The organism is Lentzea sp. HUAS TT2 (assembly GCF_051853195.1).
Taxonomy (GTDB): domain Bacteria; phylum Actinomycetota; class Actinomycetes; order Mycobacteriales; family Pseudonocardiaceae; genus Lentzea.
In genome coordinates this window covers 2926326-3036985 of the sequence record NZ_CP196667.1, presented here as the reverse complement: position 1 = coordinate 3036985, position 110660 = coordinate 2926326, and the positions used below count along the sequence as shown (strand labels likewise).

Here is a 110660-nt window from a genome sequence, read left to right as displayed (position 1 = left end):
GCGAGATCGAGCAGCTCATCAGTCGTGTCACCCATGGCGGACACGACGACAACGACGTCGTTCCCCGCCTTCTTGGTCGCGACGATGCGCTCGGCCACGCGTTTGATCCGCTCGGCGCTTCCAACCGATGAACCGCCGTACTTCTGGACGACGAGCGCCACCGACCTGACCTCCTTCGCGCGACTAAAACCCCACGTCGAAGGCAGCCTACCCGGACCACCTGGTGAGACTCTGGAGCCGTGATGCGCGTGACTACTCTGTCCGGGTGTCGTCGAGTGCCGATGTCGTGGAGGCCCCAGCAGCCGTGCCTGCGAGCAGTGCGCGCTCACGGATGGCCGAAGCGCTCAGACATCCGGCCGCGCTCTGGACCGCTCCGGCGCTGATCTACCTGATCGTCCGCCAGGTCGGTCTGTTCGTGCTGCAGCTCGTCGTCGGGTACCAGAACGAGCTCACCGGCAAGGCCGACACCTCGGTCGACAACCTGAAGTCGTGGGACGGCGACTGGTTCCTCGGCATCGCGACGGGCGGCTACAACGGCGTGCCGTCACCCCCGTACGACGCGTTCGGCCGCCGCACCGCCGAGACCCCGCTGGCGTTCTTCCCCGGCTATCCGGCCCTGATCCGCTGGGTCGACGGCCTGCCGGGTGTGGACGTGGTCGGCGCGGCCTTCGCGGTCAGCCTGATCAGCGGCATCTTCTGCGCGTACGGACTGTTCGTCCTGGGCAGGGTCGTCCGCGACGGCTCGACCGCGACGGGCCTGATCTTCGTCACGCTCTTCGCCGCGTCCCCGATGGCCGTCGTGCTCTCGATGACCTACTCCGAGGCCACGTTCTGCGCGTTCGCCGCCTGGGCCCTGGTCGGCGTGGTCAAGAAGCGCTGGATCCTCGCCGGCGTCTGCACGGCGGCAGCGGGCCTCGTCCGTCCGACGGCGGCGGCCCTGATCCTGGCGGTCGGCCTGGCCGCGCTGGTCGCGGTGATCGCGAACAGGCGGGACTGGCGCGCGTGGGCGGGCGGCGTGATCGCCCCGCTGGGCCTGCTCGGCTACCTCGGCTGGGTGGCCGTCCGCACCGGCGACCTCATGGGCTGGTTCGGCGTGCAGCAACGGGGCTGGGGCTCGAAGTTCGACGGAGGCGCCGCCACCCTGGAGTTCGCCGGGGGCCACCTGGGCAACCCGCGCTCGGTGCTGGAGACCGGCACCGTCTGGCTCCTGGCCCTGGCGGTCGTCCTGGTCTTCTACGCCTTCCAGCGCCGCCTGGAGTGGCCGCTGATCGTCTACGGCCTGGGCGTCCTGGTCATGGACCTGGGCTCGAACGGCCTGATGAACTCGAAGGCCCGCCTGCTGCTCCCGGCGTTCACGCTGCTGCTCCCCCTGGCCCTGGTCCTGGCCCGCCGCCGCACGTCCACGGTCCTCACCGTCCTGGGCATGGCGACGCTGTTCAGCGCGTGGTTCGGCGCCTACTCCCTGGCCGTTTGGCAGTATGCGATCTGATGAACGAGCTGATCTCGAAGCGCTGGAGCCCGCGCGCCTTCTCCGCTGACGCGACCGTCTCCGCGGCAGAACTCCGCACCGTCCTGGAGGCGGGCCGCTGGGCCCCGTCCCACGGCAACAGCCAACCGGCCCGCTTCATCGCGGGCCACCGGGGCTCCGAAACGTTCGCCGCGATCGTCGAGACCCTGACCCGCGGCAACAGGACCTGGGCCCCCAAGGCCTCGGTTCTGCTGATCGGCTGCGTCCTCACCACGGACGACAAGGGCGACATCCCGAACGTCGAGTTCGGCCTGGGCCTGGCCATGGAGAACATGGCCCTCCAGGCCGTCGACCTGGGTCTCATCGCACACATGATGGGCGGCTTCGACAAACAAGCCGCCCACACCGCCTTCGCCATGCCGGACAACGCCCGCCCGCTGGTGGCGATGGCCCTGGGCCGCCAGGGCGCCCTGTCCGACCTCCCCGAGGACCTTCAAGCCCGCGAGCAGCGCGAACGCAAGCGCCTACCGTTGTCGGACACGGTCTTCACCGGCACCTGGGGCCAGTCAGAGCTCGGTTGAGAAGTACTTCGTCGCGACCTCGTTGTGCAGCGGAAACGCCAACGGCACGCACTCGAAGATGACAGTCCGCTCGGACGCCTCGTCGTTGGGCAGGAACGGCGGCATGTCCTCAGCGTTGATGGCGGGCGCGGTGGCGAACATCAACACCGTCCCCCCGTCCGGCGTCGAGATGAAGTGCAACGGCCGCAGGTCCTCGGGCGCGATCCGAACGTTCGCTTCTTCCTCGAGCTCCCGAACGGCACTCTGCTGCCACGACTCACCGCGATCCATGAACCCGCTGACGAACGCCAACTCGCCGACAGGCGGAATCGCCCGCCGCACGGTGAGCAGCCCGGTGCGCGGCCCGTCCTTCACCGGCACGAGCAACACCACCACAGGCGAGGGATTGGCCCACACCATGTGCCCACAGCTGAGGCACTTGCGGGGATAGGCAGCCGTGTCGGCATACCGGTTGCCACAGCTGCTGCAGAAGTCGTCGCGCGCCATGAGACGAACCTAGTTGAGACGCCTAACGAGCTTAAGGACGATCGCTCGAACGCCGAGCCAGAACAACGCGGCGAGACCGAAGTTCACGATCACCCGCAGCTTCGCGTCCTCGGGTCTGAACAGGTCCTTGAACGCCAAAGCCACCGGCTCGGCCACTTCCTTGACCGTGCTGGTGATGGGGTTTCCAGGGGTGGCCCCGCCAACGGTGAGCACGACGTGAACGACGAGCACGACCGCCAGGGCGAGGCCGACCCAACTGACTGCACCTGCTGTGATCCCGACCAGCCGCGTACGCATAGGTCAGGAATCTACTCCTCAGTAGCGTGAGACCACACGCGCGAGGATTCCAGTCACGACCAGCCAGAACACGGCGGCGAGACCGTAGTTGAGGAACACGTCGAGGTTGAAGTTCCCGGTGCCGAAGAGGCCAGGGAAGAACAACGCGAGGGGCTCGGCGAGGGACTGGATGAACTTGAAGAACGCGTTCGCAGGGTTCGCGCCCAACACGACCATCAGGATGAAGAGCACTTCGATGAGTGCGAAGAGCACGCCGATGCCGCTGATCACGCGGGAAGCCGTGCCGCGGCCACTGGTCGTACGTAATCTGGACATACATGAACGATTCCCGGGTATGAGCCTGCCAAAACTTGCTAGATGACCTACTTTGGCGCGCGCCCGCGCCCGCCTACCCGCGAAGCGGCCCACGAGCCGCCCTCAAGCGACGTCGAAGGACCGCTCACCTCGCCGGCGACATCCCACGATCCGGTCGACTATTTCCATCCCCGCCCACCCTGTGACTACTCTGTCCCCCGTGTGGCGTTCCCTCCTGCTTCGCTGCCGTGACGGGGTCTGATCAGACCGGCCCCCCGTCGCGGGCTTCAGCGTTGCCGCCGGTCGTTCCCGTAAAACGACCCGCAGGAGCACGATCCCCATGACCTCGAACGAGGCTTTCACCACCACCAGCGCCCACGACTCGGCAGACGCCTACTCCTCGGGCACCAGCCGGATCCGCAAGCCCTCCCGCCCGGCCCCGGCGACGCAACAGTCCTGGAACCGCCAACTGGGCAGCAGCATGCCGTTCCACCGCTACCGCCCTTTTCAGGACCTGGTGGAGACCGTGGACGTCCCCGACCGCACCTGGCCGACGAAAAAGATCCAAAAGGCCCCCCTCTGGTGCGCGGTGGACCTGCGTGACGGCAACCAGGCCCTGATCGACCCGATGTCCCCGGCCCGCAAGCGCAAGATGTTCGACCTCCTGGTCCGGATGGGCTTCAAGGAGATCGAGGTCGGCTTCCCGGCCGCGTCCCAGACGGACTTCGACTTCGTCCGCGAGATCATCGAAGACGGCGCCATCCCGGACGACGTGACGATCCAGGTCCTGACCCAGTGCCGCGAGGAACTGATCGCGAGGACCTTCGAGTCCCTGCGCAACGCCAACAAGGCGATCGTCCACTTCTACAACTCGACGTCGATCCTCCAGCGCCGGGTCGTGTTCCGCTCCGACCGCGACGGCATCAAGAAGATCGCCGTGGACGCGGCGAAGTTCGCCAAGCAGCAGGAACAGGACTACCCGGAGACCGACTTCCGCTACGAGTACTCCCCCGAGTCCTACACGGGCACCGAGCTCTCCTACGCCCTGGAAGTCTGCAACGCGGTCCAGGAAGTCATCCAGCCCACGCCGGAAAAGCCGCTGATCATCAACCTGCCGGCGACGGTGGAGATGGCCACCCCGAACGTCTACGCGGACAGCATCGAGTGGATGTCCCGCAACCTCGCCAACCGCGAGTCGATCATCCTGAGCCTGCACCCGCACAACGACCGCGGCACCGGTGTGGCGGCGGCCGAGCTGGGTTACCTGGCCGGCGCGGACCGCATCGAGGGCTGCCTGTTCGGCAACGGTGAGCGCACCGGCAACGTCTGCCTGGTCACGCTGGCGATGAACATGTTCAGCCAGGGCATCGACCCGCAGATCGACTTCTCCGACATCGACGAGGTCCGGCGCACGGTCGAGTACTGCAACCAGCTGCCCGTCCCGGAACGTCACCCGTACGGCGGCGACCTGGTCTTCACCGCGTTCTCCGGTTCCCACCAGGACGCGATCAAGAAGGGCTTCGAGGCCCTGGAGGCCGACGCCAAGGAAGCCGGTCAGCACGTCGACGACTTCCTGTGGGAGGTCCCGTACCTGCCGATCGACCCGAAGGACGTCGGCCGCAACTACGAGGCCGTCATCCGGGTCAACTCGCAGTCCGGCAAGGGCGGCGTGGCGTACCTGATGAAGCAGGAGCACCACCTCGACCTGCCGCGGCGCCTGCAGATCGAGTTCTCGCGGGTGATCCAGGAGGTCACCGACACGCAGGGCGGCGAGATCAACCCGAAGGAGATGTGGGACGCCTTCGCAGAGGAGTACCTGCACGGCCGGGTGCCGCTGTACCTGCTCAAGCACCGGGCGACCGCGGACGGCAGCGGCCACGAGGAGATCACCGCGACCCTGCTGATCGACGGCGACCAGCAGGAGATCACGGGTTCGGGCAACGGCCCGATCGCGGCCTTCGTCGACGCTCTCGCCTCGGTGGGCTACGACGTGCGGGTGCTGGACTACGCCGAGCACGCGCTGTCCGCCGGTGACGACGCCCGCGCGGCCGCCTACCTCGAGTGCGCCGTGGGCGACCGCGTCCTGTGGGGCGTGGGCATCGACAGCTCGACGGTCGCGGCCTCGTTCCGCGCGATCGTCTCGGCGATCAACCGGGCACAGCGCTAGCTGACAACCGACGGGGAGGACGCGTGCGGCACCAGTTGCCGCGGCGCGCCCTCCCCGTTCGCTTGCACGGCCCAGATGCCCTCGCCCGGCAGGCCGTAGGCGATGGTGTCGTTGTCGAGCCACACGACCTGGTCGTCGATCCCACGGGTCTCGGCCAGCGGTGTCTCCACCATCGTGGTCAGGTCCAGCACGTGCTGCCGCCACGGTCGCGCGCCGTCGCCGGGCACGCGCTTCTTGAACGCCACCCGCTTGCCGTCCGGTGAGAGCGACGGGCATTCGACGTTCTCCCGCAACGGTTTCGCCGACTCCTCGGCGGCGTCGCCCTGGATCAGGTAGGTCTTCCCGCCGGAACTCAGCGTCGCGTAATAGGTGCGGTCGTCAGAACCGAAGGTCACGCCCCAGAAGTTCATGTCGTTGACCGTCTTCATGCCCGCAACCCGCGTGCCCTCGATGTTGCTGGAGTACACCTCGGTCTCCTGATCGAAGATCGCGGTCCGCGTGGAGAACGTCCCTGCCTGCGAGTACGAGTCCCCCGTGACGAACGTCGTCCACGACGCCATCCGCCCGTCGGCGGACAACTTGGCGCGGTTCGGCACACCGTCCACCTCCACCCTCCGACGCTCCGCCAGCCCGCGGTCGACGAACACGGCCGAAGCACCCGGTAACGGACCGGAGGCGTCCGCAAGACACAACCCCTGCCCGGCAGCCGTGTAGAACCGCTTGCAGGACAACGAGCTCACCCGTCGAGGCCCAGCCGGATCGGTCAACGGCACCGAGGCCACCCGGCCGCTCACCTCGTCCACGAACATCAGCCGCCCGGACGACAGCTCGACAGGCCCGGCCTCGACGGCAACGGAGACCTCGGCAGGCGACCGCAACGCGTAGGCGGTGGCACCCGCTCCCAAGGCGAGCACGGCAACGACGACGATCAGGATCCTCACCAAGCGAACCACGTCCAAAGAGCACCGAACAGAACAGAGGAAGCCGCACGGGCCAGCACCTGCCCGGTCTGCAGCAGGGCAAGACCGGACGTGCGCAACGAGTCGGGGATCATCGGCCCGGCCACGGCCATCAGCACCCCGTCCGTGCACGCGTAGAACAGCCCGTGCAGCACCAGAACACCGACGAGCAACGAGATCCCGGAAGCGCCGGCGAGCAGCACGTACGCGCCGAGCAACGCGAGATGGCCGGCGAGGAAGATCCGCCACCGCCCCACGCGATCGGCCAGCGACCCCAGCGGCACGGCGGCGAGCAGGTACACGCCGGCCGTGCCGAGAGGCAGCAACGCGATGTACGCGAGCTCGACGTCGAGCTTCTTCTGCAGCAACAGGTAGACGAACCCGTCGCCCAGCGTCAGGAACCCGAGCCCGCACGCGACCAGGCAGACCCGCCGGAACGGCCTGGACCGCAACAACCCGAACGCCGACCGCAGCGACACCGCGACGCGTGGCAGCACGTCCCGGTGATCACGCACGAACAGCACCAGAACGAGAAAACCCACTGCCGCGAAGCAGAAGCTCACCACGAACACCACGTCGTAACGAGCCGGCAGCGTCCACAAGAGACAGAACGCCGCCAGCGGGCCGAGGAACGCGCCGACGGTGTCCATGGCACGGTGGACACCGAAGGCACGTCCGAGCGCCGAGGGCTCGCTGCTCAACGTGATCAGCGCGTCCCTCGGCGCGGTGCGCAAGCCCTTGCCGGTCCGGTCCCCGGCCAGCACGAGCCCCATCGCGGTGGCCGAGGTCCCGGCGGCGAGCAGGCCGAGCTTGCCCAGCGCCGAGATCCCGTACCCGAGTCCGGCCACGAACTTGCGCCGTTGCCAGCGGTCCGCAGCGTGACCACCGACAACGCGAACCAGCGCCGTCACACCGGTGTAGATGCCGTCGAGCACACCGAACTGCAGCGGGGAGAAACCCAGCCCCAGCACCAGGTACAGCGGCAGGATGGCGGTGACCATCTCGGACGAGACGTCCGTGAGCAGGGACACCGCGCCCAGCGCGAGCACGTTGCCCGCGATCCTGCCGGTGCCACCGGAAGCCGGAGCTTGTCTAGCAGTTGCGATGTACATGGCGGACTCCGATCGGCAGCCAGAACCGACTAACGACAGTTGTAAGGACCGGCCTTGTCGCGCACCTTGCCCGCCGTGTCGATGACCTCCCACGAGTAGGAGCGACCGGACAGGGTGAACTTCACGACGCCGTGCGAGTCCGCGAACCAGTTCTCGACGCCCGCGCGCGGCTTGACGTTCTTGTAGAGGTAGTCGCCGCCGATGCCGATGATCGCGGTGCGCAGACCGTTGGCCTCGTCGACCGAACCGCTCTTGCTCAACGGCTTCAGCCGCTCGTAGTGGTGGTCGTGACCGCTCAGGACCAGGTCGGCCTTGGCGTCCGCGAAGGCGTTCCACAGCGGGGCCATCGTGGACTTGTCGCCGTACTCGCCCGAGTTGAACCGCGGGTGGTGCCAGTAGCCGACGACGCAGGCCTTGGTGTTCGCGGCCAGGTCGGCCTTGAGCCAGTTGAGCTGCGTGGAGTCGGCACCGGTGTCGTACATCTTCTGCGAGTCGAACGACACGAAGTGGAACTCGCCGGCTTCCCAGCTGTAGTACGGCTTTCCTGACGGGTAGGCCTGGACGCCGAAGTACGACTTGTAGCCGTTGAGGTTGTCCTCCCACTCGTGGTTGCCGGTCGCGGGGTGGGTGATGTTCTTGTACTTGCCCCACGACTTGTCGTAGTGGGCCTTGAACTCCGCGATCGTGCCGCTGTCGTACTGGTTGTCGCCGACCGTGAGGATGTGGTTCGGCTTGATCTGCTCGATCAGCTTCGCCGTCTCGTAGTGCTCGGTGTTGGTCAGCGACGCGATGTCACCGGCGGCGACGACCGTGATGGTGTCGCCGGGGGCCGCGGGCTTGGTGGTCGCCTGCACCGCGTTGCTCGCCGGGCCGAGGTTGCCGGCCGCGTCACGGGCCTTGACGGTGTAGGTGAACGCCGTGCCGGACGCGAGCCCGGTGTCGGTGAACGTGGTGCCGGTGGGCGTGCCGACGACGCTGCCGTTGCGCAGCACCTCGTAGCCCGTCACGCCGACGTTGTCGGTCGCGGCCGTCCACTGCAGGTCGACCGAGCTCGACGTGGTGCCGGTGCTCGACAGACCGGCGGGCGCGGTCGGCGCGGTGGTGTCGCCGTTCGCGATGCTGCCCCAGACCTCGAGGCCGAAGAGCGAGTAGCCGTAGGTCGTGCCGCGCTTGGTGCCGTAGATCCGCACGAACCGGCCGGACGCCGTCAGCGTGGACTCGTCGGTACCGCCGTTCTGGCCGGTCAGGGTCTTCTTCGTGCTCCACGACGACCCGTCGGACGACGTCTGGATCTTGTACTCGGAGGCGTACGCGGCCTCCCAGCTGAGCTTGACCTTGGAGATGGTGGCGGTGCCACCGAGGTCGACGGCGATCCACTGCGGATCGACGCCCTCGAGGCTCGCCCAGCGCGTGGCCGGGTCGCCGTCGACGGCGTTGGCGCCGCCGAAGGTCTCGGCCTCGACGGACGAGACGGTGGTGGGTTTGTTGGCGGACAGCAGGGAATCAGCCGCGTTGGCCGTGCCGGACGCCGCGATCTGAGGGACCACCAGCGCGAACAGGGCTATGGCGACACCAGCTCTGGTGTGCTTTTTGATCACTTCGTTCCTCCTGGGCAAAGGGCGGCGGCTCGAAGGATTGGTAAAGAAGCTTCCCAATTGATTCCGGACGCTAGGGGCGGCCGAACGAGCAGGTCAACGGCAGAACGCCAGACCGGACGCGAGAAGGAACACCACAGCCCTCATGACCTGGGTCACATGCGGCGGGAAGCCGGGCCGGTCATGCCCTTTTGGACAGTGCGCGAACGCTGTACCTGTGGACGCGCTGAAGAAACACCCAGGTCGGGATTGTTCACCTGGGTCACGTACGTTCACCGATCATGAGCACCGCAGCCAGCCTCGTAGTGCTGTTCCTGGTCGCCGTCGTGCCGTTGGCACCGACGGAGGCCGTGCTCATCGGCGCCGGCGTCCTGGCCGCGTCCGGTGAGGTGCCGCTGTACCTGGTGGTGCTCGTCGCAGCGGCCGGTTGCCTGGTCAGCGACTTGATCAACTTTACCGCAGGACGCCGCATGGGGATGCGGGCCCTCGACAAGGTCAACAAGAACACCAAGGCGCGGGCGATGGTCGTGTGGACGGCCGACCAGCTCGCCACCAAGGGCGAGACGATCCTCATCGCGGCGCGGTTCCTGCCCGCGGGCGGCATCGTCGGGGCGCTGCTGACGGGCGCACTGAAGTGGCCGCTGCGCCGGTTCGTGCCGGTCGCCGCGGTCGGGTCGGCGCTGTGGAGCCTCTACCCCGCCACCGTCGGGTACATCGGCGGTCAGCTCGTCGACGAGGCATGGCTCGCGATGCTGTTGTCGTTCGGCGTGGCCACGCTCATCTCCATCCCGGTCGGCATGGCGATCCGTGCGCGCAACGCCAACCGCACTCTCTCGTACGCCGAGGCGTCGTCGTAGAGCACCGCGAACCGGTCCGCGGCCGCCAGCAGGGCGTCCACCTCGAACGCCACCTGGGCGTCGCCGCTCAGCCGTTCCAGCAGTGAGACCCAGCGCAGGTTGAACAGCATCAGCGCGTCGCGCACCCGGCCGGGCCTGGCCGCGAACTCCGAGCGCGTCACGACGAAGAAGCAGCCGCCGGGGAACACGCGCCGCTTCGAGTAGTCGAGCCAGCGGTCGGTGAGGTCCAGGAGCGTTCCGCCCGGCATCACGACCTCGTGCGCGAAGATCTCCGCTGCCGTGTGCACGGTCGAGATCTGCAGTTCTTCCTTGGCGCCGAAGTGCGAGAACACACCGCTCTTGCTCATGCCGAGCTCGACCGCGAGCCGCCCGATCGTGACTCCTTCGAGCCCGTCGACGGACGCGATCTCCGCGGCTCTGAGAAGGATCGACCTTCGACTGTCCATCTCAAAACTGGACCACTCCCCCCTCAAGCCCGCCTAACGAAACGCACGCGGGGCCCTTTCGTACTGACATGCAGTACGAAAGGGCCCCGCGTGCGGTCGAAACTAGGGGTTCAGCGCTTCGGTCACCGAGGCTGGGCCCACGAGTGGGATGTCGGGCGACAGGCCGTCGCCCTCCTCCACCAGGATCGGCTTCACCTCGTGCGGCTGGATCTCGCCGGACCGGATCTGCTCGGCGTAGTGGCACGCCACCTTGTGACCCGGCTTGAGTTCGCGCAGCACCGGCCGTTCGGTGTCGCACTTCGTCGCCTGCCGCCACGGGCACCGGGTGTGGAACCGGCAGCCGCTGGGCGGATTCGCCGGCGACGGGAGGTCGCCCGCGAGCAGGATCCGTTCGCGCCGGTCCTCGACCACGGGGTCGGGCACCGGGATCGCCGACAGCAGCGCCCGCGTGTACGGGTGCAGCGGCTCGGCGTAGAGGTCCTCCGAGGAGGCCTCCTCGACCAGGCCGCCGAGGTACATCACGCCCACGCGGTCGGAGATGTGCTTCACGACCGCGAGGTCGTGGGCGATCACCAGGTACGTCAGGCCGAACTGCTCCTGCAGCTCCTCCATCAGGTTCACGACCTGCGCCTGCACCGACACGTCCAGCGCGGACACCGGCTCGTCGGCGACGATCAGGTCCGGCTCCAGTGCCAGCGCCCGCGCGATGCCGATGCGCTGCCGCTGGCCGCCCGAGAACTCGTGCGGGTACTTGCGCAGCGCGGTGGTCGGCAGGCCGACAGCCGTGAGCAGCTCGCGGAGCCGCTTGTTGGTCGACTCCTTGCCCTTGTCCAGGCCGTGCGCCCGCAGACCCTCGACGAGGATCGACTCCACGGACTGCCGCGGGTCCAAAGAGGACAGCGGGTCCTGGAACACCATCTGGATCCGGCGCCGCATCTTGCGCAGCTCTTCACCCTTGAGCGAGGAGAAGTCCTGCCCGTCGAAGATCATCTTGCCTTCGGTCGGCTCGTTGAGCCGCAGCATCGCCCGCCCGAGGGTGGACTTGCCGCAACCCGACTCGCCGACCAGGCCGTACGTCTCGCCGCGCTTGATCTCCAGGTCGACGCCGTCGACCGCGTAGACGTAGCCGACGGTGCGGTCCATGAACACGCCCCGCTTGATCGGGAAGTGCACCTTCATGTCCTGGACGGAAACCAGGGTCTCGCTCATACCGGCACCTCCTCGGCGGCGGGAGTTCCCGGCACGACCGGGTTGTGGCAACGGAGCAGGCGACCCAGCTGGTCTTCCTCGGCCGGCGTCTCCGTGCGGCACAGGTCCAGCGCGTTCGGGCACCTCGGTGCGAACGCGCAGGCGCTCGCCCACGGGATGTTGTCCGCGACGGAACCCTTGATCGGCGTCAGCTTCGAGTGACGCGCGGCGTCCAGGCGCGGGATCGAGGCCAGCAGGCCGTGCGTGTACGGGTGGCGCGGCTCGGCGAAGAGCTTGTGCCGCATGGCCTTCTCGACCACCTTGCCGCCGTACAGCACGTTGACCTCGTCGCACAGGCCCGCGACGACACCCAGGTCGTGGGTGATCATCACGAGCGCGGTGCCGAGGTCCTGCACCAGTTCCTTCATCAGCGACAGGATCTGGGCCTGGATCGTCACGTCCAGCGCCGTCGTCGGCTCGTCCGCGATCAGCAGCTTCGGCCGGCACGCGAGCGCGATCGCGATGAGAGCGCGCTGCCGCATACCGCCGGAGAGCTGGTGCGGGTACTCCTTGAGCCGCCGGTTCGGGTCCGGGATGCCGACCTTGTCGAGCAGGTTCTTCGCCTCGATCATCGCCTCCTTGCGGGCCATGCCGCGGTGCCGTTCGAGCACCTCGGTGACCTGCAGGCCGATGGGGATGACCGGGTTGAGCGACGACAGCGGGTCCTGGAAGACCATGCCGAGCTCGCTGCCGCGCTTGTCGCGCATCTGCCTGTCCGACAGCTTGAGCAGATCCGTGCCGTCGTAGGTCACCGTGCCGGTGACCGTCGCGCCGCGCTTGGGCAGCAGGCCCATGATCGCGAGCGACGTCACGGACTTGCCGCAGCCCGACTCGCCGACGAGCCCGACCGTCTGGCCTGGCTCGACGTCGAAGCTGACGCCGTCGACCGCGCGGAACGGTTCCTCGCCCTTGCGCTGGAACACGACGGTGAGGTCACGAACTTCGAGCAGTGCCACGACGACTCACCGCCTGTTCTTCGGGTCGAGGGCTTCGCGCAGGGTCTCGCCCATGAGCGTGAAGCCGAGCGCGACGATGATGATGCAGATCGCGGGATACGCGGCGAGGGCAGGATGCGTGTCGAACACGTTCTGCACGTCGCCGAGCATCTGACCCCACTCCGGCAGCCGGTCGTCCGGGTTGCCGAGGCCGAGGAACGACAGCGCGGCGGCCTCGATGATCGCGGTGGCCAGCACGAGCGTGGACTGCACGATCACCGGGCTGAGCGAGTTCGGCAGCATGTGCCGGAACACGATCGCGCCCTTCTTCACGCCCAGAGCCGTCGCCGCCAGCACGTGGTCGCTGTGCCGTTGCGCGAGCATCGAGCCTCTGAGCAGTCGTGCGAACACCGGGATCTGCACGATCGCGACCGCGAGGATCACGGTGAACTGGCTGGGCCGCGCGAACATCGCCGCGATCGAGAACGCGAGCAGCAGCGACGGCAGCGACAGCATGACGTCGACCAGACGCATGACGACCGAGTCGACCCAGCCGCCGATGGCGCCCGCGAGCGTGCCGAGGATCAGGCCGCCGGTGAGACCGATCAGCGTCGCACCGACACCGACGAGCAGTGTCTGCTGCGAGCCGACGAGCAGGCGCGAGAAGAAGTCGCGGCCCTGCAGGTCGCCACCGAGCAGGTGACCGGGCTGGGCGGGCGGGATCTCGTTGCGCGCCTTGACGACCTGGTCGATCAGCATGCGATCGGACGGGTCGTGCGGGGCGAGCCACGGCGAGAGCAGCGAGACCAGGATGAAGAGCCCGATGATCGTCGCACCGATGAGGAACACCGGGCTGCGCTTGAGCCGCTTCCACGCGCTGGCCGCGAGCGAGACGCCCGCGGTGTCGGCGAGGTCGTCGATCTTTTCCTTCTTGGAGACTCCGAGTGCCACTGCGCTCACCTCGTCCTGATGCGCGGGTCGATGAGCGCGTACGAGAGGTCGACCAACAGGTTGACCACGACGTAGACGATCGTGGCCATGATGATCAACAACAGCAGCACCGGGTAGTCACGCCGTTCGAACCCGATGGCGAGCGCCTGGCCGACACCGGGGATCGAGAACACCTTCTCGGTGAGCACGGCGCCGGAGAGCAGCGCGCCGGTCTGCAGGCCGATCGTCGTGACGACCGGAAGCATCGCGTTGCGCAGCACGTGCCGGCGGCGGATCACCGGTGCGGTGAGGCCCTTCGACTCGGCCGTGCGGACGAAGTCCTCGTCGAGCACGTCGAGCACGGCGGCCCTGGTGATGCGGAAGATCACCGCGAACGGGATCGTGGCCAGCGCGATCGCGGGCAGGATCAGGTGTTCCAGCGCGTCGAGCGTGGCGTCGAACTCACCGGTGAGGATGCCGTCGAGGGTGAAGAACCCGGTGACGCGGGTGGCGTCGATGTCGCCCTGGCGGCCCTGCGACGGCAGGCCGAGACCCACCGACGCGGCGTCCTTGAGCACGTAGGCCAGGAAGAACACCGGGACGGCCACGCCGATGAGCGAGCCGATGACGCTGAGGTTGTCGAACCAGCCGCCGCGACGCTTCGCGGCGAGGTAACCGAGCGGGACGCCGACCGCGATGGCGAGCAGGATCGCGAAGAAACTGAGCTCGATCGTCGCGGGGAACCGCTGGACGAAGATGTCGAGCGCCGAGTCACCGGGCTGAACACCGGTGGAGACGCCGAAGTCGCCGGTCGCCGCGCGACCGAGGAACTTGAAGTACTGCACGATGATCGGCTGATCGAGGCCGAGCTGCTTGGTGAGGGCTTCGCGCGACTCCGGCGTAGCGCGCTCTCCCAGGAGGGCCGAAACCGGCCCTCCTGGGAGGAGTCGCATCCACGCGAAGAGCAGCAGCGAGAGCACCAGCACCACGCCGAACAGCTGAACCAGCCGTCGAATGGTGTAGCGGAGCACTGAGCTACCCCGTTGTTCTCTTGTGGTGGGAGCTGGTCAGCTCAGCCCTTGGAGGCCGGGCCGAACTTCTCGTCGGTCAACGGGCTCGGGACGACACCCTTGATGTCCGACTTGAACACCAGAGCGGGCGGGGAGTGCGAGATCGGGATCGCGGGCAGGTACTCGTCCATGATCTTCTTGTTGATCTCTTCGTACAGCTTCGTGCGGTTGGCCTCGTTCGGCTCGGAGTTGGCCTTGGCCAGGTCCGCCGCGAGCGTGGCGCCCCACGGGGACACACCGGTGTTGAAGCGGTTGTCGGTGCGGCCGAAGAACGTGCCGACCCAGTTGTGCGCCGTGCCGTTGTCGCCGGTCCAGCCCAGGAGGAACAGGTCCGGGATGCTGTTGTCGACGTCGGTCAGGTAGCCACCGTTCCACGGCTTGGTGACGACATCGATCTTGATGCCGGCGGCCTGCAGGTCCGTGGAGATCGCGCCGAACAGGTCCTTCGGGGACGGCATGTACGGACGCGTGACCTCGGACGGCCAGTAGAACTTCAGCGTCAGGTCGGAGGCACCGGCCTCGGCCAGCAGCGACTTCGCCTTGGCGGCGTCGTACGGGACGGCCTTGAGGTCCTTGTTGTAGCCGTTGACGGTGTCCGGCATGAACTGCGTCGCGACCTTGGCGCCCTCGGGCAGCTGCGACTTGACGAGCTGCTCGCGGTTGATCGCGTACTGCAGGGCCTGACGGACCTTCAGGTCGGCGAGCTTCGGGTTGTTCTTCTGGTTGATGCCCAGGTAGAACACGTTGAACGCCGGACGGATCGCGACGTTGAAGCCGTCGGTCTTCAGACCGGCCCAGTCAGCCGCGTTCGGCAGGTCGTACCCGTCGATGTCGCCGGCCTTGAGCGCCTGCTTGCGGGCGGTCTCGTCCGGGATGATCTTGAAGATGACCTTGTCCAGCTTGGCCTTCGTGCCGTGGTAGGAGTCGTTGCGCACGAGCTCCACGGTGTTGTTGGCCTTGTCGTACTTGCTGAACTTGAACGGGCCCGTGCCGGTCGGGTGCTCGTTCGCGTAGGCCGGGTAGGTGAACGCGTCACCGGCGGCCTGGACGTTGTCCGCGTCGTACTTCTTCAGCGCGTCGGGGCTGGAGATCGAGAACGACGTGAAGCCGAGGACCGACGGGAACTGCGAGGTGACCTCGTTCAGCTCGACCACTGCGGTCTTGGCGTCCTTGGCCGTGCAGGACTTGTACAGCGAGGGCTTGTCCGGCGTGCTGGCGAAGCCGCCGAAGTTGTCCAGCCAGTACTGGGAGACGGCGTCGCTCGTGCCGGCGCCCTTCTGGTTGTACCAGCGGTTGAAGTTGAAGCAGACGGCCTCGGCGTTGAAGGCCGTGTCGTCGTGGAACTTCACGCCCTCCTTGAGGGTGAACGTCCACGTCTTGCCGTCAGCGCTCGGCTCGTACTTCGTGGCGAGAGCGGGCTCGACCTCGGCGGTGCCGGGCTTGAAGCCGACCAGACCTTCGAACATCTGGCGGGAGACCCGGAAGGTCTCACCGTCCGTCGCGTAGAACGGGTCGAAGAGCTTCGGTGCGCCCGCGGCGCCGAAGGTCAGCGTTCCGCCTTCCTTGCCACCACCTCCGGAGTCGCGCTGGGATTGCGCGCAACCGGAAAGGGCGAGCGCGCTGACGCTGAGGAAGCCGATCGCGGCGACCCAACGGCGGCGAGCCGTTACTGAGTGGACCATCAAACACCCCTTGGACAATCCGCACATCTCACGGTGTGGTCGCCGACCATAACCGTTGTACATACCCCCTCCGGGGCATCTCAGGTCACGATCCGGCCACTAGACCAGGCATTCTGATACGTCCGGCGCACGCTCGCTGACCCAACGTGAGCACCACGGATGCGTCGAACGCTCTCCTAGGCTGTAGAAACAACAACGACACGCGGAGGAGGTCGCATGAGCAGAGTGGTCGAGTTCCGCGTGCTCGGCCCCCTCCAGGTCCTCCTCGACGGCGAACCACTGCTGGTCAGAGCGGGTAGGCAGCGTGCACTGCTGGTGTCGCTGCTGCTGCGCGCGGGCACGTCGGTGTCCGTGGACGAACTCGCCGCGAACGTGTGGGGTGAAGATCCTCCCGCGCGTGCGCGCGCGACTCTGCAGACATATGTGATGCGTCTCAGACAGCTGCTCGGACCGTCTGTTCCGATCAAGACCGTGCCCGACGGGTACCTGATCGACGTCGACGAGAAGACGATCGACCTGATGCGCTTCGAGCCCCTGATCGACCAGGGCGAACAGGAGCGCGCAGCGGGGAACCTGCAGGCCGCCTCGGCCGCGTTCGCCGCCGCGCTGGGGCTCTGGCGAGGTCCGGCGCTGGTCGACGTGCCGTCGGAGGTCCTGCACCGCGACGAGGTGCCGCGGCTCGACGAACGCCGCCTGCACGTGCTGGAACGCCGCGTCGAGGTCGACCTCGAACTGGGCAGGCACGGCGAGCTGGTCGCGGAGCTGTCCCGCCTGACCAGCGAACATCCGTTGCGCGAGCGGTTCTGGGCGCAGCTGATGGTGGCGCTGTACCGCTCGGGCCGGCAGAGCGAGGCACTGGCCGCCTACCAGCGCGTTTCGCGGCTGCTGGGCGGTGAGCTGGGCATCGATCCCGGCGACGAGCTGCGGCGCGTGCACAGCCAGGTGCTGTCCGGGTCGATCGACTCGGTGGCGACGGCCTCCCCCGGTGCGCCGGTGGCCGCCAAGCCGGAACGGGTCGTGCCGTCGCAGCTGCCTGCGGACATCCCCGACTTCGTCGGCCGGGACGAGGCCGTGTCGCTGATCGTGGCGTTGCTGCGGACCGCCCAAGGTGTGCCGGTCGTCACACTGGCCGGGCCGCCGGGAGTGGGCAAGACGGCGCTGGCCGTGCACGCGGCGCACCGGATGCGCGCGGACTTCCCGGACGGTCAGCTGTACGTCAACCTGCGCGGATACGCCCCCGGCCCGCCGTTGAGCGCCGTGGACGTGCTGCCCCGGTTCCTTCGCGCGCTGGGGACCGAGCCTGACCAGGTGCCGTTGGACCAGGACGAGCAGGAGGCGATGTTCCGGTCCACGCTGACCGGTCAGCGCGTGCTGTTGCTGCTGGACAACGCCTCGTCGGCCGAGCAGATCCGGCCGCTGCTGCCGGGGTCGCCGGGGTGTGCGGTGCTGGTGACGTCACGCGACACGTTGCGCGGCTTGGCCGTCTCGCACGCGGCGTCGAACGTGCGGCTGGACGTGCTCGACTGGCACGAGACGCAGTCACTCCTCGCAGGCATCCTGGGCGCCGACGAGGTGGCGTCCCAGGAGGACGCGGCACTGGAGCTGGCGACCCTGTGCGCGCATCTGCCATTGGCTTTGCGTATCGCAGCCGCGAACCTCGTGTCGCGTCCGGAACTGTCCATCGCGGACTACGTGGAGGAGCTGCGGGCGGGCAACCGGCTCGCGGCGCTGGCCGTCGAGGGCGACGAGCGGGTCGCGGTGCACGCGGCGTTCGACCTGTCCTACACGGCCCTGAAGCCCGAGCTCGCGCAGATGTTCCGGCTGCTGTCGCTGGTTCCCGGCACCGACTTCACGCCCGAGATGGCGGCCGCGCTCTCGGGACTGACCACTCAGGACGCCCGGCGCAGGCTCGACCGGCTGGCCACCGCGAACCTGATCTCGAACCACGCGCCGTCCCGCTACCAGTTCCACGACCTGCTGCGCGACTACGCGGCCGAGCGCCTGGCGTTCGAGGAGGGCCGCGCGGACTCGCGGCTCGCGCTGCGGCGGCTGCTGGACTGGGCGGTGCGCTCGGTCGACAACGCCACGTCCGCGATGAAGTCGACGCTGTTCCGCTTCCCGCGCCCTGCTCCGTTGGAGAGCGTGGTGCCGCGGTCGTTCAGCTCCTCCACCGAGGCCCTGACCTGGCTGGACTGTGAACGCGCGAACCTGGTCGCGCTGGTGGCGCACGCCGTCGAGCGCGACCCGGAGAACTCGCCGTGGCAGCTGGCCGACGCGCTGCGCGGCTACTTCTACACGCAGGGCCTCACCGCCGAGTGGCGCGAGACGGCGAAGGCCGGCTTGCTGGGCGCCCGCGCGCCACGTGACGAGCTCGGCCAGCTCGCGATGCTGTCGTCGCTGGGCACGCTGTACTGGGTGACCGGGCAGCACCGCAACGCCCTGGGCTACTACCAGCAGGCCATCGCGCTGCAGGAACACATCGACCTGCCAGAGGCAGAGGCCGCCGTGCTGTCCAACGCCGGCAGCGTCTACATCGACCTCGGCGAGCTCGAGCACGCCGCCGACCACCTCGAACGCGCCCTGGTGATCGCCCGCCGGCTGCACGCCGTCCAGGTGCTCGCCAACGCGCTGTTCAACCTCGGCGGCGTCTACATGCAGCTCGGCCAGCTCGACCGCGCGGCGACGACGTTCGAGGAAGCACTCGAAGCCGGGACGCGCATCGACTCGTGGATCACCCAGGCGAACTCGATGCGCGCACTGGGCGAGGTCTACGCCTCCCGCGGCGAGCCCGAACTCGGCGCCACGTACTTCGTGCGCGCGAGCGAGCTCTACGAACGAGCGGCAGCCCGGAACTTCGGCCACACCATGCACGAGGGCATGGCCATCACACTGATCATGCGCGGCCGGTACGAGGAGGCGGCCGTCGAGGCCTCCGCCGCCATGCAGATCGCGCAGGACCTGGAGAACGTCAAGAGCGTCTGCGACGCGCAGAACCTGCTCGGCCGTGCCCTGGACGGTGCGGGGCGGTACGCCGAGGCCTTGGAGCAGTTCTCGTCGGCGTTGGCGATCGCGGTCGACACCGGGTACTCGTGGGGGATCTGCTCGGCTCGTCGCGGGCTGGCTTCCTCTTACCGCGCGGCTGGGCGGTACTCGGAGGCCATGGAGATGGCCACTTCCGCACTGGTCGAGGCTGGGCGGTCGCAGTTCCGGCTGGCGGAGATGGAGGTGTTGCTGGTGCTTGGGCGCACGCACCTCGACATGTCTGCCGCCGCTGAAGCCCTGGAGTGCGCTTTGCGGGCCTCCACCGTCGGCTCCGCGTCTGGGCATCGATGGGTGTTCGGGCGGGCTTTGCAGTTGGCCGGCGATGCTGCTGTTGTTCTGGGTGATTCTCGTGGTGCCCGTACCTACTGGTCGTCGGCGCTGGAGGTCTTCAGTGCGATCGGGACGCCTGAGGCTTCCGTGGTCGAGGCTCAGTTGCTGGACGTGACCACGTAGTCGGCTCTTGCTTTCGTTTCGTCCACCGCGAACCAGCCTCTTTCGTACTGCTGCCAACGGATGAAGTGCTCTCGTTGGTGTTCGCCGTCTCTTGCCACCGCGCGTTCCAGCCTGGCTTGTTCCGTCTCGTAGTCCACGAAGAGCGCGAGACTCAGGCGGGTGTTCGCCTTCCTGGCGCTGGAGAAGCCTTCCAGGATGATCGTCCCTTGTGGAGTGATCGTGACCTCGTCACCTTCGGCCACGCACGGAAACCCTTGGGACCAGTCGGTTTTCCGGTAGCTTCCCTCGCGGCCCTGTTCGACTGCGTCGAGGGCGGCCTGCAGCCGTGGCCACCACTTCGTCGTGGGGTCGTCCCACGTGGCGAAGTGGTCGGTGCTGATGAGCTGGGCGTTGAGTTCTTGGGCGAGGTTCTTCGCGAAGGTCGATTTGCCCGCGCCCGACGGGCCGTCCACCGCGACCAGGCGAGTGTTGCCCAGCCGCGGTGGGGCCGTTGTCACATGCTGCGGCGACCAGATAGCGCACGCCCCAGCGTCAGCTCGTCCGCGAACTCCAGGTCGCCGCCCATCGGCAGGCCGCTGGCGAGCCGCGTGACGGACAGGCCCGGGAAGTCCCTGAGCATCCGCACCAGGTAGGTGGCCGTGGCCTCGCCCTCGGTGTTCGGGTCCGTGGCGATGATGACCTCGGAGATGTCGACACCGTCGGTCGCCGTGCCGATCCGGTTCAGCAGCTGACGGATCCGGAGCTGGTCCGGGCCGACGCCGCTCAGCGGATCCAGCGCGCCACCCAGGACGTGGTAGCGGCCCCTGAACTCCCTGGTGCGCTCGATCGCCTGGACGTCCTTCGGCTCCTCGACCACGCAGACCAGTGCCAGGTCGCGCTTGGGGTCGCGGCAGATTCGGCACCTGGTCTCCGCGGAGACGTTGCCGCAGACGTCGCAGAAGACGACGCCTTCCTTGACCTTCTGGAGAGCTTGCTGCAGCCGTTCGATGTCGGCCGGCTCTGTTGCCAGTAGGTGGAAGGCGATGCGTTGTGCGCTTTTGGGGCCTACACCTGGGAGTCTGCCCAGTTCGTCGATCAGGTCCTGTACCGGGCCCTCGTACATCTGTTAGCCGATCTCTGGTCGCGCCGATGTCGTGGCCGAGGGGTTCAGCCGAGTGGTGCGTCGAGCCCGTGGCCCAGCAGTCCGCCGCTCTTGGCCGGTGGTTGGCCGAGAGCAACTAGCCCAGCAGTCCGCCGAGGCCGCCCTGGGCCAGTGGGCCGAGCTTCTGCTCCACGAGTGCCTGCGCACTGGCGTTGGCGTCCTTGATCGCTGCGATGACCAGGTCCTGGAGGGTGTCGATGTCCTCCGGGTCCACGATCTTCGGGTCGATGGTCAGGTTGACCAGCTCGCCGCCGCCGGTGACCGTTGCGGTGACCAGGCCGTTGCCCGCGTTGCCGGTGACCTGCGTTTCGGCCAGCTGCTGCTGGGCTTCTGCCATCTGCTGCTGCATGTTCTGGGCCTGCTGGAGCAGGGCCTGCATGTCGAACTGACCGGGTTGCACCGCTGGTCCTCTCGGTGGGGTTTGTTGTGGTCCAGGGTACGGGGGGCTTTGCGCGCCGGTTGGGGTGGTCGTCCCCCGGTCGCGTCGGCGGCTGCCGGTTGGTTGTTCGTAGGTGGTTGGGTTGCGCGCTGCCGTGGCGGCTGATTCCTGGGGCTCCGCCCCAGGAATCAGCCAATCTGATCAAAAGCCGGGGTTGGGCAGTGGGGCGCTGCGGTGGGCCGGTCAGGCCTTCTTCAAGGGGCGGGCGCCTAGTTCGTCTGCCAGTAGTTGGAGCATTACCGACTCCGGGTCTTTGGCCTGCACTTCTGTTGCCGCGCCTGGGTCTGCTGGACGGGCTGCCTCGGCCAGCATTGCTTCTTCGTCGTCCGGTTCCGGCGGGAGCGGGTCGTCGGGCTCTGGGGGCTCCGGCGGGGGTGGGACGTCGTCGATCGGCGGCCTGGGGGCCTGGGATTGTTGCGGTTCTGGCTGGGGGCGGGACTGTTGTTGGTTTTGCGCCTGGCTGGGGCGGGTCGGGGCCGGGCGGGCCGCCTTCGCCTGGGTTGCCTGTTGTGGGGTGGCGCCCGGGGTGCCGTGGGTGCAGCGGACCTGCCAGGTGCCGCCGAGCACCGAGGACAACGCCGTGGCGATGGCCTCGGTGTTGCGGGACTCCGCCAGGCGGCGGGCCAGGGGGGCCGAGGTGTGGGTGATCGTGACCACGTTGCCGTCCACCTCGCTGACCATGGCGTTGGTCAGCATCGCCTCGGTGCTGCGGCTGGTCGCGCGGACTGCGGCTAGCAGTTCGGACCAGATTCGGCGGACCGCTGTCGCGTCCATTGCTCCGCCGCCACCAGCCGTCGCCGAGGCTGCGGGCTGCTGTGGTGCGGCGGCGGGTGCCGCTGCCGGAGCCGCCGGGGGTGCGGGCTGCACCTGAGCCGGTGCCGGAGTGTGGGCCGGGGTTGCGGCCTGTGCCGGGGCAACTGCTGCGGGCCGTACCGGCGCCGGGGCCTGGGGCTGCACCGGGGCCGGGGGTGCTTGCTGCGGGGCCTGTTGGGTGGGCTGTTCGGCTGCGGGCTGGTCCGCTGGTTGTTGGGACCTGCGGGTGAAGACCGGGGCGCCTGCTGGTGCGGCGGGCTCGCCTGAGGCGGGTGCGATTGCTGCCGGGGGGCGGCGCTCCAGTTGTTCCAGGCGCTGGAGAAGTGCTGCTTCCGACTGGCTCGCCGACGGGAGGAGCATCCGGGAGACGAGGAGTTCCAGGAGCAGGCGGGGGGCCGTGGCTCCGCGCATGTCGACCAGGCCCTGGTGGACGATCTCGGCGTAGCGGGTCAGGGCTGCTGGGCCGATTCGTTCTGCCTGGGAGGCCATGGTGGCGACTTCGTCGTCCGGTGCGTTGACGAGGTTGCGTTCGGCTGCGTCCGGGACCGCGCAGAGCAGGACCAGGTCGCGGAGCCTGTCGAGGAGGTCCGAGGCGAAGCGGCGGGGGTCGTGGCCCGCGTCGACGAGGCGGTCGATGGTGCCGTAGACGGCGCCGCCGTCGCCTGCGGAGAGGCCGTCCACCACGTCGTTTAGCAACGCCGAGTCGGTCACGCCCAGCAGGGAGATGGCTCGTTCGTACTTCACGCCGTCCGGGCCTGCTCCGGAGAGGAGCTGGTCCATGACGGACTGGGTGTCGCGGGCCGAGCCGCCGCCTGCTCGGATCACCAGCGGGAAGACGGCTGGTTCCACCGCCACGCCTTCTGCCGCGCAGTTGCGTTCGAGCAGGGCGCGCATGGCGCCGGGCGGGATCAGGCGGAACGGGTAGTGGTGCGTGCGCGAGCGGATGGTCGGGAGGACCTTGTCCGGCTCGGTGGTGGCGAAGATGAAGATCAGGTGCTCCGGCGGCTCCTCCACGATCTTCAGCAGGGCGTTGAAGCCCTGCGTGGTGACCATGTGCGCCTCGTCGATGATGAAAACGCGGTACTTGGCCTCCGCCGGTGCGTAGAAGGCCTTGTCGCGGAGGTCGCGGGCGTCTTCCACGCCGCCGTGGGAGGCCGCGTCGAGTTCGACGACGTCGACGCTGCCGGTGCCGTTCGGGGCCAGGCCGATGCAGCTGTTGCACTCGCCGCACGGGTCGGGCGTCGGGCCCTTCACGCAGTTGAGCGAGCGGGCCAGGATTCGGGCCGAGGACGTCTTGCCGCAGCCGCGCGGGCCCGAGAACAGGTAGGCGTGGTTCACCCTGCCTGCCGACAAGGCGACGCGCAGCGGGTCGGTCACGTGCTCCTGGCCTACGACCTCGGAGAACGTGGCCGGACGGTACTTGCGATACAGAGCGAGCGCCACGCCGCAGACAGTACCGGTGGACCCCGACACAAAAAGGGGACCCCGTGCACCCACCAGAGCCCGCTTATCCTTGCTGCCTTCCGGCCCTGGGGAGGTTCGCGAGATGTGTGCCGCACGAGGTCCGACGCAAGTGTAGCGAACCCCTCAGATCGAACGTGTGTTCGAGTTGCCCACAGTGTTGTCCCCAGGTATGGACAACTTCCGGCCCGTGGCGATCATCAGCAGGTCAGGGGCAGGAAGATCGGGAACTCCGGAGTCGCGGAAGCGCTTGCGAGCGCCCCAAAAATGGGCTTTTCAACACATGGTCGAGGGCGGCCTGGGCCGGTTCGAGCGGCATCTCGCGGGCGCGGCCCAGCGGGCGGGCGATGTCCTGGCCGTGGACGAGGAAGTCGACCAGGGGATCGATCGGGGCGGCCATCGGCGCGCGCTTCGGCGAGGCCGCGGTCTCGCGGATCTGCGCGATCAACTCCGACCGGGTGAATCGTGCGGCGATCGCGCGGGCCTTCTCGTCCTCCATGCGCTCCCAGTCGAAGCGCGCCTTCACGACGCCGGTGAGCACGTCCCGCCAACCCGTGCGGGTGGACGTGGTCAGGTGGGCGGCCATCGTCTGCATGGTCCAGCCGGCGCAGAGGGTCTCGCGCTGCCACTCGTCGTCGGTCAGGTCTTCGAGGAGGTCGGCGACACCCAGGCGTTCGGCCTCCAGCCACTTCATGATCATGATTGCCCCTCGATGGCGGTCAGCCTGCGGCGCAGGAAGTCCTGTTCGGATTCGGTGCCCGCGAGCGCGATGGCCTCGCGGTAGGCCCGGGCGGCCTCGGCGTCGCGGCCCAGGCGGTGCAGCAGGTCCGCACGGGCCGCGCGGTACGGGTGGTAGTCGCGGAGCCTCGGTTCCGCGGCCAGCGCGTCGAGCAGTGCGAGGCCCGTCTCGGCGCCGTCGCGCATGGCGATCGCGGCGGCCCTGTTGAGCGAGATGACGGGTGACGGCGTGAGCTTGTTCAGCACGTCGTAGAGCGCCACGATCTGCGGCCAGTCGGTGCCGGCGAAGTCCGGTGCCTCGTCGTGCAACGCGTTGATCGCCGCCTGCACGCCGTACGGACCGTGTCCGCCCGTGAGCGCGCGTTCGGCCAGTGCGCTGCCCTCGTTGATCATGTCGCGGTCCCAGAGCCCGCGGTCCTGGTCCTCCAGCAGCTCGGCGCGGGCGTCCCGGCGGGCGTGGATCAGCAGCATCAACGCCAGCAGCCCGGTGACCTCGCGGTCGGGCAGCAGGCTCCGCAGGATCCGCGCCAGCCGGATCGCCTCGTCCGCCAGCTCGGTCCGCTGGGCCGCGTAGCCCTCGGTGAAGATCGAGTAGACGGCCTGCAACACGCCGGGCAGGCGTTCCGGGAGCTCGTGCTCGTCCGGCACGCGGAACGGGATGCGCGCCTCCTTGATCTTCTTCTTCGCGCGCACGATCCGCTGCTGCATGGTCGTGACCGGCACCAGGTAGGCCCGCGCGACCTCGGGCGTCGTGAAACCGGCCAGGCAGCGCAACGTCAGCGCGCCGCGGTCCTCCTCGGCCAGCGCCGGGTGCGCGCAGGTGAAGAACAACTCCAGCCGCTCGTCCGGCAGCCCGTCCCTCGCCGGCGGATCCGCGCGGTCGACCTCCACCTGCAGCAACGCCAGCCGCGCCGCGTACACCTGGTCGCGGCGCAGGCGGTCGACGGCCTTGCGGCGCGCGGTCGTGAGCAACCACGCGCCGGGCCGGTCCGGTACCCCGTCCACCGGCCAGTGCCTCAGCGCCGCCTCGATCGCGTCGGAGGTGACCTCCTCGGCCAGGTCGAGGTCGCCGAAGCGCTTGACCAGCGTCGCGAGCAGCCTGCCGCGCTCCTCCCGGAACACCTGCTCGACGTTCATCCGCTCAGAAGTCGAACTCGGCGATCGGCCGGACCACCACGGCCCCGCCGTCCCGCGAGCCAGGACACTTCGCGGCCCACTCCAGCGCCGCGTCGAGGTCCGGCACGTCGATGATGTCGTAGCCGCCCAGCACCTCACGGGTCTCGGCGAACGGCCCGTCCGTGACGGTGCGCTTGCCGTCCTGTCCGACCTGGACGGTGGTCGCGGTGACGAGGTCGGCCAGCGAGTGCCCGGAGACCAGGACGCCCGCGTCCTTCATCTCCTTCTCGTAGGCGATCCAGTCCTCGACGGTGCAGCTCGCCTGCTGGTCAGAGGCCGCGTAGATCAACAGCATGTACTTCACGATTGCCCTCCTCGGTCCGGTCTTACGGGATCACGACGAGCGGGCAGCCGCCAGATCGACACGGGCCTCGAACTTTTTCCGGCGACCCCCGTTTTGGGCCCCGGAACACCCGTCCGGTAAGGTTCTCGACGGAGGATTCGCATAGCGGCCTAGTGCGCACGACTGGAAATCGTGTTGGGTTCACCCCCTCACGGGTTCAAATCCCGTATCCTCCGCTCTCATCCGAAGGGCGCCGAACTTCAACGTTCGGCGCCCTTCTGGCGTTAACGTTGCATGATGTTGCCCGAAGACCTGATGCTGCTGTTCCTCGACGAAGAAGACGGCCGCGTGCTCGTGGACACGACCTCGATCCACAACGCGCTGGCCGGTGCCGTGCTGCTGGAACTGGTCAACTCCGGGCGGGTCGCGTTCGAGGCGGACGGCAAGAGGCTCACCGTGGCCGACCCGGCGCCGTTGCCCAACGAGTTCCTGCAGGAGTCGTTGACGCGCATCGACAAGCCCATGAAGCCGCGACGGGCGGTGGAACGGCTGCGGACCCACGTGCGGGACAACGTGATGGCGCAGCTCGAAGGCCGCGGCGTGCTCAGCGTCGAGAAGACCAGGATGCTCGGGATCTTCCCCACCAAGAGTTATGTGATCCAGGACCCGAAGGCGATCAGCGAGATCCGCGACCGTGTGGGCAACGTCGCGCTGGGGTACACGGCACCGGACGAGCGCACGGGAGCGCTGATCTCGTTGCTGTACGCGGTGAAGGGGCTGCACAAGGTCTTCAACGGCGACAGGCGCGAGATGAACGCGCGCGCCGAGCAGATCGCCGCGGGCAACTGGGCCGGCCTCGCCGTGAAGCAGGCGTTGGAGGCGGTTCACGCCGCGATCGTGGCGACGACGGTGGCCGCGACCGTCGCGGCCACGACAGGGGGTTCCAGCTGATGTTGCACGAAGATCTGATGTTGCTGTTCATCAACGGGCAGAACGGAAAACTGCGCGCCGACTCGACGTCGGTGGACAACGCGCTCGCGGGGGCGGTGCTCATCGAGCTCGTGAACTCGGGGCGCGTCGCGTTCGAACCCAACGGCAAGAAGCTCCAGGTCGTCGATCCGACGCCGTTGAAGGACCCGTTGCTGCAGGAGTCGGTGGGGCGGTTCGACAAGCCGATGAAGCCGCAACGAGCGGTGGAGCGGCTGCGGAAGAAGGTGCGCGACAACGTGGCCGCTCAGCTCGAAGGCCGTGGTGTCGTGCGGGTGGAGCCGCGGAAGGTGATGGGGATCTTCCCGGCGAAGGGCTACGTGATCACCGAAGAGGCCGCGCAGAACGAGGTGCGCAAGGCGGTCGGTGAGGTCGCGCTCGGCTATCGCGGGGCGGACGGGCGCACCGGGGCGTTGGTCGCCCTGCTGTACGCGGTGAAGGCCGTGCACAAGGTCGTTGACGGCGACAAGCGCGAGATGACCAAGCGCGCCAAGGACATCGCCGCCGGCAACTGGGCGAGCGAGGCCGTGCGCAGGGCCGTCGAAGCGATCCAGGCCGGTGTCGTCGCCGCAACGGCAGCTGCCGCCGCCGCGTCGTCCAGTGGTGGATGACGCAGCGACGGCAGCGGTAGCGGCAGTTACTTCTTCAGGCAGTCGAGAATGTCTTCCAGGGCGAACACGAGCTTGTCGACGTTCGCGTCACCCGTGGACGGGCGGGCGCGGACGATCTGCGGGTCGTGGTCGCTCGCCTGGTCGGCGAACTCGGCGTTGATGTGCACCACGTCGTAGCTGAAGCGGGTGATGTTCTTGCTCATCACGAGGTGGTCGAGCGTCTGCGAGTTGCCCTCGAAGACGTAGCTGTACCGCTCGTTGGCGGGCAGCGTGTCGATCAGCGCCTTGAGGTTGCCGTCGCCGGTGAGGGCCTTGACGGCGGGCGAGAACTGGTAGTCGTTCAGGTCGCCCGCGAGCACCACGTTGGCGCCCTTGTCGATCGCGCGGATCTGCTCCGTGAACGTCTTCAGCGCCGCGGCCTGCTTGCCGCGCTGCACCTCGGACGTGCGGTTCGGCGGCTGGTTGCGGCCGTGGATGGCCTCGTCGCCGCCCTTGGAGTTGAAGTGGTTCGCGACGACGAAGACCGTGCGGCCGCGGAACTTGAACTCACCGGCGAGCGGCTTGCGGCTGCTGGCCCACGCGTCGTTGAGCGGGTCGATCCGGCCCGGTGACACGGAAAGCGCCGCGCGGCCGTTCTTCTTCACGACCTGGACGGGCGTCTTGAAGTCGCCGCCGGGACGGTCCACGAAGGACACCCGCTGCGGGTTGAAGAAGAAGCCGACGCGGATGTTGCCGCCGGGCTCGCCGCCGTCCTTGAGGTTCTCCGGGTCGATCTGACGCCACTGGTAGCGCGGGCCGCCCTTGGCGAAGATCGTGTCCGAGAACTTCTGCAGCGTCTGGTCCGCCGCGACGACACCGTCGTTGGTCGCGCCGTTGTTGTCCTGGATCTCTTCCAGCACGACGACGTCCGGGCTGCGCAGGTTCGTCGTGACGCCCTCGGCGAGCCGGTCGAACTTCTCCTGCGGGTCGGACGGGTCGAGGTTCTCGACGTTGTAGGTCGCGACCGAGAGCTCGGACTCCTTCTGCTGCGCGGTGATCTCGCGCTGCAGGTTGGACGACGCGTGCTGGCCGAGGTTGAGCGCGGCCAGCGTGTAGCCGCCGAAGTTCGTGTACTCGATGGCTCCGACGGTCGCGCCGGCGAACACGTCGCCGACGTTCGCGGCGGGCAGCGTGCCTGCGGTCTTGATCTTCAGGCGGCCGCTGTTGGCCTGGTCGTACGCGGTGTAGGTGGTGCCGCCGCGCAGGTTCTTGTTCTGGTCGGGGTTGACCGTCACCCAGACCTCGCCGAACGTGTTGCTCGGGCCCACGACGCGGGCGTCGTCGACCTGGACGAGCGTGCCCTCGAGGGACTCGAAGTAGTCGAGGCCGTACTTGGCGGGCTCCAGCGGGAGCTGCTCGATGCTGCCGCCGGGAGCGGGCAGGTAGCCGGCAGGGACGTTCTTCACCACGACCGGTGCCGGGACGGGGTTGCCCTTGGAGACCGTGATCGTGGTGGGCGCGGTGATCTCGGTGAGGGTCTGGTTGGAGCCCGTCTCACCGCCCGGCCGGTACTCCGCGATCGTGCCGCTGACCAGCACGCTGTCGCCGACCGCGACCGTCGGCGCGGTGCCTGCGGTGTAGACGAAGACGCCCTCGCTGGTGCGCGGGTCGCTGTCCGGGGCCGTGTCCTGGATCCAGAAGCCGCGGTCACCCGAGGCGCGGGTGCCGGTGACGACGCCGGGGACGTTGGTGACCTTCTGGCTGTTCAACGGCGAGATGCGCGTGACGCCCTGGATGTCGCGGATGCGCTTGTCGCCGGGGGTGGGGTCCGGGTCGGGATCGGGATCCGGGTCGCCGCCGCCCGGGGTCTCGCCCTTGGAGTTGGTCGGGGTCGGGCCGCCGACCGTGAAGTCCGCGGAGTTGTCGTCGGTGTCGGGGAGCCCGGCCTTGCGCGACGCCGAGGTGGTGTTGCTCAGGGCGCCCGTCGCGGTGGCCTCCCGCACCACCGCGGTGCCGAAGCCGACGAGGTCCTTGATCCGCGCGTCGGCGGCGCAGTCTGCCGCCGTCTTGCACGTCAGCGCCGCGGTGCCGTCGACCAGCGCGATGGCGCCGCCGGTGGCGCTCATGGCGATCGTGCCCGTGACGTCGGGCGCGGGCAGGTCGACGGTGCCGCCGGTGCCCTTGGCCTCGGCGACGAGGAACGTCTTGCCGGGCGCGATCGAGCCGGTCAGCGGGGTGACGCCCCACTGCGTGCTCGCGCCGGGGGTGGCCGAGATGTACTGGACGCTGAAGCCGTCCAGGGCGACGGGGGTGGTGCCCTTGTTGGCCAGCTCGACGAAGTCCTGCTTGAGGGTGGCGCCGGAGTTGCCGCCGCCTCCGTAGACCTCGGAGATCAGCGCGTCTGTGCTGGGTGCGGCGACGGCGGGGACGGCGGCGAGCACGAGTGCCGCCACCGCTGTCCCGACGACGGGCAGGGTGGGTCTCAAAACTTCCTCCAGGGGATGCGGCGGACCGACGCATCTTTCCCCGATCGAGTGATGTTTGGTAGCCGTTGTTACTAACGGTTAACCGGTTGGCCCATCAATGATCACTCGAACAAGTGTTCGATCATGGTGTATGCTCGATTTCGGAACGTCGGCCGGTGGTCCCCTCCCAGGCACCGGCCGACGGCCCTACATTCAGGCACGTGGGGATACCGAGCTACGAGCGCCGCTGCGCCGAGATCATCAACCAGACCGAACTGCTGGTCGCCTCCCTGGACGACGCTGACCTGGGCATTCAGGTCCCATCAGCGCCGGACTGGACCCTCAACCAACTGCTCCGCCACGTCGGCCACGCACACCGCTGGGCGGACTCGATGCTCCGCGACAGACTTCCGGAGATCGACTTCTCCCGCAACGGCGCGCAGCTCCTGGAGTCGTATGTGGGTGAGTCCCCGTCCGTGCTGATCCCGTGGTTGCGGGAGGGCGCCGCCTCGTTGTCCGAGGTGCTCGGGGAGGTCGACCCGGACGAGATGATCGCGCCGCTGGGCGGCTTCCCCGGCCCGCGCGTGTGGTCGCGCCGCATGACGCACGAGACCGTGATCCACAGGTGGGACGTCCAGAACGCGCTCGGCCTGCCGTTCGAGCTGGACCCGGAGCTCGCTCAGGACACGCTGCGCGAGTGGACCGGTCTCGCCCTGCCCTACGCGTTCCAGCGGTGGCCCGAGGAGACCGCTCCGCTCGCCGGTTCCGGGACCGTGCACCTGCACGCGACGGACGTCGAGGCGGAGTTCGTGATCGATCTCACCGGGCCGGCGCCGGTCGTCTCGGAGGGGCACGCGAAGGCGTCCGCGGCGTTGCGCGGGCCTGTCGTCGACCTGGTGCTGGCCGTGTACCGGCGGCGGTCGCTCGACGGACTGGAGGTGTTCGGGGACGCGGACCTGCTCTCGCTGATGCTGGAGCGCGTACGTTTTTGACGATGGGGTCGCTGAGCTACCGGGAACGCCTGGCCATCGTCGTTTCCGGGACTTCGCTGCTGGTCGCGGGGCTCGAAGTGAACGGCGACGCCGCACTCCTGAAGGAGTTCCTCAACGCGATGAGGTTCTGACCGCGTTCATCGGCTCATCTCGTCGCGCGCGGCGTCGAGGAACGCGACCTTCGGCCGGCGGAGGTGGTCCCACAGCGTGCCCTCGGCGGGCTCCTGCCAGAGGACGTGCTCGAGGGCCTTCACGTAGGCGCGCGCCAGTTCGTGCAGGGACGACGCGAACAGCACGTGGATCATCCGTTCGCACACCCACAACTCGTCGGCCGCGTCCAGGGCCGACGACTTCCAGCCCGGCGTGCCGTCGCGGTCCTCGGCGGCACGTTCCGCGCGCTGGGCGACCCGGATGAACTCGCGCAGCAGGTCGAGCTGTTCGGAACGGCGGGCGGTGGCGCGCTCGGCGTTCTGGCGGCGCACGTCGTTGCGTTCGACGCGCCGCGCCACGCTGTTCTGCACCAGGGAGGACAGACCGCCGCCGAGCAGCACGCCGGTCAGCGAGAGGAGCGCGATCCACACCTGCGTCTGCATGGCGCGATTCATACCAAAACGTCAGGGCCCCGGTAGCCGAGATCGGCTACCGGGGCCCGCTGCTCGAAACCGCTACTCGGTGCGGAAGGACACGTCGCCGGAGTCGACGCTCCGCAGCGTGCCCAGCGACGACGCCTGGCCGCTGCAGTCGGGCGTGGAGTAGGCGAGGACGTTCGTCAGGTCGCTCCAGCCGACCAGGAGGTCAGCGCCGGCCGGCACCAGGTGGCACCCGGTGTCGGGCTGGGGGAAGTTCTTGATGAACTTGAACTCCTTGTGGGCGTAGAACGACAGCCCGGTCTCGGGGTCCGCGGGCGCGGCGGTCGCCGGGGTGGCCGCCACTCCGGCCAGTGCCACGGCCGACGCGAGGCCGATCACGGTGCGGGTCAACGCATTGCGCATCCTTCGCTCCTTCTGGGTAGATCGTTCTGCGCCCAGTTCCCAGCAGTACCCGAAGAATGTTGAAGGATCAACATGTGGAGAGGTCCCGACAGGGAGTTCTCAGCCAGGGCTCCAGCGCGGCGAGACGACCCGGGAACGCAAGAAGGGCCCCGGATCGCTCCGGGGCCCTTCAACAGCGGTGGCGGTGGGATTTGAACCCACGGAGGCTTTCACCTCACACGCTTTCGAGGCGTGCTCCTTCGGCCGCTCGGACACGCCACCGGTAAGAACAATACACAGCCCTCGCAGGTGGCTTAACGCTGGGTCCGGAAGAAGCGTTCGAGCAGGTCAGCGCACTCGGCTTCGAGCACCCCGCCCTGCACCTCCGGCCGGTGGTTGAGCCGGCGGTCGCGCACGACGTCCCAGAGCGAGGCCACGGCACCCGTTTTGGGCTCCCAGGCGCCGAAGACGAGACGGGAGACGCGGGCGAGCACCAACGCGCCGGCGCACATCGTGCAGGGTTCGAGGGTGACGGCGAGGGTGCAGCCGTCGAGTCGCCAGCCGTCGCCGAACTTCGACGCGGCCTCGCGCAACGCCAGGATCTCCGCGTGCGCGGTCGGGTCGCCCAGGGCTTCGCGTGCGTTGCAGGCCTCGGCCAGGACCGAGCCGTCTGGTGCGAAGACGACGGCGCCGATCGGGACGTCCGTCCCGGCGCGCGTGGCCGCTTTCAGGGCGGCGCGGACCATGTCCTCTGCGGTGATCACGCTTGGATCGTGTCGAGCAGCTTCGTGAACTCGTCGATGAAGCCGATGCGCTGGGCGACCATCTGGAGCTGCTCGTCGGGGTAGAGGTCGACCTCGTCGACGATGATCTGGAGTTCGTGCGAGGGCATGCCCAGGTCGGCCAGGACGCCGAGGTCGCCCTCCGGCCAGAGTTCGGTGTCCTCCTCGTCCGGTGGATCGACGCGGAGCAGGTCCAGGACGTCGGCGGCGATGTCGTAGTCGAGGGCCGCCGCCGCGTCGGACAGCAGCAGGGCGACGCCGCCTGGGACGGGGCGCAGGACGATGAAGAACTCGTCGTCGACGGCTAGAAGCCCGAACACGGCTCCGGTGGACCTCAGTTGGCGCAGCTGCGTGATCGCCGCGTCCAGCTCCGACAGCGCGGAGCTGTCCATCCTGCTGCACCGCCAGCGGCCGTCCTCCCGGACCACCGCGACCGCGAAGCCGTTGACCGGCTCCTGCTGTGTCATGTGCACACCGTAGGGCCCAGACGACCTTCCCGGTAGCCGAGGTGGTGGCACCATCGGGAGATGAGCACAACTACGCCGGACCCTCGACTCGCCGGACTGCTCGAAGGGGCGCGTTCGCTGCAGCCCCGCACGGTGGCGCTGCGCCGTCAGATCCACCGGCACCCTGAACAGGGACTTCAGCTCCCCAAGACGCAGGCCGCCATCCTGCACGCGCTGGAGGGGTTGCCTGTCAAGGTCACGAAGGGCGAGTCGACGACCTCGGTCGTGGCGGTGCTCGAGGGCGACCAGCCGGGCCCGACGGTGCTGCTGCGCGGCGACATGGACGGCCTGCCGCTCCAGGAGGAGACGGGCCTGTCGTTCGCGTCCGAAGTGGACGGCAACATGCACGCCTGCGGCCACGACACGCACGTGGCGATGCTGGCCGCCTCCGCCCGCCTGCTCGCGGACCGGCGTGACTCGTTGAAGGGTCGTGTGCTCTTCATGTTCCAGCCGGGCGAGGAAGGCCATCACGGCGCCCGGTACATGATCGAGGAGGGCCTGCTCGACGACGGCGTGGAGAAGGCGTTCGCGCTGCACATCACCTCGACCATGAAGTCGGGCGTGGTGACGTGCCGGCCGGGCCCGATGATGGCGTCCGCGGACACGTTCCACGTGCACGTGAAGGGGCGCGGCGGGCACGGCGCGATGCCGCACAACGCCCTGGACCCGGTGCCCGCGGCCGCCGCGATGGTCGGGGCGATCCAGACGATGCTCGGGCGGCGGGTGAGCGTTCACCAGCCCGCGGTGGTGACCGTCGCGCAGATCAACGCCGGCACGACCACGAACATCATTCCCGAGGTGGCGACGTTGGACGGGACGATTCGGACGTTGTCCGAGGAGACTCGCGCGCTCGTGCACAAGGAGCTCAAGCAGGCCGTCAAGCACACGGCCGCTGCCTATGGGTGCCATGCCGAGGTCAACATCGTTCCCGGGTATCCGGTGACGGTCAACGACGACGTTGTCGGGCAGCACGTGGTGGATCTGGCCGCCACCGCGATGGGGGCTTCGTGGAGTGAGCCCATGCAGGATCCGTTGATGGGCGCGGAGGACTTCTCCTACGTGTTGCAGCGGGTTCCCGGGGCGTTGGCGTTCCTCGGGGCCTGTCCTCGGGGGATCGATCTGGAGGAGGCCGCGCCGAACCACTCCAACCGGGTGCTGTTCGACGAGGCCGCCATGGAGCACGGAGTCGCCATGTATGCGGCGTTCGCGCTGGACGCCCTCCGCTAGTTACGTGGACGCGTCGCACGGAATGATGGGCGCTGTGCGAGACGTGTGCGTGATCGGACTGGGACTGATCGGCGGCTCCGTGCTGCGGGCCGCCAAGGCTGCCGGGCGCACGGTGTGGGGTGCGACGGCGAGCAAAGAGGACGCGGACAAGGCACGCGCTGAGGGCTTCGACATCACGTCGGTGGACGAGGCCCTCAGCCGGAACCCCGAGGCGCTCGTGGTCCTCGCCGTGCCGCTGCCCGCGCTGCCGGACCTGCTGCGCAAGGTTCCGCCGAAGACCCGCCTCACGGACGTGACCAGCGTGAAGGGGCCCGTGCACGACGCCGTGCACCGGTACGCGCCGACCGCGCGGTTCGTCGGTGGACATCCGATGGCCGGCACGAGCAGGAGCGGGTGGGACGCGGGCACGGCAAACCTCTTCCGGGACGCCGCCTGGGTCGTCACGCCCGAGGAGGCCGACGACCACCTCAACGACGTCATCCAGCTCGCCCTCGACCTCGGCGCGCACGTGGTGCCGACGACGCCGGAGGAGCACGACGAGGCGGTGGCGCGGATCAGTCACCTGCCGCACATCATGGCCGCGATCCTGGCCGCGGTCGGGGCTGATGGCGGACCGCTCGCCATGGCTCTCGCGGCCGGCAGCTTCGGGGACGGCACGAGGGTCGCCGGGAGCAGGCCCGAGCTCGTCAGGGCCATGTGCGAGGGGAACCGGGACGCGCTGCTGACGGCGGTCGACGATGCGCTCGGCAGGCTGGGGGCCGCGCGCGGGTCGCTCGCGTCCACCGGAGGGCTCGCCAAGACGATCGAGGCTGGTCACGAGGGGCGCAACGCGCTGGTCACCAAGCCTCAGCGCACCCGGATCACGATCGACCTGACCAAGCCGGGGGCACTGGCGGCGCTGCGGAATCTCGGGTCCCGCGGCGGACATGTGGTTGGGCTGAACGGCAGCACCGCTCAAGCGGAAACGTCGTAGGGTCTCCCGGTGGATCGACGGACGCTCGCCGGCGGACTCGGTGGTCTCGCCCTCGTCGTTGCCGCCGTCGTGGCGCTCCGCAGCGGTGACGCGCCGGACACCCTCAAGAAGGAAGTGGCCGACGGCGTCGAGGTCGTGGCGCTGCAGGAGCCGACGAGGCCGGCCAACCCGAGGGCTCAGGCGCTCGACGTGGACGCGCTGCAGATCGCGTGGAACGGCTCGGCTTCGGCTTACGAGGTGCGCTGGAACGGCAACGAGCTGCTCGTGCCCGGTCCCGAGGTCGAGCTGCCGGGGCTGAACCCCGACGTCGCGACCGAGGTCGAGATCCGGGCGGTCAGCGCCACCGGCAAGCGCAGTGAGCCGCTCAAGATCTCCGCGACGCCCAAGGACGTCTACAACGGCAAGTGGGACGACCAGCTCGTCGGCCAGCCGGACCGCTTCGACGGGCCGGAGGCGCTCGACCCGCGCAAGTGGCGGATCGAGGCCGAGCCGGACTGTCTCGGCCTCAGGCCGTTCGGGCCGAGCAAGCGCATCGACGTCGACTGCCCGATGGCGGCCCTCCAGTCGAACACGCCCATCCGGTTCGGGGTGCCGGCGAGCGACGGGGCGACCGGCCGGGCGATCATCAGCGTCGCGGGCGCGGTCGAGTCGAGCCACGTGCGGCTGACGTTGCTGCCCGACCCGTGGCAGTACCTGAAGGAGACCGACGCGCAGCCGAAGGGCTCGGTCAGCCTCGACATCACGACGCAGGGCACGCGGATCATCGCGGACCCCGAGCTCCCCCGCACCACCAAGCAGGTCGACCTCGGTGACGCGCCGATGACCGGACTCGTCGCGGGCGTGCGGCACCGCTGGGAGATGCGGGTGCTGCCGGACGCCGTGGTCGCGTTGCGCGACGGTGTCGTGGTCGCCTACGAGCCCGTCGTGATCGGCGAACGGCTGGTGCACCCGCGGATCCGCATCGACGGCGGCGGGTTCCTGGACGCGTTCGGCGTCGGGGGCGTGCCGGAACGCGTCGTGCCCACCGAGGTCATCCCGCTCGACCAGGAAGTACAGCTGCCGCAGGACGTCGTGGCGGCGAAGCTCGTCAAACCGGAGGCGGGCCAGGTCGAGGTCACCGACGTGCCGCTCAACTCCGGGAAGGTCGCCGCCCAGCAGGCCCAGCTCGTGGTCATCCGCAAGCCGGAGAGCCGCCCCGGCACGCTGCCCCGGCTCGCGGACCGGCCCGGTGGCATCAAGACAGGCGCTCCCCGGCTGCACGTCATGCACGAGGACGGCGCGAAGTCCCCGCAGTTGTTGCCCCGCAAGGGACGCATCCTCGTCACGGCCGAGGTCAACGCCATCGGGCACAAGGGCATCGAGCTCGAACTGGACGGCAGGCGGATCGTCTCGCTGCCCACGAACGAGCAGGGCTCCGCGGTCCCCGGCAGGCACGAGTTCTGGCTCGACACCAAGAAACTGGCCCCCGCGGCGAACGCTCAGCTCAAGCTCAGCGTCCTTCCGGCGGACGGTGGCGAACCCGTTATCGCGGAAACCGTGTTCGAGCTGGGGTGAACGCCCTAGCGTGACCGCTATGAAGCGGGTCGTCCTCGTTGTCGCGGGCCTCGCGCTGGTGGCGGGCGTGATCGTCCTGCGCGACACCGGCGGCACCGACCTGCCCACCGCTCCCCCGCCGCCGACGAAGCTCAAGGCGTACGCGGCCGAACAGATACTCGTCCCCGGCCCGCAGAGCCGTCCGTCGACGCCGACCAACGTCGTCGCGCGCGCCGGGCACCACAAGATCCAGCTCAACTGGCTCGGTGAGGCACCGGCGTACGAGGTGCGGTGGGGCGACAAGGTCAAGCTCGTCACGCGGCCGGGCACGCAGCTCAACGGCCTGGAGAACGAGCGCGAGCAGCAGATCGAGATCCGCGCGGTCGACTCGTTCGGTCAACGCTCGCAGCCGGCCCGGACCAAGGCCATCCCGCGTGCCGACAACGCCCCGTACACGTTCGTCGACCGCTTCGACGCCGCCGACGAGCCGGACCTGCAGCGGTGGAGGCTCTCCAAGCGCACCGACTGCGCCCGCGCCACCAGCGGCGACGGGAACGACCACGACCGGCTCGTGATCAGCAGCAGCTGCGGCACCCGCGCGGTGACGCTCCGGTCGCGCACACCGTTCGTCCGCGGCGACGACGAGAGCCGGCTCGTGATCGAGACAGACGCCCCGAGCACCGGCGGCAAGCTGCTGCTGGACCTCGTGCCTGGCCCGGTCAGCGTGCAGGGCGAGCCGGTGCCGCCGAACACCATCCGCGCCACGGTCTCCACCGACAACTCCGGCAACTCGATCGTCGAGCTCGTCCCGAACGGCACGGCGGTCAAGCCCGTCCCGGCCGCGCTGCCGGGCGTGACCGTGCGCTGGGAGGTCGTGCTGACGCTCGCCGGCGTCCAGGTCGTGCGCGACGGCGACGTGCTCGCCACCTCGCCGTTCGTGCCGCAGTGGCGTGAGGCGACGGCACTGGTCGGCGTCGCGGCGCTGGCGGGCGACCGGATCCGCGCCGGCGTCGACCTGATCGGCTACCGCACCGCCAAGGCCGACGCCCCGCTCGCCGGACCGACGCCGCAGGTGCGCGTGGACGGTCCGACCAGCACCAGCGCCCTCCCGATCGCGGACGTCACCGCAGGTCAGCTGCGCATCGCCATGATCCCGTCGCGCGAGAGCGAGCCCATGACCGCCGTGAAGGTCAACGGTGTCGAGGTGCCGCTCAGACCGGCGATCGAGGGCACGCCGTGGAAGCCCGGCGCGGAGTACCCGGCCGTCGCCGACCTGCCCAAAGAGGCCTTCACCGACAACCTGAACGTCCAGCTGGTCACGCAGGAACGCATCCAGGTCACCCACACCGACGTCGAGCTGACCGGGCCGAAGACCACCGCGCAGCGCCAGCCCGGCACGCCCCTGGTCGACGCCAAACCGGCGCTCGCCGACCCGATCCCCGAGATACTGGACGCGGGCGGCCAGCCCATCGAGAACGGCGCCGCCTTCGACCGCGGCCGCGTGGTCCTGGAGATCCGCGTCAGCGCACTGGACGCGGCCGTGGCTGGCCTCGCGGGGTTCGAGGTCAGGCTCGACGGCAACCACGTCGCCACCGTGCCGACGACCGCCGACGGACCCGCCGCGGCAGGCCGGTGGCGGATTTCACTGAACACGGCGACGATGACCGCCGGAGCGCACGCCGTCGAGGTGAAGGCCTTCAGCACCGATTCAGAGGTGCACCCCGAGACGGGTTACGTTCCCTTTTTGCTCAAGGCCTGAATGGCCCAAGATGGGACGCATGGCACGCGCACTGATCATCGACGCCGCCCGCACGCCGTTCGGCAAGTACCGGGGAGGTCTCTCCGGCATCCGGGTGGACGACCTCGCGGCGCTGCCCATCGTCGACCTGCTGCGCCGCTACCCGTCGCTCGACCTGGCCCGCATCGACGACGTGCTGCTGGGTGACGCGAACGGCGCCGGCGAGGACAACCGCAACGTCGCCCGCATGGCCGCGCTGCTGGCGGGCCTGCCGGTCTCCGTGCCGGGCGTGACGCTGAACCGGCTGTGCGCCTCCGGCGGCGAGTCGATCATCCAGGGCGCCCGTGCGCTGATCACCGGGGACGCCGACCTGATCGTGGCCGGCGGGGTCGAGGGGATGTCACGGGCGCCGTTCGTGACGGCCCGCCCGGACAAGGCGTTCCCCGACCGGCTGGAGACCGTGTCGACGGCGCTGGGCTGGCGGCTCGTGAACCCGCGCATGCCCAAGCACTACACCGTGCCGCTGGGACTGGCCGCCGAGACCGTGGCGCACGAGCTCGGGATCACCCGCGACCAGATGGACAACTTCGCGCTCCGCTCGCACCGTCGCGCCGCCGCGGCCTGGGACGCCGGTGTGCACGAGGGGTTCGCGTTCCCCGTGCAGCTGCCGGACGGCACGGCGGTCCGGCGCGACGAGAACGTCCGCGCCGACACGAGCATCGAGAAGCTCGCGAAGCTGAAGCCGGCGTTCTCCGAGAACGGGTCGGTGACGGCGGGCAACGCGTCGCCGTTGAACGACGGCGCCCTGGCCGCTCTGCTCGGCACGGAGGCGATCGCGTCCGAACTGGGCGTCGAGCCGCTCGGCGAGGTGCTCGGGTCGGCGACCACCGGCGAGGAGCCGCACCGGTTCACGATCGCGCCCGTGTCGGCGATCCGGAAGTTGTTGAAGCGCCTGCACATCGAGGCGACCGACGTCGATCTGTGGGAGATCAACGAGGCCTTCGCGGCGATGGCCCTGTCCGTCGTGCACCACCTTCCCGAGATCGACAGGGAGAAGGTCAACGTCCACGGCGGCGCCATCGCCTACGGCCACCCGCTCGGCGCCTCGATGCCGCGCGTGATCATCGACCTGTGCCGCCACCTGCGGCAGCGTGGTGGCGGCGTCGGCATCGCGGCCGCCTGTGTCGGCGTCGGCCAAGGTGTGGCCGTGGCGGTGCGGGTCTAGTCCTAGTCCTTCGAGTGCAGGATGTCGCGCGCCTGCTCGGCGGCGCGCACGATGCTCTCGCTGACGAAGTCGAGGAACCGCGCGATGTTCTCCAGCCGGACGGCGGCAGGGGTGCCGGAGCCGAGCACGCCGGACCCCTGTCGCGCGGCCTCGGCGAGCCTGGTGGTGCCGGCGGCGCTGGCGATCATCGACTGGTACCAGATGTCGCCTTCGTCGACGACGTAGTGGTCGCGGCGGCGTTCGTCGCGCACGCGCCCGATCAGGCCCTGGTCCTCCAGGTAGGACATGGCCTTCGAGACCGACGCAGGACTGACCTGCAGGTGCCCCACCAGTTCTGACGCGGTGAGGCTGCCGGAGTCGGTCGCGTAGAGGCTCGCGAGCGCCCTCGCCGGCATCTTCGACAGGCCCTGGCCCATGAAGATGCCGGAGAACAGCTCCTCGAACTCCCGCACCGCCTCCAGGTCACGGCCGTCCGCCCGCTCGACCACCTGCCGTCGCGGCGCGGACTGCTTGCGCCGCTGGGCACGGCGTTCCGTGGTGAGCTGGGCGATGTCGGCCTTGTAGCCGGCCGGACCTCCGTTGCGCATCACCTCGCGCGTGACCGTCGAGGTGGGCCGGTCGAGGTTCCTCGCGATCTCCGCGTAGGCGAGGCCGTCGGCCAGGCCCAGGGCGATCTGGCGGCGTTCCTGCTGGGTGAGTCGACCTCCTGGCATGCGCAGACCATAGCGTTCACCCACATCTCATTGCAACGCGCGTTGCATTAGATCTACAACCCGTTGCAACGATCTTATGGCTTTGAGCTGCTATTACTGGTTTCCATCGCAACGAACTCGTTGCTCGAATCTCGAAACGCAACGTAGCTTTTCGCCTATCAGAAACACCGAGCCACAGGAGCCTGAGATGCAGACCTTCACCACCCCCGCCCCCATCGCCGCCGTCCTCGACATCCCCGCCGGCCGCGTCCAGTTCATCGCCGCCGACCGCGCCGACACCGCCGTCGAGGTCCTGCCGGCCAACGCCTCGCAGAGCCGCGACGTGAAGGCCGCCGAGAAGATCCGAGTCGACTTCGCCGACGGCGTCCTGCGCATCACGGCCGAGGCGGGCAACAAGATCCTCGGCTCGTCCGGTTCCGTCGAGGTCACCGTCCAGCTGCCCGCGGGTTCCCGCGTCGAGGCGAAGGCGGCGAGCGCGGAGTTCCGCGGTGTCGGCAGGCTCGGCGACATCGCCTTCGAGGCGGCGCAGAGCGACATCAAGATCGACGAGGCCGCCAACGTCCGCCTCTCGACGCAGGCCGGTGACGTCACGGTCGGCCGCCTCAACGGTTCCGCCGACATCACCACCCAGAAGGGCAACATCACCGTCGCCTCCGGACTCTCGGCCGCACTGGACGCCGGCACTTCCCACGGTCGCGTCACCAACTCGCTGCGCAACGACGGCACGACCGACATCACCATCCGCGCCACCACGTCGTACGGCGACATCACCGCCCGCAGCCTCTGAACACCTTTCAACGCACTGGGGAGAAACCGTGATCACCGACGCCAACTACCAAGCAGCAGAACAACTCCTCCGCCGTCCCGCCGCTCCAGGCGAACTGGTCGTCGGCGACAAGGTCCGTCCACAGTGGATCGAGAACGGCAACCGGTTCTGGTACCAGCTCCGCGACGGGGCGGACCGCCAGTTCGTCGTGGTCGACCCCGCCGCCGGCACCCGCACCCCCGGCTTCGACCCGATGCCGTTCGTCGCGGCGCCGGGCAACCCGCTGGAGGTCACCTCCCCCGACGGCAAGGTCGCCGTCTCGCGTCGCGGCCACGACCTGTGGGCGCGGTCCGAAGACCGCGAGTGGGCGCTGACCTCGGACGGTGTCCCGGGCTATGGCTACGGTTACGGCCCGGACGCCATGAGCTACGGCACGCTGATGCGCAAGTTCGGCCTGCCGCACATGCCGCCCGCACTGGCCTGGTCCCCGGACTCGTCCAAGGTGCTCGCCCACCGCACCGACCAGCGCAACGTCCGCCAGACCCACCTCATCGAGTCACGCCCGGCCGACGGCGGCGCGCCCGTGACGCACACCCAGCACTACGCCTACCCCGGCGACGAGCACATGCCTCTCGCCGAGCTGGTCGTGTTCGACATCGCGGCAGGTAAGGCAATCCACGCCCAGTGCGAACCGCTGCTCATGCCGGAGTTCTCGCCGATCATGGCCGGTTGGGCGTGGTGGTCCGAGGACAGCACGGCCGTCTACTTCCTCTCGCGTCCCCGCGACCAGCACACCCTGACCCTGAACCGGATGGACGCTTCGACCGGTGAGGTCCGGGTCGTGATCAGCGAGACGGGCTCCACCCGTGTCGGCCCCAACCAGCTGATCTACGGCGCGCCCGTCGTCCGCGTGCTGGCCGACGAGGTGCTGTGGTTCTCGCAGCGCGACGGCTGGGGCCACCTCTACCGCTACGACCTGCACACAGGCGAACTGCTGGGGCAGGTCACCACGGGCCAGTGGCTGGTCCGCGAGATCCTGCACGTCTCCGACGGCGTCGTGTACTTCAGCGCGTCCGGGCTCGTGGCTGAGGACCCGTACCGGCGCACCGTGTGCCGCGTCGGCTTGAACGGCACCGGGTTCGCGATCGTCACGGACGACTCGCTCGACCACGTCGTCACGGTCTCGCCGGACGGCTCGTACTTCATCGACTCGGCGTCCACTGTGGACACGCCGCCGGTGACCGTCGTGCGTTCCTGGAGCGGCGAAGTGCTGGTCTCGTTGGAGCAGGCCGACATCAGCCGGTTGCTCGCCACGGGCTGGACCGCTCCGGAACGCTTCCGCGTCAAGGCGGCCGACGGCACCACCGACATCTACGGCGTGCTCTACAAGCCGCGCGACTTCGACCCGACCGCCAGTTATGCGGTGGTGGACAGCGTTTACCCCGGCCCGCAGGTCAACCGCGTCGAGCCGTGCTTCGACCCCGGCGGCATGGGCATGGACGCGGAACCGTTGGCAGCACTCGGTTTCGTGGTGGTCGCCCTGGACGGACGCGGTACGCCGGGCCGTTCGGCAGCGTTCCTCCAAGGCAGCCTCGCCGACGCGGGCGGGCTGGTCGACCACGTCGCGGCCCTGCACGAACTGGCCTCGACCCGGCCGTGGATGGACCTCTCCCGAGTCGGCGTGATGGGCCACTCCGGCGGCGGGTTCGCTGCGGGACGGGCGATGCTCACCTTCCCGGAGACCTATCGGGCCGGTGTCGCGCTGTCCGGCTCGCACGACGCCCGGTGCATCGGGCTGGGCTGGGCCGAGAACGTCGACGGCGCCGACAACCCTTCGGCGTGGGAGCGGGCCTCGAACGTCGAGATCGCGGACCGGTTGGAGGGCAAGCTGTTGCTCGTGCACGGCGAGTTGGACGACACCGTGCACCCGGACCACTCGCTGCGGCTGGCGGACGCGTTGATCGCCGCCGGCAAGGAGTTCGAGCTGGTGATCGTGCCTGGGGCCGAGCACCTGTTCCTCGACCGGATGACCTACGTGCGGGCGAAGGCCTGGGACTTCCTCGTGCGAGCGCTGATGGGGGTCGAGCCGCCCGCTTACCGGCCGGCGCCGATCGTCATCGACCCCGAGGTGCTGGGAGAGATGGTCTAGCGACCGGCCTTGACCTCAATGAGGAACGCCGACCACGCCTTGTCCGACACGGGCAGGTGCTTGGTCGGCGCCTTGCTGTCGCGGATGCCGACACCGTGACCGACCTCGACGCAGTCGTTCACCGGGCTGTAGCTGCTCTTCCGCCAGATCGACATGCCGAGGGCCTCCTCAAGCCAAGATGCTGGTGATCAGCCCCTTCGATTCTTCCGCACCGAGCGCTTGGAGGTCGAGCAACTTGATCAGGTCGGTGTACTTGGTGATGGATGCCTTGTCCTCGACGAAGAGGCTGGTGTTCTCGGTCTCGGTGAAGACCACCGGCTCGTACTTCGCGTAGCTGAGGTGCTGGAAGGAACCGGAGAGGCCGGCATGCGCCCCGAAGGCGATCGGCACGACTCGCACGGTGATGTAGGTCCGGTTGTTCATGGCGAGCAGGTGGAGGAGTTGCTCCTGCATCAACCCGGGATCGCCGACGGGCAGGCGGAGCGCCTGTTCGTGCATGTAGAAGACGAACTGCCTGCTGTGGTGGAAGATCGCTTGCCGCGCCGCTTTCGCGGCGAGGACGTCTGCGACGTTGATGGTCTTCGCTCTGGCGGAGCGCTCGATGAGAGCGGCGACGTAACCAGGGATCTGGAGAGGACCGGGGATCACGTTCATCGACCACATCGTGATCTCGTTGGCGAGGCGTTCCTGGTCCACGAGCGACCGCACCTGGTCCGGAATCCCGTCTTCGGGGAAGACGAGGTAGCCCTTCTCCCGCGACTCCCGGTAGAGGGCGAGCAGGTGACGAGCGTCGTCCGGCGGTGTCTGACAGAGGCCCAGGAGCATCGCCAGCTCGACCTCGCTGACCCCGCCCTTGCCGTTCACCAGGTCGGAGACCTTGGCCTGCTCGAAGTCGAGCAACTCGGCGATCCTGCACTGCGGCATACCGGTGGCCTCGATGACAGCACGGACGCCGTCACCGAAGGAGCGGCCGACCACGCTCGAAAATCGTTTCGGCATGGTCGGAAGCTAGAACCCCGGAACCCCGCTCCTCCATCGCTTGGACCCGACTCGCCACGAAGGAAGTACTTCTTGGAGCGGTTCTAAATCCGCTTCGAGATCAGCGGGTACTCGAGCACCAGGCCGTTGGGATCGACCTTGACGTTCTGCTCGAACCCACCGCTCTTGAACCGCACCACCGAGACGTCGTCCCCCACGGACACCGTCTTGTAGGTCTGGGTCACGGCCTTCACCGACAGGTCCGGCAGCGACACCCGCACGACGGGCAGCGCGTGCTCGCCCGGCTCGCGGTGTAGACCGAGGCGCCGGATCGGGATGGCGTTGAACAGCACGGCGAACTGCACGTCGACGTCCAAAGCGTCGTTGAACGTCTCGCGCTTGCTGCCCTGGCCGTGGTCCACCAGCCAGGCACCGTCCTCGGTGCGGGACAGGGAGCACTGGCGTTCCTCCAGCACGGTGGCCGTGCGCAGGAGAAGCCTGTTGACCTGGCCGCTCTCGCCCACGGACACCTCGAAGGAGGCGTTGAACTGCTCGTCGGGGCCGGCGGCGACGAGACGGCCGGACGCGCGGAGGCGCTGGTCGCTCGACAGGAGCAGGCGGACCTGCTCGAGGCGCGGCTCGTGGATGCCCTGCCAGGTGATCATCTCTGGCCTGCGGGCAGAAGGAGAGCGGGTCTCTCCGGTGGAGGTGACCCGCCCCGCGTCAGTGGCGTTGAAGGAGTTCACTCATCCACCTGGAAGGATGTCCTTGATCTTCGTGGCAACCGAGTCGACCTGCTCTTCGTGACCGAACTTGCCTGCGACGAAGTCCGCCGCGGCGTCGATGCCCTGGTCGACCTTCTCGTGGTTCTGCTCGGCCAGGTCCAGGGCCTTGTTCTTGATCTCGTCGAAGTTCATGTGATGCTCCTTCGTCCCTGACGCAGGGTACCCGAGTGGGCCCCGCGTGGTGATAGCCAGCGATCACGCTAACTGCGCCTGGACAAGTCGGCTCGGTGACAACGAAGATGTCGGCTACCGCCGCCTGGTCGGCCGCCGTCGCGGTCAGAACCAGGAGGAAGTTGCATGACACGGCTCCTGCGTGGAGTTATGTCCGCAGTACTGCTGTTGCCGCTCGTCGCGGTCCCCTCGGCCAACGCCACGGCCGATGTTCAGGGGAAAGCGAAGTTCACGGTGACGACCACGGCCTCGAGCGTCGCGGCCCGCAGTGACCGGCGTCCGGTCGCCGGTGGGGTCTACGACAAGAAGGCCGGCAAGACGTTCATCTCGTGGGCGGGTCAGTACGAGGACAGCTACGTCCAGTCGTACGACCACCGCAAGTCCACCTGGTCGACGCCCAACCGGATCGCGGACGGTGCTTCGGACGCGCACAACTACCCGACCATGGTCCAGGCCGGGGACGGGCATCTGCTGATCTTCCGCGGCATGCACAACATCGAGCTGCGCATGTCCCGTTCGCCCCAGCCGAACTCGGCCGACGGCGTCTGGGAAGAGACCCTGATCTCGAAGAACGCGGCGACCTACCCGATGCCGTTCGTCACGCGCGACGGCACGATCTACGTCTTCTACCGCGAGACGACCCGCGACCTCGACGGCACCACGCCCACGGACACGCGTCCGATGCTCTACGTGGTGTCCAAGGACAACGGCAAGACGTGGAAGACCTCCACGGACCTGACCGGTGACCGGTTCGCGATCGGCTCGACGTCCCGCGCGGACAACATGAACGAGATCTACATCGGCCAGCTCCGCCAGGAGGACAACGGCCGCGTGCGGATCGTCTACACGCTCGCGGGCGGTGGTCCCGAGGGCAACAAGCACGACCGCTACCACCGCAACATCTACTACACGTGGTTCGACCCGCAGAACCGGCACTTCTACTCGGCGTCCGGCAAGGACCTGGGCACCCAGATCGACGACGCCGACCAGGAGAAGCACCTGAAGGTCGCGGAGACCCCGCTGACCCTGCCGAACAACGTGAAGTCGCCCGACTACATCCAGCAGGTGGGCACGACGCTGGGGCAGCCGTTCCTGCTGTGGTTCTCCGGTGACGAGGCCGGTGGCCCGCTGCACAACTACCTGTCCACTTGGAACGGCCGCGCTTGGGAGACCAAGGAGGTCGCACGGGGACTGCGCACCCGTGAGGTCGAGAAGGTCGACCTGTTCACCTGGCGGGTCTACGCGACCGAGGACGGCAAGCCGAACGTGAACACGTACCTGGTGCGGCTGGGTCGTTTCTGGTCGCCGGAGACCGTCATCCCGACGGCCAAGCCGGTGCAGCGCGTCGAGATCGTGGAGAACTTCCGCGACCCGGCCCGCGCGATCTTCTCCGGTGCTTCGTCCAACCGGGACGTCGCGATCGCCGACGGCGACATCTCCGTGGCGGGCTTCACCCGCCGGTAGGTCGTGCTGAGGACAGGCAAACGCCCCCTGCTCCGGCGCGGAACCAGGGGGCGTTCGTCTGGGGGGCTAGCGGCCTAGATCAGGCGCCGGCCTTCTTGCGACGGACCACGAACAGCGCACCGACACCGGCGCCGACGAGGACCAGACCGCCGAGCAGCGGCCACAGGATCGACGCACCGGTCGACGCGAGGTCCTCGCCGCCACCCGGAGCCGGGTTGGCCGGGGTGGTGGAGGTGGTCGGAGTGGTGGTCTCCGGCGTCGTGGTGGTGGTCGTGGTGGTGGCGGTCGTCGTGGTCGTGGTGGGCGGCACGACGCCGGCCTTCCAGGACGCCTTGGCGTCCTTCTCGACCTTGGCCTTCTGCGGCTGCGCGACGACGAGCGACTGCGCGACGTCCGTGTTGTCGCCCTTGCTGGCGATGAACAGGCGCCCCACGGCGATGTCGGCCTGGGCCGACAGCTTGAAGGTGGCCTCGCCGTCGGCGGTGCCCTCAGGAACGTTCACGTAGAACTCGGTGACGTTCTCCAGGCCCTTGATCGAGAGACCGTCGGCCTTCTGCTTGACCTCGAGCGGAGTGCCGTTCTTGTCGACGATCGTGACGCCGGTGGGCAGGTTGCCGGTCAGCTTGACCTCGACAGCCGTGGTCTTGACCGTGAACGGGCCGAGCTTCTGGCCGGGCTTGCCCTCGACGGACGCGGGGTCGATCGACAGAGTCGGCTTGACCTCCTCCTCCGGAGTGGCCTCGCCGATGAACTTCTTGTAGAGCTCGACGACCTGCGGGTCGTTCTTCTTGTTGTCGACGTCGAGGCCGAAGTTGTCGGAGAAGTGCCAGAGCGCGGCCTGCGTGGCGGCGATGACGTCCTTCTTGTCGAGGTCCTTGATCTTGAACGTGTCGCCGACGTCCTTGACCGGCTTGTTCGGGTAGGAGCGGTTCAGGATCCAGAGGATCTTGCCCGCGTTCTCCTTGAACTTGGTGCCGGAGCCGGGGTGGTCCTTCCAGGGAACTTCCCGGAGGACGTCACCGTCCTGAAGCGGGGTCGGCAGCTCGACGCAGTAGGCGAGGACGTTGGAGCGGTCCTTGTCGTCCTCGATGCGGAGCTTGATGACCGAGGTGCCCTCCTTCTTGAACTTCGGCTCCGCGTCGGCCGACTTGAGCCACACGTCGTGGCCCTGCTCCTGGCCGCCCCGGTCCGGGGTGATCTTGACTTCGGCTTGGGCCGGAAGGGCCGAGAGGGTGAGGGCGACGGTCGCGCCGAGCAGCGCGGCGCCGATCCTGAACCGGGAAGCCATGGGTCTCCTCTTGCTCACTGAAGTTAGGCCCGAACGCGGCGGGAAGTCAGTCATCCGTCGGACGGTCGGCACGTCGTCATCGACACTGAACCGACAGGAAGCGAGCGGGACGTTATCCGATGGGGTGACACACGTATGGGTGAGGTAAGGAGACCATCACCCACCCACAGTGAGCTGCGGAAACATACTCCCGAAGTCCACAGTGGATAGGGTTGCGATGCATTCGTTCCGTCAGGTGACGTTAAATTCGTTGCTGAACAGTTATCTGATGAGTGCATCCCGCTACGGATGATCACCGTTGGCGGTTCAACGACCTACGCCACCATTTCGGTAACTTCTGCAGGTCGAATGTCCCCTGGACGCAGGGAAGTGCCCCGCAGGCACATCTCCTTGGGTTCCGGGCGGTCACCGGTGAGAATCCACTTGGTGAGACCGGCCAACTGGTAGGCGATCAACGGCGGAACGGCGTCGCCCACGTGCCGGTACGCGTTCCCGAGAATCGACACGTCGAAGCGGAACTGGCGCGGGAACCCTTGCAGCAGCGCCATCTCGCGGACCGTGCACAGGCGGTGCTGGACGGGGTGGGCATAACGCCCGTTCCCGACGTGGCCGCATTCCCGTTTGATCGTTCGGGCCGGTTCGTCCCACCACAACCGGCCGTACACATCGGGGTGCGAACCCCAGTTCTGCTGTTCGACGATCTTGCGTTGTGCAGGATTCAACAACTGGGCGGTCTCCGGTGAGCGGAGCAGATCAGCCCACGATCCGCCGTTCGCGGGAATCGCACGCATTCGTTCGAGACTGCGGTCCTGGGAAAAGGTCGGCGAGACGTGAATGGGGTCTTCCAGGTCCGCCACGCCGGCCTCGACGACCGGCAGCTTGCCGATCGCCCGCCGGACCGTGACGGCGGACGGGCGGATGACCCTGCCCGCCCACAGGTCGTCCAGCGTGAGCAGGGGCAGGCCGCCGTCGACCGCCACCATGAGCGTCCGCTCGCGCAGTTGCGGCAGGCCGAACCGCGACAGCATGTGCGTGCCGCCCCAGACCGAGTAGCCGATCCGGGTGAGCTCCTCGGCGAGGCTGTCGAAGTGGTGGCGCTGCTTGCCTTTGACGAGCTCGCGGGCGTTCTCCATCAGCACGACCTTCGGGCGCAGCTCCTGCGCGTACACCGCGATGCGGCCCACGAGGGAGTTGCGCGGGTCGTCGCGCAGGTGGTTCTGCGAGGTGATGCGGCTGAAGCCCGAACACGGCGGGCACGCGAGCAGCACGTCCAGTTCGCCGCGCTTGAGGCCCCAGACCTCACGCAACGCCGCGGGCGAGACCCTCCCGAGGTCGACCTCCAGCGGGTCGACGCCGATGTTCACGCGGTAGGTGTCGTTGCAGCGCAACGAACCCAACTTGGAACTGGGCTTGCCGATCTGCGCGTCGGCGGCACCCACGACCCGGAAGTCGCGGTGGGCGTGGAAGCCGAAGCTCATGCCGCCCGCACCCGAGAAGATGTCGGCCACCGAGAAGGACACGGCGAGATCGTACGGGCGAGGCGCCGAGGTCCTTTCCCTGACATCCCGTACCTTTCCCGCCTATGGAGCTGCCGCGCGCCTGGCAACGGCCTGACCCGCTGCGCGGGCTCGACAGGATTTCCTGGAGCGAGGTCTACGACGGCCGGGGTGGCGCCGGTCGCGTGCCCCGCCTGCTGCGCTCCCTGATGGACCCCAGCGAGGAAGAACGGCAGAACGCGCTCTCACAGCTCGCGGAACGGTTGCTGACCGAGGACACGGTGTCCGAGGCCTCGTTCTGCACGGTGCCGTTCCTGGTGGAGCTGGGAGCCTCGTACAAGGTCGCCGGCGACGTGCGGGACCGGGTGATCTTCCTGCTGGCCGCCATGGCGTTGGCGGGCAAGGGGTTCACCGAGGACGGTCGCCGCACGCACCGCAGGTGGAACGCCCTCGGCCGTGAGCTGCCGCGCACCGCCCCCGACTGGCTGACGCAGACCCGGCACGCCGTCGCCCAGGGTGCGCCGAAGATCTTCGAGGCGCTCGCGTCCGAACGGGTCGCGTGCCTGGTCGCGCTGGCCTGCGCGGTGCCGGAGAAGCTGCCCTCGTTCGTGCACGGCCTGATCTTCGACATGACCGAGCTGCCGGGCGAGGAGATGCTCGCGGACGCCGCCGAGATCGCCGTGGCGCTGCTGAAGGACTCGCCCGAGCTGCTGGGCGTGGACCTGCCGAAGGTGCTCGGCGAAGGGCTGGTGCGTCCTGCGCACCAGCCCCGTGAGGTCGCCGCTGCCCTGATGGGCTACCGGTTCGCCCTCATCTCCGCGTACGGCGACGAGGGCGCCTGGTAACGCCTGTCAGGCGGTGACGGCCTCTTCGAACGACTCCTCGACCGGCTGGCCGTCCTCGACCGCGATGGCGGGTTCCAGGGCGCCTAGCCCCGTGCCCCACTCCTGGTCCGCGAGCGCGAACGCCGCGACCGTCAGTGCCGCCACGGGGGCGCCCACCGGCATGTTCTCGCGGTGCAGGTCGAGGTCGAGACGGCCGCCGATCGGCGACGGGCTCAGCCGCAGCGTCGCGTGCGCGGCCTCCTCGGGGTGCGCGAGCCGGCAGGCCCAGCCGGTGAAGATCACGCGGCGCTCGTCGACCTCGGTCGGCTGCACGGCGCGGACGTTGGCGCCCACGGCACCGGCGCGGTGGTTGTCCGCGGCCTGCAGCACGAGCTCCTCGAACTCCATGGAGGAGACGTCCAGGTCCCAGCCCGCCACGAGGGCGACCTGGACCAGCGCGAGCGGCAGCGTCGGGACGGCGTCCTCGAAGCACACCATCGCGCCGCCGTAGCGGGTGTTGATCTCGGTCGGCAGGAAGCCGTCCTCGGTCGCGATGCCGTCCAGCGTGAACGTGCCGCGGTAGCCGACGGTCTCGCGCAGGTGCTCGCCGACGCGGCGGGCCAGGTTGCGCATCTCGTCGCGGATCCACACGGGCGGGTCGTAGAACGACGCGCAGCCCGCGTAGAGGAACTTGGCCTGGCCCTGGCGGCGCGGCACGACCATCTCGATCGGGCGCAGCACGGCGGTGCCGTCCGGGAAGACGATGCCGTGCACGCTGACCGGGATGCCTTCCAGGAACGGCATCACGCGGACCTGGTCGCACTTGGGTGCGAGCACGTCGAAGGCTTCCTTGGCCTCCTCGTACGACCGCACGCGGCGCACGAAGTTCGCGCCGCCGTTGATCGCGGGGCCGTCGCCGGACCAGACGACGCCGGCGCCGCGGTCCAGGATCTCCGAGGCGCCCCAGAGACGTTCGAAGTCGAGGTCGAACACCATCGCGGGCGCGCGCCGGGCGGACAGCTCGTCCCAGAGCGCGTCGATGGTGGTCTTGTTCTCCAGCTCGACCCAGTCGTGCTGCCGGGCGTTGAGCACCGGACGCCCCTGGAACGAGCTGATCTCGTTGTAGGGCGTGCTGATCACGACGGCTTCACCGCGGGGGTCGAAGTCGCTCAGGATCGCCTTCACCTCGGCGCCCGGCTTCGTCAGCAGCTTGCCCAGACGGCGCTGCTCGACGGCGACCAGGCTGCCCTTGATGCCCAGCGACACCCAACGGGCGATCTCCGAATCATGCAGCGGGGCATGATCGTCGGTATCGAGCACGAGCGTATGGCGAGCGCCGAGCGTATGCAGCTCATGCGCGCGCTTAGCCAGACGCGTGCCACCGGCCAGAACTACCAGCCGGTCACCGAACAACCTGCCGAGGCGCTCGTTGAGCGCTGAGAGGACATGATTCATCGCCGAAAACTCGCTTAAGAGAAGCGGAGGACGTGACCGGCGATCGCCGGGTGACGCGTAGCGTAGAGCCACCCGGTATGTGTGTCGAAGCACGGTCCGGCAACGGCCGGATGAATCTTGCGGCGGGCCCGTCGGCGCGGGCCCGGCAAGGTGTGGATCAGCTGATGATCTCGCTGCCTACAGCGAGCGTGCCGCGTCCCGAAGGACCTGGTCAACGCGGTTGAGGAAGCTGCGCTTCGGGTTGATCGACGGCAACGGCGCCGTGAGCTCTGCGGGCTGGGGTGCGGGTGCGGCTCCCACGATCTCAGCCACGTTGCGCAGGAACTCCTGCCGCTTGAACTCGTGCACGGCGTGATCGTGCAGGAGTCCGGCGATGCTCGTGTGCACAGCGCGATGGGGGTAACTCACTCGTGTGTTATCGGCGCAGTCTCCGTCGACCTTTAGGGTCAACTTGTGCGAGTTCTAGTGACCGGTGCCACTGGGTATGTCGGCAGGGCTGTGGTGCGTGAGCTGCTGGTTCATGGTCATGAACCGGTTTCGTCGCGTCAGCGGCTCTCAGAGCCGTTCGAGTTGACCGATGTGGACGCCGTCATCCACCTGGCCGCCGTCGCCCGTGTCCGCGAGTCGTTCCAGGATCCGATCTCGTACTACGAGACGAACGTGGGCGGGACGCTCAATCTGCTCAAAGCCCTGAAGGGCCAACGATTCCTGCTCGCCTCGACTGGCACGGTGTACCGGCCGGCCGAGGCCGTGCTGACCGAGGACTCGGTTCGGGAACCCTCCTCCCCCTACGCCGCCTCCAAGGCCGCCGCGGAGGACCTCGTGGCGTGGGCAGCGCAGTCCGGACAGGTCGGGGCGACCACTCTCCGTTTGTTCAACGTCGCTGGAGGTGGTGACACGGACACCACTCGGGTGATCACCCGGGCTGTCGCGTGCGCCGCCGGAACCGTGCCCGGGATGGAGGTCTACGGCGACGGTGGGGCCGTGCGGGACTTCGTGCACGTGCGCGACGTCGCCGCCGCCTTCGTCGTGGCTCTGGAGGCCTGCACGGTCGGCGAGTCGGCGGTCTACAACGTCGGCGCGACCGCGGCCTCGGTGCGGGACGTGCTGGACGCCGTCGCCGAGGTGACCGGACGGGCCGTGGACGTCACCTGGAAGCCCGCCCACGCCGGGGAGATCCGTTCACTGCGGGCCGACTCGTCGCGGCTGCGAGCGCTGGGCTGGGAGCCCCGTTCGTCGGCGCTGACGGAGATCGTCAGGGACCAGTGGCTCGCTTCGGCACCGGCACCCGGTCCAGGTCCTTCGCGATGACGATCTCCCCGTCGAACTCCGCCGCGGCCTCCGCGAGGAACTCGGCGGGGTCCTCGTAGCGCTGGGAGAAGTGCGTGAGGACCAGCTTGCGGACCCGGCAGTCCCGCGCGACGCGGGCGGCCTGCTGGGCGGTGAGGTGGCCGTGGTCGCCGGCGAGCTTGGTGTCGCGGGCGAGGTAGGTCGACTCGATCACGAGCATGTCGGCGTTGTCCGCGAGCTCGAAGACGTTGTCGCAGAGCCTGGTGTCCATGACGAACGCGAACCGCTGGCCCTTGCGCGGTTCGCTGACGTCCGCGAGCTTGACCCCGTCCAGCTCACCCTGGGCCTGGAGAGCGCGGACCTGCGGGCCCGCGATGCCGTGCTCCTTCAGCTTCTCGGGGAGCATGCGGTGGCCGTCCGGTTCGACCAGGCGGTAGCCGACGCTGTCGATGCCGTGGTCGAGGCGGTAGGCCTCCAGCGTGCCGAACTTGCCGTTGGCGATCTCGCCGTCGTCGACGACCGGGACCTCCTTGATGTCCGCGGCGTCGTAGAAGGCGCTGGCGTAGCGGAGGCGTTCGAAGAAGTGGGCGCCGGACTGCGGGTAGTGCGCGTGGACGGTGTGCGGGACCCGGTCCAGGGACAGCCGCTGGACGATGCCGGGGACGCCGAGGCAGTGGTCGCCGTGGAAGTGCGTGATGCAGATCCGGGTGATGTCGCTCGCAGCGGCGCCCGATCGCAGCAGCTGCCGCTGGCTGCCGTCACCGGGGTCGAACAGGAAGCCCTCGCCGTCCCACCTGAGCAGATAGCCGTTGTGGTTGCGCTGGCGGGTGGGAACCTGGCTGGCCGTTCCCAGGACGATCAGTTCCCGGACTGTCACCCCCTGACGTTAACGTCTGCCCCATGCGGAGCGTGGAAGTGGCGGCGTCGTGGCCTGTCGAGAACGTGGCGGTGGCCGTGGTGGCCCCTGACGGCGTGGCCGGCTCGCTGGGCGATCAACAGCGCGTGTTCCCGCTGGCGTCCGTCACGAAGCTGCTGACGTCGTACGCCGTGCTGGTGGCCGTCGAGGAAGGTGCGGTCGAGTGGGACCAGCCGGCCGGGCCCGAGGGTTCGACCGTGCGGCATTTGATCGCGCACACCGCGGGATACGCGTTCGACAAACCGGAAGTGCAGGCCGCTCCCGGTACTCGCCGGATCTACTCGAACGCCGGGTTCGACGTGCTGGCCACTTTTGTCGGCGAGGCGTGCGAAATGCCGTTCGCGACTTATCTGCACGAGGCCGTTTTCGCGCCGCTGGGGATGAAGTCCTCCGCGCTGGTCGGCTCCGCCGGGGCCGGTGCCGAGTCCTGTGCCGCTGACCTGGCGTTGTTCGCCGCCGAGCTGCTGTCGCCACAGCTGGTGTCCCCCGGTCTGGTGGCCGAGGCGACCTCGGTTGTTTTTCCCGGGTTGAACGGCGTGCTTCCCGGTTATGGCATGCAGAAACCGAACGACTGGGGGCTCGGTTTCGAGATCCGCGACTCGAAATCGCCGCACTGGACCGGGAATTCCTTCTCGCCGCGCACTTTCGGCCACTTCGGCCAGTCCGGCACGTTCCTGTGGGTCGACCCGGAGATCTCGTCCGCCTGCGTCGCGTTGACGGACCTGCGTTTCGGGCCGTGGGCCGTCGAGGCGTGGACGCCGTTCTCCGACGGCGTCCGCGCGGAGCTGGTCAGTCGGCGAGCCTGAGCGCGAGCTGCCGGAGGATCTCCTGCACGTCGGCGTCCTCGTAGTCGTTCTCGTACGCCTGCGCGACGCCGTGGAAGGCGTAGAGCAGCCCCGCGGTGAACCAGCCGAACTGCGACAGCACCTGGTCCATCGCCTGCTTGAGTGCCTGCGCGCCCGCCTCGTTCAGCTCGCCGTCGACCTTGACCTCGTAGCTGAACACGCCCTCCTGCAACGACTTGAGGGCCATCCGCAGGTAGTCGTTGGACCCGGCGCCGTCGTAGGTGAGCGTCAGGACGCCGAGCGCCCGCTGCATGATCTCCCGCTGCTCCACGCCGCCACTCTGCCTGGAGATCAGGCGCGCGTCACCTTCCGACACCCCATCGGACCCAGGCGGGGTCCTCGGGCTCGATCCGCTGCTCGAAGGCCTCGGCGATCGAGTCGACGTCCCAGGTCTCCCGTTCGAGGACGGGCTGCATCGGCGAGGTCTGCCCCATGAGGTGCAGCCGCCCGTTGGCGAACCGGATCAGCTGTCCGGTGACCTTCGCCGCCTGGTCGCTCAGCAGGTACGTGACCAGCGGCGCGATCGTCTCCGGCGCTCCGCTGGGCTTGGCCCTGGTGTCGGCAGCGGCCATCCGCGTCCAGGCGACCGGGCACACGGCGTTGACTCGGATGCCGCGGTCGTGCAGCTCCGCCGCCGCCCCGGCCGTGATGCTCGCGACCGCCCCCTTGGAGGCGCTGTAGGTGAGCGCCGTCGGCTGCCCGACCATCGCGACCGAGCCGAGGTTGACGATCGAGCCCCCGCGCATGCTCCTGACCGCCGCGTTCGTGCAGTAGAGCGTGCCGAGGACGTTGATCTCGATGAGCTCGCGCATGTGCTTCGGGTCGTCCTGGCCGAGCTCAGCCTGGTAGCGGACGCCGGCGTTGTTGACGAGCCCGTCGATCCGGCCGAACGCCGCCGTGCAGGTGTCGACCATGGCCTCGGCCTGGTCGGGGTCCTGCACCGGCCCCGCGCTCACGACGGCCTTGCCGCCCATGAGCGTGATGAGGTCGGCCACCTGCCTGGCGAGCGGCTCGTCGACGTCGTTGATCACGACCGCGGCGCCCTCCGCGGCGGCCTGGGTGGCGAACGCCCGTCCCAGACCCTGCCCGGCGCCGGTGATGACCACGGCCTTGCCCGCGAGAATCGCCATCCTTCGATGATGGCCACGTTGGTCGTGCGGGCCCGTGCGAGTTGTCGGTCACGTCTGCGAGTGGCCGCTGTCCGCGCCGAACGGCGTACGTGGAGCGACGACCGGAGTTGCCACCCCGGTCGTCGTCACGGCCGTCCGCGGTGCCGTCAGCCCGGCTTGCGCGCGACCCACCGCGCGACCGAGAAGACACCGGCGGCACGAGCGGCGTCGAGCACCCGCTTGCCGTCGTGGATCACGGTGTTCTGCTCGCCCTCGTACTCGCCCCAGCCCTGACCGTCGTCCGGCGGCGTGCTGCCCCAGCACTCGACGTCCGGGTAGAGGTCCTCGGAGACCTCGATGACGAACCCCGCGGCCGACATCATCTCGCGGTACTCGTCCAGCGTGCCGAGGCTCGGGATGGAGATGACCTCCTCCACCGGCCCGATGAACGGCGCGATCTGCTCCTCGGTCCGGTACTCGCCGAACGGCCGGCGGATCCAGTCGACACCGATCAGGCAGGCGCCGGGCTTGAGCACCCGGAACGCGGCCGTGAAGAAGGCGGCCTTCTCCGGCAGGTGACACACCGACTCGTAGAAGCTGACCACGTCCAGCGACCCGTCCGGCCACGCGATCAACGACTTGTAGTCCTCGTCGCCCACCGTCAGGAACGCGGCCCGCTCGCTCATCCCCTGCTCGGCCGCGTACTTGCGGGCCTGCGCGGAGAGCCACTCGTTGTTGGAGATGCCGACGACGTTCGCACCGGAGATCGAGGCCGTGTACACCGCCGTGCCGCCGACGCCGCTACCGAAGTCCAGTCCCGTACCGCCGGGCCGCAGCCCGGCCGCGTCGACCTGCTTGCGCGCCAACGCCTTCGCCGCGTCCTCCGGCGAGAGTCCCGCCCGCTCGGCCTCCAGGTCACCGTGGTGCCAGAACTGCCCCATGAGCGCGTGGTAGGCGGGTCCTGCGTGGTTGTAGTACTCGCGGACCTGCTGCTCGACAGTGGTGTTCACCCAACCCGGCCTTTCGTGTTGTGCTCGTCCGGCCAAAGATTCGCCGGTGCGGGTAGGCCCGCACCGGCGAATCCCAACGTAGTGTCCGCTCATCCGGGTTGTCCACGATCCCGGTCGGCGCCTGGAGCGAGCCAGGGCACGTGCGTCACAACCGGAAATGCGTCAGGGCCCCTGTGGAAAACTTCTCCACAGGGGCCCTGAGTCAGTGCGCTCGGCAGGATTCGAACCTGCAACCTTCTGATCCGTAGTCAGATGCTCTATCCGTTGAGCTACGAGCGCGTGTATTTAATTGTAACCGATCCCCAAGAGGTTCGGCCTTGCGGAGGCTCCGGGATTTGAACCCGGGATGGGGGGTTACCCCAAACCGCATTAGCAGTGCGGCGCCATAGACCAGACTAGGCGAAGCCTCCCGGGACCATCCTTGGCCACGGGACATAGGTTACACAGGTCCTCAACCGAGTTGCAAAACGCCCCCCTCAAAACCCGGAACCTGCTGGTCAGAGCATGTTCAGAGGCCCGGAGAGGGGCGTTAAACGCCTGGTCACCGCGAACGGAGTGACCTAGATCATTCCGAGACGAGTTCCAGGAACGGTTGGAGCGACTCGGGATTGCGGAGTGCGCCTCGGCTGACGGCTCGGTCCGGGTCCATGCCCGCGAGGATCTTCTTGACCGGGACCTCGCACTTCTTGCCGTTCAGGGTCCTCGGGATCTCGGTCACGGCCACGAATCGGTTCGGCACGTGGCGCGGCGACAGAGAGGCGCGCAATTCTCGGCGCAGCAACGGTTCCACATCGGCCAGGGTGACGCCGTCCAGCACCACGAAGCAGAGGAGCTCGCCCTCGGTGACGCCGGAGGTGTCGATCACCAGGGAGTCCGCGACGCCGTCGACGGACTCGACGACGCGGTAGAACTCCGAGGTGCCCATGCGGACGCCGCCGCGGTTGAGGGTCGAGTCGGAGCGGCCGTAGATCACCGCCGAGCCTCGCGGGGTGATGCGGATCCAGTCGCCGTGGCGCCAGATTCCGGGATATGTGTCGAAGTACGCGTCGCGCAGCTTCGAGCCGTCCTCGTCGCCCCAGAAGAAGACCGGCATGGACGGCATCGGCTTGGTGATCACCAGCTCGCCCACCTCGTTGTCCAGCACGGTGCCGGCGTCGTCGTAGGCGTGGACCGCGGCTCCCAGCGAACGGCAGGAGAGCTCGCCCAGCCAGACCGGGCGGTCCGGGGAGGCCGCCACGAACGCCGTGCAGACGTCGGTGCCGCCGGAGACCGAGGCGATCTGGACGTCCTTACCGACGGCGGAGGCGATCCAGCGGAAGCCTTCCGGGGTCAGGGGTGCGCCGGTCGAGCCGACCACGCGCAGGCCCGTCAGGTCGTAGCGGGAGGACGGGTCGAGGCCCTCCTTCAGACACGACTGGACGTACGGGGCCGAGGTGCCGAAGTAGGTGACGCGGTGCTGTTCTGCCAAGTGCCACAACGTGTTCAGCGACGGGTAGGCCGGGCTGCCGTCGTACAGGACGATGGTGGTGCCGACCATGAGGGCGCCCACCAGGTAGTTCCACATCATCCAGCCGGTGGTGGTGAACCAGAAGAAGCGGTCGCCGGGGCCGAGGTCGCTGTGCAGGCCGAGCATCTTGAGGTGTTCGAGGACGATGCCGCCGTGGCCCTGCACGATGCCCTTGGGCAGGCCCGTGGTGCCGGACGAGTAGAGCACCCACAGCGGGTGGTCAAACGGCACCGGCGTGAACTCCAGCACGGCGCCCTCGTTGGACGCCACCAGTTCGGAGAACGACAGCGTGTCCGGCAGCGAGGAGCCGTTGTCCAGGTAGTCGATCAGGACCGTGGCGCGCAGGCCGGGCAGCTGCGCGCGGATCTCCTCGACCACCGGGCGGCAGTCGAACGACCGTCCGTTGTAGACGTAGCCGGAGACCGCGACGAACACCGCGGGCTCGATCTGGGTGAAGCGGTCGGCGACGGCCCGTGCGCCGAAGTCCGGAGAGCAGGACGACCACGTGGCGCCCAGCGAGGCAGCCGCCAGGAAGGCGATGAGAGCCTCGGGGGCGTTCGGGACGAGTGCCACCACCCGGTCGCCCTCGGAGACGCCCAGAGAGGCCAGCGCGGCCCGGAAAGCGGCCACGCGCGAACGCAGGGCACCGAACGTCAGGGACGTGGCGAGGCCGTCCTCGCGGTGGAAGATCACGGCGAGCTCGTCGTCGGCACCGCGGCGCAGCGCGTGCTCGGCGTAGTTCAGCGTCGCGCCGGGGAACCACTCAGCACCCGGCATCTCCGCGGACCCCAGCACGCGCGAAGGCTCGCTGTGGAACCGGACGTCGAAGTACGACGCGATGGCGCCCCAGAACCCTTCGAGGTCGGAGACCGACCAGTCCCACAGCGACTCGTAGTCGGGGAAGGAATGGCCGCGATCCGCGAGCCACGTCCGGAAAGCGGACATCCCGTTGTCCCTCGTGGGGTCCGGGCGCCACAGCAGTTCGACGTCGGTGTCGGTCATGCCCCATGTCTAACCGAGGCACAACCGAACGTCCATGTGTGATTGACGGACTTGCCGAAGCCCGCCGATGTGGCACTATCCCGCGGCGATCAGCTCGTCGACGGCGCTGGTCAGGCGTGAGGCGTCGGCGGGAGCGAGCACCAGCCAGCCGTCCTGCCTGCGCAGGAGGTAGCGGCCCTCGCGGGTGTCGAGCCACGACACCGATCGGCCGGTCGGGCGGGGCACGCCGTCGCGGTTGCGGGCGGTCAGTCCCAGCTCGCCACCGCCGATGCGGGACGTGACGATCCGAAGCAGGTTGTGCGCCTCCGGTTCGCGGATGCCCGCGTCGCGCAGGATCTCCAGGAACGCCTGCTTGCCGTCCTGCTCGCCCGCCTGACCCGCGCGGACGTAGTCGTCCCAGCGCACGTTCACGGCACGGCCGGAGCCCGGCGCGAGGCCCGGCAGCGACGACACCGTGGCCGAGGCCAGCGACGTCGGGTGGAACGGGTACAGGTGCACCTCGTCGTTCACCCTGGCGGCGAACGCACCGCCCCAGCCCGCGCAGGCGATGCCGCGGGCCAGTTCGGTGCCCTTGAAGTACGCGATCTCCAGCGCCCTGTCGAACTCGCCGAGGCCGCTGACCAGCGCGCGGAGGTCGGGATCCGGCCGCTGCACTGTGCCCAGCCTGCGGGCCTGCAAGGTGCGGGAGCTGGCTTCGACGAGTGCCTGCCGCGCCGCTCGGGTGGCCCCGAAGTGGGGGGTGCCGAGCGGCACGACGCGGTCCTCGCCGTGCACGGCCTGCCACAGCAGGAAGAACTCCTGCGAGCTCACCGTGAACTGGCGTTCGGTCACTGACCGATCACCGGCGGGGCCGCCTTGCGGTCCAGGCCGAAGACGTTGTCGTCCTCTTCCAGGTAGCTCGCGGTCTTGTGCTCCTTGGAGTCGTTCTGGCCGCCGGCTCCGGCGGGAGCACCGGCCATCGGCGCGCCGCCCATCGCGAGCGGGTTCTGGAACGCCTTGGTCTGGCCACCGGCCGCGGGCGAGGCAGCCGCAGCCGCCGCACCGGCGCCACCGCGCGAACCCTCGTTCACACCGGCGACACCACCGGCGGTCCCGGCTCCCGCGCCGGCACCTGCTCCGCCGCCGCCTCCACCGCCGCCCTGGTTGCCGGAGCCGAACGGACGGGCCATGCCGCCACCGAAGCCACCGCCGCCCGCACCACCGCGGCCACCGCCCGCCCCGCCGCCATAGCGCGAGGAGGTGTTGGTGGTGCCGCGGTTCTGGTTCTGCGTGCCGGTCGTGACCGGGGCGCCTGCCGCACCACCCGCGCCGCCGTCGGGCGTGCCCGTGGTCGGCGTGCGGCTGATCTCGGTGCCGACCGGGGTCGGGTTGATCGGGTTGACCGGGGGCGTGAACTGCGAGGGCACGGTCTGGTCGACCGCGGCCGAGTTGCGCTGGAACGCCGCCATCACGTCGGCGGCGAGGCGGTGCGAGGCGTCCTTGGCCGCGAGGGCGTCGACGGGACTGCTGCCGATGGCCTCGAAGCCGGCGAACTCGCTGGGGGTCTGCGCGACCAGGCGGGGCTCGCGCAGGGCAGCAAGGTTGTAGCTGTCGGCCTGGTCGACCGTCAGGAGCCGGTCCGCTGGGCGCAGCGCCGGCCGGGGCAGCGTCGTCTCCACGGGCACCGGAGCGTCGGGAGCCTTGGGGGGCGGGGGCATCGCGGCGCGCGCGGCCTCGACGTTGTTCGTCTCGGTCGTGATCGCCGTGGACACCTTCGTCGCGTAGTTCGCGGTGTCGTCGACCCAGTTGGTGACCTCGGTCAGGCCGTCACGCGCGAGCCGGGCGGAGTCGCTGTCCCAGCCGACCGACGAGTCCTCGACGGCCTTGAGCAGGCTCGTGCGCACGCCGGCGATGTCCTCGCCGATCTTCTGCCAGTTCGTCGCGGCGGCCTGGGCACCGGCGAGGTTCACGCCCGTGTGCACCATGTTGTAGAGCTGCTCGTGCGTGTACGTCATCCAGTCGACCGGCTCGTGCAGGTCGTTGCGGTCGTACTTGTCGTCGTTGTGGTGCGACGACTTGTTGTCCTTGTCGCCGTTGCCCTTGTTGTCGTGCGATCCGTGACTCACCAGGACCCCCCGGCGTTCTTCATCGACTTCTCGGCTTCTTCGTCGGCATCGCGGATGGTGTCGCGGTTGCGGCGCAGGGCGTCGCCGATGTCGTCGAGGACCTTGAAGAGGTCCAGCAACGCCTTCGCGGCGCCGGAGTCCTCACCCACGGCCAGGTCGGAGAACCGCGCGCTGATCGCCTTGGCGACCGGGTTCTCCCCGAGCTGCAGTGGCGTGGCCAGCTGGTCGGTCGCGCGCTTCCACAGGTCCATCACCTGGTCCCGGGCGGCATCGACCGCCTTGATCAACGCGTCCGCGGCGTCGACGTCGAGCGTCAGCTTGCCGCTGTCCGCCGCCGCGTCGAGCTTGGCCGCGGCGTGGCTCGCCTCCGCCTTGTCCGTGAGCATCTGTTGCTGGAGAACAGGCTTCACCGCCGCCAGCTGCTCAGCCGTGATCGGCACGGTGGTCGACGTCGTGACTTCCGGTGTCACCGCTGGTGGCACCGTGCCCGTCGTCGTCGCCGCGCCAGTCGTCCCAGAACCTGTCCCCGTGCCTTCAGCCATCCTTCATAACCCCCTGCACTGCATAACTCGTCACCGCAGCACTGGGCGTTACGCGCAGCTACACCCAGTCAGCCGTCCGAAGCACTCCTTAGATGTACCCGGAGTACGGTTCGGTTCCAATCCGCCGGAAAGACCCTTACCTCATGTGAGCGTCAAACCAGTTCAACGCACGAACCCATGCTTCGTCACTCGAAACGTTGAAACGGACCAGATCTGACGCGGTTTCGGAGCTGATCACAGCATCACGAAGCTTGCTCACTTCTTCCGAGTCCTCGTCGCTGAAGATGCCGAGCCACGGGCAGGTGAGGTCCGCGGCGACGTCCACCAGCGCGGGCAGCCCGTCCGAGAGCGGCTCGAGGATGCCGGGCGCCTGCACGGTGACGGCCGCGCCGATCGTGCGGCTGGCGGCGACCACCATGGCGACGGTGCCGCCGATGTCGAAGCCGACGACGCCCATCCGGTCGGCGCTCACGCCCCGCTGGCCCAGCCAGACGAACGCGACGTCGGTGTCGGCGAGCAGCCGGTCACCGCTGAGCTTGCTCACCTGGTCCTTGATGTCGTCACCGTGCACCCGGTCCTCGGAGTAGAGGTGCGGCGCGATCGCGAGCCAGCCCTCGTCGGCGAGGCTGCTGACGAGGGTGCGCACACCTGCCGTGATGCCGCGGGCCTCGTGCAGCACCACGAGTCCGCCCCGCACGGCGGAGTCGGGTTCGGCGATCGTCACCCGCAGCTCACGGCCGTCGGTGAGGGTAAGCGTCTCGATGCGGGTACTGGTCATGTTTCCCAGCCTTCCACGCGGGGGTGAACTCCAGTCAACGTGACCAATCGGACGGAGCAATGCGAGGATCGGTGACATGACCGTGCGAACCCGTGCTGACCTGGCGTCCCTGCCGTCCTACGTGCCCGGCAGGACCATCCCCGGCGCCATCAAGCTCGCGAGCAACGAGGTGTCGGCCGGACCGCTGCCCAGCGTCGTCAAAGCGATCGCCGACGCGGCCACCAGCATCAACAGGTACCCCGACTCGGGCGCCGTCGAACTCACCGGGCGGCTGGCCGACAAACTCGGCGTGCCCGCGGACCACCTGGCGCTCGGCTGCGGCTCCGTGACCCTGTGCCAGCAGCTCGTCCAGGCCACCTGCACCGAGAACGACGAGGTGCTGTTCGCGTGGAGGTCGTTCGAGGCGTACCCGATCGTCACGCACGTGGCGGGCGCCAAGCAGATCCGCGTGCCGTTGGACTCCAAGCACACCCACGACCTGGACGCGATGCTGGCGGCGATCACGCCGAACACGCGGATGGTCTTCGTCTGCAACCCGAACAACCCGACCGGCACCGCGCTGCGCACCGAGGAGATCGAGGCGTTCATCGCCAAGGTGCCGCGCGACGTGCTCGTGGTGCTCGACGAGGCCTACAAGGAGTTCGTCGACGACGCGCACATCCCGGACGGCGTCGAGCTCGCGAAGCAGCAGTGGGCCGCCGGCCACAACAACGTCGCGGTGCTGCGGACGTTCTCGAAGGCGTACGGCCTCGCTGGCCTGCGGATCGGCTACGCGGTGGCACCGCCGGTCGTCGCCGAGGTGCTGCGCAAGGTCTACGTGCCGTTCTCCGTGAACGCACTGGCCCAGGTGGCCGCGCTGGCGTCGCTGGACGCCGAGGACGAGCTGATGGTCCGCTGCCGCGCGATCGTCGCGGAACGGGGCCGGGTGCGCGGCGAACTGCTCGCGCTGGGCTTCGACGTGCCGGAGACGCAGGCGAACTTCGTGTGGCTGCCGCTGGGCGAGCGCACGGCCGCGTTCAACGAGCACTGCCTGGCGCACAAGGTCGTCGTGCGCGCGTTCGTGGGCGAGGGTGCCCGCGTGACGATCGGTGAGCCGGAGGAGAACGACGCCTTCCTGGCCGCCGCCCGCGCGTTCACTTCATGAGCAGCTGAACGATCGCCGCGACTCCCACCACCACGATGACGCCGCGCAACACGGCGGGTGGGAGTTTGCGGCCGATCTTGGCCCCGATCTGGCCGCCGACGACGGACCCGACGGCCAGCAGCAGCACCGCGAGCCAGGCCACGTCGGCGATGAAGATGAACATGACGCCCGCGACGAGGTTCACGAACGCGGTGAGCACGTTCTTCAGCGCGTTCATCCGCTGCAGGTGCTCGCTGACGAGCACGCCCATGATCCCCATGACCAGCACGCCCTGCGCGGCCCCGAAGTAGCCGCCGTAGACGCCGGCCGCGAAGACCCCGAGCCACAGCAGCAGACCGCCGTCGTTCTCACTGCGCCGGTGCGAGAGCTTGCGGTTGAGCCACGGCTGGATGACCACGAGCACCAGTGCGATCACGATCAGCACCGGCACGATCGCGGTGAACGCCTTGGCGGGCAACGTGACCAGCAGGATCGCCCCGAGGATGCCACCGAGGATCGACGCGGGCAGCAACCGCTTGATGCGGTCCGACTGCCCCTTCAACTCCTCGCGGTAGCCCCACGCGCCGGACAACGAGCCGGGCACGAGGCCGAGGCTGTTGGACACGTTCGCGACCACGGGCGGGTAGCCGACGGCGAGCAGCACGGGGAACGTCACGAGCGTGCCGCTGCCCACGACGGTGTTGATGCCGCCTGCGAACACACCCGCGATCACCACCGCGATTGCTTCCCAGACCGTCATGTCCACCCCCGTACCCCAATGCTTAGCGACGCTAACACTCCACTCGGGACGCCGGAGTGTGGCGCTTATGACAACAGGCCCGGCACTCAGAGTGAGCGCCGGGCCTGTCAAGAGGTGTTCAGTCATGCGATCTGGCGGCGGCGCCCGATCAGGCCGGCACCGAAACCGAAGGCCACGAGCAGGGCGCCGAGCAGGCCGAGGCCCAGCACGGACGCACCGGTCTTGGCGAGCACCTCAGCCGCTCCGCCGGCGCCACCGGCGGAACCACCGGACGCGACCGGCGTGACGACGGCCGACTGGTTCCCTTGGTGGAAGGCGGTTTCCCACCTTCCACGGTCCACTGGGGCAACGGTTGTGAAACTTCCCTCGAGCTGTAACGCCGTTCAGGACGTCCTGCGGCGGCCCGCGACGCGAGCGCCGATGCCGAACGCCACGAGCAGCACGGCGACCGCGCCGAGCCCGAGCACGCTGGCACCGGTCTTGGCGAGCGCGCCCTCGGCGCCCCAGCCGCCGTCGCCGGTGCCACCGTCATCGCCGCCCGGCGTCGTAGGCGGCGGACCGTCCACGACGACGAAGAAGTAGAAGGTCTCCTGTCCTGCCGTGACGTCCAGGCGGCCGCCGTTGATGCCCTCGAACTTCCAAGGCCCGTCGACCTGCGCCCAGTAGGTGCCGGGCGGCACCTGTTCGAAGCGCACCATCCCGTCGGCGTCCGAGACGGTCTCGGCGACGATGCCGCCGAACTCGCGGTCGGTCATCAGCCGGACCGTGGCGTTCGGCATGGACTCGCCGGGGTCGCCCAGGGAGTTGTGGTTCCTGTCGTGCGCGAGCGGGCCTGTCACCGAGCCGTGGCCGCCGGGGATCAACGCCCAGTCGTAGCCGGTCACGAAGTCCTGGTTCCACTCGATGCCCGGCGCGAAGTCGCACTTCACGGTCACGCGGCCCGTCGCGCGTGCGCTCTCGGGCACCTTCTCGTCGACGAGCAACGTCTTCGTCTCGCCCGGCCCGAGGGTCACCCCCGCGCTGTGCAGGTCGCCCCACCTGTCCGACACCCGCCAGGTGTTGCCTTCCGAGATGCACGCGGCCTGAACGCCGTCGACCGGGTAGGCGGCCTTGTTCGACAAGGTGATGGCGATCTTGGCGTCGGCCCCGATCACGTAGGTCGTGTTGTCGAGCACGGTCGTCACCTTGAGCGCCTCTGTGTACGGGCGCTCCCCTCGTGCAGTGAGCTGAAGGGGTACCCCTGGACTCACGAAGGGCGCCTGCCGGTCGTTCTCGGCGTGCACGATCCAGCCGCCGGCCAGCGTGTAGTCGACGGTGTAGTCGCCGGAGGGGATGTTCGTGAGCGAGAAGCGGCCGTTCGCGTCGGTCGTGGTCTTGAAGTACGCGTACGGCGCGCCGCCACTGATCTCCACCAAGGTGTCGGCGGCGAGCTCACCGGGGTCCTGCTGCTTGTTGTGGTTCTTGTCGATGTAGACGACACCGCTCATGTCACCGTTGGTCTGCACGACCTCGGCACCGGCGTAGAAGCTGGTGGGGCCGTCGTTCGGCATGCCGACGTACTCGATCCACGCCGACACCTCCAGTCTGCCGTTCTTGAATTCACGGATCTTGACCAACGCGCTGAACGTGCGGGACTCCCCCGCGGCTATCCGCACGCCAGGGCCGTCCTCCACGGCGTCACCCCACTGCGGGCTGGGGGCGTACAGGTCCCAGAACCCCCTGTCGAACAACCTGACGCGCTCGGCCGCCCGGCCGCCGTCGTTCTTGACCGTGATGTCGACCTTCACGGTCTCGTGCGACTCGTAGCGCGGCTTGTCCAGCGTCATCGTGGCGGTCAGGGCCGCGGGCGCGGCGAGCTTGAGGAACCTGGGGCTGACCTCGGCCTGTCCGGTGACGCGCACCAGCTGCTGGCTGTCGTCGGTGAACGTCCACGCCGACAGCAGCACCGCCTGGTAGTCGCCCGGCGTCAGGCCGGTGAACTCGACCCTGCCGTCCGCGCCGCTCTTGCGCTCAGCAACCTGACGGCCGGTCTGCTGGTCCAGCAGCGCGACCTTCTCCCCGCTGAGCGCCTCGTCGGCGTCGATGCGCTGGTCGGCGTTCCTGTCCTCGCCGAGGACCAGCGTGTAGCTGAAGCCGCCGTTCACCACCGCCTCGGCGTGCACCTGCGGGCCGTCGGGGTTCCACAGGGCGTTCGGCGCGAAGTCGCAGTCGAGCGTGACGGCACCCGCGGTGAGGGCCGGTGCCGGAATCCGCTCGGTGATCGTGACCTTGCGTTGCTGACCGGCCTCGATCGACTGGCCGGGCGAACCGAACAGGTACCAGTAGTTGGAACTGCCGAGCGTGTTCTCGGCGTTGTGCCGGTTGCAGGAGGCCTGGATGCCGTCGATCCTGCGGTCGGTGGTGTTGGTGAGGGTCACCGTGATCTTCGCGGACGCCGGGTACTCGTAGCTGTCGCGGTCGAGTGACACGGTCGCGCTGAGCTGCTCGGAGTAGGGCCGCTCCGCGCGCACCGCCACCTCGGTGGTCACGCCGGCGACGACCGAGATCACGTCCGTGCTGCCGACCTGCGCCGTGTTGTGCACGACCCAGCCGTCGGGCAGGAAGTAAGCCGGGACGTAGTCGCCCGGTGCGAGATCCGCGAAGGCGAACCTGCCCTCCGCGCCGCTGTTGGTCGTGTAGGTGGAGCGCCCGGTGACCGTGATCGTGCCGTCTTCGAGGGCCTCGCCGGGATCCTGCTTCCCGTTGCTGTTCTTGTCGGCGTACAGGACGCCGGAGATGCTGTTCTTCTGCTCGGCCTTGGCAGGCGGCGGCGGTGTCGGCTCCGAAGACGGCGGCGGCGCAGAGGACGGCGGTGGTGTTGTCATCGTTGTCTCGGAGGTGGTCGGCGGTGTGCTCGTCGGGTCGTCCTGTGCGAAAGCAGCGGCATAGGACGTGCCGAACGCGAGCGCCGCAACGGTGGCCAAAGCACCGATCCTGAGCGCGGACCTACCGGACAAAGGATCCCCCCAGAGTCCCCGGTGATGATGTTGTCCGCCGATGTCAGAGCCCCCGCACGCATCGGCAAGACGTTCGGAAAGTACCGCAGTGGCAGTCGCCGCGTAAGAGTCAGAGGTAGGACGAGAACATGTCCAATGTTTTCTCGAAACCGGGGCAACCAATGGTGCCGGGAAAGCGTGAGCATCGCGGGGACTCGTCTGCTCTCAGATCGGTGGCATGCTGTTCTTCGTGACGCCGGAGGACCTCGCGCACCTGCGCCGGGCACGTGACCTCATGGACCGCGAGTACGCGCGACCGCTGGACGTGCCCGCGATGGCCCGTGCCGCGCTGATGTCGCCGTCGCACTTCGCGCGGCGGTTCCGCACGGCGTTCGGCGAAACCCCGTACAGCTACCTGATGACCAGGCGGATCGAGCGCGCCAAGGCGTTGCTGCGGCTGGGCACGCTGTCGGTGACGGAGGTCTGCGTCGAGGTCGGCTGCACCTCGCTCGGCTCGTTCTCGTCCCGGTTCACCGAACTGGTCGGGGAGACGCCGTCGGCGTACCGGGCGCGCTCCCACGACTCGCTGGCGGTGGTGCCGGGATGTCATTTGAGGGGCCTCACGCGACCGAGCAGATTTCGAGAAGCGACGCGTTCGCCGCGTACATAGGGTTTTGCCCATGAAGCTTTCGCACACGTTCCTCTTCGTCCACGACCAGGACGCCGCGCTGAAGTTCTACCGCGACGTCATCGGCCTCGAAGTGCGCACCGACCAGACCATCGAAGGCGGCTACCGCTGGCTCACGGTCGGGCCCGCCGAGCAGCCCGACGTCGAGATCGGCCTGTCCCGCATCGGGCCGCCCGCGTCGCCGACCGACTACGAGGCGCTGGAGGCGTTGCTGGCCAAGGGATCGCTGCACGGGGTCATCTTCGTGATCGACGACGTGGACGCGAAGTTCGAGCAGGTCCGCGCGGCCGGCGGCGAGGTGCTGCAGGAGCCGATCGACCAGTACTACGGCGTCCGCGACTGCGCGTTCCGCGACCCGTCCGGCAACATGGTCCGCTTCTCGACGCCGCGGTCCGTCCAGCCGTAAAAGCAGTTCCCGTTTTCGTGCCGGCGTGCTTGAGTGGTGGCTCCAGCACGTTCTCAGAGACAAGGCAGATGCCATGGGCAGCCCCGGACACACCGGGTGCCTACGCAGTACCCGGTGACTCTCGCGTTCAGTTCTCGCGATCACCAGGAGTTCTACCTTGACTTGGTACACCTCTTTCTTCACCGATCTCGCCAACGGTTTCTGGCGTGGTGCGGTCCAGCCTTCGCAGACCTCGGCCGAGATCGACTTCGTCACCCGGTTCAGCGCGGGTCCGCGGGTTCTCGACGCGCCGTGCGGCAGCGGCAGGCACAGCATCGAGCTGGCCGGCCGCGGTTACACGACCACGGGCATCGACATCTCTGCGGAAGCCATCGCGCACGCCCGTTCACTGGCACCGGACCTCGACTGGCGGCAGGGCGACCTGGCGTCGCTGGGCTCGTTCGGCGTGACCGCCGACCTGGCCCTGTGCCTGGGCAACAGCTTCGGTTACCTCGACCACGCCGGTTCGCAGCGCTTTCTCCGCGAACTGGCCGAGGCCGCGCCCGTTCTGGTGCTCGACTACGGCTGCACCGCCGAGTCGTTGCTGCCCTCGTTGCCGGGCGAGCTGCGCATGTCGTTCGGTGGCGTGGACTGCGTCGCCGAGAACACCTACGACGTGGCGTCGGCTCGGCTGCTGATCGACTTCACCTTCACCGACGGTGAGCGGACCCAGCGGTCGGCCTGCGTGCAGCACGTCTACACGGCCGGTGAGCTGACCCGGATGCTGAACGACGCCGGGTTCTCGTCGATCGAGCTGTTCGGCGACGTCGACGGAAGCGCTTTCCGTGTGGGCAACCACCGGTTGCTGGCGGTCGCGCGCCGCTGACGGTCCGTCTCGATTGGCCTGGGTGGTAGCGCTCTCATGACCATCCAGGCCAGTCTCGGACCATGCGTGCCATCACCGCGGTAACAGCCCTGGCCTCGTCCCTGGTGCTGCTCGGCTCCACAGCGAGCGCAGCCACCGACCCCGCCCGCGACCTCGCCGCACGGGTGAGCGCGGACGGTGCCCACCGGCACCTGATCGCGTTCCAGCGCATCGCCGACACCCACGGCGGCAACAGGGCCGCGATGACCACCGGCTACGCGGCCAGCGTCGACTACGTGGCCGGGCGTCTGCGCGACGCCGGGTTCGACGTGAGCACACCGGAGTTCGAGGTCAAGCGGAAGATCGACGACGCAGGCCTGGCAACAATCGGGGGCGCGTCGCACGAGCTCGTGCCGTTCGGCGACACCCCCAACACCCCGGACGGCGGCCTCACCGCGCCGCTGCGGGTCGTGCCGGAGGACGGCACGCCCGGCTGCGAGGCGAGCGACTTCGCCGGCCAGGACTTCAAGGGCTCCGTCGCCCTGATCCGGCGCGGCACCTGCACGTTCGTCAGCAAGTACGCCAACGCGGTGAACGCCGGCGCGGCGGCCGTGATCATCTCCAACAACGTCGACGGCCACCTCGACCTGCGCATCCCCGGCACGATCCCCGGCGGCAGCGCCTCGAAGGCCGACGGCACCGCGCTCGCCGCGCTGGCGGGCCAGACCGTCACCCTCGACCTGCGCCACCACGACGAGGTCCACCTCGACCGCAACGTCGTCGCCCAGACGCGGACCGGCCGCGTGGACAACGTTGTCGTCGCCGGTGCGCACCTCGACAGCGTCGACGCCGGTCCCGGCATGAACGACAACGGTTCGGGGTCCGCCGCACTGCTCGAGGTGGCGTTGAAGATGGGCTCCCGGCCCAAGCTGCCCAACGCCGTGCGCTTCACCTGGTGGGGTGCGGAGGAGGCCGGTCTGATCGGTTCGCGCGCCTACGCCTCGGGGCTGTCGTTCGAGCAGCAGCTGGACATCGCGCTCTACCTGAACTTCGACATGGTCGGCTCGCCCAACCCCGGCTACTACGTCTACAACGACCCCGGCCTGCCGTACGGGTCGAAGCACATCGAGAAGGCGTTCAGCGACTTCTACACGGGCCTCAAGCTCGGCCCCGAGGGTCTGAACGTGCGCGGCGCGAGCGACTACGGCTCGTTCACCGCTCTCGGCATCCCGGCCGGCGGCATCATCTCCGGCGGCGGCGAGGTCAAGACCGAGGCGCAGGCCGCGAAGTGGGGCGGCACGGCGGGGATGGAGATGGATCCCTGCTACCACCGCGCGTGCGACAACCTCGGCAACATCAACCGCGTGGCGCTGGGCCGCAACGTCTCCGCCGCGGCCCACGTCATCGCCTCGTACGCCGTCACCACCGAGGGGGTGAACGGCGTCCCGTCCCGCGCGGAACGGGCCTCGCTGCGTTAGCCCAGGTTGTTCGTGTCGAACGTGTTGCAGCGGGCGGGATCGCCCGTCTGCAACCCGGTCGTGAACCACTTCTGCCGCTGAGCCGAGCTGCCGTGGCTGAACTGGGTCGTGTCGACCTGGCCGCCGCCGAGCTTGGTCTGGATGAAGTCGTCACCGATGCGCGCCGCCGCGTCGAGCGCCGCGTTCACGTCCTCCTGGGTGATGTTCGAGATCAGGGGCTGGCCGTTGGCCGACGGGACCGTCGTCGCGGCCTTGCCCCAGGCACCCGCGTAGCAGTCCGCCTGCAGTTCGAGGCGCACCGAACCCGAGGTGGGACCGGTCTCGCGGCCGACCCTGTCCGACGTGCCGAGCAGGTTCTGCACGTGGTGGCCGTACTCGTGGGCGAGCACGTACGCCTCGACGAACGGGCCGCCGGTCGCGCCGAACTTGGTGCGCAGCTCGTTGAAGAAGTCCAGGTCGATGTACACCTGGGAGTCCGCGGGGCAGTAGAACGGGCCGACCGCGGAGGTGGCGTTGCCGCAGCGGGTGTTCACGCTGTTGCGGAAGAAGTTGGTCTTGGTGACCTGGTAGGTGTTGCCGGAGCGCGCGAACTGGTCGGTCCAGAAGCCCTGGATCGAGTTGATCGTCGCCACGACCCGGCAGTCGCTGTCGCGGTTCGCGTCGGCACCGGTCTTGCACTTCTCGAGCAGTTGACCGGACTCGACCTGGGAGTTGTTGCCCAGGCCCTCCAGCCCTCCTGCCGGCAGCTGGATGCCGGTGAACTGCTGGAACAGGAAGTAGATGATGAGGCCGACCACGCCGAGGCCACCGCCGACACCGGCGACCCTGCCGCCGACGCCCCGTTGGTCCGAAACCTGCGATAGGTCGAGTTCCGCGCCTTCGTTGAACTGCACCGCGTGCCTCCATGCCAAGGACCCGTAGGCGGCACACGATAAAGCACAAAAGACGCCCAGGTGCGGGACCCGACGTCGGGGCACCGCACCTGGGCTTTCCCATTTGGAAGTGACGACTACGGCCCACGAAGGTTGGCGTGGCGCTCAGCCGGTGACGCCATGAGACGACACCGAAGCCGAGCTCAACAGCGTCGGAGTGCGCTGAGCGACGCCTGATGGCGCCTGGGCACCCGAAACCTCGTGTCCATCGCTACACAGTCGCGACCGGACCGGTCACGTCCAGTCCGTTCGCGGGGATGCGACAGACCGCGTTTCGCCACAGCGAGGAGATACCTGCACAGCACCACCTACCCCTTCTGGGCGTGGCCTCCGGGTGGTCCAGTTCATTCACCTGCCGGTTGCCAGCTCGTTATCGACTATGCGCTTGATCCCCGCATTTCTCAACACCTCACAGCAAACCTGAATTGGTGAAGTCAGACGGGTGACCTGCGGAGATCGACAGTGCAGACAGCAATCGCCCGGCGAGAGAATCTCTCGCCGGGCGATTGGCAGAAAACGATCAGTTGTGCTTTTTCGAAATGATCAGGCCTTGGTGACGCGACGCGCGCCGCGGCGGGCCATCACGCCCGCGGTCATCAATCCGAGGCCGACCAGCAGGAACTCCAGCGGGTCCGCACCCGTCCTGGAGAGGTTCGGGATGATCGCCGAGGCGTTCTGCGAGGCCTTCTCACCGGTCTTCGGGAGGCCGGCGCCGGAGTCGTCGCCCGTGTTGCCGCCGCCGGAGTTGTCGCCGTTGTTGCCGCCGCCGGGGTTGCCGTTGCCCGGGTTCTCGTTGCCGGGGTTCCCGTTACCGGGGTTCTCGCCGGGCTGCTCGGGGTTCTCGCCCGGCTGCTCCGGGTTCTCACCGGGCTGCTCGGGGTTCTCACCGGGCTGTTCCGGCTGCTCGGGGGTCTCGGTCTTGCCGCAGTCGCCGCTCGCGGTGCCGAGCACGGCCGCGCTGGTGCCGCAGACGGTCACGGGGGCCTCGACGGTGCCGTTGGGCTCCTGCGGCTTGGTCTCGCCGCAGCTGCCCGTGCCGCCGCCGGCGACGCCGACCGAGTTGCCGCAGACCGAGACGGGCGCGGAGACGAGGGCCTTGTCGGCCTGGGTGCGCGCGGCGGGCTGCTCCTCGCACGTGGCGTCGCTGTCGCCCAGCACGTTGATCGCGTTGCCGCAGACCTTGACCGGGACGCTGACGAGGTTGCCGACGCGGACCTCGTCGTCGATGTTGAGCGGCACCGGGACGGCCTGGGCCCATCCGGCGCTCGCGACCATCAGGCCGCCGGTCAGCAGAGCAGCGGACATGGTGCGGTTGAGGTTCTTGCGCATGACTGTTCTCCCTGAAATGTGGTGACTGATCCCTGTGCTGGTCGCGGCACGTGGGTCAGTCGGGAGAGAACGTCTTCTCCTCCGCGCGCACGGCGTTCGGCACGTCGTGCTGGTCGGTGCTGACTGGAGACGCTGTGGTGGCGGGCGGCCGCGTCACGTGCGGCAGCGTGCCCGCCGGGAGCTGAGTGCCGCCCGCGCTCGCCCCTGCGCCGCTCTGCGGGAGCGTGCCGGTGATCGGCTGCTCTGCCTGCGGTTGCGGCTGCTGCGGGGCGGGCTCGGGGTTCGTGGGTCGCGTTTCTTGCACCTGCTGCGACGGCTCTGCGTGCTGCCGCTGGGGCTCTTCGACCTTGGCGGGCGCTGCTGGACGGGCCGGCGCCTGAGGTGCCGCGGGTGGTTCCGGCGGCTCGACGCGCGGGTCCGGCTTCGGCGGGACGGGCTGCTGCTCCTGTGGTGGCGGCGCGGTCTCGATCTTGAGACCGATGTCGGCGACGGGGAGCTTCACCTCGACCCTGAGCTGGTCGATCTCGACCCGGACGTCGGCGTTCGCCTCGCCTGCCGTGCCCAGCAGCCAGGCGCCGGTCACCAGACCGGCGAGCAACAGGAGCCGACGCAACCACGACATCGGCCCTCACCCTAGATCAAATGGAGCAATCGAGCACGCGAAAAAGGCCATCCCGGCGACTTGCGTCGCCGGGACGGCCTTCAGCTGCGTTCTGCGGTTACGGCAGCTGCGTGATGCGGTCGAGCGCGGGAGGCGCCTGGTTCGGGTGCGCCGACAGGTAAGCCGAGAACGCGTCCAGGTCGATGCCACCACCGGTGATGTTCGTGCCCTTGGTGAACTCGCTGAAGCCGTCACCGCCGCCCTGCAGGAAGCTGTTGATCGTCACGCGGTAGCTCGCGGCCGGGTCGAGCGGCACGCCGTTGAGCGTGACGTTCGAGACCTTCGAACCGAACGGCGCCGAGACCGACCAGCTGTACTTCAGGCCGGCCGACGGCTGCAGCACGAACTGCCTGGCCGCGGTGAACTGCTGCTCCAGCACCGCCTTGATGTTCGCGCCGGTCAGCGTGACCGTCTGCAGGATGTTGCCGAACGGCTGGACGGTGAACGTCTCGCCGTAGGTGGCCACGCCGTTGCCCTCACCCGCGGGCGAGCTGGCGTACGTGAGGTCCGCACGGACGCCACCGGGGTTCATCAGCGCGAGGACCGCGCCGTTGCCCTTGGTGAGCTCCAGCTGCGAGTCGGCGATGAGGTTGCCGAGCGGCGACTCGCCGGCGGGGTTCTGCGCCCGCAAGATGTCCGCGCTGATCGTGCCGACCTGGCGGTTCGCGATCGGGGCCGACTTCGTCTTCGCCAGGTCGACCACGGCCTGGATGGCGGGGTCCGGCGTCACGGTGCGCGTGACGATCTTGTTGTCGGCCTTGGTCTCGCCGCGGATCACGTCGCGCGTCCGGCGGTCGATCTTCAGGTCGACGACGCTGAGCTCACGTCCGAAGGCCAGGCCCTCGATGAACGGCCGCGGGTTGCCTGCCGGGTCCTTGACCACGCAGTTGTAGTGCTGGTGGCTGTGGCCGGAGAAGACCGCGTCGATCTTCGGGCTGACCTGCGTGGCGATGACGCTGCCGGGGTTGTTCGGGGCCACGTTGCACGCGTTGGGCCCGCCACCGGTCGAGACGACCTGGTCACCCTGGTGCACGAGCAGCACGATCGACTTGATGCCGATCGCGTCGAGGAGGTTGGCGTACTTGTTGGCCGCCTTCACCTCGTCACCGAACTTGAGCTCCTTGATGCCGTTCGGGTCGACCAGGATCGGCACGTCCTTGAGCGGCATGCCGATGAAGCCGATCGGGATCCCGTCGCGGATCTCCACCCAGAACGGCGGCAGAGCCGGCAGCCCGTGCTTCGCGTCCGTGACGTTCGCACCGAGGATCGGGAAGTTCGCGCCCTTGTACTTCTCGCTGAACTGGCAGCCGTCCACGGGGTGGCAGCCACCGCGCTGCATGCGCAGGAGCTCCTTGTAGCCCTCGTCGAACTCGTGGTTGCCCGCGGCGGTCGCGTCCATGCCGACCTTGTTGAGCACCTCGATCGTCGGCTCGTCGTGGAACAAGGCCGACACGATCGGGCTGGCACCGATGAGGTCGCCCTGCCCGACGATGACCGAGTTCTTGACCTCCTTCTGGAGGTTCTTGATGTGCGTGGCGTTGAAGGCGGCGCCACCGGCGTCGACGGTCGTGCCGTCCGGCAGGATGACGCGCCCGGACGACCCGGTCGGCGGCTCGATGTTGCCGTGCAGGTCGTTGATTCCGATCAGGCGCACGTCAACCGTGCCCCGACCGCGCAGAGACTGGACATCGGCCTGGGCAGGCCCGGTAGCGCTGATGACAGTGGCCGCGGCGGCGGTGATCGCCAGAACGGAAAGCCGTCTGAACGAACTCATGCGTGGAGCCTTTCGATGGCGTGGTTAACGCGCGTGTACGGCGGAGGAGTCTGCCTTCCGAAGGCCACGTTTTCCAGAGCAATGACTGGATCGTCATCCGCAGGACTAACCTTGTTCCCGTGACACGAAGTGAGCACGAGCCGCACTGGCTCGACGAGGGCGAGATGCGTGCGTGGCGCACCTACGTGAACGGTTCCTCCATGCTCATGGACCGTCTGCACCGAGAGCTTCAGGACACCCACGGAGTGTCACTGGCCGACTACGAGATTCTCGTGCGCCTGTCGGAACAACCGAACCAGCGCATGCGCATGACCCAGCTCGCGGAGGACGTCGCCTCCTCGAAGTCACGCGTCTCACACCAGGTCGCCCGCATGGAGAAGGCCGGCCTGGTCTCGCGCCGTGAGTGCACAGAGGACGGACGCGGCGTGCTGGCCGAACTCACGCCCAAGGGCATGACGCAGCTGGTCGAAGCCGCCCCCACCCACCTGCGCGGCGTCCGCGAGCACATCGTCGACCTGCTCACGCCCGAGGAGGGCGAGGTGCTGGCCAAGGTGTTCGACCGGGTCATGACACACCTGCGGGAGTCGAACGGCTAGGCTTTGGGCTGACGCCGAGGCGTCTGGGAAGCGTGGCAGAGCGGCCGAATGCACCCGCCTTGAAAGCGGGAGACGGGCAACCGTCCGGGGGTTCAAATCCCTCCGCTTCCGCAGTTCAGAGGGGGTGTGACCAGCCGTTGAGGCTGGTCACACCCCCTCTGGTGTAGCAACGGGTGTAGCAACGACCTCAGCCCAGCTCGTCCGTGAGCCGCTTCAAAGCCTCCCGCTTGTCCTCAAGGGAGACGGCCGCGTAGATCATCATCGTGACCTCGATGTTCGAGTGGCCGACGATGTCCCGGACGATGTGCGGCGGTACGCCGAGCCTCAGCAGCAGCGTCACGCACGAGTGCCGGATGTCGTGAAAGCGCACGTTGTCCAGGCCGGCGCGCTTCCGGATCGGGTACCAACTCGACCTCAGGTAGGTCGGATCGATCGGTCCGCCAAGGATCGTCGTGAAGATCAGCCCTGACTCTTCCCACCGGTCCCCCGCAGCCTCCGCTTCGTCGTCCTGGAGGTCCCAGTGATCGACGAGCGCCCAGGCGACGAGCAGCGGCAACGGCATGACCCGCTCTGACCGGTCCGTCTTCGGCGGGACGAACACGAGCTTCGTACCGACCCGCTGAAGCGTCTGACGGATCTGCAACGTCGGCGCGTACTGCTCCGCGCAGTCCTCGCAGAAGTCGTCCGCGTGCTCCGTGCAGGGCTCGTCCCACCCGTCCCAATCGATGTCCTTCCACCTCAGGCCGAGCAGTTCGCCGCGCCGCATTCCGAGGTAGAGCGCCAGGACGTACAGCGCCTTTAGTCGGTCGTACTCCGCCGCCTTGAGCAACGCCTTTGCCTGATCAGCGGTCAGGCCACGGTTCACGTCGTACCGAGGCGACCTGACCTGAACGAGCCGGGCGACGTTCCGCGGAATGACCTCCTCCCGCATGGCGTGCGCCAGCGCATTCCGCAGCACCGCGTGAATCTGTTGAATGGTCCGGTCGGATAGAACCGTCTTGCAGCACTTCCCATTGGTGCAGCAACGACGAGCATCCTTCGGCCGGTTGGCGTCGATCTTTTCCGCGCAGCACCGGCAGTCATTCCGGGGCGTGTGATGAACGTCCGGACGTCCTGCGCCGACAACCGGTGGAGCTTCTTCGTCCCGAGGTTGGGCACCAGGTGCCGCCGCACGACCACGCCGTACCCCTCGACCGTCCGAGGCCTCTTCGTCGCGGCCACAGTGGACAGCCAGTACTTGAGGTAGCTCTCCAGCGTCCACGTCTCCGCAGCTACAGGAATGCCGGCGTCCGAGTCAGCGATCTTCTTCCGAAGCTTCTTCCAGGCCTCCGACTCCGTGGTTGCCGAAACAGTGACGCGCTTGCGGTGCCCGGTCGTGGTGAGCACGTAAGCCGCACCGACCCACAGCCCGTCCTTCCGCTGGTAGACCGAGCCCTCACCGTTGGACCGCTTGCCGCCCGCCATCACGCCGCCTCAGCGATCAGCCGGGACACGTAGTCCTGGACCGACCGCGCAGGAACCCGACGGCTCCCACCGATCTTGACCGAGGTCAGCTCACCGGCCCTGATCAAGTCGAACACCTTCGTCCGACCCACCCGAAGGGCACGAGCAACTTCCTCGACGCGGTACACCATGTCGTCCATCTCTTCCCCCTTGGTTGATCAGGCCGCAGTTGCCGAAAGATCTGGAGGCCCAGCCGCGAGCAGCGCGCGGTCGTACTCGGCCTTCCACGTCACGCGTTGGGCGATGGCATGCATGAGCAGGTGAGCCCGTGGCGGCACATTCGGATCACCAGGCCGGACCTTGTGCCAGACGAGCCGAGCCGGGTCCTTCTCCGGCTTCTCGATCCCCACGGCTTTGAGCGCCTGGAGGACGAAGCGCTTCCGGTCCGCCTTGTGGTCCGCGAGCGTCTTCCCCGACCACTTGCGAGACACCAGAACCCGCCGCCCAGGCAGCCCGAGCGTCGCCCTGCGGTGAGCCCTGCCCTTGCACCGTCCCGGACTCATGCGGGAGTTGGCACCTCGAGGCATGACGCCGTAGAGCAGCCAGTTCGCGCATCGATCCGAGCACGGCGTCACGGCCAGCTCGTCCGCCAGGCGGTCCGCATGCCGACGTTGCCGTTCGGTGTCCTGCTTGACCACCTCACCGATCGATTTCGTGAGGTACTTCGTCAGGTAGCCGATGTGCCGTCCAGCTTCCTCAGACCCGCCGAGGATGCCCTTGGAGTGCACCTGTCGCCCGAACCTCGCGACGTGTGCCGGTTCCTCGACCTCCGCGTCTTCCCAGGTGGTCAAGGCCCTTCGGGTGTCCGGGTCGACGAACGCCTTGGCGTCGAAGTCCCAGACCGGCAGCCGGTCCACGTAGACGCGTTCGTCGTGGTTCGGCCACCACACCTGGTGATAGGTGGCGGCCGTGACCAGGCGAATCAGCTCGTGAGGGATCGAACCGCGGAGTGCCGCGTGCAGGTGCGGAGCAGCGCGTTTCTGGGGCTCGACTGTGGCGAAGTACTGCACGTCCCAGCCGACGACCCGCCGCAGGTTCTGCCACCACCGGTCAACGAGGGACGCGAAGTGGACCGCATCCCGTGCCGCACGGCGATAGTCGTAGGTGTCCGGGTCAACGGGCGTGCCGTCGTCGCGCACCTTGCCGTAGGTGTCGAGGGTAAGCGTGACGAACATCGAGGGACGGAAGGCTCCCGCGAACTCCCGTCCAACCGTCCGCTTCTCAACCCGCCGCCGAGGTAGGTCCGGCGCATCCTGCCGACGCTTCGTCGAGCGCTTCACGGGTCGCTTGCCGGGGTCGTCCGGCGAGGGCAGGCGACCACGGACGCCGAGTTGCCGAAGTTCTTCGTCGACGCTGTGGATCTCCTCCCGCAGCTCGTCCGCCTCAGCCGAGCCGCCTACTTCCTTGTAGGCCTTGAAGAGGTCAGCGCGGTACTCCAGCAGCTCCGTCTGGTCGTTTGTGGCCGGTTCGGGGGTGAAGTCGGGCTCCACCTCCATGTGCCAGCCCTCGCGGCACTGAGCCATCCGCAAGGCCTTGGCCTTCTTCGCGCAGGGCGCACAGACGCTCTCGACCGTCGAGCCGCACGGGACCGCGACGTACCGGACCTCGTAGGACTCGTGGTCTTCGACTTCCATCGTGAACGGCCGGACACACACCCCGTGCTGCTCAGCGGCAGCCTTGGTGACGTCGAGCGCCGCAGGCTGCCTCATCCGTTGCGCGCGGGTCTGGCCCGCAACATCGCCGGGAAACGTGGTGACGTTCGTGCTCATGCTGCCCTCCGCTCGCTGCTTGCCGGGAAGTCGTGAACGGTCGCCGGGGCGAGGAACAGCCCGAGCTCAACCAGGTCCGCGTCCGTCACGTGGAAGGCCCGAGCCCGGTCCGGTTCGCGCTGCCCGTCCTCCTTCAGCCAGGCGACACCGGGCGTGTTCTCGCTGATCTCATGAGCCGCCGCGCCGCGTTGGCGAACGCCGTCGCCCAGGACCATGTCCACCTGAATCGGCTCATCGAGGCGCAGCGCCACGCGGGTCGTGAACAGGTGCCGGAAGCTCACGACCTCCTTGCGCGGGTCCTGCACCAGGGCCACGGTCGCGACACCGGGAGCCCGTCCCTGCGAGCTGATCGTCTGCACCGCGCGCGATGCGCGTTCCCGGAGCTGCTTGTCCTGCTGGTAGGCGATCAGGTCCGCCAGTTCATCGACCACCAGGACCGTGAACGGCTCCCCAGCACTACGGGTCCACAGACGACGAACGCCCCGGTACCGCGAAGCGCGAGCCTTGACCTCCGTCGCGATCTCCTCCAGCAGCTCGACCGCGTCCGGCCCGTTGTCGTAGACGACCTTCGCGAAGGCGTCCGGGCACTGGCCCAGCTCCATCCCGCCCTTGGGGTCGATGCCGACGAGGCGAACCAGGCTGGCGCGAATCGCGGGGGCGAGCTGCCAGACGATCGACCAGAGCACCGAGCCCTTACCCGCGCCAGGCACACCGACCACGAGCACCTGTGAGCCGAGGAGCTTCAACCGCCAGGGCCGACCGGTCTCCGTGACCCCGATGACCAGCCGTTTCAGGTCCACGTCCGCGGAGTCATCAAGCGGCGGAACGCTCACCGGCCGAGCGAGCGGATCAGCGTGGATGAAGTCGAGTTCGAGCAGCCGAGGCTTCAACACCCGGACCCGGCAAGACCGAGCGTTGAACGAGTGCGCCAGGTTGTCTCGACGCGCTTCCCACTGCTCCGGCGACTGCGCAGGGATCATCCGCACCCGGACCTTGTCCCGCCAGCCCTCAGCCCGGACGCGCCGCAGCTCAGGCCGATACTCCTTGCCGCGATGTTCCTTGACCAAGTCCGCCAGCCGAATGACAGTCCGCCACTTCGGCACGTAGACCGTGGCCCGACGCCACTCAGTGAGGACGCGGTACCAGCAGTGCCGCAGGAACGACGGCCGGTGCAGCCCGGACCAAATGGCCAGGCCAGCGACGAGCGTGAGCAGCGCCAGGACGAGTGGCGAGAGCCCGAACTCCCGATAGGCCGCGAGCCCAACGACCACCAGACCGGCCACGACCGGGTACCGCAGCGCGACGAGGACCAGGCGGACGCCGAGCCACACCGCGAAGCCCACCAGGACGAACGGCAGGGCAATGACCTTCGCCCACCGTGGAAGCCATATCCACCAGGGAAAGCGCGGCCGAGCCCCCTCGAACGGGGCCGGGTCTACCCACTTCGTCCCGCTCATGCCGCCACGCCCAAGCACGAGATGCAGCGGAACACCATGCCCGTGCTCGGGATGAACCCGACAGGCCGGAACGCGCTCAACCCGTTGCCACACAGCCGCTTGCACGTCAGGCACTCGAATCCTTCGGCCTGAGCCTGCGTGAGTTCGAGGCTGACGACCCTGCCGCCGTCGACCATCACCGTGTAGGTGTCGACAGCCTGCATACGCTCCACCATCGCGGCGAAACGATCCTGTCGACTTGACGCACCCCAGGTGCGCGCAGATACCCTATGCATGACTCGAATCCCCTTGTGTCGCAACGATTTCACGGTCGTTCGAGTCGGTGTACGTCGCCGGAGACAGTCGAGGCCCGCCAAGACTTGGACTGTTTCCGCGCGACACACACCAACGCGGTTTGTTCAGTTGTGGATCAGCTCTGAGCGAGCTTCTTCGCGAGCGCCCTGCACCAGGAGCAGAGCGGCCGTCTCTCCGTCTTGCGAAACCACCCGCCATCCAGACACCGCGAGCAGTTCCGGTACTCCATCCGAACCCGACCGGTCACCGGGTGCGTGGCGGTCAGGTTCAGGCGGTACATCAACCGAGCCAGCAGGCGAGGCCTCACCGGCACCACCGCCTCACACGGCTAGCCGCGCTCCACCAGCGGCGCAGGGGTGTTGCCGACCCAGCCAGCACCCTTGGACGGTTCGAGGACCGCAGCCAACAGGCCGGCGTGCTGCGACAGCGTCCGCAGGAACGCCGCCAACCGCTCCCGACCGTCAGGCCCGTCCGGTACGTGGATAGCGATCTGCGCCGGATCGAGGTTCAGCCGCAAGCAGTGCTCCGCAGCGTCCGAGCCAGGCCACGCCACGATGTCCGCCGAGGCCGCAGGTCCAGGCGAGATCATGAGCTTCAACATCACGACTCCTCCCCAGAACGGGACTGCTCAAGCCGCGCGCGACGCTCGAACTCCTCAGCAGCGATGGAGCAGGCGTGACGAGCCCACAGCGGCACCGCCAGATCAGCGGCCAAGATCCGCCACGCCTCCGCCACCGCGGAGTAGCCCAGAGCCAGACGAAGAAGTGCCTGCCTGTCGCCCGTCCTGGACGCCGCGAACAGGGCCGCCGTCTGCTCCGCGTACGCGGTGTTCCACCGGGCGACCGCCTCACGCGACGGCCGCGCCACTGTTAGGCCGCCGACTTCTGGTCGGTCTGCCCTTGCTGACCCGCAGGCTTGTTCTCACGCTTGGGCGGAGTACCGACCTGAGGCGAGGCAAGGCCCGTGGCCCGGATCGTGAAGCCCTGGTACTTGAACCGGTCTCCCATGACGCGTGGCTCAACCGTCAGCCCCTCGAACGCGACCGGCCGGACCTCGACGCCGGGCATGATCTGCACGGCCTGAGGCGGGACAGGCTGGACGTCTGCGAGCACGGTGATCGTGACCGAGGCGTCCCGCTCCTTCTCGGCCGACGGGTCGGTCACAACGACCTTCCACTGACGCTTGCCGGAGCGCTCGTCCACCTTCTGCTTGGCTTGCTTGCCGCGCGCCTTGTCCTCGTTGCTCATGTACTCCATGTCCGGAGCGACCACGCCGACCATCAGCGCGCCCTGCGGAAAGACCTGGTCAAACGACGCCTCGAAGCGAGTGCCGTACGGAACCGCCATGACTGCAACCTCCCTAGCCCCGCTAGGCCGTCTGTACGACCTAGACAAGTTACAAGCTAGCTAGCCTGTCTAGCCAAGTCAAGCGGATCGGTGTTTTCGCAGGTGAGCTAGCTTCCTAGGCGGGCTAGACAAGTTGCCCTAGGCTGAAGGCGTTCTGTTTGGCGATGCCTCGAACAGAACGTCCACAAGAGGAGGAGCAACAGGTGGCACTCGACCCGGACGACCCGCGACCGCCATACGTGCAGGTGGCGAATGCACTGCGGGCGGCCATCCTGACCAAGGTCTTCAAGGCCGGCGACAAGCTGCCCTCGCGCGCTGAACTGGCGAAGAAATACGAAGTCGCGCCGATGACCGTCCAGAACGCACTACGCGAGCTGCGTGACGAAGGCCTGATCGTCTCGCGACAGGGCAGCGGCGTCTTCGTCCGCGAGCGCACTGAGCGCCCAGTAGGGCTCCGACCTCATATCGAGCGCGCGTTCGAGGCTGAGCGCGTTTCCATCGACTTCGCAGGCTTCTCGGGCGAGACCTTGCAGGGTGTCATGCAGGAACCGCTGGACAAGATCCGAATCGGCCGACTTACGCCCGCCTCGATCAACATCCGAATGCTCGTTCCTGACACGTCTCAGCCGTGGGCGATCCCGTGCCAGGTCGAGGACTTGCAGGACAGCCCAGGCTTCCGCAAGCGCATGGACGAGATCATGCGCCGCCACACCCTCGCGATCGTCGACAACATCCAGGAACTCGGAGACCTCGGCCTAGTCAAGGACGTCTCAGTCGAGATCAAGGTCCACCGCGCCGCACCGCTGTTCAAGCTCTACTTGCTCAACAACGAGGAAGCCTTCTTCGGCTTCTACCCGGTACGTGAGCATGTGATCCGCTTCGACGGCGAACCAAAGCCGATCTACGACCTCGTTGGCAAGGAAGCCATCCTCTTCCACCACAGCGTCACCGACGACGACACCAGCACTGGAAGTCAATACGTCGAGCAGGCGCGCATGTGGTTCGACTCAATGTGGACCACTGTCTCAACGGAGTATCAGCGGTGACCGAAAAGAAGGTTCTCGTCGATGACTCGGCCGCTTTGCGTCGCCTCTTGATTGATACGAGCGCTCTCCTGCTTGACTTCGATGGGCCTGTCTGTTCAGTTTTCGCGGGTTTCCCGGCTCCTGCAGTGGCTGAACAGCTTCGCGAAGTTCTGGCAGGCGGTGGCTACGATGAGCTTCCGCCAGAAATTCAGAAGACGAATGACCCATTCGACGTACTTAGCTTCGCGGCTACTCTTGGCGGCAAGGAGGCTCATTACATCGAAGCCTCGTTGCGGGCGCATGAAGTCGAGGCCGTAGCAACTGCACAACCAACAGAAGGTGCACACGACCTCATTCGGTCATGGAGTTCCAGCAGGCGCAAGCTGGCCATCGTAAGCAACAACAGTACTGCAGCAGTTGAGGCTTACCTCTCTATTCATGGTCTTGTTTCCAGTGTTGACCTCATATCTGCGCGCAATGACGCGGATCCTTCACTTTTGAAGCCGCACCCGTTCCTGATTGATCGCGCCAAGACCGGCCTTCATGAAGCAGCCCGGTCTTGCACGCTGATCGGAGACTCCGTCACTGATATCCAGGCTGCACGCGCAGCGGGAGTATCTTCAATCGGCTACGCTAACAAGCCAGGTAAGACTGAAGCGCTATTGAATGAGTTTCCTGATGTAGTTATTACGGACGTGACAAGCGTTTATCTAGAAGCACTTACATTGTGACCTGAATGTCCCCGTTTGACGTCGGCTAATCCGGGCTTTATGGCCCTTTTTTCTTTCTGCGTCGCTTAGCCTGTCGGGTTATCGTAATTAGCTCATTTATTGTCTCAAGCATCATGAGGGCACGCGCTGGTTCGTCATCCACGATTGCATGGGCCCTTGGGTTTCTCCATGCCCCGATTACCCCCTGGCAGAGGTACATGTGACCACGCTGGGCGCTTTCGTCACTCTTAGTTCTTCCGGGGTTGATCCGCAAGAGACCCCCGTTTGCGGAGAATGCCACGGTCATCAGGCTGTCTCCGTCTTCGGTGCGGCCTGACCGCTTTCGCACGCACTCATTGAGCGCCTTTACGCCTGCCTCAACCGCGTCTGCATAGTGTTTCGATACGAACCTAGATCGCGCGGCAGTTCGCAAGTCTGGGTCGAGTATTCTCCTGTCGAAGTCTGCAAGTAGTTGATCGTCTGGCGAAAGAAGATCCTTCTTTCCATCTTCTTGATCGCCACTTCCGTGGATCGAGCTGTTCTTGCCGTACTCGGCAATATCCGCAGCGATTGACTGAGCCATCTTTATTGCCAGCCCGTTGCCGGCCGCCGTCTCGCTCATTTCTGATACAGGTGCTTCGCCATGCTTGCAAAGATGCTGTCGATCTGCTCTGGACTTGCGTCCGCAGGAATGTGGATCTGGATGTCGAGATGAACGTTGGGTCCGTTATTGGGTGCAGCGTGATGACTGTTGTGATTCTGCGCAGGGTTGTCTATTCGAGCGTCGGAATCCTTACCTGCCGACGACTCTGCATGATCCGCGCTATTGGATACAGAGCCAGGAGTTGACTTTTTAGGGGCAGGCTTCTTCGTGGTGGCTTTAGATTTTGAATCCGAGTTCGGCGGTTCTGGAATCTTCTTGCTCGCGATCATGAGGTACGTGGCGCACATTTGAGTCGCGTTGGATCCGCCGAATCCTTGATGCTGGAACCATGTAAGAACCTGCGACTTATCAGGCGCTCCGTTCTCGTCTACCAGAGCCGTAAGTTCTCCTGGGTAGAACTCGTCAAGAATTTCCTGACAGGCTTCGGAGTAGCTGGCGTCGACCCGCCACTTTCCACCCCTCGGAGTCAGGCCGCCATCATCTGTCACCAAGCCCATGCGGCGAAGCGGGCCGACAATGTTGTCGGACGCACTTTTTGGACTTGCCATTTCAAGCATGGCTGCAACTATGGAAGGCGTGAATTTTGTAGATGGGGCCAAGGTTGCCTTCGAGCGCAGCAAACGCCAAGCCTTAGATGGGATCTTTGGGTATGCGGTGGCGGCCACAATTCCTCCAAAATTCGACTCGGAGACGTGCCACGGCACAGACTCAAATGCAGTCGCCTGGCCGTCGAAATATCAACCGCGCTACGACCCGCCACTTGGAGGCTACAAAGTTGACGAGAGGCTGTAACGGTTCGATATACCCTGTAACGTCCCCGAATTCACTCGAATAGCGTACTTGCTACGCGTACATGCACACGTCAAAGCGCAGATGTACGACCCGAAGGTCTGCCATGATCAATGGTGGCAAGTCGTTAGATATCACCTCACTTTGACGGGTAACTCGGAATACTCGAACTTGTATCCAACACTGTCAAGTATCAGATGAGTGAAGTCGGGCCTGGTCGGCCGAGACGTACGGATGTGTCGGTGTGCTTGCCGAACTTGGCTCTATGGGATCAAGGCGCGCCGCCGTCGGCGGCGCGCACGGGGCCTGTCACGCTGGCACCGGCTCCCCATCCATCCCGGCACGCCGGGCTCCCGCTTCGCTCCGCCCGTCGGCCGTGCGGCGCGGCCGGCGTCCATCCACGGCAGCGCGCCGCCGACGGCGACGCCCAGGAGCTCCCAGCAGCCAGGCTCGGGACGATCGCGCGATCCAAGACCTGACCGAGCCGGGCACGGCGATCGACGCCCGCCAACGCTCCGCGTCATCGGCCACCGGACATGCCAAAGCCGCCCCACCGAGGACCAGCGGGACGGGACAGCCAGCAGGCAAGCCACCAGAACGAGGTGTAGCGACGGGTGTAGCAACGGTCCGGGACAGGTTGGGACGGGACAGCACCCCTGACCAGCCAACACCGACAACCGCGGACTAACCCGAACAAGCCTGGACAGCCAGATGCAGCCTTGAAAGCGGGAGACGGGCAACCGTCCGGGGGTTCAAATCCCTCCGCTTCCGCTGGATCGACCAGCGCAAAAGGGGTGGCTCACCGACCGGTGAGCCACCCCTTTTCGAGTCCTACTTGTACGGCGGCGGGTAGTGCGGCAGCTCGCCTGGGCGGTAGGTGTTGCCCGCCACGACGGTCTTCCACATCTCGGCACCGCGTTCCTGCGGGCTCATGCACGGGTACCGGTCCGGCGAGGTGAACCGGGAACACTTGCCGTCCGGGCCGCGTGTCACCTGGGCGCTGTACGCCAGTGATCCGACCGAGTTGTCCGAGCGCGGCATGTACTTGTCGCCGATCGCCGAACCCGCTGAGGCGGTGAGCAGCATGAGGCCTGCCAGCACGCCGATGCTCGCCGAGGCCGGGGACAGGTTGGCCAGGCGGGTGCGCACCGTCTGCGACCTGGCGATGTAGTAGATCGCGAAGCCGCCTGCGAGCAGGAAGCAGTACAGGAGCTGCGGCGAGGTGCGCGGGTAGAGCTGCACGGAGTCCGTGCCGTACATCTGCGAGGCGAAGTGGTACCTGAGCACCCAGGAGCCCGCGATGATGCTGCTCAGTGCGATGACGATCGTTCGGCGGCGTGCCACCACGATCAGCACTACCAGGCCCACGAACAGCAGCAGGGTGAACAGGCCCACGCCGCCGAGTTCGCCGGGCGGCGGCCACGGGCCGGGGTTCGAGCCCGGCAGGTCGCCCTTGCCCATGACGAAGTAGGTGGGCTCGACCCAGGTGTCGATGTGGAAGTACTGGTCCTTGACCGAGGTCGACGCCGTCAGCAGGCCGAACAGGTGCCGTGAGCTCACCAGGACGAACATGGCGGTGGTGACGGCGGTCAGTGTGAGGCCGCGGAGAAGACCGGTGCGCCACGGGAACACCACGAGCGCGGTCACGAGCACTCCGGGCGCTGACCACACGAACCAGCCCGAGTAGATCAGGAAGATCAGGCCCATCGCCGAGCCGATGCCCACGCCTGTGAGCACCAGCCGGGACCACGGGATCGTTGCCGCCCTGCGCAACTGCTGGAGCAGCTTGAGCAGCAACGGGATCAGCACGATCAGCATGATCGTGACGTAGAACTTGTACGGCTCGATGAGGGGCAGCGCGGGCACGATGCCGATGCCCAGCGCCCACAACGGGGGCAGCAGAAGGCGCCACGCGAGGTAGGCGATCGGGCCGAACAACGCGGTTCCGATGATCTGCGACGCCTTGAGCGCCTGGTCGGGGCTGCTGCCGGTCAGCTGGCTGTACCAGGCGAGGCCGTAGATCGACCCCGGCGGGTAGTCCGCCTGCATGCCTCCCGTGTCGATCACGAGTTTCACGGTGCGCACGATGGCCGCGCCATCGCCGAAGGAGGCGTTGAGGCCCCAGTGCGAGCCCTTCAGCGCCACCGCCACCGCGCCGCCGATCAGGCCGGTCGTCAGGCCGGCGACCGCGGCTGCGGCCAGTCGTTCTGCCAGTGGGGAGAGCACGGCCCAGCGGCTTCGTGCGGCGACCACCAGTGCGACGAGGAAGACCAGTGCCAGCAGGGCGTACCTCAGCTGCAGTGCCGCGAGGCCGCTGACCTGGCCGATCCGGTCCATCGGGTTGATCTCGAGCCGGCGGGCCAGCACGACCATGATGAGAGCCATGCTGATCGAAACGACGGCTTCGGCGAGGACGAGCAGCGCACGACGTCCTCGGCTCGCGGGCGGAGCCGGCTCGGCATCGCGCTCGTCACGGGCGGGGGCGAGCCTCTGGGTGTCCTCGGGCTGGGCCTCCACCACGCTTACGGATTCGCCCACGGCTGGATCTCCATCCGACTGTTCGGGACTGTCTGCGCGACAGGTGCGCGGCTGTCACCTTACTGAGCGGGTATGAAGCCCTCGTCTGTCCCCACCCGTGGGCTCGGACGACAAGGGCGGCGCACCGAATCGGTGCGCCGCCCTGTTTTCAGCGATGTGGAGCGACTACGAGACGGCCGCGTGCGAGTGGTCGTCGTGCGAAGCCGTCTTCATCAGTGCCGCGGAGGAACGAGCCTCGGCCCGCTTCGAGCGCGGCGGCACGCCGTTGACGTCCTCAGTGGACACACCGTAGGCGGCGGTGACGAACGCGATGGCGCCGGCGTTGCGGCCGAGGGCGACTCGGTCGATGTTGCCGAGGTTGTCGCACTTCGAGTGGTAGCACGGGTCGTACGCGACGCCTGCCGTGCCGCCCCACTTCGCTGCCTGGGCCGCGGTCTTGACGCCTTCGGCGCCGGTGAAGAGGCCGCCGGCCGGAATGCCCTGCGCGATGAACTCGCCGTAGTCGGAACGACCCGAGAAGTCGGTGCCCTCGGTGGGGACGCCCTTGGCGGCGAAGTAGTCCGCGAAGGCCTTCTCGATCTGGGCCGAGCCGAACGGGCCGGGGCCCGCGCCGGTGGCGTCGGAGTCGTCGCCGTCGTAGATGAAGTACGCGGCGTTCGGGGAGCCGACCATGTCGAAGTTCAGGTACAGCGCGATGTCCAGCTGCTGTTCGAACGTCAGCGAGCGGACCCACTCCTCGGAACCGATGAGGCCCCGCTCCTCGGCACCCCACCAGGCGAACCGGATGGCGTTGTCGACCTTCGGGCGGGAACCGAGCTGCAGCGCGGTCTCGAGCAGTGCGGCGGAGCCGGAGCCGTTGTCGTTGATGCCGGCGCCGAGCTCGACGCTGTCGAGGTGCGAGCCGGCCATGACGACGTTGTTCTTGCGGCCGGTGCGGGTCTCGGCGATGACGTTGCGCTCGGTGCGGGACTCGGTGTGCGAGCGCATGTCGACGGTGACGGGGCTGCCCGCCTTCGTCGCCAGGGTGTTGCCGTCGGCCTGGGAGATGCCGCCGGTCGGGATCTTGCCGGGATTGGTCAGCGTCACGTTCGCCAGCGGGCCGGCGACGTTGTTCGAGACCAGGACGGCGGTGGCGCCCGCGGCGAACGCGTTGAGGTGCTTCTGCTCGAACGTGCATCCGCCGCGGCGGATGAGGGCCACGGAGCCGGTGAAGTCCTGGCCCGCGAAGTCGGTGGCCTCGCAGCCCGTGGTGGCGTCCTCCGGGACCACGCGCAGCGGGCCCGTCACACCGCCGACCGGGGTCTGCGGCGATGCCACCAGGATCAACGCCTGGTAGTTCACGCCGTCGACCCTGGCGGTCTCGGCGTCGTTGACGTTGATGTCGTACGTGAACGTCGGCGTGGTGACGATGAAGCCCTCGTCGCGGAGCTTGCCCGCGACGTAGTCGACGCTGGCGTTGTAGCCGGGCGTCAGGGCCGCGCGGTTGCCGCCGTTGCGGTCGGCGATGCGCTGGAACGCGATGAGGTGCCGGTTGACACCTTCGACGGTCACCTTCTTGGCCAGCTTCTTGGCCAGAGCGGGACCTGCCGGCTCAGCGGCGGCGGACGCCGTGGCGGTAGGGGCGGCGACTAGTGCCGAGATGGCAAGCACAGTCGCCAGCTTGGTTCTGCCGGACATGAACGTTCCCCTTCGTTCGAGATGGCTGAACCCTCACAAAAGGGAGACCCACGACACAATCCGTCGGTCGGCGGGAGTTCAGCTGGTGATCAGCTGAACACACTCCGCTAGCCCTTCGACAGCGGTGTTCCATTCCGGGCGCACGAAATCCGCCTTGTCCAGACGCAATCGCACGTGCTCAAGGCGTTCTCCGCGCGGTGCCGCACCTATCGTGCCGTCGTGCGCGTAACCGAGCTTCGCGCTCACACGATTGGACGCATGGTTTCCCTGCCAAGCCGCCGAACGAGCGATGTGCGCGCCCAGGTGGTCGAACGCGAACTGCAGCACGGCGACACGCATTTCCGTGCCGAACCCGTTGCCGTGGAACTCCTTGCCGAGCCACGAGCCCGTGTTCACCTCGCGCAGCACGCCGAAGTCGCGCGCACCGATGTCCTGCACACCGATCGCCCTGCCCTCGTGCCGGACGACGAAGCTGATCACCCAGTCCTTCGCGGCGAACTTCGCGCGCTGACCCCAGAAGTGCTGGAGCAGGCCGAGCCCGCGGTCGTCGGGGAGCGTGTCGGTCCACGGCACGTAGAACGGCATCTCGGCCGGGTCGTGCACGCCCGCGAGCGCCACGTCGACGAGTTCGAACAGCCCGGGGTCGTCGTCCGGGCGCAGTTCCAGGCGCGGGGTGCGGAGGACCAGATGTCGCAGTGGCCAGGCGTCCATGATCCGATGGTGCCGGACCTGTCGAACGGTATTACGGTCGACTGTATGCATGCCATCACAGTGCGCGAACCCGGCGGCCCCGAGGTGCTCGAGTGGACCGAGGTCGCCGACCCGGTCCCCGGCAGGGGCGAGGTGCTGATCGACGTGGCCGCGAGTGCGGTCAACCGCGCGGACCTGTTGCAGCGACAGGGTCTCTACCCACCGCCGCCCGGCGCGTCCGACGTCATCGGACTGGAGTGCTCCGGCACGATCGCGGCGCTCGGCGAGGACGTCACGGGCTGGAACGTCGGCGACGAGGTGTGCGCGTTGCTGGCCGGCGGCGGCTACGCGGAGAAGGTCGTCGTCCCGGCGCCGCAGGTCCTGCCGCTCCCCCAGGGCGTCGACCTCGTCACGGCGGCGGCGCTGCCCGAGGTCGCGTGCACCGTGTGGTCGAACGTCGTGATGGACGGCAGGCTCAAGCTCGGCGAGACGTTCCTCGTGCACGGCGGTGCCGGCGGCATCGGCACGCACGCGATCCAGGTCGCCAAGGCCCTCGGCGCGACCGTCGCCGTCACCGCGGGATCGGACGAGCGGCTGCGGAAGTGCGCCGAGCTCGGCGCGGACATCACGGTCAACTACAAGACCCAGGACTTCGTCGCCGAGGTGAAAAGCGCCGACGTCGTCCTCGACAACATGGGCGCCGCCTACCTCCCCCGCAACATCGACGTCCTCGCCCCGGACGGTCGGCTGATGATCATCGGCATGCAGGGCGGCGTGAAGGGCGAGCTGCCGATCGGCAAGCTGCTGCAGAAGCGCGCGTCAGTGATGGCGACGGGGCTGCGCGGCCGCAGCGTCGACAGCAAGGGCGCGATCGTCGCCCAGGTCCGCGAACACCTGTGGCCGCTGATCGAGAGCGGCGCGGTGAAGCCGATCGTCGGCCAGGTCGTGCCGATGTCGGACGCCGCGGAGGCGCACCGCCTGCTGGAGGCCAGCGACGTCTTCGGCAAGGTCCTGCTCAGGCGGGAACGGTAGCCACGGCCAGCGAGGTCCGGGGAGCCGTGCGGAACTCCAGCCCGAACTCCTCGGACCACCGCGTCAGCACCACCTGCTCGTCCGGCCGGTCGGCGTCGTCGGCCAGCACCGTCGCCCCCGGCGCCAGCACGGCGCGCAGCACGGGCAGCGCCGGATAACGCGAGTCGCCGAAGCCGGGCCCGTCGACGAGGAGCAGGTCCACCAGGCCGAACCGCTCGACGTACCCGAGCACCTCGTCGTGCACCAGCTTCGGCGCGTACCACTGGCCGTGCCGCGACAACGCCGCCGGATGCCGCGACAACGGCGCGTGCACGACGCGGGCGACGGAGCCGAGACCTTCACGTCGTAGTTGTGAGGCAACAAAAGCAGCCATGCGCTCGTCGTGCTCGATCGACAGCAGGTGCCCGAACCCGCGCTGCTGCAACAAACGCGCCAGCAACACGGAGGACGAGCCGCAGCCCAGTTCGACCAGGACGGTCCGCGCGCCGAGCACGATCTCGTCCATCACGGCGACCAGTGCCGCCGGCCGGAGATCACCGGACAGCACCGGCAGGTACTCGGTGTTCAGCGAACCGAGGCGCTGCAGGGCCGAGAGATCGGCGAGCTCGCGAGCCAGCGAGTCGTCCAAGTGAAGATCTCCCATGTCCCTCAGCCCAGTTCGGACACCGCCCGCACCAGGTCGTCCATCTCGACGGCGTTCGTGTAGTGCGCGAGCCCGATGCGGATGGCGCCGCCGATCTCACCGACCCCCAGCACCGAGAACACCCCGTGCTGGCCGGGGTCGGCGAACGCGCAGACGCCCCGCGACGCGAGGTGTTCGACGCCGTCCTCCGCCTTGACCCCGGCGATCGAGAACGCCAGCGCGGGCACCCGCCGCATGGCGTCGCCGATCACCATCACGTGCCGCAGCGAACGCAGTTCGTTGATCAGATTAGCGAGCAGCCCCGCCTGGTAGGCCTTCACCGATCCCAACGACGTGAGCAGCCGCTCGCGGCGCGTTCCTGAGGCCGCGTCGTCGAGGTCCGCCAGGTACTCCACCGACGCAACGAGCCCGGCGAGCATCGGGTACGCGTGCGGACCGAGCTCCAGCCGTTCGGGCCCGCGTGCCATCGGGTCGACCGAGACCGACGGCAGCCGCTCCAGCACCGACGGGTCGCGGAACACCAGCGCGCCGACCGGCGGGCCACCCCACTGACCGGCGGACAGGGCCACGACGTCGGCGCCCATGCCAACGATGTCCAACGGCACGAACGGCGCCGCGGCGGAGGCGTCCACGACCATCAGCGACCCGTGCGCGCGGGCCACCGCGGAGATCTTGCCGAGGTCCGGCCGGGTGCCGACCACTCCGGACGCCGCCGTGATGGCGATCAGCTTGGTGCGGTCGGTGACCAGCTCGTCGAACTGCCAGCTCGGCAGTTCGCAGGTCTCGATGTCGATTTCTGCCCATTTGACCGCGCTGCCGGTGCGTTGTGTGGCACGCAACCACGGCGCGATGTTCGCCGGATGGTCCAAGCGGGAAACCAGGACTTCGTCGCCCATGAACCAGTCGTCGGTCATGGCGTCGGCGAGGCGTTGCAACAGGACGGCGGACGACGGGCCCAGCACGACACCGGCGGGATCGGCGCCGACGAGGTCCGCGACGGATCTGCGGGCGGCGTCCACGATGCCCTGGGCCCGTTGGGACGCCGGGAAGATGCCACCGGGTCCGGAGACCGGTGCGCGCAACGCGGTGGAGACGGCGGTGGCGACCTGTTCCGGCACCTGCATGCCGGCCGGTGCGTCGAGATGAACCCAGCCGTCGCCGAGCGCGGGGAAGAGCCCTCGTACTCGCGCGACGTCGAACGCCATGACACACACCGTACGTATGCGAGCAAACACTGCGACGACCAGCCCCACCCGGATTACGGTCAAAACGTGAAAGACGCGAGGATGAACCCATGAACCAGGAGCAGCCCGTCGTAATCGTCGGCGGCCAGGACGGCGACATCGCCGACCTCGTCGAACAGCCGGCCAAGGTGATGCGGATCGGCACGATGATCAAGCAGCTGCTGGAGGAGGTGCGGGCGGCACCTCTGGACGAGGCCAGCCGCAACCGGCTCAAGGAGATCCACAAGCGGTCGATCGAGGAGCTCGAGGACGGCCTGGCGCCGGAGCTGCGCGATGAGCTGGAGCGCCTGTCTCTGCCGTTCACCGAGGACGGCACCCCGTCCGACGCCGAGCTGCGGATCGCGCAGGCCCAGCTCGTCGGCTGGCTGGAGGGCCTCTTCCACGGCATCCAGACGGCACTGTTCGCCCAGCAGATGGCGGCGCGGTCGCAGCTGGAGCACATGCGTGGCCGCGCGCTTCCCGCCGGCAGTGGCGGCGAAGGTAACGAAGGCGGAACAACCGGCAAAGGAACGGGTCAGTACCTCTAGCTGAGTGACGCGGTGGTGGCTCTACGATGCGCTGACCGTTCTGGAGAGGAGCCACCGTGCTCGACCGAGTCCGCAATGGCCTGCAGGCCAAGCAGCTTCGTCACAAGCTTCGTGTCAAAGCGATCGAACTCATCCAGGATGCGCTGAAGCCGCAGCAGGAGCGGATCGAGCAGATCCAGGCCCAGCTGAACGGGCTGCGCGACGAGGTCTCGCAGCAGGCGAACCGGATCGTCGACCACACCGTGGGGCACGAGGTGCGGGCCCGCCGCGACATCGTGTTCGCCGCGGACAGGGAAGCGGCGCTGCAGAGCGCTCAGTTCGTCCACAGGAACATGCCGCGGGTCCCGCACTTCGGCTCGCCGCAGGAGACCCTGGAGTTCGCGCTGGCCCAGGCGCCGGAGGGTGGCATGGCGCTGGAGTTCGGCGTCTACACCGGCGGCACGCTCAAGATCATCGCGAACGCCCGGGAGGGCGCCGACGTCTACGGCTTCGACTCCTTCGAGGGTCTGCCGGAGAACTGGCGCAACGGGTTCCCCGCCGGCACCTTCACGATGGACGGCCTGCCGGACGTGCCCGGTGCCGAGCTCGTCGCCGGGTGGTTCGACGAGACGCTGCCGAAGTTCCTCGTCGACCACGAGGGGCCCGTCACGTTCCTGCACGTCGACTGCGACCTGTACTCGTCCACCAAGACCGTTCTCGACCTGGTCGGACCCCGTCTGGTCGAGGGCAGCATCATCGTCTTCGACGAGTACTTCAACTACCCGCAGTGGCAGGAGCACGAGCACAAGGCCTGGCTGGAGCACGTGGCGGCGCACGGCCTGGAGTTCGACTACCTCGGGTACACCTACGACCACGAACAGGTCATCGTCAAGGTGATCAAGGTCTGATCGCACCGTGACCGACCAGTAAGCATGCCCGCCGGTGGTCGCCGGTACGCTCAGTCCTCGTGCAAGCCACCAGTACGCTCGGCCAAGCAGAGGCGCCTCCTCCCGTCAAGTCGCGCAGCTTCAAACGCGCGTTCGCGGACGTGCGGGAGGCATGGGACCACCGCGAGCTGTGGGGCCACCTCGGCTGGCAGGACATCAAGCAGCGCTACCGCCGTTCGGTCATCGGGCCGTTGTGGATCACGATCTCGATGGGCACCACGGCGCTGGCGCTGGGCTTGCTGTACTCCGTGCTGTTCGACACGAACGTCCCCACGTTCCTGCCGTACGTGACGGCCGGCTTCATCATCTGGAACTTCATCCTCGGCTGCATCACCGAGGGCACGGACGTGTTCATCGCGAACGAGGGGCTCATCAAGCACCTCCCCGCGCCGATCACGGTCCACGTGATGCGCATGGTGTGGCGCCAGGTGCTGTTCCTGCTGCACAACCTCGTGGTCTACGCGGTGGTGCTCGCCATCTTCTTCACGGCGCTCGACCACCCGTACACGATCACCAAGGGCGGCATCGAACACCCCGGCCTCAGCTGGACCATGGTCCTCGCGATCCCGGGCTTCGCACTGCTCGCCGTGAACGCGGTGTGGGTCGCCCTGCTGTTCGGCGTCATCAGCACCCGCTTCCGCGACATCCCCCCGGTCGTGACCAGCTTCATCAACCTGGTCTTCTTCATGACGCCGATCGTCTGGGACGCGGGCGTGCTGCAGCGGGTCACCGGCGGCGGCGACAACAACTGGCGCATTCTGATCGCCGAGCTCAACCCCGTGTACCACTTCGTCGAGGTGGTCAGGGCCCCGCTGCTCGGCCACGCGGTCGACTGGCACCACTGGGCCGTCGTCGGCGGGTTCACGGTCGTCGGCTGGTTCGCCGCGCTGGTGATCCTGCGCAACTACCGCGCCCGCGTTTCCTACTGGGTCTAGAAGGAGGTCGACACCCATGGTCAGCATCGACGTCTGGAACGCATCGGTCGACTTCCCGATCTTCGACGCGAAGTCGAGGTCGCTGAAGAAGCTCGCGCTCGGCAAGGTCGGCGGCAAGATCGAGTCCGAGGGCCGCGTCCCGATAATCGAAGCCCTGCACGACATCACGCTGTCGATCAAGGACGGCGACCGCGTCGGCCTGGTCGGCCACAACGGCGCAGGCAAGTCGACGCTGCTGCGCCTGCTGGCGGGCATCTACGAGCCCACCCGCGGCCAGTCGCGCATCGTCGGCAAGGTGGCGCCGGTCTTCGACCTCGGCGTCGGCATGGACCCGGAGATCTCCGGGTACGAGAACATCATGATCCGCGGCCTGTTCCTCGGCATGAGCCGCAAGCAGATGGAGTCCCGCGTCGACGACATCGCGCAGTTCACCGAGCTCGGTGACTACCTGCAGATGCCGCTGCGCACGTACTCGACGGGCATGCGCGTCCGGTTGGCCCTCGGCGTGGTCACGTCGATCAACCCGGAGATCCTGCTGCTCGACGAGGGCATCGGCGCGGTCGACGCCGCGTTCATGGCGAAGGCCCGCGACCGCCTCAAGAGCCTGGTCGCCCGCTCCGGTCTGCTGGTGTTCGCGAACCACTCCGACGAGTTCCTCGCGGATTTCTGCGACAAGGCGATCTGGATGGACGAAGGCCACGTCAAGATGTTCGGAAGCCTTCGCGAGGTGCTGACCGCGTACAAGGGTTACGACCCCTTCGAGCGGATGCACCCACACGAGGAGACCCCCGTCCTCAGCGGAAACGGTGGCGAGTAGAGCATGAACCTCGAGGCACTGCCCAAGGGCTCCGTAGTCGCGGTGGTGGTCACCCGCCACCGCAGGGAACTGCTGTCCGAGTCGCTGAAGGCACTGGCGACCCAGACGCGCGTGCCCGACCACCTGGTCGTCGTCGACAACGGTCCCGACCAGCCGGTCGGCGACCTCGTCGAGCAGTGCCCGCTCCCCACGACCTACCTGCCGTCGCACCGCAACCTCGGCGGCGCGGGCGGTTTCGCGCTGGGCATCCTGCACGCGCTGTCCCTCGGCGCGGACTGGGTGTGGCTGGCCGACGACGACGGCCGCCCGGCCGACGAGAACGTGCTGGCCGTGCTGCTGGAGGAGGCGGAGCGCCGCAACCTCGCGGAGATCTCCCCCGTCGTCACGAACATCGAGAGCCCGGACAAGCTCGCGTTCCCGATGCGCCGCGGCCTGACGTGGAAGCGTTCGGCCGCCGAACTCGGCACCGACTTCCTGCCGGGCATCGCCTCGCTGTTCAACGGGGCGCTGTTTCGGGCCTCCACGCTGGACGTCGTGGGCGTGCCGGACTACCGGCTGTTCTTCCGCGGCGACGAGGTGGAGATCCACCGGCGCATGGTGCGGTCGGGGCTGCCGTTCGGCACGTCGCTGCGGGTCGCGTACGTGCACCCGGACGGCTCGGACGAGTTCAAGCCGATGCTGGGCGGCAAGTTCCACGCCCAGGACCCGGAGAACCCGATCAAGCGCTACTACACCTACCGCAACCGCGGGTACCTGCTGTCGCAGCCGGGCATGCGCAAGCTCGGTGCGCTTGAGGTGTTCCGGTTCGGGCTGTACTTCCTCGGTGTGAAGCGGGACCCGAAGGCGTTCGTCGAGTGGCTGAAGCTCGTGCGCCTCGGTCAGCGGGAGCGCTTCTTCCGCAAGTGACGTGGTCTGCCGAGGGCGGAATCGCTACGAGCGGAACCGCCCTCCAGCAGCCGCGGGACGCGGTTGGCTGAACGCATGAGCCGACTCGTGCTGTTCCTCGCCGCGAACCCGAACCCCATCAGCCTCACCGTCACCCAGGAGACGCGGGACGACCTCGCGCCACGGCTGACGCAGATCGTCCGCAACGGCCACACCCAGCCGATCGCGGGACCGGACGGCACCGAGTACGTCGTCAACTTCTCCAACGTCGTGGTCGCACACTTCGAGTAACCACTCGCGCACCCGACGTGATCGGAGTAAGACGTGATGGGTGATCTCCCGACGCAGACTTCTCTCCTTGGCGGGCGCGTCCGCATTGCTCGCGGCGTGCGGTTCGAACACCGGCAGGGGCGGTACCGGCCAGGCCCTCAAGCAGTGGTACCACGCGTACGGCGAGCCCGGCGTGCAGCAGGCCGTGGAGCGCTACGCCAAGGCGTTCACGAAGACCCAGGTCGACGTGCAGTGGAACCCCGGCGACTACGACTCCAAGCTCGCGACGAGCCTGCTGTCCGACGGCGGACCGGACGTCTTCGAGTCCACCCCGCAGATCAGCTCGGTCCGGGCGGGTCAGCTCGTGCCGCTCGACGACGTCTTCGGCGACGCCAGGAGCGATTTCTCCGAGTCGATTCTCGCGACGCACACCGTTGACGGGAAGATCTACGGGGTACCGCAGGCCGTCGACATGCAGATGCTGTTCTACCGCAGGAGCTTCCTCGACCAGGCAGGGGTGAAGCCGCCGTCCACTGTGGACGAGCTGGTCGACGCGGTGAAGCGCCTCAACCGCGGCGGGGTCAAGGGACTCTTCGCCGGCAACGACGGTGGCGGCGGGGTGCTGGGCGGTCCCTCGCTGTGGTCTGCCGGACTCGACTACGTGCGCGACCACCAGGTCGGGTTCGACGATCCCGTTGCGGCGCAGGCGATCGGCAAGCTGCGCGAGCTGTACACCAGCGGCGGCCTGCTGCTCGGCGCGGTGAAGGACTGGGCGGAGCCGGACGCGTTCACCCAGGGCCTGGTCGCCATGCAGTGGACGGGGTTGTGGGCCGTGCCGGCGATCCAGAAGGCGCTGGGTGACGACTTCGGCGTGCTGCCGTTCCCGAAGCTCACCGGCAGCGGCAGGGCCAGCGTGCCGGTCGGGGCGTTCGGCGCGATGGTCAACGCCAGGTCGAAGCGGGTCGACGAGGCCAAGGAGTTCGTGAAGTGGCTGTGGATCGAGCGGACCGACTACCAGGAGGACTTCAACCTGAGCTACGGCTTCCACATCCCGCCGCGCAGGAGCATCGCGGAGAAGGCGACCAAGCTGTCGGACGGTTCGGCGTTGGACGCGGTCAGGCTCGTGGAGAACAGCGCGAAGGCGTCGAACCCGCCGGACTGGACCTCGGTGATGCGGACCGCGTTCAACGACGCGGTGTCGCGGGTGGTGCGTGACGGCGCTTCCGCCGACGCTGAGATCAAGGCGGCGGCACAGAAGACGCGGGACGAGCTGAAGCGCCTCTACGGATGAAGCACGGGCGTGCGTTCTGGCTGTTCGTCGGGCCGTTCGCGATCGGACTGCTCGTGTTCGTGTACGTGCCGATCGGGTGGAGCCTGCTGCTGTCGTTCTTCGACGCGCGCAACACGGTGACGCCCACCGAGTTCGTCGGGCTGCGCAACTACGTGGACATGCTGACCGACGGGCCGTTCCTGAGCAGCCTCGGCACGTTCAGCGTGTTCGCCGCCTTCATCGTGCCGCTGACGTTCGTGCTGGCCCTCGCGCTCGCGTTGCTGGTCGACCAGATCAGCTTCATGCAGGCGTTCTTCCGGTCGGTGTTCTTCCTGCCGACGGCGTGCTCGTACGTCGTGGCATCGCTGGTGTGGAAGCTCTCGATCTTCAACGGGCTGCGCTCCGGCCTCGCGAACACGGTGCTGGACCTCTTCGGCGCGGAACCCGTGGCGTGGACGGTCTCCACGTCCCCGCCCTGGTACTGGCTCGTGCTCGTGTCGTTGCGGCTCTGGTTGCAGCTCGGGTTCTACATGATCCTCTTCATCGCCGGCCTGCAACGGATTCCGCGCGTTCTGCACGAGGCGGCGGCACTCGACGGCGCACGGCCGTGGCAGGCGTTCCGGTTCGTCACGCTGCCCCAGCTGCGCACGACGTCGGTCGCCGTGTTGTTGCTGCTCTTGATCGGCGCCTATCAGGCGTTCGACGAGTTCTACAACGTGCTGGGCACCGATCGCGGCTATCCACCGTTCGCCCGGCCACCGCTGATCTACCTGTACTACACGGCTTTGGGCAGCGGCGGGCAGGACTTCGGGCACGGCAGCGCGGGCGCGGTGATCCTGACGGTGCTGATCATCGGCGTGACGCTGCTGCAGGGAAAGGCGGTGCGGCGGTGAAAGCCCTGAGGTACCTGGCTTTGTCCGTGGCGGCCGTGCTGTTCCTGGTGCCCTTCTACCTGGTGGTGCGCAACGGGTTGGTGGCGGAGTCCGAGATCAGCGCGACGTCGTGGACGTTCCTGCCGTCGTCGGTGCGCTGGGAGAACTTCGCCGAACTGTTCAGCGATCCCGCCGTGCCGCTGGTGCGCAGCATGCTGAACTCGTTGGTGGTGGCCGTTCTGCAGACCGCCGGTCAACTGTTGTTGTGCTCGATGGCGGGGTACGGGCTGGCTCGAATTCCTTACCGGTACTCGAATGTCGTCTTCTACCTCGTAGTGGCCACTCTGATGGTTCCCGCCGCGGTGACGTTCGTGCCCACGTTCGTCGTCGTGTCGACGCTGGGCTGGGTCTCGGACCTGCGTGGACTCGTGATCCCCGGACTGTTCAGCGGGTTCACGGCCTTCCTGTTCCGGCAGTACTTCCTGAACTTTCCGCGCGAGCTGGAGGAAGCCGCGCGAATCGACGGGCTCGGGCACTGGGGCACGTTCTGGCGCGTTGTCGTGCCGAACTCACGCGGGTTCTTCGCCGCACTCGGCGTGATCGCGTTCGTGACGTCGTGGAACCAGTTCCTGTGGCCGTTGGTGATCGCGCAGGACCAGGACTCGTGGACGGTGCAGGTGGCGCTGTCGACGTTCCTCACGGCTCAGTCGATCAACGTGCACGAGCTGTTCCTGGCTGCGGCGGTCTCCGTCACCCCGCTGGTCATCGTGTTCGTGGCGATGCAGCGGTTCCTGGTGAGAGGGGTGACGGAGACCGGGATCAAGAACTAGCGGTCGAACACCTTGCGCCACGACTCGGTCGAGGTCAGCTCCGGCAGCGCGGCCCGGTAGACCCGCTTGAGCTGGTCCCACTCCTGACCGAGCCTGCGGTAGTTGCGGGCAGCCCTCGCGGCCAGCGCGCGGAACTCCTTCGGGTCGCGCTTGTAGAACGCCACCGCCGTGCCGTCTGCGGTGGAGACGGTCGCGCTGTCCAGGTTGCCGAGCAGGAACCACCGGGCGCTCAACGCCGGCACGTTCATCTGCGGGCTGCCGGAGGCGTCCGGTGAGGGCTGGCGAAGGTTGTGCAGCAGCGACTTGGCCGCGCGCTTCGCCGTGGTGATCCTCGACGTCGACGGCTGCAGCAGGGCCTCGGCGCGCACCTGGTCGAAGGTCGGCGGCGGGAACTCACGAGCGGACGGCAGGGTCTGCGCGTCGGAGTACTCGGCGCGCAGCTTGCGCACCTCCGGCAACGCGGTGCGCAGCGAGTCGAAGAGCAGCGACGGGCCGGCGAGGAAGTCCTCGATCGCCTTCTGCTGCAACATGACGGTCGAGTACTCCATCGACAGCAGGTGTCGCAGCGTGAGCTTCAGACCGTGCTTCACGATGCCGGACTTCACGTCGTACGGACTGTGCAGGGCGGCGAGGATCAGCCGGTTGCGCGTGTGGAAGTACGCCTGCCAGTCCGTCGAGTCGTTCTTGTCGGTCCACGGCATGTGCCACACCGCGGAGCCCGGCAGCGACACCGTCGGGAAGCCGTGCTCCAGTGCCCGCAACGAGTACTCGGCGTCGTCCCACTTGATGAACAACGGCAGCGGATAACCGATGCGGCGCACGATCTCACGCGGGAACAGGCACATCCACCAGCCGTTGTAGGTGGCGTTGACCCGCGGGTGCAGTTCCTTGGTCTCCCGCAGCGAGTCGGTGGCGAAGTTGTGATCGGTGACCGCGCCCGGTGCCGCGCGCCAGAAGCACGTGTTGAGGTCGACGATCTCCGCGAAGCTGTGCAGACGGGCCCGCGAGTGCAGGTTCAGCATGTGGCTGCCGACGATCACCGGTTCCGCCGCTGCGCGGGCGAACGCGTTGGACCGCAGCACCGCGTCCGGCTCGAGGCGGATGTCGTCGTCCATCAACATGATCTGGTCGGCATCGCTGTGCTCGATCGCCTCGAACATGCCGCGGGTGAACCCGCCGGAGCCACCGAGGTTGTCCTGCTCGATGACCTCCAGCTTGTCGCCGAGCAGCGCCGCCGCCTCCGCGAAACCCTTGGTGTCGCGGACTTTCACGGCTCCCTGGTCGGCGACGAAGACCTTGCCGAGCACGTCGAGCACCGCGGGGTCCTCGCCGAGGGCGCGCAACGCGATCACCGCGTCGACCGGGCGCATCGTCGTCATGCCGATGGCGACCTTCTGAGCGGGCAACGGCTCGCGCACCGTCCACGCCGCCTCGCGGATCTCCAGCGGCGCGTCGTCGGTGAACACGTCGAACCAGATCCATCCGCCGTCCTCGAACGGCTTGAGCGACACCGTGAACTCGACGTCGGCCCACTCGCCCGCGTCGCGGACGTACTGGCCCTCGATGTGGATGATGTCGCCGGACGGACGGGAGCGGTACACGTCGATGCGACCCGTGCCGCGCACCGAGACCCGCAGCACGACCTCGTCGACGGTCGTCCAGCGCTTCCAGTAGGAGGCGGGGAAGGCGTTGAAGTAGGTGGAGAAGGAGACCTTCGCCGACGGGGGAACCGTGGCGCTGCGGCGGGACGCGACGTGGCAGTGCACCGTGTCCGGCTCGTCCAGGTACAGCGGCCGGACGTCGAGCGGGTCATCGTCGCGAGGCAGGATCACCCGTTGCAGCACGCAGTTCTGGTCCACAGACCTTCCCCTGTCAGTAGTGCGGGCGGCCCGGAAGATCCGGACCGCCCGCGCAAAGCGTTGTGTGGGTCAGAGGTCGTACAACCGCGACCAGGTGTCGCGACTGGTGAGCTGCCCCATCGCGTCCCGGTAGGACCGCTGGACCTCGGGGGCCGAGCGGTACAGCTCGCGGAAGACCTTCGCGCCCTGCTTGGACAGGCGGACCGCGAGCTCCTTGTCCCGCTTGCGCACCCGCACGCCTTCCTGCGACGCGTCGGTCACGACCGCCGTGTTGAACAGCGAGACGTGCCACCACGCCGAGTCACCGGCGGGAACAGCGCCCACCTCGTGCACCGACTTGCCGAGCAGCTGGTTCACGAGGCGCTTGACGAACACCGGCGCGATCAGCTTCGGCGTCGGCGCCGCGGTGATCATCGGCAGGCTGCCCTGCCGGACACCGGGGATCTCCGACGCCGAGTGCCGCACGGTCTCCGGGAACTCGGCGCGCAGCTTGCGGATGTCCGCCGCCGCCTGCACACCGCCGTCGGCCAGGAAGTCCGGGCCCTTGAGGAAGTCTTCGATCGCCTTGAGCTGGGTGGCGGCGAGGCCGTACTGCATGCCCAGGATGTACGTGGCGAACTGCTTGGCCATGCTGCGCACGATCATCTTCGGGTGGAACGGGCTGTGCAGCGCGGAGGTGATCAGGGCGTTGCGCAGGTTGAAGTACCTGTGCCAGTCGTCCCAGTCCTTCCAGTGGAAGTCCGCGTGCCACACACCGGCGCCCGGCAGCGACACGGTGGGGAAACCCTGAGCACGCGCGCGGTAGCCGTACTCGATGTCGTCCCACTGGAAGAACAGCGGCAGCGGGTAGCCGACCGCCTTCACGATCTCCGACGGGATGAGGCACGACCACCAGCCGTTGTAGCCGGCGTCGACGCGCTTGTCCTGGACGTTGCGCTTGCCCGTCTCCTCGTCGTAGCCGGTGAGGTCGGCGTTGAACAGCGCGCCTTCCACGACCTGGCCGGGCGAGAGGGTGTCGAGGTTCGCGAACTCGGCACCGACGTGCAGGAAGTTCGGGTGCAGCAGGTAGAGCATCTGACCGCCGACGATCGTCGGCTGCGTCGTGCGGTTCGCGAACGCGGTGAGCCTGATGACGATCTCCGGCTCGCACAGCACGTCGTCGTCCATGAACAGGACGTTGGCGTGCTCCGCGTGGTCGATCTCGGTGACCTCGTAGAGGCCGCGCGTGAAGCCGCCGGCACCACCGAGGTTCGGCTGGCGGATGTAGCGCAGCTTGGACCCGAGCGCCGCCGAGACCTCGGCGAACCGCTCCCGCGACTCGACCGCGTCCGTGCCCTGGTCGACGACGTAGACCGTGTCGACCAGCTTCAGCGGCTCCGAGTCGGACGCGAGGGCGGCCATCGTGTTCAGGCAGTCGTCAACGCGGTTGAACGTGCAGATGACGACAGCGGTCGGCCGCACCGTCTTCGGCGGCGCGACGGTCCAGCGGACCTTCTCGACCGCGAGCGAGTCGTCCGCGGTGATCACGTCGAACCACAGGCCACCGCCGTCGGTGAACTTGTCGATCTTCGCGGAGAGACGCACCGTCTGCGCCTTCGCGCCGGCGACCTTCTCCGCGGCGACCGTGCGGGTCTCACCCTCGGAGTCCGAGGCGACGAGCGTGACCTGGCCGGAGCCGGTCACCTCGAGCTCGAGCTCCACCTCGGGGCTCACGCACCACCGCTGCCAGTACGACGCGGGGAAGCGGCCGAAGTAGGTGTTCATCGTGACGGTGGCGTTCGGGTGGACCACCATGCGGTGACGCTCGCGTTCCGCGATCCCCCGCTTCACCTCGGCGTACAGATCCTCAGAGACGATCTGCGAGGGCCCCGCGAACAGGCCGCGCTGCGTCAGCAGCTTCTCCGGAGCCGCGTGCTCCACGAGCTTTGACTTGCCCGGCATTGCGATTCAGTCCTCCAGCGACCCGTCCAGCGCCTGACCGGACGCCAGGTGCGGAGCGATCTTGTTGTCGAACACGCTCAGCGCAGAACCGATCGCCATGTGCATGTCCAGGTACTTGTACGTGCCGAGACGCCCGCCGAACAGCACGTTGCGCTCCGCGGCCTCCCGCTTGGCGAGCTCGCGGTAACGCTCCAGCTTGACGCGGTCCTCGGCCGTGTTGATCGGGTAGTACGGCTCGTCGTCCTTCTCCGCGGCGCGGGAGAACTCCCGAACAATAACCGTCTTGTCGGTCGGGTACTCGCGCTCCGGGTGGAAGTGGCGGAACTCGTGGATGCGCGTGTACGGCACGTCCGCATCGTTGTAGTTCATGACCGGGGTGCCCTGGAAGTCGCCGATCGGCAGCACTTCCTGCTCGAAGTCGAGCGTACGCCAGCCGAGCCAGCCCTCCGAGTAGTCGAAGTACCGGTCGACCGGACCGGTGTAGACGACAGGGGTGCCGGCGGGGATCTCGTCACGCACGTCGAAGAAGTCCGTGGACAGCTTCACGTCGATGTTCGGGTGGTCCGCCATCTTCTCGAGCCACGCGGTGTAGCCGTCGACCGGCAGGCCCTCGAAGGTGTCGTTGAAGTAGCGGTTGTCGAAGTTGTAGCGCACCGGCAGGCGGCTGATGACCGCCGCGGGCAGCTCCTTCGGGTCGGTCTGCCACTGCTTCGCGGTGTAAGCCTTGATGAACGCTTCGTAGAGGGGACGGCCGACCAGCGAGATCGCCTTCTCCTCGAGGTTCTTCGCGTCCTTGGTGTCGATCTCGGACGCCTGCTCGGCGACCCACTTCTTCGCGTCCTCAGGGGACATGTAGCGGCCGACGAACTGGGAGATGAGTCCCAGCCCCATCGGGAACTGGTACGCCTGGCCGTCGTACATCGCGAACACGCGGTGCTGATAGCTGGTGAACTCGGTGAACTGGTTGCAGTAGTCCCAGACCCGCTTGTTCGAGGTGTGGAAGAGATGCGCACCGTAACGGTGCACCTCGATACCGGTCTGAGGTTCCTGCTCCGAGTAGGCGTTGCCACCAATGTGGTCACGGCGCTCCAGCACCAGCACCCGCTTGTTCAGCTGGGACGCGGTGCGCTCGGCAACCGTGAGGCCGAAGAATCCGGAACCGACGACAATCAGGTCATAACCTGCGAAGCTCACGCCAACGAGGGTAACGCCGCCCCGTACGTGTGCTGCCAACCACCCCCCGGCGGGTGAAACGCAGGCCCACGACCAGCTGACCGTAGACTCCGCGTCGCTGCTGAGGCAACGCGCCCGCGGCTGTGCGCGTTACATCAATGGTGCGCCATCCTGGGGCAGGCGATTCACCTTCACTGTGAGGTAGCAGGACGATGAGTTGGTTCGAGGCATTGCCTGCCGCGCTCGCGGCTGTGGGCTGGTTGATCGGCCCCGGCGTCGCGCTGGCGTACGCGCTGGGTCTGCGCGGGCTGGGAGCGTGGGGCATCGGGCCCACGCTCAGCGTCTCGTTGATCGCCGCCACCGCGATCGTGGCTCAGAAGATCGGCGTGAAGTGGTCGGTGCCGCTGGTCCTCGGCGTCTCCGCGGCCGTGTGCGTGATCGCGGTCGTGCTGTCACTGCTGTTCCGCCGGATCGCGCCGGCCCGCCGCAACGACCCGGTCCGCACCCAGTGGGTCGCCGCCGCCGGCATGGTCCCCGCGGTGCTGATCGGCGCGTACGTGGTGATCAGGGGCATGAAGACGCCTGACCAGCTCAACCAGACCTTCGACGCGATCTTCCACTACAGCGCGATCAACTACGTCCTCGAGTCCGGCTCCGCCTCGTCGCTCACCATGAGCACGCTCGGCAACCCGCTGACCACCCCCGGCTTCTACCCCTCCGGCTGGCACGGCGTGACCTCCCTGGTCGTGCTGAGCACCGGCGCGAACATCGCGGTGGCCGCGAACGTGGTGGCCTGGGCCATCGCGTCGCTGGTCTGGCCGATGAGCATGCTGCTGCTGATCCGCCAGCTCGTGGGCAGGAACACGGCGGCCATCGCCATCACGCCCGTGCTGGCCGTCGCGTTCACCGCGCTGCCGTGGGGCCTGCTCGGCTTCGGCGTGCTGTGGCCGAACGTGCTCGGTCTCGCGCTCGTCCCCGCGGGCCTCGGTGCCGTGCTGGCCGCGACCGGGCTCTCCAAGGAGGACATCCTCGGTCGCCGGCGGTCGCTGGCGATGGCGGCACTGGTGCTCGTGGGCACCGCCTTCTCGCACCCGAACGCACTGTTCAGTCTCGCGCTGCTGGCGGTCCTGCCGTTCCTGATCGCCGTGGTCCGCCGCGGCCGCACGCTCTACGGCGACGGCCGGAAGTGGCAGGGCGTCACACTGGTCGGCGGCACGCTCGCGGTGTTGTTCGGCATCTGGGTCTTCGTGTCCCGCGCGAGCACGTTCAAGGCCGTGCGCGAGATGTACTGGCCGCCGTTCGAGACCCCGCCCAGGGCCGTCGGCGAGGCACTGCTGAACGCGCCGAACGGCAGGCCGGGCCTGTGGGCGCTGTCGATCCTCGTCATCATCGGCCTGGTGGTCGCGTGGCGGATGAGGGAGCACCGCTGGCTGATCGTGGCCTTCGCCGTCGTGACGTTCCTCTACACGCTCTCCGCGTCGGTCAACACCGAGGGGACCAGGAAGTTCACCGGTGTCTGGTACAACGACTCGTTCCGCCTCGCGGCCATGGGGCCGATCGTCGGCGTGCCGCTCGCGGTCATCGCGGTGCTGGTGATCGCGAAGACGATCGGGGAACGCGTTGCGCTGCTGGCCAAGGGCCCGGCGCTGCTGCGCACGCCCACGGCACTGGCGATCATCGTGATGCTGGCGCTGCTGCCGTTGAGCAACGGCTACTACACCGGCGCGAACATCACCACGCTGCGATCCAGCTACATGGAGGCCGACCCGGAGGAAGGCGTGCTGGTCGACCAGAACGAGCTCGCGTTCCTGGACGAGCTCGAGAAGGTGCTGCCCTCCGACGCGGTCGTGGCCAACAACCCGTGGGACGGCTCCGCGATCATGCTCGCCGACATCCGTCGCAAGGCGCTGTTCCGCCACGCCGACACCAAGTGGAGCGACGAGCAGACGTACCTCGCGCAGCACCTCGCCGAGGCGGCGACCGATCCCAAGGTGTGCGCGGCCGCGGATCGGCTCGGTGTGCACTACATGCTGGTCGCGACCAAGACGTTCTGGGTGAGCACGGACGGGCGCATCAAGCTCTACCCCGGCATCGCGGACCCCGCCACGCCCGGCGCGTTCGAGCTGGTCGCCTCCAGGGGCCCGGTGAAGCTCTACAAGCTCGACCGGTGCGGAACGGCCGCGTCCCCGAGCCGCTAGTCGTGTTCAACGCGAAAGGCACGGCCGTCCAGTGGACGGCCGTGCCTTTCGCGTTGAAACAGGTGGACTGTCAGGCCAGCGCGGCGCGAGCCTTGAGCGGCTCCCACCAGCTGCGGTTGTCCCGGTACCAGGCGACGGTGCGGGCCAGGCCCTCCTCGAACGGCACGCGCGGGGCGTAGCCGAGCTCGGTGGAGATCTTGGTGATGTCGACCGAGTAGCGGCGGTCGTGACCCTTGCGGTCGGTGACCCGCTCCACGGAGGACCAGTCGGCGCCCATCGCGTCGAGCAGCAGACCGGTCAGCTCGTGGTTCGTGAGCTCGGTGCCGCCACCGATGTTGTAGACCTCACCCGCGCGGCCACCCTCGACGACGAGCTGGATGCCGTTGCAGTGGTCGTCGACGTGCAGCCAGTCGCGGATGTTCAGGCCGTCGCCGTAGAGCGGCACCTTCTTGCCGTCCATCAGGTTCGACACGAACAGCGGGATGACCTTCTCGGGGAACTGGTACTCGCCGTAGTTGTTCGAGCAGCGCGTGATGCACACCGGCATGCCGTACGTGCGGTGGTAGGACCGCGCGATCAGGTCGGAGCTGGCCTTGGCCGACGAGTACGGCGAGTTCGGCTCCAGCGGCTGCTCCTCGGTCCAGGAGCCGGTCTCGATCGAGCCGTACACCTCGTCCGTGGAGATGTGGACGAACTTGCCGACGTTCGCCTCCAGCGCGGCCTGCAGCAGCGTCTGGGTGCCGAGCACGTTGGTCACCACGAACTCGGCGGCACCGGAGATGGACCGGTCCACGTGCGACTCGGCGGCGAAGTGCACCACCACGTCGGTGCCGGCCATCAGCTTGCCGACGACGTCCACGTCGCAGATGTCGCCGCGGACGAACTGCAGCCGGGGGCTGTCGGCCACCGGTGCGAGGTTGGCCTCGTTGCCCGCGTAGGTCAGCTTGTCCAGCACGACGACCTCGGCGTCGGCGAACGCCGGGTAGGCGCCTCCGACGAGCTGCCGCACGTAGTGGGATCCGATGAATCCCGCGCCACCAGTTACCAGAACCCGCATCGTGCTCCTCTTCGCACCCGTCGGTCGATCGTTCGTCGACTTGTTCACCTGGTGGCGCCCGAAGAACGGGCGACCTCCATCACGTACTGGCCGTACCCGGACTTGGCGAGCTTCTCGCCGAGGGCGTAGCACGCGTCGGCGTCGATGAAGCCCATCCGCAGTGCGATCTCCTCGAGACAGGCGACCCGGACACCCTGCCGGTGCTCGAGCACCTGGACGTACTGGCCGGCCTCGAGCATCGAGTCGTGCGTGCCGGTGTCCAGCCAGGCGAACCCGCGCCCGAGGTCGACCAGCTTCGCGTTGCCCTGCTTGAGGTAGACCATGTTGACGTCGGTGATCTCCAGCTCGCCGCGAGCCGACGGCTCGAGTCCGCGAGCGATCTCCACGACCTGGTTGTCGTAGAAGTAGAGACCGGTGATGGCCTTGTTGGACTTCGGCAGTGCCGGCTTCTCCTCGATGGAGACCAGCTGGCCCTGCGCGTCCACCTCGCCGACGCCGTAGCGCTCCGGGTCCTTGACCGGGTACCCGAACAGCACACAGCCGTCGATCGAGTTCGCGTGCTGCTGCAGCACCTTCGCGAAGCCCTGGCCGTGGAAGATGTTGTCGCCGAGCACGAGCGCGACGTCCTGGTCGCCGATGAAGTCGGCACCGATGACGAACGCCTCCGCCAGCCCGTTCGGCTGGGCCTGCTCCGCGTACTCCAGCCGGATGCCGAACTGCGAACCGTCGCCGAACAGGCGCTGGAAGTTCGGCAGGTCGGCCGGCGTCGAGATGATCAAGATTTCCCGGATGCCCGCGAGCATCAGCACCGACAACGGGTAGTACACCATCGGCTTGTCGTAGACCGGCAGCAACTGCTTGGACACGGCCTGTGTGATCGGGTGCAGCCGGGTGCCACTACCGCCGGCGAGAATGATCCCTCTCATCTTCGCGCGTTCTTCCCATCTGGTTGGAGATCAGTGCACTCGTCGAGCGCGTACCCGGAAAGCAGTCCGGCGGCGCGTCATCACGCGCTGTTGGCGCGGAGCTTCTCGTAGTAGGCGAGACAGTCCTCGTACCGGGGGAGGATACCGGCCGCTTCGGCCTCGGCGAGGGTCGGGGCGGCGAGGTCCTTCTCGGAAAGCACCTGCTCAAGATCAGTGGGCCAGGGCAGGTCGAGCGCCGCGTCGAGCGGGTTGACGCCGTGCTCCGCGCTCGGGTTGTACGCCTCGCCGCACAGGTAGCTCATGACGGTGTCGTCCTCGAGTGCGACGAACGAGTGCCCGAGTCCCTCGGACACGAACAGCGCGCGGCACTCG

At 68.0% G+C, this 110660-nt stretch carries 111 protein-coding genes, 5 tRNA genes, 1 other RNA gene and 1 pseudogene (2 of these 118 cut by a window edge); 42 read left to right on the top strand and 76 right to left on the bottom strand.

Translation table 11 applies throughout. The features are described from left to right. A protein-coding gene (locus ACSHWB_RS15220) for an aspartate kinase (protein WP_439662671.1) crosses the window boundary here: on the bottom strand, positions 1-161 show its 5' portion. The gene continues 1105 nt to the left of window position 1, outside the view; only the first 161 of its 1266 coding nucleotides appear in the window; its start codon is at positions 159-161; its stop codon lies off the left edge, out of view. A gap of 104 nt (positions 162-265) precedes the next feature. Here ACSHWB_RS15220 and ACSHWB_RS15215 point away from each other — a divergent pair, with 104 nt between their 5' ends. Then, the gene (locus ACSHWB_RS15215; protein WP_439662670.1) at positions 266-1489 is read left to right on the top strand and encodes a hypothetical protein; all 1224 of its coding nucleotides are present in this window, start codon (positions 266-268) and stop codon (positions 1487-1489) included. Beyond that, the gene (locus tag ACSHWB_RS15210; protein ID WP_439662669.1) at positions 1489-2049 is read left to right on the top strand and encodes a nitroreductase family protein; all 561 of its coding nucleotides are present in this window, start codon (positions 1489-1491) and stop codon (positions 2047-2049) included. Before ACSHWB_RS15215 ends, ACSHWB_RS15210 begins: the two co-directional genes overlap by 1 nt. On the opposite strand, the gene ACSHWB_RS15205 is transcribed toward ACSHWB_RS15210, so the two are convergent. From ACSHWB_RS15205 to ACSHWB_RS15195, 3 genes are read right to left on the bottom strand one after another with little or no spacing between them, the layout of a single operon-like run. Continuing rightward, the gene (locus tag ACSHWB_RS15205) at positions 2035-2535 is read right to left on the bottom strand and encodes an NUDIX domain-containing protein (protein WP_439662668.1); all 501 of its coding nucleotides are present in this window, start codon (positions 2533-2535) and stop codon (positions 2035-2037) included. The genes ACSHWB_RS15210 and ACSHWB_RS15205 overlap by 15 nt on opposite strands. Before the next feature lie 9 nt (positions 2536-2544). Beyond that, the gene (locus ACSHWB_RS15200) at positions 2545-2832 is read right to left on the bottom strand and encodes a hypothetical protein (protein WP_439662667.1); all 288 of its coding nucleotides are present in this window, start codon (positions 2830-2832) and stop codon (positions 2545-2547) included. A gap of 18 nt (positions 2833-2850) precedes the next feature. Next, positions 2851-3147, bottom strand: a complete 297-nt coding sequence (locus ACSHWB_RS15195; protein WP_439662666.1) for a hypothetical protein — start codon at positions 3145-3147, stop codon at positions 2851-2853. A 319-nt stretch (positions 3148-3466) separates the two neighbouring features. Here ACSHWB_RS15195 and leuA point away from each other — a divergent pair, with 319 nt between their 5' ends. Beyond that, on the top strand, positions 3467-5293 hold the full coding sequence (leuA, locus tag ACSHWB_RS15190) for a 2-isopropylmalate synthase (protein ID WP_439662665.1): 1827 nt from the start codon (positions 3467-3469) through the stop codon (positions 5291-5293). On the opposite strand, the gene ACSHWB_RS15185 is transcribed toward leuA, so the two are convergent. Genes ACSHWB_RS15185 through ACSHWB_RS15175 form a run of 3 tightly spaced genes read right to left on the bottom strand, consistent with a single transcriptional unit; the run spans position 5290 to position 8962 of the window. Further along, positions 5290-6234 carry a hypothetical protein gene (locus tag ACSHWB_RS15185; protein WP_439662664.1) on the bottom strand — a complete coding sequence of 315 codons (945 nt, stop codon included), beginning with the start codon at positions 6232-6234 and terminating at the stop codon, positions 5290-5292. The two genes, leuA and ACSHWB_RS15185, sit on opposite strands and share 4 nt — an antisense overlap. Continuing rightward, on the bottom strand, positions 6231-7364 hold the full coding sequence (locus ACSHWB_RS15180; RefSeq protein ID WP_439662663.1) for an MFS transporter: 1134 nt from the start codon (positions 7362-7364) through the stop codon (positions 6231-6233). Before ACSHWB_RS15180 ends, ACSHWB_RS15185 begins: the two co-directional genes overlap by 4 nt. 29 nt (positions 7365-7393) lie before the next feature. Further along, a complete protein-coding gene (locus ACSHWB_RS15175; RefSeq protein WP_439662662.1) occupies positions 7394-8962 on the bottom strand; it encodes a discoidin domain-containing protein in 1569 nt (522 codons plus the stop codon). A 278-nt stretch (positions 8963-9240) separates the two neighbouring features. Between ACSHWB_RS15175 and ACSHWB_RS15170 the strand changes: the two are divergent. After that, a pseudogene (locus ACSHWB_RS15170) lies at positions 9241-9660 on the top strand (DedA family protein); the annotation flags it as partial. A gap of 20 nt (positions 9661-9680) precedes the next feature. Here the strand turns inward: ACSHWB_RS15170 and ACSHWB_RS15165 are convergent. The 6 genes from ACSHWB_RS15165 to ACSHWB_RS15140 all read right to left on the bottom strand — a co-directional run bounded on the left by ACSHWB_RS15165 (position 9681) and on the right by ACSHWB_RS15140 (position 16127). Then, a complete protein-coding gene (locus ACSHWB_RS15165) occupies positions 9681-10262 on the bottom strand; it encodes a TetR/AcrR family transcriptional regulator (RefSeq protein ID WP_439662661.1) in 582 nt (193 codons plus the stop codon). A 102-nt stretch (positions 10263-10364) separates the two neighbouring features. Beyond that, positions 10365-11471: an ABC transporter ATP-binding protein gene (locus ACSHWB_RS15160; protein WP_439662660.1), complete on the bottom strand. Its 1107-nt coding sequence runs from the start codon at positions 11469-11471 to the stop codon at positions 10365-10367. Beyond that, positions 11468-12466 (bottom strand): ABC transporter ATP-binding protein, encoded by a 999-nt coding sequence (locus tag ACSHWB_RS15155; protein WP_439662659.1) that lies wholly within the window; start codon positions 12464-12466, stop codon positions 11468-11470. Before ACSHWB_RS15155 ends, ACSHWB_RS15160 begins: the two co-directional genes overlap by 4 nt. 6 nt (positions 12467-12472) lie before the next feature. After that, positions 12473-13396 (bottom strand): ABC transporter permease, encoded by a 924-nt coding sequence (locus ACSHWB_RS15150; protein WP_439662658.1) that lies wholly within the window; start codon positions 13394-13396, stop codon positions 12473-12475. 5 nt (positions 13397-13401) lie between these two features. After that, positions 13402-14406, bottom strand: a complete 1005-nt coding sequence (locus ACSHWB_RS15145; RefSeq protein WP_439662657.1) for an ABC transporter permease — start codon at positions 14404-14406, stop codon at positions 13402-13404. A 41-nt stretch (positions 14407-14447) separates the two neighbouring features. Next, on the bottom strand, positions 14448-16127 hold the full coding sequence (locus ACSHWB_RS15140) for an ABC transporter substrate-binding protein (protein ID WP_439662656.1): 1680 nt from the start codon (positions 16125-16127) through the stop codon (positions 14448-14450). A gap of 216 nt (positions 16128-16343) precedes the next feature. Between ACSHWB_RS15140 and ACSHWB_RS15135 the strand changes: the two genes are divergently transcribed. Beyond that, positions 16344-19622, top strand: a complete 3279-nt coding sequence (locus tag ACSHWB_RS15135) for an AfsR/SARP family transcriptional regulator (RefSeq protein ID WP_439662655.1) — start codon at positions 16344-16346, stop codon at positions 19620-19622. On the opposite strand, the gene ACSHWB_RS15130 is transcribed toward ACSHWB_RS15135, so the two are convergent. The 8 genes from ACSHWB_RS15130 to ACSHWB_RS15095 form a co-directional block, all read right to left on the bottom strand. After that, positions 19598-20074, bottom strand: a complete 477-nt coding sequence (locus ACSHWB_RS15130; protein ID WP_439662654.1) for a uridine kinase family protein — start codon at positions 20072-20074, stop codon at positions 19598-19600. The two genes, ACSHWB_RS15135 and ACSHWB_RS15130, sit on opposite strands and share 25 nt — an antisense overlap. Positions 20075-20115: 41 nt before the next feature. Then, on the bottom strand, positions 20116-20724 hold the full coding sequence (gene recR, locus ACSHWB_RS15125; RefSeq protein WP_330271580.1) for a recombination mediator RecR: 609 nt from the start codon (positions 20722-20724) through the stop codon (positions 20116-20118). Positions 20725-20839: 115 nt separating this feature from the next. Next, positions 20840-21142, bottom strand: a complete 303-nt coding sequence (locus ACSHWB_RS15120; RefSeq protein ID WP_439664603.1) for a YbaB/EbfC family nucleoid-associated protein — start codon at positions 21140-21142, stop codon at positions 20840-20842. Between the two features lie 243 nt (positions 21143-21385). Further along, the gene (locus tag ACSHWB_RS15115; RefSeq protein ID WP_439662653.1) at positions 21386-23458 is read right to left on the bottom strand and encodes a DNA polymerase III subunit gamma and tau; all 2073 of its coding nucleotides are present in this window, start codon (positions 23456-23458) and stop codon (positions 21386-21388) included. A 30-nt stretch (positions 23459-23488) separates the two neighbouring features. After that, positions 23489-23585, bottom strand: an RNA gene (gene ffs / locus ACSHWB_RS15110) — signal recognition particle sRNA small type. A gap of 99 nt (positions 23586-23684) precedes the next feature. Beyond that, entirely contained in the window at positions 23685-24170 is a 486-nt protein-coding gene (locus ACSHWB_RS15105; protein ID WP_439662652.1) for a maleylpyruvate isomerase family mycothiol-dependent enzyme, read from the bottom strand. Positions 24171-24172: 2 nt separating this feature from the next. Continuing rightward, the gene (locus ACSHWB_RS15100) at positions 24173-25351 is read right to left on the bottom strand and encodes an RNA polymerase sigma factor (RefSeq protein WP_439662651.1); all 1179 of its coding nucleotides are present in this window, start codon (positions 25349-25351) and stop codon (positions 24173-24175) included. Between the two features lie 4 nt (positions 25352-25355). Then, complete coding sequence (locus tag ACSHWB_RS15095) at positions 25356-25694, bottom strand: YciI family protein (RefSeq protein WP_030477647.1); 339 nt, start codon at positions 25692-25694, stop codon at positions 25356-25358. Positions 25695-25824: 130 nt separating this feature from the next. Between ACSHWB_RS15095 and ACSHWB_RS15090 the strand changes: the two genes are divergently transcribed. The 3 genes from ACSHWB_RS15090 to ACSHWB_RS15080 all read left to right on the top strand — a co-directional run bounded on the left by ACSHWB_RS15090 (position 25825) and on the right by ACSHWB_RS15080 (position 27271). Next, positions 25825-25909, top strand: a tRNA-Ser gene (locus tag ACSHWB_RS15090). 58 nt (positions 25910-25967) lie between these two features. Continuing rightward, entirely contained in the window at positions 25968-26624 is a 657-nt protein-coding gene (locus ACSHWB_RS15085; protein ID WP_439662650.1) for a GOLPH3/VPS74 family protein, read from the top strand. Beyond that, on the top strand, positions 26624-27271 hold the full coding sequence (locus ACSHWB_RS15080; RefSeq protein ID WP_439662649.1) for a GOLPH3/VPS74 family protein: 648 nt from the start codon (positions 26624-26626) through the stop codon (positions 27269-27271). Before ACSHWB_RS15085 ends, ACSHWB_RS15080 begins: the two co-directional genes overlap by 1 nt. 26 nt (positions 27272-27297) lie before the next feature. On the opposite strand, the gene ACSHWB_RS15075 is transcribed toward ACSHWB_RS15080, so the two are convergent. Next, the gene (locus ACSHWB_RS15075) at positions 27298-29736 is read right to left on the bottom strand and encodes an endonuclease/exonuclease/phosphatase family protein (RefSeq protein WP_439662648.1); all 2439 of its coding nucleotides are present in this window, start codon (positions 29734-29736) and stop codon (positions 27298-27300) included. 200 nt (positions 29737-29936) lie between these two features. Here ACSHWB_RS15075 and ACSHWB_RS15070 point away from each other — a divergent pair, with 200 nt between their 5' ends. Together ACSHWB_RS15070 and ACSHWB_RS15065 are read left to right on the top strand one after the other, a co-directional pair. Continuing rightward, positions 29937-30707 carry a maleylpyruvate isomerase family mycothiol-dependent enzyme gene (locus ACSHWB_RS15070; RefSeq protein WP_439662647.1) on the top strand — a complete coding sequence of 257 codons (771 nt, stop codon included), beginning with the start codon at positions 29937-29939 and terminating at the stop codon, positions 30705-30707. Between the two features lie 2 nt (positions 30708-30709). Beyond that, a complete protein-coding gene (locus ACSHWB_RS15065; protein WP_439662646.1) occupies positions 30710-30838 on the top strand; it encodes a hypothetical protein in 129 nt (42 codons plus the stop codon). 6 nt (positions 30839-30844) lie between these two features. Here ACSHWB_RS15065 and ACSHWB_RS15060 read toward each other — a convergent pair whose 3' ends face one another. From ACSHWB_RS15060 to ACSHWB_RS15040, 5 genes are all read right to left on the bottom strand, one after another. Further along, a complete protein-coding gene (locus tag ACSHWB_RS15060) occupies positions 30845-31300 on the bottom strand; it encodes a hypothetical protein (protein WP_439662645.1) in 456 nt (151 codons plus the stop codon). A 72-nt stretch (positions 31301-31372) separates the two neighbouring features. After that, positions 31373-31699 carry a hypothetical protein gene (locus tag ACSHWB_RS15055; protein WP_439662644.1) on the bottom strand — a complete coding sequence of 109 codons (327 nt, stop codon included), beginning with the start codon at positions 31697-31699 and terminating at the stop codon, positions 31373-31375. 176 nt (positions 31700-31875) lie between these two features. Further along, positions 31876-31960, bottom strand: a tRNA-Ser gene (locus ACSHWB_RS15050). Between the two features lie 32 nt (positions 31961-31992). After that, entirely contained in the window at positions 31993-32424 is a 432-nt protein-coding gene (locus ACSHWB_RS15045; protein ID WP_439664602.1) for a nucleoside deaminase, read from the bottom strand. Between the two features lie 14 nt (positions 32425-32438). Then, positions 32439-32927, bottom strand: a complete 489-nt coding sequence (locus tag ACSHWB_RS15040) for a tRNA adenosine deaminase-associated protein (protein WP_439662643.1) — start codon at positions 32925-32927, stop codon at positions 32439-32441. Between the two features lie 60 nt (positions 32928-32987). Here ACSHWB_RS15040 and ACSHWB_RS15035 point away from each other — a divergent pair, with 60 nt between their 5' ends. The 5 genes from ACSHWB_RS15035 to ACSHWB_RS15015 are packed head-to-tail and all read left to right on the top strand — an operon-like array spanning position 32988 to position 39662. Continuing rightward, positions 32988-34193: a M20 metallopeptidase family protein gene (locus ACSHWB_RS15035; protein WP_439662642.1), complete on the top strand. Its 1206-nt coding sequence runs from the start codon at positions 32988-32990 to the stop codon at positions 34191-34193. 25 nt (positions 34194-34218) lie between these two features. Then, positions 34219-35166, top strand: coding sequence for a prephenate dehydrogenase (locus tag ACSHWB_RS15030; protein WP_439664601.1), 948 nt, complete (start codon positions 34219-34221; stop codon positions 35164-35166). Between the two features lie 9 nt (positions 35167-35175). After that, on the top strand, positions 35176-36720 hold the full coding sequence (locus ACSHWB_RS15025) for a hypothetical protein (protein ID WP_439662641.1): 1545 nt from the start codon (positions 35176-35178) through the stop codon (positions 36718-36720). Positions 36721-36739: 19 nt separating this feature from the next. Further along, positions 36740-38458, top strand: a complete 1719-nt coding sequence (locus ACSHWB_RS15020) for a hypothetical protein (RefSeq protein WP_439662640.1) — start codon at positions 36740-36742, stop codon at positions 38456-38458. A 19-nt stretch (positions 38459-38477) separates the two neighbouring features. Continuing rightward, complete coding sequence (locus tag ACSHWB_RS15015) at positions 38478-39662, top strand: thiolase family protein (protein WP_439662639.1); 1185 nt, start codon at positions 38478-38480, stop codon at positions 39660-39662. Between the two features lie 2 nt (positions 39663-39664). Here the strand turns inward: ACSHWB_RS15015 and ACSHWB_RS15010 are convergent, their stop codons facing one another. Beyond that, complete coding sequence (locus ACSHWB_RS15010; RefSeq protein ID WP_439662638.1) at positions 39665-40375, bottom strand: helix-turn-helix domain-containing protein; 711 nt, start codon at positions 40373-40375, stop codon at positions 39665-39667. Positions 40376-40562: 187 nt separating this feature from the next. Here ACSHWB_RS15010 and ACSHWB_RS15005 point away from each other — a divergent pair, with 187 nt between their 5' ends. Next, positions 40563-41162 carry a hypothetical protein gene (locus ACSHWB_RS15005; protein WP_439662637.1) on the top strand — a complete coding sequence of 200 codons (600 nt, stop codon included), beginning with the start codon at positions 40563-40565 and terminating at the stop codon, positions 41160-41162. A gap of 28 nt (positions 41163-41190) precedes the next feature. Next, on the top strand, positions 41191-43290 hold the full coding sequence (locus tag ACSHWB_RS15000) for a DPP IV N-terminal domain-containing protein (protein ID WP_439662636.1): 2100 nt from the start codon (positions 41191-41193) through the stop codon (positions 43288-43290). Here the strand turns inward: ACSHWB_RS15000 and ACSHWB_RS14995 are convergent. From ACSHWB_RS14995 to ACSHWB_RS14980, 4 genes are all read right to left on the bottom strand, one after another. After that, the gene (locus ACSHWB_RS14995; protein ID WP_439662635.1) at positions 43287-43445 is read right to left on the bottom strand and encodes a DUF397 domain-containing protein; all 159 of its coding nucleotides are present in this window, start codon (positions 43443-43445) and stop codon (positions 43287-43289) included. The genes ACSHWB_RS15000 and ACSHWB_RS14995 overlap by 4 nt on opposite strands. A 13-nt stretch (positions 43446-43458) precedes the next feature. Further along, a complete protein-coding gene (locus ACSHWB_RS14990) occupies positions 43459-44289 on the bottom strand; it encodes a Scr1 family TA system antitoxin-like transcriptional regulator (protein ID WP_439662634.1) in 831 nt (276 codons plus the stop codon). An 83-nt stretch (positions 44290-44372) separates the two neighbouring features. Continuing rightward, positions 44373-45014, bottom strand: a complete 642-nt coding sequence (locus tag ACSHWB_RS14985; protein WP_439662633.1) for a putative glycolipid-binding domain-containing protein — start codon at positions 45012-45014, stop codon at positions 44373-44375. Then, entirely contained in the window at positions 45015-45185 is a 171-nt protein-coding gene (locus tag ACSHWB_RS14980) for an antitoxin (RefSeq protein ID WP_439662632.1), read from the bottom strand. 189 nt (positions 45186-45374) lie between these two features. On the opposite strand from ACSHWB_RS14980, the gene ACSHWB_RS14975 reads away from it, so the two are divergent. After that, positions 45375-46688, top strand: coding sequence for a BNR-4 repeat-containing protein (locus ACSHWB_RS14975; protein ID WP_439662631.1), 1314 nt, complete (start codon positions 45375-45377; stop codon positions 46686-46688). A gap of 79 nt (positions 46689-46767) precedes the next feature. On the opposite strand, the gene ACSHWB_RS14970 is transcribed toward ACSHWB_RS14975, so the two are convergent. Next, positions 46768-47976 (bottom strand): thioester domain-containing protein, encoded by a 1209-nt coding sequence (locus ACSHWB_RS14970; protein ID WP_439662630.1) that lies wholly within the window; start codon positions 47974-47976, stop codon positions 46768-46770. Positions 47977-48290: 314 nt separating this feature from the next. Beyond that, positions 48291-49496 carry a DNA cytosine methyltransferase gene (locus tag ACSHWB_RS14965; protein WP_439662629.1) on the bottom strand — a complete coding sequence of 402 codons (1206 nt, stop codon included), beginning with the start codon at positions 49494-49496 and terminating at the stop codon, positions 48291-48293. A gap of 62 nt (positions 49497-49558) precedes the next feature. Here ACSHWB_RS14965 and ACSHWB_RS14960 point away from each other — a divergent pair, with 62 nt between their 5' ends. Continuing rightward, complete coding sequence (locus ACSHWB_RS14960; protein ID WP_439662628.1) at positions 49559-50317, top strand: hypothetical protein; 759 nt, start codon at positions 49559-49561, stop codon at positions 50315-50317. Between the two features lie 6 nt (positions 50318-50323). Here the strand turns inward: ACSHWB_RS14960 and ACSHWB_RS14955 are convergent, their stop codons facing one another. Further along, positions 50324-51562, bottom strand: a complete 1239-nt coding sequence (locus ACSHWB_RS14955) for a hypothetical protein (protein WP_439662627.1) — start codon at positions 51560-51562, stop codon at positions 50324-50326. 33 nt (positions 51563-51595) lie between these two features. Between ACSHWB_RS14955 and ACSHWB_RS14950 the strand changes: the two genes are divergently transcribed. Beyond that, positions 51596-51736: a hypothetical protein gene (locus ACSHWB_RS14950; RefSeq protein WP_360047934.1), complete on the top strand. Its 141-nt coding sequence runs from the start codon at positions 51596-51598 to the stop codon at positions 51734-51736. Between the two features lie 192 nt (positions 51737-51928). Here the strand turns inward: ACSHWB_RS14950 and ACSHWB_RS14945 are convergent, their stop codons facing one another. Then, positions 51929-52138, bottom strand: coding sequence for a hypothetical protein (locus ACSHWB_RS14945; protein ID WP_382442340.1), 210 nt, complete (start codon positions 52136-52138; stop codon positions 51929-51931). Positions 52139-52204: 66 nt separating this feature from the next. Here ACSHWB_RS14945 and ACSHWB_RS14940 point away from each other — a divergent pair, with 66 nt between their 5' ends. Next, positions 52205-53062, top strand: a complete 858-nt coding sequence (locus ACSHWB_RS14940) for an NAD-dependent epimerase/dehydratase family protein (RefSeq protein WP_439662626.1) — start codon at positions 52205-52207, stop codon at positions 53060-53062. On the opposite strand, the gene ACSHWB_RS14935 is transcribed toward ACSHWB_RS14940, so the two are convergent. Then, positions 53007-53918, bottom strand: a complete 912-nt coding sequence (locus ACSHWB_RS14935) for a ribonuclease Z (protein WP_439662625.1) — start codon at positions 53916-53918, stop codon at positions 53007-53009. The two genes, ACSHWB_RS14940 and ACSHWB_RS14935, sit on opposite strands and share 56 nt — an antisense overlap. A gap of 23 nt (positions 53919-53941) precedes the next feature. On the opposite strand from ACSHWB_RS14935, the gene ACSHWB_RS14930 reads away from it, so the two are divergent. Then, positions 53942-54763 (top strand): serine hydrolase domain-containing protein, encoded by an 822-nt coding sequence (locus ACSHWB_RS14930; protein WP_439662624.1) that lies wholly within the window; start codon positions 53942-53944, stop codon positions 54761-54763. Here ACSHWB_RS14930 and ACSHWB_RS14925 read toward each other — a convergent pair. The 10 genes from ACSHWB_RS14925 to ACSHWB_RS14880 all read right to left on the bottom strand — a co-directional run bounded on the left by ACSHWB_RS14925 (position 54747) and on the right by ACSHWB_RS14880 (position 62855). Then, positions 54747-55073 carry a hypothetical protein gene (locus ACSHWB_RS14925; RefSeq protein ID WP_439662623.1) on the bottom strand — a complete coding sequence of 109 codons (327 nt, stop codon included), beginning with the start codon at positions 55071-55073 and terminating at the stop codon, positions 54747-54749. The two genes, ACSHWB_RS14930 and ACSHWB_RS14925, sit on opposite strands and share 17 nt — an antisense overlap. A 31-nt stretch (positions 55074-55104) precedes the next feature. After that, positions 55105-55932: an SDR family NAD(P)-dependent oxidoreductase gene (locus tag ACSHWB_RS14920; RefSeq protein WP_439662622.1), complete on the bottom strand. Its 828-nt coding sequence runs from the start codon at positions 55930-55932 to the stop codon at positions 55105-55107. 146 nt (positions 55933-56078) lie between these two features. Next, entirely contained in the window at positions 56079-56921 is an 843-nt protein-coding gene (locus ACSHWB_RS14915) for an SAM-dependent methyltransferase (protein WP_439662621.1), read from the bottom strand. A 206-nt stretch (positions 56922-57127) separates the two neighbouring features. Beyond that, positions 57128-57200, bottom strand: a tRNA-Arg gene (locus tag ACSHWB_RS14910). 41 nt (positions 57201-57241) lie between these two features. Then, positions 57242-57331: transfer RNA gene (locus ACSHWB_RS14905), tRNA-Ser, on the bottom strand. A gap of 155 nt (positions 57332-57486) precedes the next feature. Continuing rightward, positions 57487-59430: an acetoacetate--CoA ligase gene (locus ACSHWB_RS14900; protein ID WP_439662620.1), complete on the bottom strand. Its 1944-nt coding sequence runs from the start codon at positions 59428-59430 to the stop codon at positions 57487-57489. Between the two features lie 75 nt (positions 59431-59505). After that, the gene (locus ACSHWB_RS14895; RefSeq protein WP_439662619.1) at positions 59506-60261 is read right to left on the bottom strand and encodes an ESX secretion-associated protein EspG; all 756 of its coding nucleotides are present in this window, start codon (positions 60259-60261) and stop codon (positions 59506-59508) included. Next, on the bottom strand, positions 60258-61535 hold the full coding sequence (locus ACSHWB_RS14890; RefSeq protein ID WP_439662618.1) for a PPE domain-containing protein: 1278 nt from the start codon (positions 61533-61535) through the stop codon (positions 60258-60260). Before ACSHWB_RS14890 ends, ACSHWB_RS14895 begins: the two co-directional genes overlap by 4 nt. Further along, positions 61532-62005, bottom strand: a complete 474-nt coding sequence (locus tag ACSHWB_RS14885) for a hypothetical protein (protein ID WP_439662617.1) — start codon at positions 62003-62005, stop codon at positions 61532-61534. Before ACSHWB_RS14885 ends, ACSHWB_RS14890 begins: the two co-directional genes overlap by 4 nt. Before the next feature lie 208 nt (positions 62006-62213). Further along, complete coding sequence (locus ACSHWB_RS14880; protein WP_439662616.1) at positions 62214-62855, bottom strand: dienelactone hydrolase family protein; 642 nt, start codon at positions 62853-62855, stop codon at positions 62214-62216. A 76-nt stretch (positions 62856-62931) separates the two neighbouring features. Between ACSHWB_RS14880 and hisC the strand changes: the two genes are divergently transcribed. Further along, positions 62932-63999: a histidinol-phosphate transaminase gene (hisC, locus tag ACSHWB_RS14875; RefSeq protein ID WP_439662615.1), complete on the top strand. Its 1068-nt coding sequence runs from the start codon at positions 62932-62934 to the stop codon at positions 63997-63999. Here hisC and ACSHWB_RS14870 read toward each other — a convergent pair. From ACSHWB_RS14870 to ACSHWB_RS14860, 3 genes are all read right to left on the bottom strand, one after another. After that, a complete protein-coding gene (locus ACSHWB_RS14870) occupies positions 63989-64738 on the bottom strand; it encodes a sulfite exporter TauE/SafE family protein (RefSeq protein WP_439662614.1) in 750 nt (249 codons plus the stop codon). The genes hisC and ACSHWB_RS14870 overlap by 11 nt on opposite strands. Positions 64739-64860: 122 nt before the next feature. Next, positions 64861-65079: a hypothetical protein gene (locus ACSHWB_RS14865; protein ID WP_439662613.1), complete on the bottom strand. Its 219-nt coding sequence runs from the start codon at positions 65077-65079 to the stop codon at positions 64861-64863. Positions 65080-65121: 42 nt separating this feature from the next. Then, positions 65122-67701 carry an SdrD B-like domain-containing protein gene (locus ACSHWB_RS14860; RefSeq protein ID WP_439662612.1) on the bottom strand — a complete coding sequence of 860 codons (2580 nt, stop codon included), beginning with the start codon at positions 67699-67701 and terminating at the stop codon, positions 65122-65124. 250 nt (positions 67702-67951) lie between these two features. Here ACSHWB_RS14860 and ACSHWB_RS14855 point away from each other — a divergent pair, with 250 nt between their 5' ends. The 4 genes from ACSHWB_RS14855 (at position 67952) to ACSHWB_RS14840 (ending at position 71129) form a co-directional block, all read left to right on the top strand. Continuing rightward, positions 67952-68383: a helix-turn-helix domain-containing protein gene (locus tag ACSHWB_RS14855; RefSeq protein WP_439662611.1), complete on the top strand. Its 432-nt coding sequence runs from the start codon at positions 67952-67954 to the stop codon at positions 68381-68383. Positions 68384-68393: 10 nt separating this feature from the next. After that, entirely contained in the window at positions 68394-68807 is a 414-nt protein-coding gene (locus ACSHWB_RS14850; RefSeq protein WP_439662610.1) for a VOC family protein, read from the top strand. A 157-nt stretch (positions 68808-68964) separates the two neighbouring features. After that, positions 68965-69672: a class I SAM-dependent methyltransferase gene (locus ACSHWB_RS14845; protein WP_439662609.1), complete on the top strand. Its 708-nt coding sequence runs from the start codon at positions 68965-68967 to the stop codon at positions 69670-69672. Between the two features lie 62 nt (positions 69673-69734). Beyond that, positions 69735-71129, top strand: a complete 1395-nt coding sequence (locus tag ACSHWB_RS14840; RefSeq protein ID WP_439662608.1) for a M28 family peptidase — start codon at positions 69735-69737, stop codon at positions 71127-71129. On the opposite strand, the gene ypfJ is transcribed toward ACSHWB_RS14840, so the two are convergent. From ypfJ to ACSHWB_RS14820, 4 genes are all read right to left on the bottom strand, one after another. Beyond that, positions 71126-72022 carry a KPN_02809 family neutral zinc metallopeptidase gene (gene ypfJ, locus ACSHWB_RS14835; protein ID WP_439662607.1) on the bottom strand — a complete coding sequence of 299 codons (897 nt, stop codon included), beginning with the start codon at positions 72020-72022 and terminating at the stop codon, positions 71126-71128. The genes ACSHWB_RS14840 and ypfJ overlap by 4 nt on opposite strands. Before the next feature lie 582 nt (positions 72023-72604). Continuing rightward, positions 72605-73390, bottom strand: a complete 786-nt coding sequence (locus ACSHWB_RS14830; protein WP_439662606.1) for a hypothetical protein — start codon at positions 73388-73390, stop codon at positions 72605-72607. 55 nt (positions 73391-73445) lie between these two features. Then, the gene (locus ACSHWB_RS14825) at positions 73446-74012 is read right to left on the bottom strand and encodes a hypothetical protein (protein WP_439662605.1); all 567 of its coding nucleotides are present in this window, start codon (positions 74010-74012) and stop codon (positions 73446-73448) included. 97 nt (positions 74013-74109) lie between these two features. Further along, a complete protein-coding gene (locus tag ACSHWB_RS14820; RefSeq protein ID WP_439662604.1) occupies positions 74110-75825 on the bottom strand; it encodes a bifunctional metallophosphatase/5'-nucleotidase in 1716 nt (571 codons plus the stop codon). A 164-nt stretch (positions 75826-75989) separates the two neighbouring features. On the opposite strand from ACSHWB_RS14820, the gene ACSHWB_RS14815 reads away from it, so the two are divergent. After that, positions 75990-76421: a MarR family winged helix-turn-helix transcriptional regulator gene (locus tag ACSHWB_RS14815; RefSeq protein WP_439664600.1), complete on the top strand. Its 432-nt coding sequence runs from the start codon at positions 75990-75992 to the stop codon at positions 76419-76421. A 26-nt stretch (positions 76422-76447) separates the two neighbouring features. Continuing rightward, a tRNA-Ser gene (locus ACSHWB_RS14810) sits at positions 76448-76532 on the top strand. A 76-nt stretch (positions 76533-76608) separates the two neighbouring features. Here ACSHWB_RS14810 and ACSHWB_RS14805 read toward each other — a convergent pair. The 9 genes from ACSHWB_RS14805 to ACSHWB_RS14765 form a co-directional block, all read right to left on the bottom strand. After that, positions 76609-77286 carry a site-specific integrase gene (locus ACSHWB_RS14805; RefSeq protein WP_439662603.1) on the bottom strand — a complete coding sequence of 226 codons (678 nt, stop codon included), beginning with the start codon at positions 77284-77286 and terminating at the stop codon, positions 76609-76611. Next, positions 77283-77885 carry a hypothetical protein gene (locus tag ACSHWB_RS14800; protein WP_439662602.1) on the bottom strand — a complete coding sequence of 201 codons (603 nt, stop codon included), beginning with the start codon at positions 77883-77885 and terminating at the stop codon, positions 77283-77285. The genes ACSHWB_RS14805 and ACSHWB_RS14800 overlap by 4 nt, the downstream gene beginning before the upstream one ends. Further along, the gene (locus ACSHWB_RS14795) at positions 77885-78064 is read right to left on the bottom strand and encodes a helix-turn-helix domain-containing protein (protein ID WP_253322043.1); all 180 of its coding nucleotides are present in this window, start codon (positions 78062-78064) and stop codon (positions 77885-77887) included. Before ACSHWB_RS14795 ends, ACSHWB_RS14800 begins: the two co-directional genes overlap by 1 nt. Positions 78065-78082: 18 nt before the next feature. Further along, positions 78083-79693, bottom strand: coding sequence for a replication initiator (locus ACSHWB_RS14790; RefSeq protein WP_439662601.1), 1611 nt, complete (start codon positions 79691-79693; stop codon positions 78083-78085). Continuing rightward, complete coding sequence (locus ACSHWB_RS14785; protein ID WP_439662600.1) at positions 79690-81036, bottom strand: FtsK/SpoIIIE domain-containing protein; 1347 nt, start codon at positions 81034-81036, stop codon at positions 79690-79692. Before ACSHWB_RS14785 ends, ACSHWB_RS14790 begins: the two co-directional genes overlap by 4 nt. Before the next feature lie 110 nt (positions 81037-81146). After that, positions 81147-81353 carry a hypothetical protein gene (locus ACSHWB_RS14780; RefSeq protein WP_439662599.1) on the bottom strand — a complete coding sequence of 69 codons (207 nt, stop codon included), beginning with the start codon at positions 81351-81353 and terminating at the stop codon, positions 81147-81149. Between the two features lie 419 nt (positions 81354-81772). Then, a complete protein-coding gene (locus ACSHWB_RS14775; RefSeq protein ID WP_439662598.1) occupies positions 81773-82045 on the bottom strand; it encodes a hypothetical protein in 273 nt (90 codons plus the stop codon). Beyond that, positions 82045-82311: a hypothetical protein gene (locus tag ACSHWB_RS14770; RefSeq protein WP_439662597.1), complete on the bottom strand. Its 267-nt coding sequence runs from the start codon at positions 82309-82311 to the stop codon at positions 82045-82047. Before ACSHWB_RS14770 ends, ACSHWB_RS14775 begins: the two co-directional genes overlap by 1 nt. A gap of 2 nt (positions 82312-82313) precedes the next feature. After that, on the bottom strand, positions 82314-82790 hold the full coding sequence (locus tag ACSHWB_RS14765; protein ID WP_439662596.1) for a hypothetical protein: 477 nt from the start codon (positions 82788-82790) through the stop codon (positions 82314-82316). A gap of 203 nt (positions 82791-82993) precedes the next feature. On the opposite strand from ACSHWB_RS14765, the gene ACSHWB_RS14760 reads away from it, so the two are divergent. Together ACSHWB_RS14760 and ACSHWB_RS14755 are read left to right on the top strand one after the other, a co-directional pair. Next, a complete protein-coding gene (locus tag ACSHWB_RS14760; RefSeq protein ID WP_439662595.1) occupies positions 82994-83836 on the top strand; it encodes a GntR family transcriptional regulator in 843 nt (280 codons plus the stop codon). Beyond that, positions 83833-84546 (top strand): HAD family hydrolase, encoded by a 714-nt coding sequence (locus ACSHWB_RS14755; RefSeq protein ID WP_439662594.1) that lies wholly within the window; start codon positions 83833-83835, stop codon positions 84544-84546. Before ACSHWB_RS14760 ends, ACSHWB_RS14755 begins: the two co-directional genes overlap by 4 nt. Before the next feature lie 37 nt (positions 84547-84583). Here the strand turns inward: ACSHWB_RS14755 and ACSHWB_RS14750 are convergent, their stop codons facing one another. The 5 genes from ACSHWB_RS14750 to ACSHWB_RS14730 form a co-directional block, all read right to left on the bottom strand. Further along, on the bottom strand, positions 84584-85147 hold the full coding sequence (locus ACSHWB_RS14750) for a TIGR02391 family protein (protein WP_439662593.1): 564 nt from the start codon (positions 85145-85147) through the stop codon (positions 84584-84586). After that, the gene (locus tag ACSHWB_RS14745) at positions 85144-85854 is read right to left on the bottom strand and encodes a hypothetical protein (RefSeq protein ID WP_439662592.1); all 711 of its coding nucleotides are present in this window, start codon (positions 85852-85854) and stop codon (positions 85144-85146) included. Before ACSHWB_RS14745 ends, ACSHWB_RS14750 begins: the two co-directional genes overlap by 4 nt. 955 nt (positions 85855-86809) lie before the next feature. After that, on the bottom strand, positions 86810-88516 hold the full coding sequence (locus ACSHWB_RS14740) for a hypothetical protein (protein ID WP_439662591.1): 1707 nt from the start codon (positions 88514-88516) through the stop codon (positions 86810-86812). A gap of 165 nt (positions 88517-88681) precedes the next feature. Beyond that, positions 88682-90193 (bottom strand): M28 family metallopeptidase, encoded by a 1512-nt coding sequence (locus ACSHWB_RS14735; RefSeq protein WP_439662590.1) that lies wholly within the window; start codon positions 90191-90193, stop codon positions 88682-88684. Between the two features lie 78 nt (positions 90194-90271). Beyond that, the gene (locus ACSHWB_RS14730) at positions 90272-90904 is read right to left on the bottom strand and encodes a GNAT family N-acetyltransferase (RefSeq protein ID WP_439662589.1); all 633 of its coding nucleotides are present in this window, start codon (positions 90902-90904) and stop codon (positions 90272-90274) included. A 45-nt stretch (positions 90905-90949) separates the two neighbouring features. On the opposite strand from ACSHWB_RS14730, the gene ACSHWB_RS14725 reads away from it, so the two are divergent. Continuing rightward, positions 90950-91915, top strand: a complete 966-nt coding sequence (locus ACSHWB_RS14725; protein WP_439662588.1) for an NAD(P)H-quinone oxidoreductase — start codon at positions 90950-90952, stop codon at positions 91913-91915. On the opposite strand, the gene ACSHWB_RS14720 is transcribed toward ACSHWB_RS14725, so the two are convergent. Together ACSHWB_RS14720 and ACSHWB_RS14715 are read right to left on the bottom strand one after the other, a co-directional pair. Then, positions 91899-92558 (bottom strand): class I SAM-dependent methyltransferase, encoded by a 660-nt coding sequence (locus ACSHWB_RS14720; RefSeq protein ID WP_439662587.1) that lies wholly within the window; start codon positions 92556-92558, stop codon positions 91899-91901. The two genes, ACSHWB_RS14725 and ACSHWB_RS14720, sit on opposite strands and share 17 nt — an antisense overlap. A gap of 5 nt (positions 92559-92563) precedes the next feature. Beyond that, positions 92564-93763, bottom strand: coding sequence for a cysteine desulfurase-like protein (locus ACSHWB_RS14715; RefSeq protein WP_439662586.1), 1200 nt, complete (start codon positions 93761-93763; stop codon positions 92564-92566). An 89-nt stretch (positions 93764-93852) separates the two neighbouring features. On the opposite strand from ACSHWB_RS14715, the gene ACSHWB_RS14710 reads away from it, so the two are divergent. From ACSHWB_RS14710 to ACSHWB_RS14670, 9 genes are all read left to right on the top strand, one after another. After that, positions 93853-94329 carry a bacterial proteasome activator family protein gene (locus ACSHWB_RS14710; RefSeq protein ID WP_439662585.1) on the top strand — a complete coding sequence of 159 codons (477 nt, stop codon included), beginning with the start codon at positions 93853-93855 and terminating at the stop codon, positions 94327-94329. 56 nt (positions 94330-94385) lie between these two features. After that, on the top strand, positions 94386-95216 hold the full coding sequence (locus ACSHWB_RS14705; protein WP_439662584.1) for a class I SAM-dependent methyltransferase: 831 nt from the start codon (positions 94386-94388) through the stop codon (positions 95214-95216). 59 nt (positions 95217-95275) lie between these two features. Beyond that, complete coding sequence (gene wzm / locus ACSHWB_RS14700) at positions 95276-96190, top strand: galactan export ABC transporter permease subunit Wzm/RfbD (protein ID WP_439662583.1); 915 nt, start codon at positions 95276-95278, stop codon at positions 96188-96190. A 16-nt stretch (positions 96191-96206) separates the two neighbouring features. After that, positions 96207-97007, top strand: a complete 801-nt coding sequence (wzt, locus tag ACSHWB_RS14695) for a galactan export ABC transporter ATP-binding subunit Wzt/RfbE (RefSeq protein WP_258946786.1) — start codon at positions 96207-96209, stop codon at positions 97005-97007. A 3-nt stretch (positions 97008-97010) separates the two neighbouring features. Further along, positions 97011-97913, top strand: a complete 903-nt coding sequence (glfT1, locus tag ACSHWB_RS14690; protein ID WP_439662582.1) for a galactofuranosyltransferase GlfT1 — start codon at positions 97011-97013, stop codon at positions 97911-97913. A 75-nt stretch (positions 97914-97988) separates the two neighbouring features. Further along, a complete protein-coding gene (locus ACSHWB_RS14685; protein WP_439662581.1) occupies positions 97989-98183 on the top strand; it encodes a hypothetical protein in 195 nt (64 codons plus the stop codon). A 67-nt stretch (positions 98184-98250) separates the two neighbouring features. Continuing rightward, the gene (locus ACSHWB_RS14680; protein WP_439662580.1) at positions 98251-99453 is read left to right on the top strand and encodes an ABC transporter substrate-binding protein; all 1203 of its coding nucleotides are present in this window, start codon (positions 98251-98253) and stop codon (positions 99451-99453) included. Then, on the top strand, positions 99450-100325 hold the full coding sequence (locus tag ACSHWB_RS14675) for a carbohydrate ABC transporter permease (protein ID WP_439662579.1): 876 nt from the start codon (positions 99450-99452) through the stop codon (positions 100323-100325). The genes ACSHWB_RS14680 and ACSHWB_RS14675 overlap by 4 nt, the downstream gene beginning before the upstream one ends. Continuing rightward, positions 100322-101134: a carbohydrate ABC transporter permease gene (locus tag ACSHWB_RS14670; protein WP_439662578.1), complete on the top strand. Its 813-nt coding sequence runs from the start codon at positions 100322-100324 to the stop codon at positions 101132-101134. The genes ACSHWB_RS14675 and ACSHWB_RS14670 overlap by 4 nt, the downstream gene beginning before the upstream one ends. Here ACSHWB_RS14670 and ACSHWB_RS14665 read toward each other — a convergent pair. From ACSHWB_RS14665 to glf, 3 genes are all read right to left on the bottom strand, one after another. Next, the gene (locus ACSHWB_RS14665; protein ID WP_439662577.1) at positions 101131-102993 is read right to left on the bottom strand and encodes a glycosyltransferase; all 1863 of its coding nucleotides are present in this window, start codon (positions 102991-102993) and stop codon (positions 101131-101133) included. The two genes, ACSHWB_RS14670 and ACSHWB_RS14665, sit on opposite strands and share 4 nt — an antisense overlap. Positions 102994-103062: 69 nt before the next feature. Next, positions 103063-104934 carry a glycosyltransferase gene (locus tag ACSHWB_RS14660; RefSeq protein ID WP_439662576.1) on the bottom strand — a complete coding sequence of 624 codons (1872 nt, stop codon included), beginning with the start codon at positions 104932-104934 and terminating at the stop codon, positions 103063-103065. A gap of 6 nt (positions 104935-104940) precedes the next feature. Then, complete coding sequence (gene glf / locus ACSHWB_RS14655) at positions 104941-106128, bottom strand: UDP-galactopyranose mutase (protein WP_439662575.1); 1188 nt, start codon at positions 106126-106128, stop codon at positions 104941-104943. A gap of 191 nt (positions 106129-106319) precedes the next feature. Here glf and ACSHWB_RS14650 point away from each other — a divergent pair, with 191 nt between their 5' ends. Further along, entirely contained in the window at positions 106320-108305 is a 1986-nt protein-coding gene (locus tag ACSHWB_RS14650; RefSeq protein ID WP_439662574.1) for a DUF6541 family protein, read from the top strand. A 70-nt stretch (positions 108306-108375) separates the two neighbouring features. Here ACSHWB_RS14650 and rfbB read toward each other — a convergent pair whose 3' ends face one another. From rfbB to ACSHWB_RS14635, 3 genes are all read right to left on the bottom strand, one after another. After that, positions 108376-109362, bottom strand: a complete 987-nt coding sequence (gene rfbB, locus ACSHWB_RS14645) for a dTDP-glucose 4,6-dehydratase (protein WP_439662573.1) — start codon at positions 109360-109362, stop codon at positions 108376-108378. Between the two features lie 44 nt (positions 109363-109406). Then, on the bottom strand, positions 109407-110288 hold the full coding sequence (gene rfbA / locus ACSHWB_RS14640; protein ID WP_439662572.1) for a glucose-1-phosphate thymidylyltransferase RfbA: 882 nt from the start codon (positions 110286-110288) through the stop codon (positions 109407-109409). Positions 110289-110368: 80 nt separating this feature from the next. Then, on the bottom strand, positions 110369-110660 hold the 3' portion of the coding sequence (locus ACSHWB_RS14635; protein WP_439662571.1) for a dTDP-4-dehydrorhamnose 3,5-epimerase family protein. 317 nt of this gene lie beyond the right edge of the window; only the last 292 of its 609 coding nucleotides appear in the window; its start codon lies off the right edge, out of view; it ends in the stop codon at positions 110369-110371.

Bases quoted from the DNA above. Each gene is read 5' to 3' on its own strand.
- rfbB (WP_439662573.1), bottom strand. From the start codon at position 109,362: ATGCGGGTTCTGGTAACTGGTGGCGCGGGATTCATCGGATCCCACTAC.
- ACSHWB_RS15020 (WP_439662640.1), top strand. From the start codon at position 36,740: ATGAAGCGGGTCGTCCTCGTTGTCGCGGGCCTCGCGCTGGTGGCGGGC.
- ACSHWB_RS15065 (WP_439662646.1), top strand. From the start codon at position 30,710: ATGGGGTCGCTGAGCTACCGGGAACGCCTGGCCATCGTCGTTTCCGGG.
- ACSHWB_RS14750 (WP_439662593.1), bottom strand. From the start codon at position 85,147: ATGAGCGAGACGGCGGCCGGCAACGGGCTGGCAATAAAGATGGCTCAG.
- ACSHWB_RS15085 (WP_439662650.1), top strand. From the start codon at position 25,968: ATGATGTTGCCCGAAGACCTGATGCTGCTGTTCCTCGACGAAGAAGAC.
- ACSHWB_RS14675 (WP_439662579.1), top strand. From the start codon at position 99,450: ATGAAGCACGGGCGTGCGTTCTGGCTGTTCGTCGGGCCGTTCGCGATC.
- ACSHWB_RS14975 (WP_439662631.1), top strand. From the start codon at position 45,375: ATGTCCGCAGTACTGCTGTTGCCGCTCGTCGCGGTCCCCTCGGCCAAC.
- ACSHWB_RS15180 (WP_439662663.1), bottom strand. From the start codon at position 7,364: ATGTACATCGCAACTGCTAGACAAGCTCCGGCTTCCGGTGGCACCGGC.
- ACSHWB_RS14855 (WP_439662611.1), top strand. From the start codon at position 67,952: ATGCTGTTCTTCGTGACGCCGGAGGACCTCGCGCACCTGCGCCGGGCA.
- ACSHWB_RS14710 (WP_439662585.1), top strand. From the start codon at position 93,853: ATGAACCAGGAGCAGCCCGTCGTAATCGTCGGCGGCCAGGACGGCGAC.
- ACSHWB_RS14995 (WP_439662635.1), bottom strand. From the start codon at position 43,445: ATGTCGATCTGGCGGAAGAGCAGCTACAGCCCGGTGAACGACTGCGTC.
- glfT1 (WP_439662582.1), top strand. From the start codon at position 97,011: ATGAACCTCGAGGCACTGCCCAAGGGCTCCGTAGTCGCGGTGGTGGTC.
- ACSHWB_RS14880 (WP_439662616.1), bottom strand. From the start codon at position 62,855: ATGACCAGTACCCGCATCGAGACGCTTACCCTCACCGACGGCCGTGAG.
- ACSHWB_RS14735 (WP_439662590.1), bottom strand. From the start codon at position 90,193: ATGTCCGGCAGAACCAAGCTGGCGACTGTGCTTGCCATCTCGGCACTA.
- ACSHWB_RS14920 (WP_439662622.1), bottom strand. From the start codon at position 55,932: ATGGCGATTCTCGCGGGCAAGGCCGTGGTCATCACCGGCGCCGGGCAG.
- ACSHWB_RS14930 (WP_439662624.1), top strand. From the start codon at position 53,942: ATGCGGAGCGTGGAAGTGGCGGCGTCGTGGCCTGTCGAGAACGTGGCG.
- ACSHWB_RS14765 (WP_439662596.1), bottom strand. From the start codon at position 82,790: ATGGCGGTTCCGTACGGCACTCGCTTCGAGGCGTCGTTTGACCAGGTC.
- ACSHWB_RS15030 (WP_439664601.1), top strand. From the start codon at position 34,219: ATGGGCGCTGTGCGAGACGTGTGCGTGATCGGACTGGGACTGATCGGC.
- ACSHWB_RS14650 (WP_439662574.1), top strand. From the start codon at position 106,320: ATGAGTTGGTTCGAGGCATTGCCTGCCGCGCTCGCGGCTGTGGGCTGG.
- ACSHWB_RS15060 (WP_439662645.1), bottom strand. From the start codon at position 31,300: ATGCAGACGCAGGTGTGGATCGCGCTCCTCTCGCTGACCGGCGTGCTG.
- ACSHWB_RS14685 (WP_439662581.1), top strand. From the start codon at position 97,989: ATGAGCCGACTCGTGCTGTTCCTCGCCGCGAACCCGAACCCCATCAGC.
- ACSHWB_RS14730 (WP_439662589.1), bottom strand. From the start codon at position 90,904: ATGGACGCCTGGCCACTGCGACATCTGGTCCTCCGCACCCCGCGCCTG.
- ACSHWB_RS14840 (WP_439662608.1), top strand. From the start codon at position 69,735: ATGCGTGCCATCACCGCGGTAACAGCCCTGGCCTCGTCCCTGGTGCTG.
- ACSHWB_RS14725 (WP_439662588.1), top strand. From the start codon at position 90,950: ATGCATGCCATCACAGTGCGCGAACCCGGCGGCCCCGAGGTGCTCGAG.
- ACSHWB_RS15195 (WP_439662666.1), bottom strand. From the start codon at position 3,147: ATGTCCAGATTACGTACGACCAGTGGCCGCGGCACGGCTTCCCGCGTG.
- hisC (WP_439662615.1), top strand. From the start codon at position 62,932: ATGACCGTGCGAACCCGTGCTGACCTGGCGTCCCTGCCGTCCTACGTG.
- ACSHWB_RS15080 (WP_439662649.1), top strand. From the start codon at position 26,624: ATGTTGCACGAAGATCTGATGTTGCTGTTCATCAACGGGCAGAACGGA.
- ACSHWB_RS14980 (WP_439662632.1), bottom strand. From the start codon at position 45,185: ATGAACTTCGACGAGATCAAGAACAAGGCCCTGGACCTGGCCGAGCAG.
- ACSHWB_RS15165 (WP_439662661.1), bottom strand. From the start codon at position 10,262: ATGGACAGTCGAAGGTCGATCCTTCTCAGAGCCGCGGAGATCGCGTCC.
- ACSHWB_RS15200 (WP_439662667.1), bottom strand. From the start codon at position 2,832: ATGCGTACGCGGCTGGTCGGGATCACAGCAGGTGCAGTCAGTTGGGTC.
- ACSHWB_RS15210 (WP_439662669.1), top strand. From the start codon at position 1,489: ATGAACGAGCTGATCTCGAAGCGCTGGAGCCCGCGCGCCTTCTCCGCT.
- rfbA (WP_439662572.1), bottom strand. From the start codon at position 110,288: ATGAGAGGGATCATTCTCGCCGGCGGTAGTGGCACCCGGCTGCACCCG.
- ACSHWB_RS14815 (WP_439664600.1), top strand. From the start codon at position 75,990: ATGCGTGCGTGGCGCACCTACGTGAACGGTTCCTCCATGCTCATGGAC.
- ACSHWB_RS15100 (WP_439662651.1), bottom strand. From the start codon at position 25,351: ATGAACGTCGAGCAGGTGTTCCGGGAGGAGCGCGGCAGGCTGCTCGCG.
- ACSHWB_RS14775 (WP_439662598.1), bottom strand. From the start codon at position 82,045: ATGTTGAAGCTCATGATCTCGCCTGGACCTGCGGCCTCGGCGGACATC.
- ACSHWB_RS14795 (WP_253322043.1), bottom strand. From the start codon at position 78,064: ATGGACGACATGGTGTACCGCGTCGAGGAAGTTGCTCGTGCCCTTCGG.
- ACSHWB_RS14715 (WP_439662586.1), bottom strand. From the start codon at position 93,763: ATGGCGTTCGACGTCGCGCGAGTACGAGGGCTCTTCCCCGCGCTCGGC.
- ACSHWB_RS15045 (WP_439664602.1), bottom strand. From the start codon at position 32,424: ATGGTCCGCGCCGCCCTGAAAGCGGCCACGCGCGCCGGGACGGACGTC.
- ACSHWB_RS14970 (WP_439662630.1), bottom strand. From the start codon at position 47,976: ATGGCTTCCCGGTTCAGGATCGGCGCCGCGCTGCTCGGCGCGACCGTC.
- ACSHWB_RS15135 (WP_439662655.1), top strand. From the start codon at position 16,344: ATGAGCAGAGTGGTCGAGTTCCGCGTGCTCGGCCCCCTCCAGGTCCTC.
- ACSHWB_RS14850 (WP_439662610.1), top strand. From the start codon at position 68,394: ATGAAGCTTTCGCACACGTTCCTCTTCGTCCACGACCAGGACGCCGCG.
- ACSHWB_RS15120 (WP_439664603.1), bottom strand. From the start codon at position 21,142: ATGCAGGCCCTGCTCCAGCAGGCCCAGAACATGCAGCAGCAGATGGCA.
- ACSHWB_RS15035 (WP_439662642.1), top strand. From the start codon at position 32,988: ATGAGCACAACTACGCCGGACCCTCGACTCGCCGGACTGCTCGAAGGG.
- ACSHWB_RS14950 (WP_360047934.1), top strand. From the start codon at position 51,596: ATGATCGTCGGTATCGAGCACGAGCGTATGGCGAGCGCCGAGCGTATG.
- ACSHWB_RS14830 (WP_439662606.1), bottom strand. From the start codon at position 73,390: ATGCGCAAGAACCTCAACCGCACCATGTCCGCTGCTCTGCTGACCGGC.
- ACSHWB_RS14825 (WP_439662605.1), bottom strand. From the start codon at position 74,012: ATGTCGTGGTTGCGTCGGCTCCTGTTGCTCGCCGGTCTGGTGACCGGC.
- ACSHWB_RS15055 (WP_439662644.1), bottom strand. From the start codon at position 31,699: ATGCGCAATGCGTTGACCCGCACCGTGATCGGCCTCGCGTCGGCCGTG.
- ACSHWB_RS14790 (WP_439662601.1), bottom strand. From the start codon at position 79,693: ATGAGCACGAACGTCACCACGTTTCCCGGCGATGTTGCGGGCCAGACC.
- ACSHWB_RS14870 (WP_439662614.1), bottom strand. From the start codon at position 64,738: ATGACGGTCTGGGAAGCAATCGCGGTGGTGATCGCGGGTGTGTTCGCA.
- ACSHWB_RS14820 (WP_439662604.1), bottom strand. From the start codon at position 75,825: ATGAGTTCGTTCAGACGGCTTTCCGTTCTGGCGATCACCGCCGCCGCG.
- ACSHWB_RS15205 (WP_439662668.1), bottom strand. From the start codon at position 2,535: ATGGCGCGCGACGACTTCTGCAGCAGCTGTGGCAACCGGTATGCCGAC.
- ACSHWB_RS15160 (WP_439662660.1), bottom strand. From the start codon at position 11,471: ATGAGCGAGACCCTGGTTTCCGTCCAGGACATGAAGGTGCACTTCCCG.
- ACSHWB_RS14900 (WP_439662620.1), bottom strand. From the start codon at position 59,430: ATGACCGACACCGACGTCGAACTGCTGTGGCGCCCGGACCCCACGAGG.
- ACSHWB_RS14990 (WP_439662634.1), bottom strand. From the start codon at position 44,289: ATGCCGAAACGATTTTCGAGCGTGGTCGGCCGCTCCTTCGGTGACGGC.
- ACSHWB_RS15010 (WP_439662638.1), bottom strand. From the start codon at position 40,375: ATGCCAGGAGGTCGACTCACCCAGCAGGAACGCCGCCAGATCGCCCTG.
- ACSHWB_RS14960 (WP_439662628.1), top strand. From the start codon at position 49,559: ATGGAGCTGCCGCGCGCCTGGCAACGGCCTGACCCGCTGCGCGGGCTC.
- ACSHWB_RS15140 (WP_439662656.1), bottom strand. From the start codon at position 16,127: ATGGTCCACTCAGTAACGGCTCGCCGCCGTTGGGTCGCCGCGATCGGC.
- ACSHWB_RS14780 (WP_439662599.1), bottom strand. From the start codon at position 81,353: ATGCAGGCTGTCGACACCTACACGGTGATGGTCGACGGCGGCAGGGTC.
- ACSHWB_RS14720 (WP_439662587.1), bottom strand. From the start codon at position 92,558: ATGGGAGATCTTCACTTGGACGACTCGCTGGCTCGCGAGCTCGCCGAT.
- wzt (WP_258946786.1), top strand. From the start codon at position 96,207: ATGGTCAGCATCGACGTCTGGAACGCATCGGTCGACTTCCCGATCTTC.
- ACSHWB_RS15005 (WP_439662637.1), top strand. From the start codon at position 40,563: ATGCAGACCTTCACCACCCCCGCCCCCATCGCCGCCGTCCTCGACATC.
- ACSHWB_RS14800 (WP_439662602.1), bottom strand. From the start codon at position 77,885: ATGGCGGGCGGCAAGCGGTCCAACGGTGAGGGCTCGGTCTACCAGCGG.
- ACSHWB_RS14660 (WP_439662576.1), bottom strand. From the start codon at position 104,934: ATGCCGGGCAAGTCAAAGCTCGTGGAGCACGCGGCTCCGGAGAAGCTG.
- ACSHWB_RS15105 (WP_439662652.1), bottom strand. From the start codon at position 24,170: ATGAAGTGGCTGGAGGCCGAACGCCTGGGTGTCGCCGACCTCCTCGAA.
- ACSHWB_RS15040 (WP_439662643.1), bottom strand. From the start codon at position 32,927: ATGACACAGCAGGAGCCGGTCAACGGCTTCGCGGTCGCGGTGGTCCGG.
- ACSHWB_RS15015 (WP_439662639.1), top strand. From the start codon at position 38,478: ATGGCACGCGCACTGATCATCGACGCCGCCCGCACGCCGTTCGGCAAG.
- leuA (WP_439662665.1), top strand. From the start codon at position 3,467: ATGACCTCGAACGAGGCTTTCACCACCACCAGCGCCCACGACTCGGCA.
- recR (WP_330271580.1), bottom strand. From the start codon at position 20,724: ATGTACGAGGGCCCGGTACAGGACCTGATCGACGAACTGGGCAGACTC.